Raw genomic sequence first — 115,343 nt, forward strand, 5'->3', positions numbered from 1 at the left:
CTGGGGAAAAAGGTAGAGCAGCAGGGTAAGCAGCAGGCCGTAGGCGGCAAAATAGAGCAGCAACCAGGCCATTTCCCGGACCAGCACCGGTGGCAGATCGGAAAAAAGCACCCAGCCCGCACCACCCAGCAACACCACCAGCCGCAACGCGACAAAGCCCAGGTCGGTGAGATCAAGGCAGGTCCGGGCGGAGCAAGTGCTGAACGATTCCAGCCAGTCTTTAAAATTTTTCAGTCTGTTTGGCCGCATGGTGATTGCCTTGCAATGCAGATTTAAAAAAAATACTGCCTGAAAGTTACTCTCTTTGGTGCTTCTCGTAAAGCACCGAGAGCTTTTGCCCCTCATTCCTTTCCGTATTGGCATTTTTAGGTTACCGTTGCAATGGTCAGGCAGCCATATTGTAGTTTGCTTCTGGGGAGGGGCCATGGGGGACAACCTGGTTTATGCGCGTTATCACTGGTTTGATCGGGAGATTCGCCGGGGGCGGTTCCCCAATGTGCCGGCCCTGGCCGCCGAGTTCGGCATCACCGAACGCACCGCTCGCCGGGCCATTGCCGCCATGCGGGATGATTTCGATGCCCCCCTGCAATACCTCCCCGCCCGCCGAGGCTACATTTACAGCGACGACCAGTACCGCCTGCCCGCTTTCTGGCTCAGCCAGGAGGAGATTTTTGCCGTCCTGCTGGCCAAAACCCTGCTCTCCTGCTGCGCCGACGGCCTGGTCAGCCAGGCCATCGCCTCGTTGAACCACAAGCTCTTGCAGCAGATCGCCGCCCGCGGCCTGGAGGCGGCCAAGTTCGACCAGCTCTTTTCCGCCACCTGGCCGGGCTACGCCCCGGCCCCGGCCGAGGTCTTCCGGCCGGCGGCCCGCGCCCTGCTGGAACAGCGCCTCTTTTCCTTCACCTACTCCTCGCCGCTTGAAGCCGGCAATTCCCACCCCCGCCTGGTGGAACCCCATCACCTCCAACATTACATGGGCAACTGGGTGCTGCTGGCCCGCTGCCACCTGCGCCGCGACTGGCGCAAGTTCGTCCTCTCCCGCATGGAAAATCCGCAAGTAAAAGAAGAAACCTTCACCCCTCGCCCCCGCCGGGAATGGCTGCCCCACCTGGAGGGGGCCTACGGCATCTTCCAGGGTAACCCCCCGGAAACGGCGCTGATCCGCTTCACCCCCGCCCGCGCCCCCTGGATCAAAGAACAGCTCTGGCACCCGGACCAGCGCCTGGAACCCACCCCCAACGGCGGCCTGCTACTGACCCTACCGGTGGCCGACTACCGGGAAATCAAGCTCCGCCTGCTCCAGTTCGGAGCCGAAGCCGAAGTGCTGCAACCGGCCGGTCTGCGGGAGGAAATAGCCCGCGAAGCCCAAGCTTTGGCGGAACTTTACCGGCCCCAGGCGGCAAATGAAAAGGCCCGGCGAAAAAAATGAACCGGAAGCGAAAATAATTTTTCCCCTGACACAGAATGACAGGGTAGGTGTGGTATGAAGGGATCAAAATAGTGGGGAGGGGGCAAAGGATGAGCAGGGAAATTATTCCGGATGATTTGATGGCGGTGAGAGAAATGGAAACGTTACCGGTGGTTCTTGGGGATAGAGAGATACGGCGCGTCCGCCAGGACGGCGAGTGGTGGTTTGCGATGGAGGATGTGGCCGCAGCCCTGACCGAGGGGCCGGACCCGGCCGGCGCCTGGCAGCGCCTGAAGGAGCAAGTGTTGACGGCCTGCGGCGCTGATTTGTCGGAGCTGTGCCGATGGCTGGAAATGGAACGCGTGACATCCGGCCCTGGGCTCCAAGTGGAAGCCGCCACCATGGAGGGAATTTTCCGCATCGTCCAGGAGATTTCTTCTCCCAAGGCAGAAATTTTCAAACGCTGGCTGGCAAAGGTGGCAGCGGAACCCGTAACCCCGCGTGGTTATCGGACTGATCTCGATATGGTTTTTGCCATGCTGGAAGACGCAGCCACCGCCGTGATTGCCAATTGGTCGGAGGACCGGGGCGATGAACAGGGAAGGGATGGTGGAAATGCCGTCCGGAAAGCGGCGAGGATTGCCGGGGAGGCACGGAGGATGTTGGAAAGTTAGTTCGGGTTGTCTGTTTATGGAGAACAAAAAAGGAAAGGCGTTGGATTCCTAGGTCTCCAACGCCTTCATCCCCGCGAATGCGGGGAAATTAACCCGTTCATGCTAGTTTGAAAAACTAACTCACGGTTCATCCCTTCAAGTAGGGAGCTATGGTGAACATAATCTGTTTTGAAGAGATTTGAAAACCAAAATCTCTAAACTTACTCATTTATATTATGGCATTGACAATAAACCTCTCCTGTTTTATTTATGGGTATCGTCTAAATTATCTCAGGAGGGGAGCGATGAAAGAAGTAACAGATTTTGTTTGTAAAATTATCACGATATGTAGAGAGGCCACTCCAATGGCAGTCGCGGTTCTTGCCCTGCTCGTAGCTTTGTCGGTTGTCTGGCTCAGATAAAAACTCCAGGGAAGATGATGCATATCAATTATCGAAGGCTTTGGGCCAAAACAGATAATGATGTCAGCGAAAATTGGCATCCGCTCGTTCTTCATTTGTTTGATATTGCGGCCAGTGCAGATGCCATCCTGGCACGTGAACCGGAAGCGACACGCCTAAAGATGGCCGATGTTCTTGGGATGAAATGGCAAGATGCCCGTCCTTGGCTTCTTTTCGTTATCGCCTGCCACGATCTGGGCAAGGCCTGTCCGGGATTTCAGTGCAAGTGGAAGAATTTGGCCGAGCTGCCCGTGCCACATAGTCCAAACACGGGGATCAACCATGGCTTCGTGAGCCAGCTTGTTTTGGCGGAACGCCTGCGATCCATGGGGTGGCCAGAAGAATTAGCCGAATTGATTGCCGATGCTGTGGGATGCCATCATGGGGTGCGGGCCAATCAAAATGGCCAGAACGAGGCAGAACGTGAAATTCAGGTTGGCCGGGGCGAGCGACTGACAGCCATCCGGAATGAGTGGAAATTTGCGCGTCAGGAGTTGATGGAAGCCCTCCTGGCGATCTTCAACCCTTCACAGTTTCCTGGAAAACCGGGCCTCTCTGGCCCGGATTTCATGCTGCTTTCTGGTCTTACCAGTTTTGCCGACTGGATCGGCTCGAACGAAGAGTGGTTTCCTTTTGGTACGCCGCAGGATTGTGAAGACCTTCCCGCTTGGTTCCAGGGTCGCCGCGTTCGAGCCGACCAAGCTCTGGATGCCATAGGCTGGGAACCCCGCATCCCACTTGCCTCGCGTTCAAAATCCTTTATCCAGGTTTTTGGCTTTGCCCCCCGCCCTTTGCAGCAAACACTCATTGATGTTTTGGCTGATTTGCCGACCCCTGCCATTCTGCTCGTGGAGGCACCTATGGGCGAAGGAAAGACCGAGGCGGCCTTCTTTGCCCATCTGGAGTTACAGCGCCGGTTTGTTCATCGCGGCTTGTATGTGGCTCTCCCTACTAAGGCCACCGGCAATGCCATGTTTGCTCGCACCCTTGAGTTCCTGCAGAAGCAGGGCTCAAACCGGAAGATCGACCTGCAATTGCTACACGGCGGAACCCTTTTGAACGACACTTTTCAGGAGTTGCATATTTCTGGGGTTTACGACCAGGAAACCGGGGGTGAGGTTCGCGCAGGAGAATGGTTTACCAACAAGAAAAGAGCGCTTCTGTCCGAATACGGGGTTGGAACCGTTGATCAGGCTCTACTCCCGATTTTGCCGGTGCGCCACAACTTTGTACGTCTATGGGGGCTTGCCAACCGGGTGGTGGTCTTTGACGAAATCCATGCCTATGACGCCTATACTGGCACACTCCTCATTAATCTGCTGCGCTGGTTGCTCTGCCTTGGCTCATCGGTGGTGTTGCTCTCGGCAACCCTTCCACCGTCCATTCGTCGCAAACTGGCCACGGTGGTTAACGCCGATTTGCCGGAGAAGGAAGAGGCATATCCCCGCCTTTCCGTTTTTAGTCCTGGTGCAGCGACGCAAAGGCATTTTCCAGCTGACCCCTCGCGACGTTTGATCGTGCGGCTGGAAGCGATTGGCGAGGACCTTCCGACCATGCTAGCCGGTCTGGAAAAACATCTTGCTCAAGGCGGCATGGGGCTTGCTCTGGTCAATACCGTGCAACGCGCCCAAGAGCTTTATCGACTTTTTCCCGAGGGTGAGATTCTGGAATACCAAGGCCAACGGGTGGGCAAGCGGCTTGCCGACGGCACGGTAGTTTTTCTTTTTCATGCTCGCTTCCCGGCGGACCAACGGCAGAAGCGCGAGGATCATGCTTTGGCCATTTTTGGTGAGCGCGGAGTACGGACCGGCCGGAAGATCCTCATAGCCACTCAGGTTGCCGAGCAGAGTCTTGATCTTGATTTTGATGTGATCGCCACCGACCTCGCCCCTATTGACCTTATCCTTCAACGGGCAGGTCGTTTGTGGCGACATAAGCGGGATCAGGTGGAAAGAGGTGGGGTCCGCGAACCGCTCCTCCTGGTGGCGGGATTGGCCGGCGATGAGCCGCCCGCATTCGGAAAGCCGCTTTGGTGGGGAAAAGTGTACCGCGAAGACCTGCTCCTGTATACCTGGAGCCTGTTGCAAAAAAGGCAACATCTGACTCTACCGGACGAAATAGATACCTTGGTGCAGACAGTTTACGAGGAACTGGTGGAGATGCCTGACTCCCTACGGGATCGGGCGAACAAAGCTCTGATGGACGAGGATGGAAAAGATTGCGCGCATCGAGGACAAGCCAGTCAGGCGATCATCGGCCTTCCCGACGATGCTTCATGGAACGAACCTGGCCGATTTGTGCGCTACGACGAGAACCATCCAAACGTACATCGAACGCTGACGGCCCAGACAAGGCTTGGTGAAGAGTCAGCGGTGGTGATTCCGTTCTGTCCGGCAGACGGTTTCCGCCCGGAAATTATGCCGGACTTTGAGCAGGCCAAGCAATGGTTTCAGCGGGCCGTGGGCCTGTCGCGTAAAGGTGTAATCAGGAAACTCCAGGCCCAGGGTTTACCGGCTGGCTGGAAAAAGTCGCCGCTTCTGCGCAACTGTTTTCCACTGGTATTGAACACGGAAGGGCACTGGCAGGAGGATACAGCCGTGCGGTTGGATAAGGATTTAGGCGTGGTGTACGAGCAAAAGGAGGATGCATGAGCCGATTTAACCTGATTGATGAGCAATGGATTCCGGTGCGCTATCCCGATGGCCTTAGAGGCGAACTGGGCATTCGTGACACCCTGCTGCGGGCAGCGGAAATCGAGTCCATCGAAGATCCTTCGCCCTTGGTGGTGGCGGCCCTGCACCGCTTCCTGCTTGCAGTGCTGTATCGAGCGCTGGAAGGTCCGACCGACATTGATCAGGCCAAGGCCCTGTTCAGGAGCGGCCTGCCCGGTGAGATAATAGCGGCTTACCTGGAAAAGTGGCGAAATCGATTCTGGCTATTCGATGAGAATTACCCCTTTGGCCAGATACCGACTTTTACTCCAAAAATATGGAGGGCTTGGACCGTCCTTGCAGCCGAGCATAATGCTGACAATGCCAAGGTTCTCTTCGATCATATTGATGTCACAGCATCGGGAACCATTTCCGAAGCTGCCGCAACCCGCTGGCTTTTGGCAACCCAGACTTTTTCGGTGAGCTGCGGCAAGAGCGAGCTTTCCCATACCGGCACAGCTCCATCGGCGACTGCGGCTATGGTCCTGCCGCGTGGTCACAATCTCCAGGATACACTTCTCCTTGCACTTGTCTGGCAAAATCGGGAGGTTCTTGCCCAGGATCTCCCGTTGTGGGAGAGAGAACCTGAATCGGTTGAAACGCTGCAAAAAGGGGTTGGTCGCCTCGCAAGCGGTTTGGCTGACCGGTACACCTGGCGGATCAGGGCAATACGTTTCGCGGGAAATGGGGCCGGGATAGATAAATTGGCCTTTGCTTCCGGGGTGGGAAATACTTTATCTGATCAGCTTGATCCCATGCTTGCTTACCGGAAGGACGAGAAAAAAGGCTTGCTCCCCATTCAGTTCAAGGAGAGGGGAATCTGGCGGGATTTCGATTCCCTTTTGCCTGATGGGTCAAAGCAGGCTCCTCGGGTGATCGAACATGCGGCGGAGTTGGGCAAAATGATTCCGGAGCGGTTTCCACAGTCGGTAATGGTGGTAGGTCAAGCCAACAACAAGGCGAAAATCGAGTTTTGGCGACTTGAGCGTTTTGCCCTGCCCAAAGCTTTGGTCGGTGATCGTCTTGTCCGGGAGGAAATAAGGCAGCTTCTTGCCGATGCAGAGGATACCCAAAAGGCTCTCTGGTTAGCTTGTCGAACCTATGCCGGTTCGTTAATGAGTCGTGGTGAACGAGAGCCAACGACAAAAGATATCAACGGTTTTATAGATCAAATACCGTCGACTCCCTGGTACTGGTCCTCCCTTGAAGCCAGGTTTCACGAAGTTTTGCGTGAATACAATATAGAGCGAGACAGTGAAGAAATTCGTTGCAGTTGGCTAAAGGTTATCCGCGACACTTTGCGTAACGCGTGGGGCAAGCACAGCGCCTCGGTCTCCGTGGGGGGGGACGCTTGGGCCATACGTGCCCTGGTGAAGGCCGAGAGGCATATCGCCCGCAAGATGAAGGAACTTAGTGACAAGATTAAAAAACTCGAACCGCACAAGGAGGCACCATGACCGGATTCATTGAGTGGCTGGAGAATCTTAGCAAGAAGGATACCAAGGTACGGGCCGTGCTGCGGCGAAGCCTTTCTTTTTACCCTGGAACACATGTCCCAGCTTTCCCTTATGTTGAACCTTTTATTAAAGATGAGGGGAATTCATGGCGGCGGGAGATGTTTTATCTGGTGGCCGGGGTCTGGGCTGCCCACTGGCGTGAGGGACGAGCCGGAGCTCCGATGACCCTGCCTAGAGCTTGTGCGACGTACCAGACAAAAAGCGACTCAGCCAGCATTGAACGCCGTTTTATTTCTTTGTTGGATGCAGATCGGGATCAGTTGCCTCATCGCTTGCGGCAGATGGTGGCGCTGCTTAAGGACTACAGCCTGGATTTTGCCTCCCTGCTTCGGAATGAAAAGACTAAAAATGGGCTGCTCAATTGGCTTGATCCGCAAAAACGCACCCAGAATGCCTGGGCTCGTGAATATTACAAAACTATGGGACAAGAAACGACAACCGAACCTATTACCGAGGAGGAAAGTAAATGAAAACCCTGGTCGAAATCCATGCCTTACAGAATTTTGCCCCATCGAACCTGAATCGTGACGATACCGGCGCTCCGAAGGATGCTTTTTTCGGTGGTACCCGCCGCGCCCGGATTTCCAGTCAATGCCTAAAAAGAGCGATCCGCCAACATTTCAAGGAGATGGTCAAGCATGACACTTTGTCCGCAAGCGATGTCGCGGTCCGAACAAAGCGGGTTTTAGATGCAGTGACAGAAGCATTGATCAAAAAAGATAAACCAAAGGACGAGGCGTCCGAGAAAGCCCGTCTGGCCTTGGCGGCCATGGAATTGAAGGTAAAAGACGACGGCAAGAGCGAATATCTTCTTTTCCTTGGTCAGCAGGAAATCACAAATGTTGCCGGAATCATCAACGAAAAGTGGGACTCCATCATCCAGGCTGCACCCAGTAATGAAGAGAAAAAGCCCGGTAAGGCCAAGAAACAAGCTGCCCAGGCAGCTGACCCGGAACTTAAAAAGGCTCTTGATAAAGTCTTTGATGGCGGCAAGGCCGTGGATGTGGCGCTTTTCGGTCGTATGCTGGCCGATATGCCGGCAAAGAATCAGGATGCGGCCTGTCAGGTGGCCCATGCCATCTCGACCCACGCAGTGGACCGTGAGTTCGACTTCTACACCGCCGTTGACGACCGCAAGCCTGATGATAACTCTGGCGCGGACATGATGGGCACGGTGGAGTTCAACTCTGCCTGTTTCTACCGTTACGCGGTGGTGGATTGGGAGCAGTTGGTGAAAAACCTTCAAGGCGACTCGGAACTGGCTGCAAAGGGTCTGCGGGCCTTTCTTGATGGCTTTGTAGTTGCCGAACCCACCGGCAAACAAAATACTTTTGCCGCCCATAACCCGCCAGAATTTGTGGCGATTTCGGTTCGCCGCAATACCGCCCCCCGCAATCTGGCCAATGCCTTCGAGGCGGCCGTTCGAGTGCGCAAAGATGAATCACTTACCGGCAAATCGGTCGAGGCCATTAAACAGAAGGCAACTGCGTTGCAGTCTGCCTATGGCGGCGATGGAAAAACCTTTGTGCTCAACCTCACCGGAGCTAAGGCGGATGATTTGGGTGCCACCCTGGAAACCCTTAAGGATATGCTCGATCAGACCCTTATTGCCGTTAAGGAGTGAAACCATGCCAACCTTACTGCTTCGACTGGTAGGCCCCATGCAATCTTGGGGCACTACCAGCCGCTTCGATCAACGCGATACCGGAAAGGAGCCGAGCAAATCCGGGGTGATTGGGCTCATCGCCGCTGCATTGGGGATTGACCGGGAGAACTGGAATGACTTAGAGCCGCTTACTCGTCTCATGATGGGAGTGCGGCATGATCGGCCGGGGGTGCTCAAACGGGATTATCAGACAGCTGGCTGCGCCAGGGATGACACCATCATTCGGGCGGATGGATCACCCTCTAAGGATGGCGTGGTTTCAAGCCGATTCTACCTTGCCGATGCAGCTTTCCTTGTAGGTTTGGAAGGAAACGACTGTAGACTTTTCGAAAAAGTGCAAATAGCCCTCCGCAACCCTTGTTGGCCACTGGCGCTGGGGCGTAAATCCTATGTGCCATCCGAACCGGTCTGGATCAAGGATGGTATCCAAGAAATGCCGTTACGGAAACTCCTGGAAAGATGGCCGTGGATTGCTTCGGCCCGGAAAGGGGAAATGACGCCGGAGAACTTTTTGATTTCTTACGAATCACCGTACGGCTCTGGCATCCTCAGGATGGATCAACCTCTTTCCTCCTTTGCCGAGCGGCGCTTCGGGGCGCGGTTCGTTCGCTCGGAATTGATTCCCTTTTCGCAGGGGGTGGCCCATGTTTCTGCATAGAATTCATCTTAATCCCAGGTCCAGGGAAGCGAGGCGGGATATTGCCGACCCTTACCAGTTTCACTCTACCCTGTGCCGGGCCTTCAGCGGGCCGGAGACTAAATGTCCGCCCGGCGAGTTCCTCTGGCGGCTTGAACCGGAAAGCGACCAGAGTGGACGGCCACGCATTCTTGTCCAAAGCCGGGAGTTACCCAATTGGGCCGTTCTTCCCATCGGTTGGCTCGATGAGGCGGAGCCAGCCATTGACCTGTGCGACCGGCTGCGGCTTGACGCAATCAAAGCCGGGCAGCGTTTCCGCTTCCGCTTGCGTGCCAATCCCTGCGTGACTCGGAACGGAAAACGGTTGGGATTGTTGCGGCGAGAGGAGCAAGAAGCTTGGCTTGCCAGAAAAGGCGGGCGGCATGGGTTTTCGCTGCCGCAATCGGTATCCCTTGATTTCTCAGGTCATTCAAAAGAAGGAGCCGATGTCTGGATTTCGCAGGAGATTATGCTTCGGGGGAGGCAGCATTCCGGGAATGGTATTCGCATCTTTTCGGTGCTCTACGATGGTTTCCTGCTAGTTACTGAGCCGGAGGCATTTCGAATCACTCTGCAAAACGGCATTGGACACGGCAAAGCCCTAGGGCTTGGGCTTTTGTCAGTGGCACCGGCTGGCTATGAGTAATTTTGGCCAATATCTATTGCAAATGCAAAAGGACATACCATGAAACCCGATCTTGGCGAAATCATCCTCTATCAGTCCGAGGACGGCAGTAGCGCCCTTGATGTGTACCTAAAGGACGAGTCGGTTTGGCTGACCCTGAACCAGATGGCAGAGCTTTTTGGTCGTGACAAGTCCGTAATTTCTCGCCATTTAAATAATGTTTTTCGGGATAAGGAGTTGGCCAGGGCGGCAGTTGTTGCAAAAAATGCAACAACTGCCGCCGATGGCAAGACGTATCAGGTTGAGTATTTCAGCCTCGACGCCATTATCTCCGTGGGCTACCGGGTCAACTCCATGCGTGGCACCCAATTCCGCATTTGGGCCACCGGGGTGCTGAAGGATCATCTGGTGCAGGGCTATACCCTTAACCAACGGCGGCTGGCAGAGAAAGGAGTTGCCGAACTAAAGCAGGCCATGTCGCTGCTGGCCAACACTTTGGAGAGCCATGATCTGATCAACGAGGAAGGCAGAGCGGTGTTGAACGTGGTCAATCGCTATGCCCGTACCTGGCAGCTTCTTCTTCAATACGACGAGGATTGCTTGCCGATGCCGGAAGCGCGGCAACAAGCCGGGGCGGGGCTCCGAATCGAAGAAATCCGTCAGGCTATCGATGCTCTTAAAAAGCATCTGATGGAAAGGGGTGAGGCCACCGACCTTTTTGGACAGGAACGTGGCCATGGGTTGTCCGGCATCATCGGGGCGGTGCAGCAATCCTTCGGTGGCCAGGAACTTTATCCGAGTATAGAGGAAAAGGCGGCCCATCTCCTCTATTTTGTTATCAAAGATCACCCCTTCAGCGATGGCAACAAGCGGATCGGTTCTTTTCTCTTTGTGCTATATTTACAACAAAATGGTCTGGAGAACGGGGGGCGATTCGACAACCGGGCGCTGGTGGCCCTGGCTCTTTTGACTGCGGCCAGTGATTCAGGGGCCAAGGAATTGATGATCCGGTTGATGCTGAACCTGCTTGCGGAGAGACAGGACCCATGAGTGAGACTCTGCTGCCGCCGCTGAAGCCTATTCCCGTTAAAGACCGGATTTCTGTGGTCTATGTGGAAAAGGGCAACCTGGATGTCCTTGATGGTGCCTTTGTGGTGGTGGATAAAACCGGTGTTCGTACCCACATTCCGGTGGGGGCGGTGGCTTGTCTGATGCTGGAGCCGGGGGCGCGGGTTTCCCACGCAGCAGTGACGCTGGCCGCCAGGGTTGGTTGCCTTTTGGTCTGGATTGGTGAGGCTGGTGTTCGCTTGTATGCCTCGGGCCAGCCAGGTGGCGCTCGGGCTGATCGCTTGCTGTACCAGGCAAAACTGGCCTTGGACGACACGGCCCGGCTCAAAGTGGTCCGCAAAATGTATGAGCTGCGCTTTGGCGAAAAACCTCCGGAACGGCGTAGTGTCCAGCAACTGCGGGGGATTGAGGGCGCACGGGTCCGTAAAATGTATGAGCTTTTGGCCCGACAATATAAAGTGCCTTGGGTGAGGCGTAATTACGACCATACCAGTTGGGGCAGTGGCGATGTCCCGAACCGGTGTCTGAGTTCAGCCACCGCCTGCATGTATGGTATCTGCGAGGCGGCAATCTTGGCAGCCGGCTACGCCCCGGCAATCGGCTTTATCCACACCGGCAAACCGCAGTCTTTTGTCTATGATGTCGGGGATATATTCAAGTTTGAAACCGTGGTGCCGGTAGCTTTCCGCATTGCCGCCCGGAACCCAGTTAATCCGGAAAGAGACGTGCGACTTGCCTGTCGGGACGCCTTTCGCCAGAGTGGCCTTTTGAAGCGCATTATCCCGACCATTGAGCGGATTCTTGCAGCCGGAGAGCTCCAACCACCAAGCCCCCATGAGGAGGCGGTGACGGTTGCCATTCCAAACAAGGAGCAAATTGGTGATGCTGGTCATCGTGGCTGAAAATGTACCTCCCAGGCTAAGGGGGCGGCTGGCTTTGTGGCTTCTGGAAATACGGGCCGGGGTCTATGTAGGCAAGGTTTCCCGCCGGGTTCGTGAAATGATCTGGCATAATGTGCAGGAAGGTGTTGGTGCAGGAAATGTGGTTATGGTTTGGAAGACCAACACGGAGTCCGGTTTTGATTTTCTAACCATCGGCGCCAACCGCCGAATCCCTGTAGAGATGGATGGCTTGAAATTTGTATCATTCACGCCGGAATATAACGTGTAGAGCCAAACCGTAATGAGTCGGAAATTTAGAGAATCTTTTGGTAGCTTTTTGCTCTTTGAAAATTGAATGGAATTGCAAAGAGTTGGAAGAAGTATGTTCCCCGCACCCGCGGGGATGAACCGAATCCGTCCCGATGCTGCGGAAAGACATCAGCATGTTCCCCGCACCCGCGGGGATGAACCGCGTCCCGGAGTTTGGCGGTGATGCTCAGATTGATGTTCCCCGCACCCGCGGGGATGAACCGGTTGAGCATCCTGATTAGCAGGAAGCGGTAAGATGTTCCCCGCACCCGCGGGGATGAACCGTACCTGCGAACCGAGAAACCCAAGGCGCCAGCATGTTCCCCGCACCCGCGGGGATGAACCGCCCCAATATGTAGTAAAACCAAAAACCAGGAGATGTTCCCCGCACCCGCGGGGATGAACCGGAGCTGCGGGAGGCGGTATCGGTGATGGAGCAATGTTCCCCGCACCCGCGGGGATGAACCGTTCGTATGCGGGGCCGTTTTGAGCTTTGATCAATGTTCCCCGCACCCGCGGGGATGAACCGAACGACGCTCAAGGGTACGGCTCCGCGATCACATGTTCCCCGCACCCGCGGGGATGAACCGAGTTTTGCGCTGATCTGGTGGCGCTGGTGGAGATGTTCCCCGCACCCGCGGGGATGAACCGATGCGAGAATTAAAAAACACCATTTGTTTTATATGTTCCCCGCACCCGCGGGGATGAACCGGTCATGGCCGCCGCTGCCGCTGCTGGTGGAGCATGTTCCCCGCACCCGCGGGGATGAACCGACCAATATTGAAAAATTCATCGACCACATGGAATGTTCCCCGCACCCGCGGGGATGAACCGATTGATGATGTAGGCGCCATTGAAATCAACGAATGTTCCCCGCACCCGCGGGGATGAACCGTACCGTTTTTACCCGACGCCGGAGCAAGAAAAATGTTCCCCGCACCCGCGGGGATGAACCGGTGGAAGATAGCGCGCCCATTGGGGGCAAAGAATGTTCCCCGCACCCGCGGGGATGAACCGCCCTGCTGGATGACAAAGCACAGGCACACGAAATGTTCCCCGCACCCGCGGGGATGAACCGGTCCAGGAGGAAGGAAAAAGCTACCGGGATGCATGTTCCCCGCACCCGCGGGGATGAACCGAGGTCACATTAAACCCCTTGCCTCAAGAAATGATGTTCCCCGCACCCGCGGGGATGAACCGCTGGCCAGCACGTCCCGGCCCTGGTGGCACTCATGTTCCCCGCACCCGCGGGGATGAACCGACGGAAGCCTTACGCATATCGGGGATAATCCGATGTTCCCCGCACCCGCGGGGATGAACCGGCGCGGACATCTGGAAGGAAAAGAACTGGCGAATGTTCCCCGCACCCGCGGGGATGAACCGACACGGCAATCCACGGGGGGCTGAGATTATGCATGTTCCCCGCACCCGCGGGGATGAACCGCCGACCCGGTTGCACCAGCGTTTACCATCCCAATGTTCCCCGCACCCGCGGGGATGAACCGGTGCGGATATAGGCATTGCGGTTGGTATCGCCATGTTCCCCGCACCCGCGGGGATGAACCGCAGGTTTTGACCGTCTTCCGGACGTGGGGATTATGTTCCCCGCACCCGCGGGGATGAACCGCTGAGCGCCTGTCTCGCATCCTTAAAACTGGTATGTTCCCCGCACCCGCGGGGATGAACCGACTACCACCAGTGCTGCTCATGGGGATGATTAATGTTCCCCGCACCCGCGGGGATGAACCGAGGTTGGCCCCGTAATTCTCCGTGGTTATGGTATGTTCCCCGCACCCGCGGGGATGAACCGACGCGGACATCTGGAAGGAAAAGAACTGGCGAATGTTCCCCGCACCCGCGGGGATGAACCGAGCGTTATAATTTGGTATTGGGATTGCGGGGCATGTTCCCCGCACCCGCGGGGATGAACCGGATCAGAAATACACCTGCCAGAAGTGCGGGGCATGTTCCCCGCACCCGCGGGGATGAACCGCCCACTTGCACCACGTCGGCCCCGGTGATCAGATGTTCCCCGCACCCGCGGGGATGAACCGCCAATAGTCTGCGTTCTTTCTCACCTCGTCAAATGTTCCCCGCACCCGCGGGGATGAACCGACCAGCCCTTGCCGCTGTCGGGGTGGAGATTCATGTTCCCCGCACCCGCGGGGATGAACCGCGTAGATCGAAAAAATAGACATCAGAACACGGATGTTCCCCGCACCCGCGGGGATGAACCGCGTTGCAGCGGGGGTTGTCGTGTGCGTTTGTTATGTTCCCCCCACCCGCGGGGATGAACCGGCCACCTGACCCGGCACAAGATCGGGGTGGAAATGTTCCCCGCACCCGCGGGATGAACCGTTGGATCGGGCAGCACCACCCCTGCCAACACCATGTTCCCCGCACCCGCGGGGATGAACCGGCACGGTTGCGGCGGAAAAATCCGGTCGTTTCATGTTCCCCGCACCCGCGGGGATGAACCGAGCTTGAGCAAGACCACACGCTGGCGGCGGGCATGTTCCCCGCACCCGCGGGGATGAACCGCGTTTTGAAATTACCAGCAACACCCGGAACAGATGTTCCCCGCACCCGCGGGGATGAACCGCGCTACCTTGCTGCTTCCCGGGGACTGCGGGTATGTTCCCCGCACCCGCGGGGATGAACCGCTCTTTTATGCCGTCGATTTTGAGCATTAGTAATGTTCCCCGCACCCGCGGGGATGAACCGCGCAACATCGCCGCCACCGCCCCAACGGTCAAATGTTCCCCGCACCCGCGGGGATGAACCGAGCAACCGAAATACGAGACAGGGAAAAACATCATGTTCCCCGCACCCGCGGGGATGAACCGCCCATTGCCGGGCTGGCCCTGACGATGGACCGATGTTCCCCGCACCCGCGGGGATGAACCGATACCAACACTTGCGGCACTTGCACGGCCACCATGTTCCCCGCACCCGCGGGGATGAACCGATGTGAATCTAGAATGGACAGCAGGCATGGTCATGTTCCCCGCACCCGCGGGGATGAACCGATCGCCGCCAACACGGAGAAATACCCGGTTGAATGTTCCCCGCACCCGCGGGGATGAACCGGTCTGGATATTGATTTATATGGCGGCACTGTAATGTTCCCCGCACCCGCGGGGATGAACCGGTCGGGGTGAATCCGTGGCTTGCCCCTTCGTGATGTTCCCCGCACCCGCGGGGATGAACCGGCCACCTGACCCGGCACAAGATCGGGGTGGAAATGTTCCCCGCACCCGCGGGGATGAACCGCAGCCGTAGCCGCTGAGCAGGGGCGCAATGACATGTTCCCCGCACCCGCGGGGATGAACCGGCATATAGTCTGCTGGTCAGGTACTCGGACACATGTTCCCCGCACCCGCGGGGATGAACCGTTGACTCGCGCCGAAACCAACATGCGCTTTGTATGTTCCCCGCACCCGCGGGGATGAACCGTTCCCAAACCAGCACTTTCTCCCCATTGATTCATGTTCCCCGCACCCGCGGGGATGAACCGCCGACGCTCCAGACAACCGCCCACCCGGCTGAATGTTCCCCGCACCCGCGGGGATGAACCGCATACGCCCTGGACGCGGTGTGGAGCCCCGACATGTTCCCCGCACCCGCGGGGATGAACCGCTGAGTGGCAAGGTTACGGGCCGGAACTCCCCATGTTCCCCGCACCCGCGGGGATGAACCGATGGAGCAGGAGCAGCCCAGCGTTTACGACGAATGTTCCCCGCACCCGCGGGGATGAACCGATAAACTGAATATTCATGTGATCGTTGGTGATATGTTCCCCGCACCCGCGGGGATGAACCGGACGGGGTTAAGCGGTACTCGACCGACGTCAAATGTTCCCCGCACCCGCGGGGATGAACCGTGACCCACAGATGTATTTGCCCATCCCAGTCAATGTTCCCCGCACCCGCGGGGATGAACCGCCCGCTTAATTCGGTACTGGCGCGGCTGGTTGATGTTCCCCGCACCCGCGGGGATGAACCGTGCCCCATAACATGTGGGGAGAGGTTGAGGACATGTTCCCCGCACCCGCGGGGATGAACCGTAGGCGTTCATATCTTTCAGGAACTCTTCAACATGTTCCCCGCACCCGCGGGGATGAACCGTCAGTCAGGATACTTTTGGTAGCGTAGTCCATATGTTCCCCGCACCCGCGGGGATGAACCGGCCGCTTAGGCTTTCCAACAACAAATATACCGATGTTCCCCGCACCCGCGGGGATGAACCGCCAAAGAGCTTGCCAGGGGCACGCTGCGCAGCATGTTCCCCGCACCCGCGGGGATGAACCGGCCACGGCGCGAATCTGGACGGCCAACGGGGAATGTTCCCCGCACCCGCGGGGATGAACCGAGCCGGTTCCGCATCGACGGGGCAGTGGCGTTATGTTCCCCGCACCCGCGGGGATGAACCGGACTACCGGGCCTTGGAGGGTGGCGGCACGATATGTTCCCCGCACCCGCGGGGATGAACCGTGGATAACATCGTCGCCGGGTCAACGAAAATCATGTTCCCCGCACCCGCGGGGATGAACCGCTCATCACGAGAAAGGTTAGGGCGATTAGCGAATGTTCCCCGCACCCGCGGGGATGAACCGAGATAGCCCGCCGCACCGAGCTGGCCGTGAGCATGTTCCCCGCACCCGCGGGGATGAACCGGCGAGGAGAGGCTGAAATACTCGCCACCACTGATGTTCCCCGCACCCGCGGGGATGAACCGGGCAGGAAGAGGCAGAGAACCTGGTCGCCGACATGTTCCCCGCACCCGCGGGGATGAACCGCGATTGAAATAGTTAACCAGTTACTGCCGCTCATGTTCCCCGCACCCGCGGGGATGAACCGCCCGTTTCCATGCCCCTGAGTGATGATACTCCATGTTCCCCGCACCCGCGGGGATGAACCGGAAGATTTACCGGCGAAGCGCTCAAGCCAGCGATGTTCCCCGCACCCGCGGGGATGAACCGGAGGATATCATGATCGACTACACGCAAGTAGTATGTTCCCCGCACCCGCGGGGATGAACCGGTGGCTGATCGCCAACTGGTGCTCTACAACAGATGTTCCCCGCACCCGCGGGGATGAACCGAGCGACATTGGCTTTCAGGTCTTTAAGAGCTTATGTTCCCCGCACCCGCGGGGATGAACCGGTGGAGCCGGCAACAGTGGCCGACCATATAGAATGTTCCCCGCACCCGCGGGGATGAACCGTCAGGCGGCCGCACGGGCAAGGGTTTCCACTGATGTTCCCCGCACCCGCGGGGATGAACCGCCCGCCGGACACTGTTTCGCGCCTGGGCCAGTATGTTCCCCGCACCCGCGGGGATGAACCGCGTTCGATCCCGGTGTGGATCACCTTCGAGGGATGTTCCCCGCACCCGCGGGGATGAACCGAAGGGCCGCTTAGCGACCTGACGCTGTCCGGCATGTTCCCCGCACCCGCGGGGATGAACCGTACGGTTTCTGGTACACCATCCGGGCCTGGGAATGTTCCCCGCACCCGCGGGGATGAACCGAAAGCCACCTACGGGTATTTTGTGGGAACAGTATGTTCCCCGCACCCGCGGGGATGAACCGGTCGCGGCGTGAGCGATGTAGTCGGCCCGGCTATGTTCCCCGCACCCGCGGGGATGAACCGCCACAGTAGCGCTGAAAATCCTGGTCATGCTCATGTTCCCCGCACCCGCGGGGATGAACCGGCACGGCCAAGAGCAACCCGTCGCCAGTTGCCATGTTCCCCGCACCCGCGGGGATGAACCGGAGCAGCGGCCATGATGCCGGAGCAGCAGCGGATGTTCCCCGCACCCGCGGGGATGAACCGGCCCCGGCGTTGTCGTCCGGGGTGCTTGTGACATGTTCCCCGCACCCGCGGGGATGAACCGGTGATCGGCTTGCCGAACTTGGTGATCAGCTTATGTTCCCCGCACCCGCGGGGATGAACCGCTGCCGATGGTGTCCGCGTCATCCCCGACTTGATGTTCCCCGCACCCGCGGGGATGAACCGTTCTGGTCATGGGCCCACAACAGTTGTTCGTGATGTTCCCCGCACCCGCGGGGATGAACCGAGGTCGGTCGATTGAGCGTCCCCATGCCTTGTATGTTCCCCGCACCCGCGGGGATGAACCGGGCCAGGATATACCCGGGGAATTTTTGACCCTATGTTCCCCGCACCCGCGGGGATGAACCGCACTCCTGAATAACTTTGCCGGGGTCGCACTTATGTTCCCCGCACCCGCGGGGATGAACCGTTTGTCCGGGGCGGCGTTGGCACATTGACCGGATGTTCCCCGCACCCGCGGGGATGAACCGGAGATATTGGCCCTGCTGGGCCTCAAGGAGACATGTTCCCCGCACCCGCGGGGATGAACCGCGGGTGAGCCGATTAGTCATCCGAGCGCGTATATGTTCCCCGCACCCGCGGGGATGAACCGAACCAGAGCGGCAAATACCTGACCCTCCAGGTATGTTCCCCGCACCCGCGGGGATGAACCGTGATTGTTCTGGTTGTGACAACGGTTTTTTGGATGTTCCCCGCACCCGCGGGGATGAACCGCTAGTCACTCATCGGTATCAATGGGCGGTAAAATGTTCCCCGCACCCGCGGGGATGAACCGCGTGGAGTTATGCCGGAAAAATCAGTAAACAGATGTTCCCCGCACCCGCGGGGATGAACCGGAAACGGGTGTCAATGGCCATTTGTTTTGACCCACCTTTGGCCAACAATTTTGACCCACCCCACCTCCGCTATTCGTCCGTTTTCTGTTTTAGCCGATAACTCTCTCCTCCTAGCATAAATATACGCGAATGATGGATAATGCGATCGATGATCGGCACTGCCACATTGTCGTTGTGGAAGAATTCGCCCCAGTGGGTGAAGTCTTTGTTGGTTGTGATGATCAATGATCGGTATTCGTAGAAGCTGTTGATCAGCTGGAACAAATTGTAACGTGATTGCCGGCTCATCGGCAGGTAGACCAGCTCGTCGATGACCATGAGGTCAAATTTAACCAACTGACTGATCTTTTTTTTCAGTTCACCTTTCATTTCCGCCAGTTCCAATTCCTCAACCAGATCCAGGGCGCCGCGGAACAGGACCTTGTAACCGGCGTTAACGGCTTTTTGGCCAATCCCAATGGCCAAATGGGTTTTGCCGACGCCCGGCGGGCCAATAAAGATCACATTACTGCGCTGATCAACAAAGTCAAAATCCAGCAGGGCATTGACCTGGCGCTTGTTGATCGTGGTCTGATGCCGGTAGTCGAAACCCTCCAGGAGTTTTTCCGCGGGGAAACCGGCTTTACGGCGATTCAGAGCGATCCGTTTACCGGTGCGCTGCTCCAGTTCGTAGTCGGCCATCAGTTCCACCAGGTGCAGATAGGAAAGCTCGTTGGCGTCGGCTCGGGCCAACAGTTCCGGCAACTGATTGGCCGTCGCGTTGAGCCGTAAGTTGCGGTATTTGGTGGCCGTTCGTTCAGTGGCATCCATGGTTCACCTCCTGCCCGAGGGGGTGGTCACCATGGCGGGCCGTTAACGACGCGTACTGGCCCAACTGGATTTCGGTATCCGGAAGATCCGTTGCCGTGATGCGGTCACGCCCCCGTTCTTTTGAGCGGCGGGAGGACTCCAGGTAGCGTTTCAGGGCCGTGGCGGTCAACGTGGGCCGCTGGGCCAGTCGGTCCACCAAGGCCAGGTCAATGGTCTCTTCCGCCTTGAGCAGTTGAACGGCGGCCACCAGTTGATCTTTGTAAATCCGGGGCGAAGTGCTCTTCAAAACCTGGCACAATCGCTCGCCTGCCGGCTGACCCAGTAATGCCCGGATCGCTCCTTCAAGCTCCTGGAGCCGCTGGCTGTGATCACGGTAATGATGGGTGTTTTTGATGATCCGGCCCTTTTCGGGGCAGACAGCGTGGGTGGCGATCTTTTTGCCGCGGCCAAGGTCGATGACCTGCAGTTGTTCATCCTCGACTTGCACCCCGACCTGGCCACCTTGGTAGGCCATGGGCACCGAGTAGCGATTGGCCCGCCAGGAGATCAGCCCGGTCTTGTCAACTTTGCTACGCTCACTGGCCGATACCGCTAAACAGGCAGGAGTCAGATAGGGGCGCAAATGCGCCTGCTCCTCGGCCTCAAAATGCTGCCGGGGAACCCGCCCGGTGGTACCATGGGTTCGCTGGTTGGCCAACTCGTCCAGCCACTGCCGGACGTAACGGCGCAGGTCCTGCCGATCGCTGAACGCCTCGCCATACAGGCAGTTATGCTTGACATATTTGACTCCGGCCTCGACCTTACCTTTGCTCTCGGGATCATAGCCTTCGCAAGCGTGGACCCGCATACCCACTGTGGCCGCATATTCTGCAAAACGCTGATTAAGCGTCAATTCACGATAAAGCTCTTCGATTACCACCAGCTTGGTTTGGTCGTAAACACATTCCTCGGCAACGCCGCCAAAGTAACGGAACGCCTCATCGTGAAGCTGGATAAACCGACCGGTATCAATGGGCTCAAAGGAAATACCGACGTACATCAGCCGGGAAAACGATAAGACGAACACCACAAAGTACAGGGTCTGTGGCTCGCCACCGATCATCAACCCCCGCAACTCCCCCGGGTCAACTTGGCATTGAATCCCCGGCACATGATCGACAATCGGTTCATAGTAGCGCTTTTGAGCCACGACCCCGGTCTCTTTCAAGGCCAAAACATAGCGGCGGATACTCCGATCGGACACCGCCACCCCGCTTACCTTCTCCCGCAGTTTACGGGCCACTTTCACCGCACTGAGGCGGGGATAGGTCTCCAGAAGATAAACGATATAACTCCGGTGCACGTCCAAACGCTTATGGCGTGACCGGTCATACTGGGCCTGGCTGATGTCCGCCTCATCAAGGCGCAGATACTTGCGGACCGTGTTACGAGAAATACCCAGCTCCGAGGTAATAGCACGGACCGATAAGCCACCTCCGTTATCGTGTAACGCTTTGATTTTATGAATCATAACCCACTCCTTCAACAGATCCCCTCCTATCCGTAAATAGTTGGGGACACTAATCGCTTTATGGCCGCTTGGCCACTCCTCGGGGTGGGTCAAAATTGTTGGCCAGTAGTGGGTCATTATACTTGGCCATTAACAGCCGTTTGACGGTCACAGCTTTAAACAGCGACTCGCTGACCAGGTTCTTGGTCATCCGGTTGCTCATGGCGTAGCCGACAATTTCGCCGGTGCAGATATCCTTATGGCCGGCCAGGTAAAGCCACCCCTCATTGGTGGGAATATAGGTGATGTCCGTCAGCCAAACCTGATTGGGAGCATCGGCCGCAAAGTTCTGGGACAGCAAGTTCTTGGCCACCGGCAGGGAGTGGTTGGAATTGGTGGTGGCTTTAAATTTTCTCTTCTGGCGGCAGCGGATGCCGAGTTCGCGGCGCAATCTCTTGATCCGGCAAACCCCGACCCGCACCCCATGATCCGCCAGGTCCTCTTGCAAACGCTCCGCGCTGTAGCTCTCTCTGGTCCGGCGGTGGGCCGCCTTGATCTCTGCTGCCAACCTGGCGTCCTCCCGTTGCCGACGCGACGGGGGCCGGGTGCGCCAGGCATGGTAACCACTCAAGGATACTGCCAAAGCCCGGCCCAGTGCCGGCAAGGGATAGGTGGGTCGCATAGCTTCCATCAGCGCGTACCGGGCAGCGACTCCTTGGCAAAATACGCGGCTGCTTTTTTTAAGATGTCTCGCTCCATCCGGACCATGGCCAGTTCCCTTTTGGTCTTGGCCAATTCAACTTCCACCTCAGTCAGGGGGCGGCGATTCTTGCCGATGTTGCCGAGTTTGCCCGCCTTGGCCGCTCGCACCCAGGTCTCAAGAGTGCTTTTCGGTAATGAGAGCCGCTGGGCCGCTTCTCCGGCAGACAGTCCGTCCTCCAACACCAACCGGGCGGCCTCTTCCCGGAACTCCTTTGTGTATCGGCCGTGCGGAATTTTTCCCATGATGACACCTCCACTCTGGTTTATGAATGAATGATCAGAGTTTTCGTGTCCATCATTTTCAGCCTACCTCAGTCGCCCCCCACGCGGGGGGCGTGGATTGAAACAAAGGTTTTGTTGCTGGCGGTGGTGGTGGGCGGCGAGGGTCGCCCCCCTCGCGGGGGGCATTGAAACACGTTGCCGAAGGCTTTGCCACTGCCGCCATTTGCTTGCTGTTAAAGAGCATCTGGGATAGATTTGATCATGGCGTATCCTCCTGTGTTGGTTGTGATCGTCGTGGTGATCAATCAACCTGGATGATACGCCATTTCCCTCAGTTATCCCATACACCAGATTTGACCAGGATCCAGCTATGAGTGAATCAACCGCTATCAGTCCCCAGAAGATTCTAAGTCTGGCCGGAGGCTACTGGCAGCCGTGCGCCCTTCACTGCGGGGTGAAGCTGGATGTTTTTACCCAGCTGGCAGATAAGCGCCTTCCGGCGACCGAGGTGGCAGATCGGCTCAATGCTTCGCTGCGGGGGGTAGAAATGCTCCTCAACGCCCTGACCGCCATGGAATTGCTGGATAAAAACGACAAGGGATTCCTGGCCACCGAAGAAGCCCGGGTCTTGTTGGACCGTAAATCGTCAAAATATGTCGGCCACATGGTTATGCACCACCATCACTTGGTCGACGGCTGGAGCCAGTTGGACCAGGCGGTGGTCACCGGCCGGGCGGTGACCACACGTTCCCATGGCGAGGAGCGGGAGCGGGAAAGCTTTATCATGGGGATGCATAACCTGAGCATGAGCATTGCTCACCGGTTGGCGGCCCAAATCGATTTGACGGTCAGAAAACAGCTGCTTGACCTTGGTGGTGGCCCCGGAGTCCACGCAGTGCATTTTTGCCTGGCCAATCCCGGCTTGCGGGCCACGGTGCTTGATCGCCACACCACGGAACCCTTTGCCCGCAGGACCGCCGAAGAGGCCGGGGTTGCCGACCGGGTTAGCTTTGTTGGTGGTGATTTCCTGGTTGATCCGTTACCTGTGGACCATGATGCCGCCTGGCTCTCTCACATAATTCACTCCTGCTCACCGGAGGAGTGCCGCCACCTGATCACCCGCACGGTGGCCGCCCTGAAGCCGGGTGGGCTTATTATGATCCACGATTTCTTTTTGGACCAGACCCATGCCGCACCGCTGTTTGCGGCCCTGTTTTCCCTCAACATGCTGATCGGCAACGAAGGTCGTTCCTACGGCGAGGACGAGGTCCGGCAAACCCTCAATGATTGTGGTGTGACCAAGGTCAGCCGGCTGGATTTCACCGGCCCCAATCAATCGGGGGTTCTCATGGGGACGTTACCCGAATAGAGGGGTGTTGGGGTCAATGAGGCGGGATTCAGCGAGAAACTATCGTCCGCCAGCGAAAAAGGGGGGCAGCTTGTCCAATTATGTTGAAGGCAGACAAAAACTTTGTGGCATGCCCGGCTCAAGACGATGACGAGTTGTGCCCCAACGGGGTCTTCGAGTTCAACGTGACTCGCATGCTGGAATACGTCGCCGGCAATCCCCGGCGAGGTGCCCTTAAATTAACTAGCTGAGGAGTTACAGATTTTCTTGGGTAGTAGCGCAAATAAAGAGCAGCCCCGGCCTCACTCGCCCTAGGCCGTCAGGCCGTAAGCAAATTGCACCGCCTCTTCCAGTCGGTTGATTTCTTCATCCGCAAGGAAAGCGAAGCTGCCGGTGCGCTTGCGGGCGGAAAGCCGGCCATTGTGTTGCAGGCAGAGGCGGATGAAAAGGTCGATCTGGCGATCGGGCATGTCCACGATTTCCTGGATGGCCTTCTTGGCTGTGTCGTAGCTTGCCAGGAACGCCAGCTCCCCGGCCAGCTCCGTGTCGATGGTCTGGCCGATGAAGCGAAAGAGTGCCTCGGCCTGGGGCGTCAGGTCGAGGTAACGGTACAGGCTCGCCGTGTCGTTATGGACGGTCATGCACCCTTCTTCGTCGATGGAGTATTCCACCAAGGACATAAGCTGCCGGGAGAATGCCTCCAGGGAGGCGTCATAATCGGCGGGATTTTTCAGCATGATGGCGGAAACGGGAAACATGACCCCTTCGGGCGTAAATCCCCGGCGGGCTAGGATGTTGTGGATCAGGAAGCGGTGGATTCGACCGTTGCCGTCCTCGAAGGGATGCAGAAAAACGAAGCCGTAGGCAATGGCGGCGGCATGGATCACGGCGGAGACGTTTCCGGCCTCCATCCTGTTGTGGGCCGCGAGCAGACCGTCCATCAGCTCGGCAAGGTCCTGCGGCTTCGGGCCCACGAAGTGGATTTTTTCTCCCTGCCAGGCCACCGTCTCGCCGACATAGTTTTGGCTGGTCCGGTAATCGGGGTCGCGGAAGCGAGGGTCGACAATGCGATTCTGTAGCTCAATTAATCGTTGTTTGGTACAAAAATCTTCCTGTTCGGCCATTTGCAGGAGGGCGATGAAGCGCTCGGTCCTGGTCGAGCTGGGCGTTACGTGCTCAATCTCGAAAGAGGACTTGGTCTCCTTTGAATAGAAGTACCCCAGGGCCCTCTTCAGCAGCTCCGGAGGATAGTCGGCCACCACTTGCCGGCAGCGGCCGGGCAGGTCGGCTGCCTCATAGTCGCGGAGAGTGTCGGTTCGGCGGATCAGTGGGCAGAAGCGACCGTCGCCCGGCAGATTGTCAATGATCCGTTGCCGCCGGACCTGCCTCCCCGGGGTGACCGCGTAGTATTGATCCGGCTCGAGCAGCTTAATGTAGTTACCCCGCTTCAGATCGGCAAGCGGCAGCTTTCTGCCGGTCAGAAGCTCGTAGAGGAACCACAGGCGCCGGGCATACTTGCCGGTCGGTTTGGACCGGACATGGTCGCTGATCTCTCCGGCATCCGCCTGCTGGAAAAGGCTGGCGAGGATGGCGAGATTAGTGCCGTCATACTTCAGCGCGAATTCAAGGTGGTTGCCCACGGTTTCGCCCGGCCAGTACCTGGCCGGAAAAACCTCTTCGATCATCTCCCCGGTCGAGTCGATGCGGTGGGTGCCGCCGGTGGCGACCAGGGAGCGGCGCCAGTTAGGAATGACCTCCAGGCCGTACCGGTCGATAAGCTCCGCATACCCTGCAAGTCTGTAGGCCGGTTTATCCCGGTTGTCTTCAGCCATGGTGTCCTCCAGGAAAAACGGTTATTGATGAAGAAAAATAGTTATAATTGCCCGCAAGTCAAGAAAATTAGTTACGTGATGGTGCGAGGAGGCGGAATAAGATAGATTTTCCACCGCTGGAACTGGCCATGACCGGCACCGAAGGTAGCGCGGTGGATCAACGGCGGGGTGGCGGCGCTCAGAAGAACGCATCACCAGGGCCGCCACCCCTGGTCAAGGGCGGACATCACGATTCGGGCGCAGGCCTCGGCGTCGGAGGCGGCATGATGGTGGTTGAGCGGAATCTGCAGATTACGGCAGACATCGGACAGCTTGGTCGGGCGCATGTTCCACTGGTTGCGGGCCAGTTGCATGGTGCAGACAAAAGGAGGAGCCGGCAGCTGTAATTCATGTTCGGTACAGCAGGCCCCTAGAACTCCCCGGTCGAAAGAGGCGTTGTGGGCGGCCAGAAAATCCACCGTGGTCAACTCCTCGGCGATGCCGGGCCAGACCTGCCCGAAAACCGGCGCCTGGCGTACATCATGCCAGCTCAGGCCATGGATATGAGTGAAGGTGAACCGGGTTGACGGCGGTCTGATCAGTTCATAAAATCGCCGCACGATTTTCCCGTTGGCCACGATCACCACCCCCAGGGCGCAAGCGCTGCTACGATGGTAATTGGCGGTCTCGAAATCGATGGCGGCAAAAGTGATCATCATCGCCAACTCAGCGGTCGCCCGCTTCAGCTACCAGCTCCGCCACCGCCCCGGACCAGCCCTGGTTATGCACCCGATGTTGGGGAAAACGGGCCGCCCAGTCGTAATATTCGATCAGCGAATCGCCGGCGAAAACAAGTTCCTGCATGACTGGCACCTCCTGCTCCATTCCCTCGGCAAATGTTCGGGTTTACAGTTCCTTCACGGCGGCGACGGCGGTGAACAGGGGGGCTGTTCGTAAGTCAGATCCTGCAGGCAGTGAAGGTCTTTATATATCCGGGCGCTTGAGAAATTGTTTACAGTAACAACTGATTTTCCCGGGAGCGGGATTCCCCGATGCTGGTGACATAGACCGCCGGTTTGTCGGTCACCGGGCACAGGGTTTCGCAGATGCCGCAGCCGATGCAGATCTCCAGATCGACATGGGGGCGCTTTACGCGGACCACTTCGCCGTCACGGTTGAGCATCTCCACCTCTTCAAACCAGATGGCCTTTTTCGGGGTGGGGCAGACCTCTTCGCAGACGATGCAGGGGATGCCGTAGGCCCATGGCAGGCAGCGGTTGCGATCGAACATGGCCAGGCCGATCTTGACCTCGCTCTTTTCTTCCACGCTCAGGCGTTTGATAGCCCCCGTGGGGCAGACCTGGCCGCATAAGGTGCAGTGGTATTCACAATACCCCATGCGGGGCACCAGCAGTGGCGACCACAGACCCTCCACACCGGCTTCCAGCAGGGTGGGCTGCAGGCCGCCGGTAAGACACACCTTCATGCACTCGCCGCATTTTACGCAGCGGGAAAGAAATTCCTTTTCGGGCACCGCCCCCGGCGGCCGGATCAGCTTGGGGTTGGCTCGGGCCTCGGGCAGGTTACCCACCCGCATCAGCGGTACAATCGCCATGCCGGCCACCGCCGCCCCCACCAGTCGCCTCCGGCCCAAATCCAGGGCCGGGGCGGGAGCGGTTGCCGTCACTTTTTTACCCCAGCCCCAAGTCGGCCGGCCCAGCTTGAACTTGATCAGATGGTGCGGGCAGAGGTCGTCGCAGTTGAAGCAGGCATGGCACTCGGGGCGGTGCCAGTCGGAAAGGTGGTCGGCAGCCGGGAGGGAGTTGGCGGTATCGTTGATGGTCCCCCTGGGGGTGTTTTTTAAACCCGCCGCAATCGTTTGCAGGCTGCGCGGCTCGGCTCCGCCCGGGCAATTGCGGCCGCAGACGCCGCAGTTGGTGCAGCCTTCAGCCACCTCCCGACGCAGCAGTGACCAGCGGGCCAGCAGTCCCAGCAGGGCGCCCAGGGGGCAAAGGTAACGGCACCAGAAGCGGCGCTCATAAAGGTTCAGCGCCAGCAGCCCGATAAAGAGCAGGCCGATCAACACCGACTGGCGGAAAAATCCCTGCTGAAAGGGGAGCACCGTGTCCCGCAGCAGGCTGTAAAAGCGTTCGGAGATGGCGGTAATACCGGTGAGATCGGCATGGTACAGGGCGTCGAACAGGGCGCTGGCGGCCAGGCTGAAGGCCGGATAGATGCTGACGGACAGTGAGCGGATCAGCAGAGAGATGGGGTCCAGCAGGCCGGCCTGCTGGGAGCCCACCAACGCCAGCCCCAGCATGACCACCAGGATATAATATTTAAATTTGAACCAGGCCGGATGTCGCACCATGGCCCGGGCCCGACCGGCGGTCTGGCTGACCAGGTTGTGCAGGGTGCCGAACGGGCAGATCCAGCCGCAAAACACCCGCCCCAGCAGTAGGGTGATGGCGACCATGATCAAAGACAGCAAAAAAGCCACCGGCACACTGTGGGCGCTGAGCAGGGTGGTCAGCAGGATCAGAGGATTGAAGTCGAGAAAAAGCCGGACCGGCCAGCCCAGCTCATCGGCCCCTTTGCCTTCGGTCTGCAAGAAGAGAAAAATAAAAAAAAGCAGAAACAGCCATTGCGAGGTAATGCGCAGGCGGCGCCAGGAGAAGATATGGTCGAGTTTCATCGGTTAAGATGTCCGTTTAACGGTTGTCCATGATTGGCAACAGGTAGTTTGTCGGCATTGTGGCGGGCGGAGCTAGGCGGCCAGGGCAATTTCCTGCACTTTTAACTTGTTGAGGTCGGCTTCGCCCACCCCCAGTTTGACCGCCTCGCGGACATAGCCCAGATCACTGCCGGTCATGTCGAACAGGGTGGCGCCCAGGGAATCAATGGCCACCTCGTCGGTGCCGGCGATGATCACTTCTGGATGTCGCACATCATCCAGGCTGCCGCCTTGGGGGCCATTGGCCACCAAGATGCGGTGGGCGTCCAGAATGCTCAGGGCGGGCTGGACAAAGGCCGCCATCTCCGCCAGGGCCTGGTCCAGGCGCTGATGGATGCGGCTGCGGTTGCCGCCCATGATACCCATCCAGTTTTTAATGGTCATGGTCAGCCGGGCCAGACCGTGGTGCTTGGCAATGGGGATGTTGATCAGCACGTCGGCCTCCACCGCCTCGGTATAGATGGGCCAGGTGGTCAGCACCTGGCCGCCGATACGCATGTCGCGAAAGCGACGTTCATCGACGTATTTCAACTCTACCCCTTCCATTGGTTCCAGGGCCGCCGCGATGCCGCTTTGCACATAACAGCGGCGGGCGTCGTTCACCGGCCGATCGAACACTTTTACCAGCCGGGCGCCGGCCTCCAGGCACATTTCGGCCACCGCTTTTACCACTTCGGGATTGGTGGTGGCGGCCTGTTCGGGGCGGCGGTCGAAAGCGATGTTGGGTTTGATCACCACGATATCGCCTCGGCTGACAAAGCGCGCCATACCGCCTAAGGCGGCCACCGCCTCCTTGGCAGCCGAGCCGGGAGCCCCGCCTTTGGTCATTACCAGGTCCGGTGACTCGGCGGCCCGGCTTTGCTGCCACCAGGTGTCAAAAGCCGGGGGCACCAGCAGGGCGCCGCCGGCCACCGTTGATTTTGCCAGAAACTTGCGTCGATCCATGGAGTAGCCTCTTTGTGGCCATGAGTTATGGGGCAACAGTTAGCACTTTGCCCAGCCTAGCTTATAACACGTCTTTTTGGCAAGCCGTGATCGCTGGTTTGCCTGGTAAGACTTGTTCCCGGAGCGAAAATGGTTTATGTAAAGCCCATGCATTCAACTACTGCTTATCCCCGTTTTCTCGAAGATGAAGCCGATGTCGGGGTGGTCTCGCCCCGCTTTGCGATTATTTCCGCCCCCCTGGCCCGGACCGTCAGTTGGGGCGGGGGAACGGAAGACGGCCCGGCGGCGATCCTGGCGGCCTCTACGGCCCTGGAGGTCTTCGACGACGAGTTGCTGCAGGAAACCGTGCAGGCCGGAATCGTTACCCGGCCGCCTTTGCCTTTGGGTGAGTATGATCTGGCCGGCGCCTGCGGGCAGATCAAAGAGGCGGTGGCCCGGGAGCTGGCCGCCGGGATGTTCCCGGTGCTGCTGGGTGGCGAGCACACCGTAAGCGGCCCGGCGGTGGCTGCCATGCGGGAAAAATATCCCGATCTGCACGTGGTCCAGGTTGACGCTCACCTGGACCTGCGTGATTCCTACAGCGGCACTCCTTTAAGCCATGCCAGCGTCATGCGGCGGGTGGCTGACCTGGGGGTATCATTCAGTCAGGTGGGAATCCGTTCATTTTGCGCCGAAGAATGGCAACTGGTGCAGGAGCGGGGCTGGCAGCCCTATACCATGGCCAGGATTCACGACCAGCCGGACTGGCTGGAGCAGTTGCGGCGAGAAATAAAGGGGCCGGTCTATCTCACCATCGATTTGGACGGCCTGGACCCGGCCATCATGCCGGCCACCGGCACCCCGGAACCAGACGGTCTTACCTGGCGCCAGGTAACCGCCCTGAGCCGCCTGTTGGCCGCTCTCAAACCCGGGCTGGTGGGGATGGATGTGGTGGAACTGGCCCCCCGGCCGGATCTGGAGCATGCCGCCTTCACCGCCGCCAAGCTGATTTACCGAACCCTGGGCTATGTAACCAGACAATAAAGATGAATTCGCAAGAAGTCATCTTTCCGCCCATGGACGGACTTTTTGCGGATTCATCAATAAGAGGAAGCACCATGTCCGTTGAAGATTTCTATCAATGCCGCCAGTGCGGCTACTGCTGCCAGGGCGAGACCACGGTTTCGCTGGACAAGAACGACCAGGAGCGGCTCAGCGCCCATCTCGGGATGCCCCTGGAAGAAGTTAAAAAGCGCTACCTGCGGGTTACCGGCAACACCGTGCAGATGAAGATCGTGGATGGCCATTGCATCTTTTACGAGCATGGCTGCACCGTGCATGCTGGCAAACCCTGGCGCTGTCGGCAGTGGCCGCTGCACCCCAGCATGCTGGACGATTCCGGTAACTTCTCGGTAATCACCGGTTCCTGCCCCGGTTTCAAGGAAGGGCTGACCCACGAGGAGTTCCGGCGCAAGATGCAAGAAGCCGACAAAGATGCGGTTTGAGGTTATATACCCCGGCAAAACCAAGGAAGATTACCTGGCCCGGGGCATTGATGATTTTGCCGCCCGCCTGCGCCGCCATGTCGACCTGGAGTTGAAGGCCATCAAGGCCCCCAAGCCGGGCAGGGGCGATGACGAGGCCCGGTTGATCCGGGAAGAGGGCCGCCTGCTGCTGGGCCGCATTCCTGCTGACGCCCTGGTGGTCGCCCTGGACCCCGGCGGCCGCAGGCTTTCATCGCCCGAGCTGGCCGAACTGCTGGGCCACTGGCAGGAGCAGGGCCGGGCCTCGCTGGTCTTCGTGCTGGGCGGTCCTTTGGGCCTGGCCGCCGAGGTGCTGAGTCGGGCCGACTACACCCTTTCCCTGTCGCCCATGACCTTTACCCACGAAATGGCCCGGCTGCTGTTGCTGGAACAGCTCTACCGGGCCTGGAGCATCCGGCTGGGCACCGGCTATCACAAATGAACTCCCCCCAAACAAGCTTTAGAGAACCGGATCATGATCGATAAACTTCCCCACACCATGCCGGGAGCGGTGATCTACGGGGCCATGGTTCTTGGCCTGCTGGCCGCGGTGTCGTTCCGTGTTCTGATCATCGTCGAGGTGGTCAGCCCCGCCCTGGTCCGGCCTTTGTGGTATTTCGCGGTGCTTGCTTACATCGTATTTTTTGCCTATCGCTACTTTGTCACCGAAAAAAGAAAACGGGTGATCATCGGCAACCGCCTGCTGGAAAAGCTTAAGGCCGAAGGCGAGCTTACCCGCGACGACCGCCTGCTGCTCAACTATGTGCTCTCCTCGGTGGTGAAATCCAAAGAACATATCAATTACGTCTTCATTGTTGCGGTATCCATCATTGTGGTAGCGGTTGATATCTGGCTGACACTCTTTTGAAGCGTGAAAAAACCAAGAACTTCATAATTTTCTAAAGAATGCTTGATAAGCATAACCATCCTATTTTATAGTGCGAAAATGAAGCCGTGGGCACCGTCCGGAGCAAGTCAGGGCCGGGGTGTTGAGCAAGGCCGGAACTTTCCGGTTCGGCAGGGAAAAGAACTTTAATTGACGGTTGTTTGTGGAGGAATCAAGATGAGTCAACCGGCGTCACGCACCAATATTCTCCTGGAGTCCGGTACCAATGAGCTGGAGGTGATCACCCTCTACCTGCAATGGCTGGACCCCGCTTCCTCCGCCCCCATCCAGACTGCCTACGGCATCAACGCCGCCAAGGTTCGCGAACTGGTGGCCATGCCCACCAGCCTTACCGAGGTGCCGGACAGTCATCCGTCGGTCCGCGGCATATTTCTGCTCCGCGACCGGACCATCCCCCTGATTGATCTCTGCCACTGGTTCGGCTACCAGCCGGATCTGTCGCCGGAGGCCAAGGCCAAGTGGGTGGTGGTGGTCTCCGAAATCAACGGCAAACTGTTCAGCTTCATCTCCCACGGGGTGGACAAGGTCTACCGTATCTCCTGGAACCAGATCATGCCGCCGCCGGAAGTGGTGGCCAACAACAGCAGCCTTACCGGCATGTGCCTGGTCAACGACCGGATCATTCAGATGATTGATTTTGAAAAGATCTGCGCCGATATCGACCCCAGCATGGCCATGGATTACGTGACCCACGCCATTAAAACCAAGGCGGCAGCAGGGCAGGGGGATAAGTTCGTGGTCATAGCCGATGATTCGGCCATGATCCGGGACCAGATCATCCAGACCCTCACCCGGGCCGGCTACAAGGTCAAGGCCTTCCCGGACGGCCAGTCGGCCTGGGATTTCCTGGAATTGACCATGGGGGCCGGCGAGGTGGACAGCCAGATCCTGGGAATTATCTCCGACATCGAAATGCCCCGCATGGACGGCCACCATCTCTGCAGGAAAATCAAGCAACAGCCGGCCTACGCCAAGGTGCCGGTGATGCTTTTTTCTTCCCTGATCAACGACACCGCTCGGCACAAGGGGGAAAAGGTGGGGGCTGACGATCAAATAACTAAACCGGAACTGGGCGCGCTGGTGGAACGGCTGCAGGGGTGCCTGAAAAAGCTGGGGGCGGCGGATGCGATTGCCGGATAACGGTTGCAGTGCCTGTTGAACGCCGCCTGATACTCTATCGCAGCAACCGTCTGGAAGCCCTGCTGGAATGCCTGGCTGACGGCCTGCGGCATGATCCGCCGCCGCCGCTGACCAGTGAGTGCCTGGTGGTGCAGAGCCGGGGCATGGCCACCTGGCTCGGTCAAAACCTGGCCCGGCGTTTCGGCGTCTGGGCCCATCCCGATTTTCCCCATCCCCGCCGTTTTATCGAACGCCTGCTGAACGCCGCTTTGGGAGCGGAAGCGGGCACCGCCGCTTCCTTTAGCCGGGAACGGCTGACCCTGGCGATTCTGGAACTGCTGCCCCGATTGCTGGACCAGGAAGAGTTTACCCCCCTGCGCCGCTACCTGGAAGGGGGGGATGACTGGAAAAGCCTGCAACTGGCGGAACGGATCGCCTATGTTTTCGACCAGTACCTGGTGTACCGACCCGACATGGTGCTGGCCTGGGAAGACCGGCGAGTCGAGCCGGAGCCGGAAAACCGGTGGCAGGCGTTGCTGTGGCGGCAACTGGCCGATCGTTTTGGTTCTCCCGCCCGCCTCTTTCAGCAAGCTCATGCCCGGCTGCGGCAGGGTGATCTGCTCCAGCCGGAACTGCTGCCGCCTCGAGTTTTTCTGTTCGGCATCACCACCTTGCCGCCACTCTACCTTGGCCTGCTCAACGATGCGGCCAAACTGCTGCCCTGCCATCTGCTGCTTTTTTCCCCGGCCCGGGATTACTGGGCCGATATCTTCAGCCCCCAGGCGCTTAACCGGCTGCTGTTAAAGCACCAGCCAGCGGCGAACAATCCTGGAGAACAGACCGGAGAACAGACCGAAGCCCTGACCGAACAACTGCACCTGGCAACCGGCCACCCGCTGCTGGCCTCTTTAGGATTTGTGGGTCGCGAATTCCAGGAGATTCTGGAATCGCAGGCCGAATACGTGCAGCCTGAAGCCGGGGAATGTTTTGCCGATCCCGTGGCCGCCGAGCTTGCCCCGCCGGCGGCCACGGGGGGGCCGGAAGATGGCGAAGGCGCGGTTTCTTCTATGCTGGCCCGACTGCAAAGGGATATTCTGGAGCTGCGTCACCCCACCCCGGAAACCGCCGTAGAAATCCCCGCGGCCACAGAATCGGCAACACTCCCCTCCACCTCGCCGGCGATGGCGCCGATTGATGATTCGATCGTCATCCACTCCTGCCACAGCCCCCTTCGGGAGGTGGAGGTCCTGCAGGATCAGTTGCTGGCCATGCTGGCCGAAGAAGGTTATCGCCCCCGGGACATCGTGATCATGGTACCGGATATCGAAACCTACGCCCCGCTGATCGAGGCCGTTTTCCGCCGGCCCGCCACCGACCGCCGTTACATCCCTTTTCGCCTTGCCGATCGCAAGATCAGCCGCGAAGCGCCGCTGCTGGATGCCCTGCTGACCCTTTTTGAGCTGGCCCGGGGGCGGCTGCCGCTGTCCCAGGTACTGGATTTTCTCGCCCGGGAACCGGTGAAGCAGGGTTTTTCCCTGGACGGTCAGCAACTGCAGCGGATCGAACAGTGGCTTAATCAACTGCGGGTCCGCTGGGGGATTGACGAGGAGCACCGCCGCCGGCACGACCAGCCGCCAACGCGCCAGAACACCTGGCGGTTTGGCCTGGACCGGCTAATTCTCGGTTACGCCCTGCCCGGCGAGGACCGCCACCTGGTGGCCGGCATTCTGCCCTTTGACGACATCGAAGGCCAGGATGCCATCCTGGCCGGGGTACTGCTCAAAATCACCGCCGCCCTGTTCGCCCTGGTCGAAGAGGTGCGCCGGGCCAAAACCATGGTCCAGTGGGTGGAACTGGTCCGGCGGGCCCTGGCCGACTTTTTTCTCCCCGAAGAGCGGGCGGCGGCGGAAGAGGAGTGGCAGCGGCAAAGCCTGCGCGATGCCCTGGCAGCCCTGCTGCAGGACAGTGAACAAGCCGGCCTGGAGCGCCCCCTGGAATTGCCGGCCTTCCTGCGGCTGCTGCGCACCCGCCTCGATGAGGCCGGCGGCAGCGCCGGTTTCCTGGAAGGTGGCCTGACCTTTTGCAACATGCTGCCCATGCGGACCATACCTTTTCCGGTGGTCTGTCTGCTGGGCCTCAGCGACGGCGCCTATCCCCGTCGGGACCAGCCCGCCGGCTTCGATTTAATGGCCGCCGCCCCCCGTCCCGGCGACCGTTCCCGCCGCCGGGACGACCGTTACCTGTTCCTGGAATCCCTGCTCTCGGCCCGCCGCCGCCTTTATCTCAGCTATGTGGGCCGCAGCAGCAAGGACAATGCCGAACTGCCGCCCTCACCCCTGGTGGAAGAGTTGCTGGACTGTCTGGCCTTGATGAGCGGGGCGCCCCGTAATTACCTGGTGACCGAGCACCCCCTGCAGCCCTTCAGCCCCCGTTATTTCCAGCCCGCTCCGGCACCGCTCTTTACCTACGCCGCCGAGTACGCCCCCCCGGCAAACGTTCAGCCGCAGCCGAGCAGCGGCCGACCGGACCGGCCGATACACGTTACCGACAATTCTGACAGTGCGGAAACGGCAATCCATGAACTGACCCTGGCCGAACTGCATCACTTTTTCCGCAACCCCGCCCGGTGGTACGCCCGTAACCGTTTGGGCCTGATACTGCCACCGGAGGAAGAGGAGCAGCCGGACCGGGAGCCGGTATTCTTTAGTAACCTGGAAAAATACCTGCTCAACCGGCAACTGCTGCACACGCCGGCGGAAATGCCCAGCGCCGACCCCGCTAACGAAGCGGGCCAGCGGCGGCGGCAGATGCTGGCGGCCCGGGGTGAGTTGCCCCTGGCCGGGGCCGCCGGGCCGGCTTTAGCGGAACTGGTGAGCGATATCGAGCCGGTGGCGGCCTATCTGGCCACCAGCCCCGCCGGCCGCCCGCTGCCGAACCTGCCCCTGGAGTTGACCCTGGAGCCGGAGCCGGGCCTTAAACTGCGCCTGGGCGGCGAGCTGCGGGACCGGGCCGAAAACGGACTGCTGCGCTGGACCCCCGCCCGGGTCAAACCGGTTTTTTTGCTGCTGGCCTGGCTGGATCATCTGGCCCTGTGCGCCCAGGCACCGAGCGACCAGGATCGGCAGTGTTTTGTCGTCGGCCGGGGGGAGAAAAAAGATGGCCCCAAGGCGGCTATCCGCCTCTTTCAAGCGCTTGACCGCGCTTCGGCCCTGGCTCTGCTGGCTCAACTGGCGGCCCTGTGGCGCCGGGGCCAGGTGGAACCGCTGCCCTTTTTTCCCGCCAGCTCCCATGCCTGGTGCTGGAAACGGCAAAACAGCAAGAGTAATGATCTGCAAAAAAACCGTCAACAGGCCCGGGAAGCGGCCCTGAATTCCTATCATGGCACCGACTTCAACCGGGGGGAGGGGCTTGACCCTTATATGGCGATGATTTTCCAGGAGGCGCAACCGGCGGGGCCGTGGCAGGAGCAGGGCGACCAGGGCCCCGCCGGCACCGACTGGGAAGATTTCGCCGCCGTGGCCGAAACCGTGTACGGGCCGCTGCTGCAGGCCATGCTAAAAAAATCGGCGGAAGCGGCATGAGGAGTAAGCGTGCAGCCGGTGGTCCTGCCATGAAAATTCGGCCCTTTGATCCGACAAGCCTGGCCCCGGCACCGGTCCAACTCATCGAGGCCAGCGCCGGCACCGGCAAGACCTATTCCATTACCTCGCTCTATCTGCGTTTTATTCTGGAGCAGGAACTGCCGGTGGAGCAGATCCTGGTTTTGAGCTTTACCGAAGCCGCCACCGCCGAACTCCATGCCCGCCTGCGCTCCCGGCTGCAAGCCGCGGCGATTGCTTTTCAAAACGGCGGTGATCCCGACGACCCCTTCCTGGACCACCTGGTCCGCCAGAGCCGCCGGCCGACCCGGGATCTGCTGCTGGTACAGCGGGCCGTCAGCGAGATCGACCAGGCGGCGGTGACCACCATCCACAGCTTCTGCCACCGGGTTCTGCAGCAGGGCGCCTTTGAGAGCGGCATGCCCTTTGAACTGGAACTGGTGGGCCGGGTGGATGAATTCATCGACGAGCTGGTCTACGATTTTCTGGCCACCCTGTTCCACCGCGACGACCCCCGGCTGGTAGCCCTGTGGCGGCAGACATACAGCCTTTCGGACCTGCGGGAACTGCTCCGGGAGGCATTGCGCCATCGTCATGCCCCACTGTTGGGGGCGGAGGGGAAAGAAATTGTCCAGGTTGCCGGGCCTGATGAACGGTTGCCGAAAAGCGAACAACCGGCTCCCTGGGAAGGGAATTGGGCCGTCCTTCACCAAGCCTATGCCCAGGTTCGTCAATGCTGGCGGCAGCATGAAGAGGAGATTGCCCGGGAGCTGCACAACACCCAACTGCTCAAAGCTTACCAGGACCTGCTGACCGCCGGCCTGCTCGACAACCTGGCGGTATATCTGGCCCCCTCTGAACCGGCCTCGCTGCTGGTACCCGAGGGCTCGGAAAAACTGGTCCCGACCTTCTTAAACGATCCCCGTGGCGGGGTGTGCTACGGCAACGCCGTCAAGAAAGGCCAGGTGCCCCAACATCCCTTCTTTGCCCTGTGGGAAAAGTATCTGGCCGAGCGGGACCAACTGATTGCCACCCACCAGACCGCCACCTTAAGCGAACTGTTTGCTTTTGCCCGCCGGGAACTGCCTCGGCGCCTGGCCGCCGCCGGCCTGCAGTCTTTCGACGATCTGCTTTACGGGCTGGAAAAGGCGTTAAAAGGGCAGGGCGGTGAGATTTTGCGCCGCTTTATCGCCGGCCGTTACCCCGTGGCCCTGATCGACGAATTTCAGGATACCGACCCGGTGCAGTATGGCATTTTGCAAAAGATCTACAGCCCGGCAGAGACGCTTGCAAGCCGCCGGGAAAGGGGCACTGCCGGTAGTGCTGATTACTCCCGACGCCTGTTGTTGATCGGAGACCCCAAACAAGCCATTTACGCCTTTCGGGGGGCCGATATCTTTGCCTACCTGCAGGCCGCGCAGGACGCCGGCGACCAGCGCTACACCATGACCGTCAACTGGCGGGCCGACCGGAACCTGGTGGCGGCGGTCAACGCTCTGTTTCAGGGGGTGGAAGAACCCTTTGTGGTACCGGGTATTGATTTCCCGGCGGTCACCGCCCGGCCGAAAGCCCCGGATTGCTGGCGAGAAGACGTTGCCGACGGCCAGATCGAAACCCGCCCGCTGCAGTTTCTCATCCCGCCGCCGCAGATGGTGGAAAAAATCATTCCCGCCAACAGAAAGCAGCCGGGCCGGGGCAAGGCGCAGGATGAAGCCATCAGACTGGTGGCGGCGGATATGGTCCGGTTGCTCGCCGGCGCCGGCCGCCGGGCCGAACAGCCGCTGCGGCCGGCGGATATCGCGGTGCTGGTGCGCAGCAACCGGCAGGCCACCCGGATGCAGGAGGCTTTGCAGCGCCGGGGAATCAAGGCGGTGCTTCAGAGCCGGGACAGTGTCTTTGCCAGCGCCGAGGCCCGGCAGTTGTCCTTGCTGCTGCACGGGCTGCTGGCGCAGGCCGATGAGGCCCGGCGTCGGGCGGCCATGCTCACCGACCTGCTGGGTGCCGCCGCCAGCGACCTGCTGGCCCTCGACGAGGACGAACAGCAGTGGCAGGTCTGGCTGCTGCGTTTCAGCCGTTGGAGTCTTTTGTGGCAGGAGCGCGGCTTTATGGCCATGATGCGGGCTATCATCGAGGAGCGCCAGGTGGCGGCCCGGCTGCTGGCCGGCCAACACGGGGAGCGGCGACTGACCAACTTCCGCCACCTGGTGGAACTGCTCCATGGCCGGGAACGGGAGGCGCACCTGCAGCCCCCGGCCCTGCTCAAATGGCTGGATGTGGGTGTTGCCGACCTGCGCCCCGGCGCCGACCCCGATGAATTGCGGCTGGAAAGTGATGAGGAGGCGGTGCAGGTGCTGACCATTCATCGCAGCAAAGGGTTGGAGTTCCCGGTGGTCTACTGTCCTTTCCTGTGGATGACCGGCAAACGAAACAATGAAGAAAAAGACAAGTTTTTCAGCTTCCACGACCCCGATGATCAATGGCGGGGGAAAATCACCCTGAGCCCCGATGAACCGCAGCGCCGGGCCCGCCGCCGGGAACTCTTTGCCGAGGATCTGCGCCTGCTCTATGTCGCCTTAACCCGGGCCCGCCACTGTTGCCGGGTGGTCTGGTTCCCCGCCGACGGCTACGATGAATCGGCCCTGGCTTACCTGCTGCACGACGGCCGGGAGGGCCGGCCGCCCGCCGCCCTGCAGGGCATGCCCCATGCAGAACTGCAGGCCTTATTGACGGCCAGGGTCGAAAAGGAAAAGCAATGGGGCCTGCAGACCCCGGAGGGGATCACCGATGCAGCGGTGCTGCCTTATTCCGGCCTGGCCGCCGGCGATCCCGCCCGGCTGCGGCAAATGTCTAAAAACATCGACACCGCCTGGCGGGTGGGCAGTTTTTCCCAGCTTATCGCCCACCGTGGCGAAAGCCGGTCCTGGGTGACCGAGCGCGATTATGACGTGGCCGGCGTCGATCATCCCGCCGTAACCGATACCCTGAACAACCCCATGATAGCTGCTCCGGCCGGCCCCGCCGCCACCCGCCTGCTGGCGGCCCGGATCCCTCTGGCCGAGTTGCCCGCCGGCGCCGGCATCGGCAACTTCTGGCACCGGATTCTGGAATTGATTTCCTTTCACCAGCCCGAGCAGCACCCGGCGATCATCAGCGAGCAGTGCCGTGTTTTCGGGGTGGACCGCCAGCGTTGGCAAACCCGGCTGGAGGAAGCCCTGGCGCAGATCCTGGCCACCCCGTTGACTGCCGCCGATGCTTTCCGGCTCAAGGATCTCACCGATCACATGCGGCTCAACGAAATGGCCTTCACCTGCCCGGTGCGCCAGGCCCGCCGGCCTCTGGACCCCGCCCGCCTGGCCAGGGTTTTTCGGGAACATCCGGAAGACCTGCCGCCGGACTATGCCGATGGCCTGGCGCAACTGCGTTTTTCGGCCCTGCAGGGTTACCTGAAAGGCTTTGTCGACCTGGTCTGCCAATGGCAAGGAAAATGGTACGTCATCGACTACAAGAGTAACCTGCTGGGCCCTGCCTTTGCCGACTACCAGCCCCCAAGCCTGGCTCCGGTGATGAGCCAGCACCACTATATTCTCCAGTACCATCTCTACGCTCTGGCCCTGCACCGCCACCTTACCCAACGCCTGCCGGATTACGATTACCAGCAGCATTTCGGCGGCACCCTCTACCTCTTCCTGCGGGGGCTGCACCCGGACCTGGGCCCCGCCGCCGGCGTATATCACGAACGCCCGCCGCAACCCCGCATCGAGGCGTTGTCCCAACTGCTGGAGTGAAGCTGAAACCAATCCGATTGAAAAGCGACAGGGCTGTGGTAAGATCAGCAACATCTTTACCCCTGTAACTTGTGCCGAGAGTTGACTGCTGCTGTCCGCAGCCAAATAACGATGAAGTTGCAAAAAGTCCGTCCATGGGCGCGCTGATTACTTCTTGCTAACTCATCAATACAACGCCATTTTCAATAAGCGCCAGAGCGCTGTGGGAGAGCAATGACCGACTACACCACCATTCTGTTCGATTTCGGGGGCGTGATCGCCGCCGAGGGTTTTCGCACCGGGCTTGAGGCCATCGGGGGCGAGCAGGGGTTGGACCCCGCCGAAACCTTCCGCCTGGGCAAAGAGATCGTCTTTGACGGCGGCTATGCGGTGGGCGCGGTGGATGAGGTTGCCTACTGGAATGAATTTCGGCGGCGGACCGGCATCACCTTGCCCGATACCGCGCTGCGCCGCCACATTCTGGACCGCTTCGTGCCTTTTCCCGAGATGCTGAAGGGCCTGGAACAGCTGCGCCGGAGGGGCTATATCGTGGCCATGGTCAGTGACCAGACCAACTGGCTGGATGAACTGGACCAGCGGCATCATTTTTTCCCTCTTTTTCACCGGGTCTTCAACAGCTACCACCATGGCCGCAGCAAACGAGATCTGCGCTTCTTTACCGAAGTGCTGGAGGAACTGGGCTGCCGGCCGGAGGTGGCCATCTTCCTCGACGACGACCCTGGTAATGTGGAGCGCGCCCGGTCGGTGGGCATTACCGGGCTTCTGGTAACCAGTCCCCGCCAGGCCCTGAGCGATCTGGAGGATATTTTAGGCAAGGATTAAGAAGTTACCCGGGCATGGTCAAGCATTCAGTTGACCGTGACCGGGGCAATCAAGTACAAACTATGAACATCGGGGAACGGCCCCGGTGGGGGACCGGAAGGATGGCAGATGGTCCTGGATTCCGGCTTTCGTCGGAATGACGGTTAATGTCGTTATGTATAACTTCAGGAGTTGATGGTAATGAGTGGTTTTGCGGAACTTTTCACGGAACATGAGGCAGCCGGCGAAAAAATCACCCCCGGCCAGCAGGTCACCGCCGAGGTGGTCAGCGTCGCCAAAGAGTGGATCTTTATTGATCTGGGCGGCAAAAGCGAAGGGGCGGTAGCCAAGTCCGAATTTATTGATAATGAAGGTAACTGTACGGTGGCGGTGGGGGACCAGGTAAAGGTTTACTTCCTCACCGAAAAGAAACAGGAAAAGCTCTTCACCACCAAGGTCGGCGGCGCCGCCACTCAGGCCCACCTGGAAGAGGCATATCACAGCGGGATTCCGGTGGAAGGCACGGTGGAGGCGGAAGGCAAGGGTGGTTTCCAGGTGCGGCTGGGTGGTAATGTACGGGCCTTTTGCCCCTTTTCCCAGATGGGTCTGCGCCGGGTTGAAAACAGCGATGAGTATCTTGACCAGAGTCTCGCTTTCAAGATCATCGAGTTTCGTGAAGGGGGCCGCAACATTATCCTCTCCCGCCGCCAGTTGCTGGAAGAGGAGCGGGCGGCCCGCAAGGAAGAACTGCGCCGCACCCTGCAGGTGGGCGACAAGGTTACCGGAACCGTGACCTCGCTCCAGAAATTCGGCGCCTTTGTCGATATCGGCGGCATCGAAGGGCTGATTCCGATGTCGGAGATCGGCTGGGGAACGGTGGATGATATCCACAGCCACCTGGAGCCGGGCCGGGAGGTGGAGGTGGTGGTCAAGAGCCTGGACTGGGACCGGGATCGCTACTCTTTAAGCCTCAAAGACACCCTGCCCGACCCCTGGGAAGAGGTGGCGGCCCGCTTCCCGGAAGGCTCCCGCCACCAGGGCAGAGTGGCACGGCTGACGGACTTCGGGGCCTTTGTGACCCTGGCCTCGGGGATTGACGGCCTGGCCCATATCTCCAAGCTGGGAGCCGGTCGGCGGATCAATCATCCCCGGGAGGTGGTCCAGCTCGGTGAGATGCTGGAAGTGGAGATCGAGGCCGTCGACCTGGAAAGACGGCGGCTTTCCCTGAGCGTGCCGCCGCCGGCGGAGAGTGAAGCCGCCGGGGAGTCGGCCCCGAACGGCGCCCAACCGGCCGCCAAAACCGGTGGTAAGTCGAAACAAAAGACCGCCGGCTCGGCGGACAATCGGCAGAATTTCCGCGATTATCAAAGCACCCAAGGTAAACAGGCCGACCGGCCCATGGGAACCTTGGGCGATCTGCTAAAGGCCAAGATGTCGGAAAAGGAACGGAAGTAATAATCACCTCTGGTGATTGCACAGCAGTGGAGGGGGATTTGATTTTTACTGGTTTCTACCGGCGCCGACGACTGCCGGTACTGTTATTGGCCTTGATTTTTATCCTGGTCGGTGAACCGGCCGACGCCGGCCCGGAAAAAGATCCCTTGCAAGCGGGAGCATCCCTGGGTCTTAGCGGTAAGTACGCCACCATGGCCCATGACCAGAAGCGTGCTTTACGGCTGTGGGAAGCGGAAATCAATGCCACCGGCGGTTTGCTGGGCCGCGAGGTTCGGCTTACCATTCACGATGATCATAGTGACCCGCAGCGCGCCCAAGATATCTATCAGCGAATGTTTGCCGAAGACGGAGTGGAACTCTTTTTTGCCCCCTTCTCCAGTGAAATCACCGGCAAAGTGCTGCCGCTCTTTGAGCAGCACCGCTTTCCCCTGCTGGCTTCCGGGGCGGTGGCCGACGAACTCTGGCAACAGGAAGCCCAATACATCTTCGGGATTTTTACCACCGCCGACAAAATTCCCGCCAATTTCATGGAAATGCTCTTTGTGCACGGTGTTGACGGCCTGGCCCTGCTGCACTCCGCCGATCCCTTTTCCCGGGCAGCCGCTGAAGGAGTACGTAAACGGGCCGGCTGGCTTGGCCTGGAGTTGCAACTGGATGCCAAATTCAGCGACCCGGAAAATGATTTTACCGCTCTGCTGACCGAAGCCCGGGACCTGGGCAGCGAGGTAGTGATCATGGCCGGGCACTTGGAGGAGTCCATCGCCCTACGCCGGGCTATGCTTGCCATGGAGTGGACCCCGCGGGTCTACTACAGCCCCCAGGGTCCGGCCAATCCTTCATTTATCGAACGTTTGGGGCCGGGGGCGGAAGGAGTGTTCGGCACCGAGCAATGGCAGCATTTAGGCGGCATCGAAACCCCGGAGACCGAAGCCTTTCTGGCGGCATACCGGCAAAAATTTGCCCGCGAAGCCAGCTATTTTTCCGTTGCCGCCTATTCCGCCGCACAAATCATGACCAAAGCCATTCGCCGAGCCGGCACTCTGGAAGGTGAGAAGTTGCGCATCGTGCTGACTGAACTCGATGCCACCTGCCTGACCGGGCGGTTCCGGGTGGATGCCTGGGGCCGACAGATCCGCAATTTCAGCCTGGTTACCCAGTGGCAGGACGGCCGCCAGGAAGTCGTCTGGCCTCGCAACCTGATGACTGCGGAGCCCCGGTTATGAACCAGCGGCCCCGGCTGCTCACCCGTACGGTCGACCATGTCCGGCGCTGGCACGGGCGGTTGGCCTGTCGTTACACTCTGGGTAATCTGCTGGTGGTGCTGGCGGTGGGAACCGGTTTCTATTTGCTGGCCCTGCTGCCCATGTCCCGGTTTATAGAAAACTGCAACACCTCACAAATGGCCGATGCGGTAGATGATATTCAGCGCATTTGCGAGCAGAGTCACAATGAGTTGTTGCGGGCCGGAATTGCCCCGGGCAGCCTTGACTCGACTCTGAAGCAGGTGGCCACCTTAAGTTTTATCGAGGATTTCCTCTCGGCTAACCGGCTGCATATCCTGCTTATCAACAGCGAGCAGGTGCTTTTGCAGCCTGCTTTAGTGGCGGGTTTGGCGGAAGCGGCCAACAAGCTGTCGACAAACGGAGAAGCCGGTGCCCAAGCCTTTCCCGCCGCCGCCCAGGCCAGAATACTGATCCAGAAGTTGGCGGCACCCCATAGTTATCCCGAGACGATGACCATTAATGGCCGGGAATACCACCTCCAGGGCGGCACCTTTTCTCCCTGGGGGTGGCAATTTGTGGTGTTCAAAGACAGCAGTCATTTTCTCAACACCATAAACCAGGTGCTCTATGCTTATTTCGGTACCGTTATTCTGCTGCTGTTCTGGGTTTTGTTCAGCGGTTATTTTTTCCGCCGACAGGTGGAGACTCCGATCAACGAAATGATCAGCGCCTTGCGAGAAGGAAAAAAACCGGATTATCAGGGAGTGGATGAATTCGAGTTTCTTTCGCAACGTTTTGCCGAGTTTATCGGGGAGCAGGAAGTTTTGCACCGGCGGTTTTTTCAGCAGCAAAAACTGGAATCCATCGGCGTGATGGCCGGCGGTATTGCCCATGACTTCAACAATTTGCTGGCGGCACTTTACGGCCAGATCAGCCTGGCGGAACTTTCCCTGCCCGACGATCATCCGGCCCGCGCCCATCTGTCGCTGGCGGAAGGCTCGGCCAACCGGGCCCGTTTTTTAACCCGACAGCTCCTGACCTTTACCACCGGCAACCACCTGCAGCGGCGGCCGATGGCCGTGCCCCAGTTGCTGCCGGAACTCGCCCGTTTTGCCCTCACCGGCAGCCGCTGTGAGTTGCAGTTCAGAGCCGAGGCGAATCTCTGGCCGGCCGAACTGGATCCAGAGCACATGGGCAATGTCTTTCACAATCTGGTGCTCAACGCCCGGGATGCCATGAATGATGACGGCGAACTGGTGATCTCCTGCCGGAACCTGGAGTTGTCGGCCGAAGCGGATGTATCGTTACCGCCGGGCCGTTACGTGCAGATCGTGTTCCGGGATAACGGTTGCGGCATGGACCCCGACGTGGTCAGCCGCATCTTTGACCCCTATTTTTCCACCAAGGAAAAAAGCTCCCGCAAAGGCACCGGCCTGGGGCTGACCATCTGCTATGCGGTGATCAATAAACATGGTGGACACATTGAGGTCGATTCGGTGAAAGGGCAGGGTACCGTTTTCACTCTTTATCTCCCGGCCGCCGAGGGCAACGGCGCGGTGACCAGCCAGGTGATGGCCGAATTGCAAAGATGGGAACGGTAGTCGTGACTGCGCCCGAGATGACACAACTGGTGGAACGGCTGGTGAGGGAAGAGGCGCTGGCCGAGTTTGACCGCCATTGGCTGCAACTGCTGTCCCGGCTGCAGCCGTCGACTTCCCCCGCCGTGCTGCTGACGGCGGCTTTGCTGCGCCGGGCCGTCGATCAGGGCCATGTCTGCCTGAAGCTGCCGGAGGTGGCCGCCTGGTGGCCGGCGGCGGCCGTCGAGATGGGTTGTGTCGCCCCCTCGCCGTCGACCCTGGCGGCCGAGTTGCACCACAGTCCTTTGGCGGCCGGCGGGGCGTCGGTAATCGACGCTCAACCGGACCCAGATGGGCGTACCCATATCCACCCGGATTCAGCAGCCCCCCTTGTGTTGAGCGGGGAACGACTGTATCTGCGCCGTTATTGGCAATATGAACAGGCACTGGCCGGCGAGATCAAGCGGCGGGCGGTTAGGGTGACGGCCCCGCCGGCACCGGAAGTGGCCGCCGATCGCCTGACCGCCCTGGCGATGGCTGCGGGGGTGGAACTGGACCAGGACCAGCGGGCGGCAGTGCTGGGGGCGCTCAACCATTACCTGGCGGTGATATCCGGCGGGCCGGGCACCGGCAAAACCACCATCATCTTTTTCATTATCACCCTGCTACAGGAACTGTCGGTGGTGCAACAGGGGGAGAGTTTGCGGATCCTGCTGCTGGCGCCCACCGGCAAGGCGACGGCCCGGCTGGCGGAAACCCTGCGGGATCGAGCCCAAGGCTTTGCCGCCATGACCATCCATCGGGCCCTGGGGTATCAGCGCGAAACTCCCACCATCTTTCGCCATAACCGGGAAAACCAGCTGGCAGCGGACCTGGTGGTGGTGGATGAGGCGTCCATGGTGGACCTGGCCCTGATGAGCAAACTTTTTGCTGCCGTACCGCCCCGGGCCCGGCTGGTGCTGCTGGGCGACAAAGACCAGCTGGCCTCGGTGGAGGCCGGCTCCATTCTGGGCGATATCTGCCTGGCCGCACCCCGGCTGGCCTCGGCGGTGATCGAGCTTAACCGGGGGTTTCGTTTCGATCCGCAACGGGGCGTCGGCGCCCTGGTGCGAGGGATCAAGGCGGGCGAGCCGGAAAGGGTGCTGGCGGTGCCGGTCCGCATGGAAGATGAAAAGGTGGATTTAGAAAAACTCGCGGCGGCGGAGGTTACCTTGAGTGAGCAGGTCGATCCGGTGGCCAACCCCACCTTGCGCGAACTGGTGCTGGCCGGCTTCCGGCCCTGCCTGGAGGCATCCTCTCCGGCCGAAGCCCTGGCCAGGATGGGCGATTTTCGCCTGCTTTGCGCCCATCGTCGGGGGCCTTACGGAGTGGAACAGCTCAACGGTTTCTGCCGACAACTGCTGCTGGCGGCCGGGTTACTGGGGAAGACGGCAAGCCGGGCCCCGGAAACCACCCTGGCGCCCAGGGAAAGCGGCGGGGCCGGCGAAAGCGAACAGTACTATCGGGGCCAACCGGTTTTGGTGGTGGCCAACAGCTACGAAACCCGCCTGTTCAATGGGGACTTGGGGATTATCTGGAACTCGCCGGAAGACGAGGAGCAGTTGATGGCCTTTTTCCCAGCCGCCGATGGGCCGCCCCGCATGCTGCCGCCGGGCCGGCTGCCCCGCCATGAAACCGCCTTTGCCATGACCATCCATAAAAGCCAGGGGTCGGAGTTCCAGCGGGTGGCGGTGATCCTGCCCCAGGAAGATTCTCCCCTGCTGAGCCGGGAACTGTTGTATACTGCCGTCTCCAGAGCCCGCCGCCGGGTCCATCTGTTCGGCACCGCCGAGGTGATCAGCCGGGCCATCCGCCGCCGGGTGACCAGAACCTCGGGCCTGGCCGAGGCCTTAAGCTACCCGGAGACGGCCTGATTTTTTCAAACGTTCACAGACTGTTACAGTATCAGGTTGGTGCTTTTGCTGAACGGTTGACTTTTTGTTGATTCATCAACGATAACGGACCAACAAACATGCGTGAAGATATCGATTTAGTCTTCTTTAAACAGCTGCTGGAAGAGCGTCTCGCCACCCTCACCGCCGGTGCCGGCGACGGTGACCGGCCGGTGGAATTGGACCAGACCCGGGTCGGCCGCCTGTCGCGCATGGACGCCATGCAGCAGCAGGCCATGAGCCAGGCCGCCCGTCGGCTGGTCAACCAGGAAAAGGTACGGATCAAAACCGCCCTGACTCGCCTGGAAGAGGGCGAATATGGCTACTGCGTCCACTGTGGCGACGATATCCCGGAAGGCCGTCTGCGCTTCGACCCCAGCGTGCCTTCCTGCATCGAGTGCGCCCGGGAAGCGGAAAACCGCTAAAGGGCTGAGCCGAATTAAAACCATGCACTTTACCGGCAAGGTGCTGATACTTGCCACGCTTAAGCCGGTATTACAGTTTCCCAAGGAGCAGATGTGATCAACGAAATTCCAGCACTTTGCGGTCAGCGGGCGGAAAATATTTTCAGCCAGCGCAACTTCTGCTGTGCCGAGGCGGTGATTGTCACCTTAAACGCCACCTTCAAAATTGGTTTGGAGGAAGCCACCGCTGCGGGGCTTGGCTCCGGCTTCTGCCACGGCATGGGCGGCGCCGGTTGTGTCTGCGGGGCCTTGGCCGGGGCCGAGATGATGCTGGGCCTGCTGCTCGGCCCCCGCCGGGAAGGGGGGTTGGCCAAGAAGGTATTCCAGAAAGAAGTGGCGGCGGTGATGCATGATCGTTTCAAGGAGCGTTTCGCCGCCACCTGCTGCCGAGTGCTGTTGAAAAAACGCAAGGAAAAGCAGGGGGCCGCTTGCGCTGAACTGACCCGGGGGGCGGCCGAAATCGCTGCCGAACTGGTGCTGGCCCGGCGGCCGGAACTGGCCGCCGGCGTGGACCGGGATTTTCTTGCCGCCCGGGATCGGAAGAGCGCCGACTGAGCAGCTTTAATCCTGAACCTCCTCCCGGTTTCAGGTTTGCCTGTTTCTTAAAATTACTCCTTATCCAGGAGTAATTCGGCGGCTTCCCCCGATTCCCTTTTTTCCAGCCGGTCTTCCAGTTCGCCGATATAGGCGGTAAGGGTATTGCCCGACTGTTCCACACTGGCCTGCAGGTCTTTCTCCGCTTCTTCCAACCGGGAGAGCAGGGCGTTTTCCACCTGTTCCACGCGGCCGAGCAGTTCCGTCCGGGTGGTTTCCACCGCCTCACCCTGGCGGGTTAATTCCGTTTCCAGATATTTCCGCAGTTCGGTGAAGCGGGAGGATTCCGCCTGGGTGGCCAGCTTGCGGTGATCCTGCAGTTCCTGGGCATGCCGCCGGGTGGCCAGCATCAGGGTGGTCTGCAGATAGACCACGAAAACCAGAAACAGTACCGTCAGCAAGGCCAGAACCCCGAACATCAGCAGCCCCAGCGGTGCTTCGAATTCCGCCACTCCCAACGAGATGGCGGCCGGGGCCACCAGGGTCTGCCAGTTGAGGGCGGCGAAGGCGGTGGTCAGCAAGAGGATAAAAGCCAGCAGCAGAGCGATGAATTTCATGGTCGGCGCTTCTCCTTGTCGGTTGCGGTGGGTTTTATTTTCCGGACGGTGCATTCCAGACTGCCGTCGTGCAGGGTCAGACTGATCTCGTCATTGATTCTGGCCTGCCGGGTGGAGCGCAACACCGTGCCCTCGGCCCGGCGGGGGATGGCATAGCCCCGACCAAGCACGGCCAGGGGGCTGACTGCATCCAGAATAGCAGCATTACGACTTAAACGGCTATGTTTTTCGGTCATGATTTTGTTGATCAGAAAATTTAACCGTATCACCCCGGCCTGCAGGCGACTGCGCTGGCCGGCCAGCTCCCGGCGGGGATCACGCTGCTGCAGAATGGCCTGGCAATGTCCCAGCCGCTCCCGGTGGCGGTGCAGACGGTAGCGCAGGGCATGGCCCAGTTCGGCCTGGAAATGGTCCAGCCGCAGATTGTGCTGGGCCAGCAGCCGGCTGGGGTCTCCCAGCAGGCGCTGGGCGGAGAGCAACTGCCGACGGGCATCCAGCAGGTGCCGGTTCAGGGCGGCGGCCAGGCGGCGGTCAAACTCGTTAATGGCGGTAATGAGCGCCTCCTGTTCCGGCAAGATCATTTGGGCGGCGGCGGTGGGGGTGGGGGCCCTGAGATCGGCGACAAAATCGGTGATGGTGAAGTCCACCTCGTGGCCCACCGCCGAGACCACCGGAATCTCAGAGGCCGCCACCGCCCGGGCCAGTTCCTCTTCGTTGAAGGCCCAGAGATCCTCCAGGGAACCGCCGCCCCGGCACAGAATGATGATATCCCAACGCCGCAGCCGGTTGAGTTCGGCAATGGCCTGGGCGATCTCGGCGGCCGCACCGTCACCCTGGACCCGCACCGGCATGATGCTGATGGAGGTGGCAGGGCAGCGTTGTGCCGCCTGGGTCAGGAAATCCCGCACCGCCGCCCCTTGGGGCGAGGTAACCAGGGCAATGCGGCGAGGTAGAAAGGGCAGGGGGCGCTTGCGTTCCGGGGCAAATAACCCCTCGGCCTCGAGTTTGGCCTTTAAGCGGTCGAAGGCGATGCGCAGCAGACCGGCGCCCTTGCCGTCCATGAAATCGATGATCAGCTGGTACTCCCCCCGGGGCTCGTAAACCGAGATCCGCCCCCGGCACAAAACTTCCAGACCGTCGGCGGGGGTGCAGGCCAGGTAACGCTGCTGAGCCCTGAACAGTACCGCCCGCAACTGGGCGTCGGCATCTTTCAGGGTAAAATAGAGATGGCCGGAGGCGGGGCGCCGCAAGTTGGAAATTTCCCCGGTTACCGTCACCATGGAGTAGGAGGTTTCCAGCAGTCCCCGGATGGAGCGGGTCAGTTCCGCCACCGTTTGAATACGATTGTCGAAAGGGTTTTCCATGTTTTACACGGTATCCGGCCGGTGGAGAGTTGTCCGGTTGACTAAAAAAAACCGGGATGATTTTTACTTAAAAAAAAAGTATACTATCCGACCTTGCAAGGGAAAAGCATTTTCGACGGCTGCAGGCCGGCAAACCAGTTAACCAAAAACGGGAATACCAGTGGCTGACAAAAAAATCTTCCAACCGGGCAACCTCAAGCCCGCCGACGGCGGCAGCCGCACCAACTTTTTCGATGAACTCAACCTGCCGCCTTCGGCCGCAGAGTTTCTCAATGTCTGGTATCGTCACATCCTGGCGGCCGTTGGCGTGGTGGTGGTGGTAATTCTGACCTGGAGTTTAAGTCAGCAGTTTGTTACCTCCCGGGCCGAACAGGCCTCGCAGCAACTCAGCGCCGCCATGCAGCTGGCCGACCCCGCCGCCCGGGCCCAGGCTTTGGAGGAGATTGCTTCTTCTTACAGCCGCACCGGAGCCGGACTATGGGGCCGCATTGAGTTGGCGCACTTGGCCAGGAATGCCGGCGACCTTGAAACGGCGGCCCAGACCTATGAGGAGTCGCTGGGCGCCCTTGCCCGGCAGGATGCCCGCCGACCCATGGTCAAACTCAGCCTGGCCCAGGTGCTGAGTGAAATGGGCCGCGATGACCAGGCTCTGGAGTACTACCGGGAACTGGCTGAAACCAAAGGCTTTGAAGCTTGGGGGCTGCTGGGCAGCGGCGATATTCTGGCCCGCCGGGGAGACACCGAGGCAGCCCGGGAAAAATACCGCCAGGTAACGGAGCAGACCAACGCCCCGTACCTGGTCCTTGAGCAGGCCGAGCTGCGCCTGCGTTAGACCACATGGAGATCATTACCCAGTTTGAAGCCATGCGCGACTGGGCCCAGCGGCGGCGACGGGAGGGGCGTACCATTGCCCTGGTGCCCACCATGGGCTATTTCCATGAGGGTCATCTCAGCCTGATGCGTCTGGCCGCCACCCGCACCCCGCATGTGGTGGTCAGTCTCTTTGTTAATCCCACCCAGTTTGCCCCCGGCGAGGACCTGGAAGATTACCCCCGCGACCAGCAGCGTGATGCCGCCCTGGCCGCCGACTGTGGGGTGGAGGTGTTGTTCTGCCCGGATCCGTCGGCCATGTACCCGCCGGATTTCCGCACCATGGTAACGGTAACCGGACTGAGCAGCGAAGTGCTGTGCGGCCGTAGCCGGCCCACCCATTTTACCGGGGTGGCCACGGTGCTGACCAAGCTTTTCAACCTGGTCCAGCCCCACCAGGCGGTCTTTGGCGAAAAGGACTTTCAGCAGCTGGCGGTGATCCGGGCTCTGGTGCGGGATCTGAACTGGGATCTGGAGGTTGTCGGCCATCCCATCGTCCGGGAGGCCGACGGCCTGGCCATGAGTTCCCGCAATGTCTATCTTAACCAGGAACAGCGGCAGGCGGCCTTGGCGCTGCCCCGCTCCCTGGCCCTGGCCCGCAACCAGGTGGCCGGCGGCGAGCACAACCCCGCAGTACTGCGCAGTGAGCTGGCGGCCATGCTGGAAGCGGCCGGGCTCAAATGGGAGTACATTGAATTCGTTGACGCCGCCACCCTGGCTCCGGTCAAGCAGGTGGCTTCCGGCACGGTCCTGGCCGTGGCGGCCCGCAGCGGCAAGACCAGACTGATCGACAACTGCCGGTTTGACTGACGAAAATCATTCATCACCTGGCAATCTCCCTCAACCCAAGAGCCAAGTCATTATGTTACGTTACATGCTGAAGTCCAAAATTCACCGGGCCACGGTGCTTGACGCCCAACTCCACTACGAAGGCAGCCTGGCGGTGGACGCCGAACTGATGGCGGCGGTGGAGCTGGTGCCCTTTGAACAGGTTCATGTTTATAACATCAACAACGGTGAGCGCTTTGAAACCTATGTTATCGAAGCGCCGGCCGGCAGCGGCATGATCGGCCTGCGTGGGGCGGCAGCCCGTAAAGGAATGGCCGGCGACATGATCATCATCGTCAGCTATGCCATGTATGCCCCTGAAGATCTCGCCCAATACGCCCCCCGAATCGTGGTGCTGGACCCGGCAAACCGTATCAAGCGTCGCGGGCCGGCGGACCAGGCCAAGCCGGAAGCTTAAAGGGCGCCGGGGCAGCAGATCATGGTCGATTGCCATTCTCCAGCCCCGGCCCAACCCGGCCGGGAATCATCCGAGCATCCCCCGGGTCGTTTACTGGTAACCGCCGCCACGACCATGGAGCTTGACCCGTTGCGCCGGATTCTGAGCGGGTCAAACGGTATTGATACTGGCAAAGACCTTGATTTTTTATGCTGCGGGGTGGGGCCCACGGCCGCCGCCGCTTCCCTGGCCGCCTGGCTGGCTTGTCGGCCCGACCGTTACCGCGGCGTGATCATGATCGGGGTAGCCGGCGCTTACCCATCCGACCGGGCCGGGCAGGGAGCGGATTTGCTGGACATCTGTTTGGCGGAACGGGAAATTCTGGCAGATTTCGGGCTGGCGGCGCCCCATGGCGCCGATCCCTTTGAGAATCCGCAAATGGCGGCCGAAAGGGAGTTTGCGCTGATCTCCCCGCTGTTGCAACTCGCCGACGGCACCCTGCGGCAATGGCGGATTCCCTTTCACTGCGGCGCCTTCGTTACCGTGAACGCCGCCAGCACCACCCTCCAGCGGGGAATGGCCCTGGCCCGCCGCCATCGGGCCCTGTGCGAAAACATGGAAGGAGCCGCCGCCGCCTTGGTCTGCCAACGTCTGCAGTTGCCCCTGCTGGAGATACGCTGCATCAGTAACCTGGTTGAAGATCGCGACCTCAGCCGCTGGCGCCTGCCGGCGGCGATTGAGCGCTTCACGGAGATTACGGCCCGGCTGCTGCCGCCCCTGGTGAACGGTGACCACTCATGAATCACCATACCCCTCTCTCATTGGGCTTTTCTCCGTGCCCCAACGACACCTATATTTTTCACGCCCTGGTGCATGGCCTGGTGACCGGTGCGCCGGAGTTTGCGCCGATCTGCCTGGAGGATGTGGAGACCCTTAATCAGTGGGCCTTGCAGAGCCGTCTGGACGTCAGCAAACTCTCTTTTCATGCTCTGGGACATGTCTTGGAAGACTATGTTCTGTTGCCGGCGGGGGCGGCCCTGGGGCGGGGCTGCGGCCCGCTGCTGGTGGCCCGGGAACAGCTTGACCCGGCCGAGTTGCCCGGCAAACGTGTGGCCCTTCCCGGGCGCTACACCACCGCCGCCATGCTACTGGGCCTTTTTGCCCCCGCCTGCCTGCCGGCGGCCGGCAGCGACCTGCCGGCCAACCTCCGCCTGCTGCGCTTTGACCGGATCATGCCGGCCCTGGTGGCCGGCGAAATCGATGCCGGGGTGATCATCCATGAAAGCCGTTTCACCTACCGCCAGCGCGGCCTTAAATTGCTGGTCGATCTGGGCGCCTGGTGGGAGGAGATGAGCGGCCTGCCCATCCCCCTAGGGGGGATTGCCGCCCGGCGCAGCCTGGGCCAAGAGAAACTGACGGCCATTGCTGATGCCATCCGCCACAGCCTGGCCCAGGCCCGCCGTAATCCCGCCGGGGCCATGGAGTATATTCGCCGTCATGCCGGGGAACTGGACAACGAGGTAATGCGGGCCCACATCGACCTTTACGTCAATGATTTTTCTTACGAACTCGGTGCGGAAGGGAAGCAGGCGATCACCGAATTTATCCGCCGGGGCCGCCAGGCCGGTATTCTGCCCGCCAGCAATCAACGTTTACTTCTTGACAAGCGGGGTTGAGCAACTATATTAGCAGTTTTTGTCGGCGTTGCCAGCTTGGCGCCGCCGGCCCGGCATGCACTGCAGACTGCTGCTAGGAACTGCCTGCTAAACGCTTTATAATCGACGCTTTTTGGGTTTTTGCGCGTTGGTCATCTTCACGCCCGGGCTTGCCCGAGGTTGTCGCGGGGCGACGGACACGCCAAACAGGCTATAAATCACCACAAGCAGGAAAAAGCACATGAAAATGAAAGGATCCCAGGCCTTTGTCAAGTGCCTGGAAGAACAAGGGGTTGAGGTTATCTTCGGCTTTCCCGGCGGGGCGGTCATCGATCTTTATGATGAACTGCTCAACGCCGACAAGCTTACCCATGTCCTGGTCCGCCACGAGCAGGCCGCGGTCCATGCCGCTGACGCCTACGGCCGGGTCAAGGGCGAGGTCGGGGTGGCCCTGGTGACCTCCGGTCCCGGCGCCACCAATACCGTCACCGGTATTGCTTCGGCTTACTGCGACTCCATCCCCATGGTGGTTTTCACCGGCCAAGTGCCCACCATGCTGATCGGCAACGACGCCTTCCAGGAAGTGGACATCGTCGGCATTACCCGGCCGGTGACCAAGCACAACTACCTGGTCAAAAAACCCGAAGACCTGATTCCCACCATCCGCGAGGCCTTTCACCTGGCCCGCAGCGGCCGGCCCGGTCCGGTGCTGGTGGACCTGCCCAAGGACGTAATCGGGGCCATGGTCAGTTACACCGAGCCCAAGCCCATCAAGATGCGGACCTACAAGCCCACTTACGAGCCCCATCCCGGCCAGATTGAAAAGGCCTGCAAGACCATCCTCAAGGCCAGAAAACCGGTCCTTTACGTCGGCGGCGGGGTGATCAACGCCAATGCCTCGCAGGCGGTTACCGAACTGGCCAAGAAACTGGATATTCCGGTGACCATGACCCTCATGGGCCTGGGCGGCTTTCCCGGCACCGACCAGCTTTCCATGGGGATGCTGGGGATGCATGGCACTTATTACGCCAACATGGCGGTGGCCAACTGCGACCTGCTGATCGCCGTGGGTGCCCGTTTTGACGACCGGGTCACCGGCCGCATCGATGCCTTTGCTCCCAACGCCAAAGTTATTCATGTCGATATCGACCCCAGTTCCATCAGTAAAAACGTCCGGGTGGATATTCCCATCGTCGCCGACTGCCTGCACGCCGTCACCGCCATGAATACCTGGTTCGACGGCAGCAAGGAATTTACCAAAAAGGCGGCCAAGGAGCAGCACAAGGAGTGGCACAAGCAGATCAAGGAATGGAAGAACCGCCATCCGCTGGGCTATGTCGAGGAAAGTGATATTATCAAGCCCCAGTTCGTGGTCCAGAAGCTCCATGAACTGACCAAGGGTGATGCCATCATCACCACCGAGGTGGGCCAGAACCAGATGTGGGCGGCCCAGTTTTACCATTTCAACAAGCCGCGCCATTTTATGACCTCCGGCGGTCTGGGGGTCATGGGCTACGGTTTTCCCGCCGCCATCGGCGCCCAGATGGCCGCTCCCAAACAGACGGTGATCGACATTGCCGGCGACGGTTCCATCCAGATGAACATCCAGGAACTGGCCACCGCCCGGCAGTACAAATGCCCGGTAAAAATCGCCATCCTCAACAACAATTACCTGGGGATGGTGCGACAGTGGCAGGAGCTGTTTTACGACAAAAAATACGCCCACACCACCCTGGATGTGGCGCCGGACTTCGTCAAACTGGCGGAAGCCTACGGTGCCGTGGGACTGCGGGCCACAAAGCCCAGCGAAGTGGAACCGGTGATCAAGGAAGCGCTTAAAACCAAGAACACCGTCATCATGGATTTTGTGATTTCCCGTGAGGAAGGGGTTTACCCCATGGTTCCGGCGGGCAAAGCGACCACCGAAATGTTACTCGTTTAAGGAAACGCCATGAAACATACTATTTCCGTCCTTTTGCAGAACAAGCCGGGGGTGCTTTCCCGGGTAACCGGGCTTTTCAGTGGCCGGGGCTTTAATATCGACAGCCTTTCCGTGGCCGAGACCCTGGAGAAAGACGTCTCCTGCCTGACCCTGGTAACCCACGGGGATGAGGCGATTATTGAGCAGATCACCAAACAGCTGCACAAGCTGATCGATGTCATCAAGGTCACCGACATGGCCGAGCATGATCATGTCGAGCGTGAGATGGCCATTATCCGGGTTAAGGCCGAGTCCAACACCCGGGCTGAGGTGCTGCGGGTGATCGACATCTTCCGGGGCAAGGTGGTGGATGTTTCCCCCAAGAGCTACGTGGTGGAGGTGACCGGTTCCAAAACCAAGGTGCAGGCGATCATTGATATCCTGCGTCCCATCGGCATTCAGGAGATCGTCAGGACCGGGGCCATTGCCATTACCCGCGGCAAAAAGTTTTAACCGGTTGCAGAGATGATCAAAACTCGTGTTCCCGTAGCCCATGAGGGTTACCCGTTTATTCTGCTGGCCGGTTTCGCCACCTTGGTGGTGGCGATTCTCGGCCTTTTTATTCCCACCATGGTGCTGCTGGCCATCACCATTTTCGTACTCTATTTTTTCCGCGATCCGGAAAGAATCGCCCCGGGTGAGGACGATGTGCTGGTCTCCCCGGCCGACGGCAAGGTGATTCTGGTGGAACGGGTCTTTGATGAACGTTTCGTCAAGGAGCACGTATACAAGGTCAGCATCTTCATGAACGTCTTTAATGTTCATGTCAACCGCAGTCCCTTTCCCGGCCGGGTGGAACGGATCGTCTACACCCCCGGCACCTTCTACTCCGCCGACAGTCAGCGCGGGGCGCTGAAAAACGAGTCCTGTGCCGTCATTCTCAATGCCGTCCGCGGGCAGCGCATGGCCATGGTGCAGGTGGCCGGGCTGGTGGCCCGGCGTATTGTCTGCTGGGCCGAGCCCGGTGACGAGCTCAAGCGGGGTGAGCGTTTCGGCCTGATCCGCTTCGGTTCCCGGGTTGATCTCTACCTGCCGCTGGCCACCCAACTGGAAGTAGCAGTTGGTCGCAGGGTCAAGGCCGGGGAGACGGTCCTGGGCTACCTTCCCTAACTGAAAACGTCCAGCAGGGCCACATCTTGCGGCGATCGGCCCGGCTTGCGTACCTGGGGTACGCGGCGCCGGGCCGCTTGCCACAATCTGTGGCCCTGCTGGACGTTTTCACTCTGGTAAACGGAGTTACCGCCGCCACCACCTTCTTACGGGGGCCAAGGGGTAAGGGGGGGGGTAAGCGCTCACGGGGTGCCACAGGTTGCGACAAGCGGGACGGCGATGCGTGCTCCCGCACGTGAGCCGGTCCGATCGTCGCAAGATGCGGCGCCCCGTGAGCGCTTTAAGGTTAAATATCCTCCGAGAGGGCCATTACCATGGCGCCCTTGGCGGTGGTGTTGAGGGTGTCTTCGGCGATTCTGACCTCCGAAATTTCTATCGGCAGGTTGACATCATTCAGGGCCTTTTCGAAATGTTCCCGGAAGCCGCCGGCCAGCACGGTGCCGCCGGCCAAAGCGATGGGGATGGGTTTGGCGATTTTGGGAATTTTGTCCGATGAGTGCAACACATCCTGGAGGCTGTGGAGCAGGCTGTTGATGAGATCGTCGTAGTAGATGTGCAGCCCGGTTTCAACTCGATTTTTGGGGCTTCTGTTGAGATTGAGACCGCTTTCCTTGATGGTTTTGATCTTGGTGGCGGGCTCTCCCACCGAAGCGCCGACCATATAGTCAACGTAGTCGCCGCCTTTCTGGATGCTGTAGGTAATGACCGGTACCGACAGATAGGAGAGGCAGACATTACACATCCCGCCGCCCATGCTGATGCCGATCCCGGTGAAGTTGTCTTCCGCCAGTTCCGACATCACCGTGGCCAGACCCTCGTTGACGGAAATCGGCCGGAACCCCAGGGAAGAGAGAAACATTTTGATCACCGACTCATGATAGATGGTCGAGTTGGGACTGTCGATGGGCTGGCCGGGGATACTGAAGCAGATCACCTCGCCTTCGTTCTTGGGCTTGTTGATCAGGGTGTTGATGATGGCCTGCAGAACCGTGATCCCCTCATCTTCCCGGGCGCTCAACAGCCCTTTTTCCATGGTCCGGCGGGTGTTGGTGCTGAACATGTTGGCGAAATTCTCGGCCGAATAACCAAGAATATAAAACTGGTCGTTCTTTTCAAAAAAGGTGACGTCGTTTTCCACCAGAATTTTTTTGGTGAATTTGGAGTAGGGGATGGTGAAAAAGGCGTTGAGTTGCTTGACGGTATGGATGTTCTTGCCCTTGTTTTGCGCCATGACGATATGACTGGTGCCGATATCAAGGCCCACCGGACCACTGGGGCGCTCGGCCTCTTCGCCGATCTCTTTTTCCCTTGAAATCACGGTTTTGTGCGATGCCTTAACGGCGGTGTCCACATTGCCCATCTGATTGGTCATGGCTGCTCCTCCTTGCTTACGGTTGCCCGATTGTATTCGAAAAAATCCCTGGCATTGTACTTTTGGTGTGGTAAAAGTTCCAGCTTATTTTTTTACTGATCGTCCGTTGGTTATTTTTTCTGAGTTTTTTCTGCCCATGTCATCGACCGATCCCTTCGCCGGCCCCGCCGCGCCCGACCTTTCCTGCCCGGCAGAGCTGCCCATTGCCGCCTTCCGGGAGGAGATCATTGCGACCATTCAAGGCCACCCGGTGGTGATCATCGCCGGCGAGCCGGGCAGCGGTAAAACCACCCAGATCCCCAAAATGTGCCTGGCCGCCGGCCGGGGACGAGCAAAAAAGATCGGCTGCACCCAGCCCCGGCGGATCGCCGCCATCTCCATGGCCTCCCGCCTGCGCGACGAACTGGGACCGGCGGGGGAACAACTGGTGGGCTACCGGATTCGTTTTTCCGACCACACTGGCAAGACTACCCGCATCAAGTTCATGACCGACGGCATCCTGCTGGCCGAAACCCAGCATGACCGACAGCTTGACGATTACGATACCATCATAGTTGATGAAGCCCATGAGCGCAGCCTCAATATTGACTTTTTGCTGGGCATCCTCAAGGATCTGCTGAACCGGCGGCCGGAACTCAAGGTGATCATCACCTCAGCCACCATTGATACCGAAAAATTTTCCCGCCATTTCGGCCAGGCGCCGGTGATCCAGGTAGCTGGCCGAACTCATTCGGTGGAGATTCGCCACCAGACGCCGGAAGAGCAAGGCGGCGAAGCTGATTCCGATGCCCAGAGCTATACCGATCGGGCGGCGACGGCAGTGCTGGAGATAATTAACGACGAGCCGCCCGGCGATATCCTGGTCTTCATGCCCACCGAACGTGATATTCGGGAGACGGCGGAAATGATCGAAGGGGCTTTGGGAGCGCCGCCGCTGGCCGGACGGACGGCAAAAACAACCATCATGCCCCTTTACGGGCGGCTGTCACCCAAGGAGCAGCGGCGGATTTTTCAGCCGGTTAAAGGCCGTAAAATCGTTATTGCCACCAATGTGGCGGAAACCTCCATCACCGTGCCGGGCATCCGTTATGTGGTGGATACCGGCCTGGCCCGAGTGGCTGCCTACAACCCTCGAGCCCGCACCTACAAGTTGCCGGTGGTGCCGGTGGCCCGTTCCGCCTGCGACCAGCGGGCCGGCCGCTGCGGCCGGGTGGCCCCCGGGGTCTGCATCCGCCTTTATGACGAAGAGGATTACCTGAACCGGCCGCTTTATACCCCGCCGGAGATTGTCCGCTCCAACCTGGCGGAGGTCATCCTGCGCATGACCGCTCTGAATCTTGGTGATCCGGCCGCCTTCCCCTTTGTCGACTCGCCTTCCGCCCGGGCCATCCGGGACGGCTATCAGCTGTTGGCTGAACTGGGCGCCCTGGAAAAGCCGGTTAACGGCAATGCCGGGCCGGGCCGTCTTTCTCGCCAGGGGCGACTGATGTCCCGATTGCCCCTGGACCCCTGTATTTCCCGGATGATTCTGGAGGCCCGTGAACAAAACGCCCTGCGCGAGGTTTGCGTGATTGCCGCCGCCTTGAGCATCCAGGACCCGCGCATAAGGCCGACCGACAAGGAAAAGGAGGCCGACCAGGCGCACCGGCGCTTCAACGTGCCTGATTCCGATTTCCTTTTTTATCTTAAACTGTGGGACACCATGCACGGGGTGCGGGAGCAGACCGGCAGCCAAGGCCGGTGGCGCAAATTCTGCCAGAGCCACTTCCTATCATTCCAGCGCCTGCGGGAGTGGCAGGACATCCATGAGCAGATCAGCCGGATTCTGAAAGGGGAGAAGGGGTTCATTTTCAACACCTTGCCGGCCACCGCCGATGCGATCCATAAGGCCTTGCTCAGCGGTAATCTGCGCAACATCGCCGGCAAAAAAGAAAAAAATACCTACCAGGGCGGTGGAGGCCGTGAGGTGACGATTTTCCCCGGCTCCAGCCTTTATCATCGAAGCGGCGGCAAGGAGGGCGGGAAGAGCGGAGAAAAACAGAAGATAAAAGCCGCCACCGGCACCCCACCTTGGATTATGGCCGCCGAACTGGTGGAAACCAGCCGCCTTTATGCCCGCACTGTGGCCGCCATCGATCCCGACTGGATCGAACCCCTGGCCCGCCCCCTGATGCGCTACAGTTATCATGATCCCCATTGGGAAAAACGGCGGGGCCAGGTGGTGGCCAAAGAAAAAGGCACCCTGTTTGGCCTGGTGGTGGTGGCCGGGCGCAAGGTGCCTCTGGCGCGAATCGATCAGCCCGAAGCCCGGCGAATCTTTATCCATAGCGCCCTGGTTGAGGGCGAACTCAAGGGCGATTATCACTTTCTCAAGCACAACCGCGAGTTGCTGGCGCAACTGCAGGACCTGGAAGAACGCAGCCGGCGGCGGGATCTGGTGGTGGCCGACGAGCAGATCTTCCAGTTTTACGAACAACACCTGCCCCCTGAAATCTGTGATCAGGCCGGCTTGAACCGGCTGCTGAAAAAAAAGCGGGGTGACGCCTTTCTGCAGTTGCGCCGGGAAGACCTGCTCAGCCGCGAGCCGGCGACCGATCTCAAGGAGCAGTTCCCGACCGCCATGGAAGTGGGTGAGGTGAGACTGGAACTGAGTTATCACTTCGCACCCGGGGCGGCTGACGACGGGCTCAGTGTGCATATTCCCTCGGCGCTGGCGCCGCACCTGCGACCGGAACGTTTTGAATGGCTGGTGCCGGGGATGCTGTCGGAAAAGATTTTTTTTCTGTTGAAAAATCTGCCAAAAAATCTGCGGCGACAATTGGTGCCCATTCCGCAAACCGCCGACACCCTGGCCCGCACCCTGCACCCCGGCAACATCTCCCTCTACCAAGCCCTGGGTCGGGCCATTTATGAGATGTTCGGGTTGCGGGTTGAAGGGGCGGCCTGGCCGGTCAAGGAACTGCCAGAGCATCTGCGCTGCCGCTTCTGTCTGCTGGATGACCAGGGCAAAATTCTGGCCGCCGACCGCAATTTAAGCCAGCTTGTCGGCAACCGCCCCGGCAAGCTGGCCCCGCCACCCCAGGCGGTGGCCGAAATGCGGCAACGCTGGGAAAAAAACCAGCTGAGCGGCGACCAGTTGCCTGACTTTCCTCAACGCCTGGCCATTACCGGGCCGGACGGTCAACTGGCCGGCTACCTCTTTCCCGGGCTGCAGGAAAATAACGACCAGGTTGACCTGCGTCTGTTCACCACCGCCGAGCAGGCCCGCCAGGCCACCCGCCGGGGGTTACGGCAACTTTTTCGGCGGGAGTTTAGCGCCCGGTTAAAAACCCTGCGCAAAGACCTGGCTTTCCCAAACCAGCATTGGCGCCTGGCCCAGGGGTTGGGTAGCCTGGAGGAATTGAATCGGGCCATCCTGCAGTTTGTGCTGCAGGAAATCTTTGCCACCGGTGCAGGGGAACTGATCAGCGCCGCAGAATTCCAAGCCCGAGTGGATAAGCTGCGACGGGAAGGGTTTTACCAGGAGGCCCGCCGACTTCATGATTTGGTGCTGCAGGTATTACAGGAACGCTGGGAGGTATTCAGCGCCATCAACCGCCTGGCCCAGCCGGCGGCCGCCGGTAAAGGCAAGGAGGGGCCGGCCGCTTCCGCCAAGATGGTTGCAGAGTTGCAGCAGGAATTGGCGGCCCTGGTGCCACCGGATTTTCTCGAGCACCATGATGCCGAAAGCCTGGCCCGCTTACCCCGCTATCTAAAGGCTCTGCAGATCCGCACCCAACGGGCCGGCTCCGATCCGGCCAAAGATGCCGCCAAAGCCGACCGGCTGGCTCCATTACGGCAGCGACTGGAAAAATACCCCCATACCGCCGAACTGCCGCCGCGCCAACAGATCCTGCTGGCGGAATACCGCCTGATGCTGGAGGAGTATAAAATCAGCCTCTTTGCCCAGGAAGTAAAGACCCTCTTTCCTGTCTCTCCTCAGCGGCTGGAGAAAAAGTGGCGGGAAGTGGAAGGGGTGGTTTAGCCCTGCATCAAACCCGACAATTGACTGATTAACGTTGCAGAAGATAAAGCCGCCCCGGCACCCACTGCTCCTTTTCCCGGCGCAGGTCGGAACGACGCTCATTCAGCACCGTAAAACCATACTGCTGAAACAGCCGGTGAAGGTAGGGCGGAGAGTGGGCGTAACGGCCGTTTTCCTGGAGGACAAAGGTGGCCTTGGGGCCATTCGGAACCCCTTCTTCGACGGAAAACAGCAAAATCCCGCGGCTGGCGAGCCGGTTGCCGATCACCGCAAAAAACGGATCCAGATCACCAAGATAGTTAAGAACATCGGCGGCCACCACCAGGTCGTAAACGGTGCGGTGCTGGCGGCAAAACTCCAGGATATCCTGCTGCTGCAGATGGTCATAAACCCTTTTCTGCCGAGCCTGTTCCAGCATGCCGGCGGAAAGGTCCACCCCGGTGAGGTGAGCGGCCTGAGCCAGGAAGGCCTCGCCGGCCAGCCCGGTACCGCAGCCCAGGTCCAAAAGCCGTTCAAACATCCGCTCACCAGCGGCCTCCCGCAGCAACTCGGCCATGATAAAAGGCACCCGGTAACCGAGCTGTTCCATCAACTCGCTTTCAAATCTTGCGCCGTAATGATCGAACAGCCCCGCCACATAATCCTTGGGCGGCGCCGCCGGGGTCTCCTCTCGCAGGGCGGCCAGCATGTGCCGGGCTGATTCCGCCTGATGATCCAGGGCCACCAGTTTTTCAAAAAAGGGAATGGCCAGTTCCTTTTCGTCCAACTCCACCCACATGGCCCCCAGATGACTGTGGGCTGGGGCGTAATCCGAATCCAGTTCGATCACCTGCAGAAAATAGCGCAGGGCCTCGGTGTAACGGCTCATGCGCCGGTAAAGCACCCCCAGGTTGTACAACACCTCCCGGTCATTGGGGGCGACGGCCAGCGCCCGGTGGTAGATGTGGGCGGCGGCAGAAAATTTTTCCAGCCGGGTCAAGGCCAGGGCCAGGTTATACAGGGTGTCCACATCGTGGGGTGCCTGTTTAAGGGCCGACTGATAAGCCTCGGCCGCTTCCTCGGCTTCATCACGCTGCAGCCGGGCTGTTCCCAGGTTGTACCAGGCCCGTTGGTTGGCGGGATCAACCGCCAGGGCCTGACGGTAAAAAGCCAGGGCCAATTCATCTTCCCCCTGGTCATGGCAAATGGTGCCAAGCTGAACCTGGAGATCGGCATCAGGCGGTGCCAGGCGCCGGGTTTCCTCAAAGCAGCGACGGCCCTGCTCATTCTTGCCGGTGCTATTATAGAGCAGACAGAGGGCCAGCCGAGCGTCCAAATGTTCCGGGCACTCCTGCAGGATATCGTGAATAAGGGCCTCCGCCCGCCGGTAATCACCCTGTTCCTGCGCTGATACGGCGGCCAGCAATTTTTTTTCAGGCTCACGGCTTGAATTTGCACAATCAGTCATCACAATCCGTCATTTACTATTGTTAAACTTGGTTAATTTTCTTTGGCTCCCATACGGTTTCAAATAAACAACACCGGGCTGAAATCTAATTTTTTTGTCTGCATAAGGCAAGTTTCTAAAGCGCACCTTGACAGCCAGGGCCGGCAGCCGCATAATTCCATATACCCGTTTAAAACCGAGTTCCCCAAAATGCGGCCTATTGTCTTGTTTTAAGGAGAGAGAAGAGAACCCATGGATGAACGAAAAAAGCGCGCCCTGTTGGAAGAAGGGCTGAACCGGATGGCCCGAGGGATGGGTCGGCGCGGCGTGAACCCGCTGGTGGGTAATTCCTGGGCGGTGCCCACCGATATATTTGAGACCGACCGGGATTTTGTGGTCTGCCTGGAGATGGCCGGGGTTGATCCCGGCGTCATCCAGGTGGTGGCCGAGGAGACCCGCCTTACCATTGCCGGGGAACGGAAATACAACTTCCCCCCTGAGGTGCGGAGAGTTCATCAACTGGAAATCGAACGGGGCCATTTTGAAAAAAGAATTTCCTTGCCCTGGCCCATTGACGTGGCCGCCGCAGTCAGTGAATTTCGCCAGGGTTTTCTGGTAATCACTCTACCCAAACAGCAACGGCGGGTAAATATACCGGTTACCGTCGGCTGAGCCCCACGCAAACGTTCAACAGCACCGCATCTTCGGGCGATCAGCCAGGCTTGCGTACTGATGTTCTTTAATCATTATCACACACGATGAGACAAGATCATGACCGATGACAAAAAAGATTTGGAAAAGCCCGAGACCGAACAGGAAAATACCAGCGAACAGCTAGAGAATACTGGGAGCCAGGAGCATAAAGGCAAGAAGAACAACCTGGCCAACCTGCCGGTGCCGGAAGAGATGCCGGTACTGCCACTGCATGGATTCGTGTTCTTCCCCGGCATGGGCTTTCCCATGCAGATCAGTCATCCCTCCTCACAGCAACTGGTGGATGACGCCATCATCAAAGACCGGCTGGTAGCGGTGGTTACCCATCGCCGGCTGGAGGATGAGAGCGAGGAAGACTCGCGGCCTTCCGAAGCCCTGCCGGAAATTCCCGCCACCCCTAAAGGAGAAAATCTATACTCCATGGGGGTGGTGGGGTATATCCACAAGCTGATCAAATCCGACGACGGAGTTTATCAGGTGCTAATGAGCGCCGTTAAAAAACTGCGGATTGCGGAGTACACCCAACACACCCCCTACCTGCGGGCCCGGGTGACAACCGTGCCCATGGAAGAGAGCATGGACAAAGAAAGCGAGGCCATGTTGCTCAATATCCGTAACCAGTTCAAAAATATGGCCGACTTGGGTGGAGTGCCCAAAGAACTGTCCATGACCGTGGCGGCCCTGACCAATCCCTTCTATATCGCCTACCTGGTGATCTCCCAGGTGGGGTTGAGCATGGAAGAGGAGGAGGCGGTGCTGGAAATCGAAGACCTCAAGGAACTGCTCAACCGGGTGGGCCATGAACTGAACAAAAAGCTTGAAACCGTGGAGATGAGTCACAAGATCCAGAAAGGGATCAAGCAGGACATGGACAAAAAACAGCGGGAGTTTTTCCTCCGCGAGCAGCTCAAGGCCATTCGCAAAGAACTGGGCGAAGATGACGAGAAAATCGACTTAAAAGAATTGCGTGAACGTCTGGATAAGGCGGAGTTGCCGGAAGAGCCGAAAAAAACGGCGGAAAAAGAACTGGACCGGTTGAACCGAATCTCCCCGTCATCGCCGGAATACACCGTTTCCCGGACCTATCTGGACTGGCTCATCGACCTGCCCTGGCAGACCGCCACCGAGGACAACCTGGATCTCAAGCGGGCCCAGGAGGTGATGGATGCCGACCACTACGGCTTGGATGACATCAAGAAACGGATCATTGAGTTTTTGGCCGTGCGCAAGCTCAAACAGGACATGCACGGGCCCATTCTCTGTTTTGTAGGTCCGCCGGGGGTGGGCAAAACCTCGTTGGGACAGTCCATTGCCCGCAGCATGGGGCGCAAGTTCGTTCGCATCTCGCTGGGCGGAGTGCGGGATGAAGCGGAGATCCGGGGCCATCGCCGAACCTATATCGGTGCCTTGCCGGGCCGCATCATTCAAAGCCTGCGCAAGGCCGGTTCCTGTAACCCCCTGTTCATGCTGGATGAAATCGACAAACTGGGCATGGATTTCCGCGGCGACCCTTCTTCGGCTCTGCTGGAGGTGCTGGACCCGGAGCAGAATTTTTCCTTCTCCGACCATTATCTGGAGATTCCCTTCGATCTTTCCAAGGTGATGTTCATCACCACTGCCAACATGCTGGACAGCATTCCCGGCCCCTTGCGGGACCGCATGGAAGTGATCGAGCTTTCCGGCTACACCGAAGAAGAGAAGATGCATATCGCCCGGCGGCACTTGGTGCCCAAGCAGCTGGAGGCCCACGCCATCAGCGAAGATGATCTGCGCCTGGACGATGAGGCCCTGGCCGGCATTATCCGTTCCTATACCCGGGAAGCCGGGGTACGGAACTTGGAGCGCAAGATCGGCGGGGTCTGCCGGGGGGTGGCCAGAAAAATCGTTGAAGGGCACAGCGGTTTAATCGCGGTCAGCCCGAAGGATCTGGCCGAGTATCTGGGACCGCCCCAGTTTTTCTCGGAAAGCAAGGCCCGCACCTGGGGACCGGGGTTGGCCACCGGCCTGGCCTGGACCCCGGTGGGCGGCGAGCTGCTTTTTATCGAAACCGCCCGGATGAAGGGCAAGGGCAACCTGAGCCTGACCGGCAAGCTGGGGGAGGTGATGAAGGAGTCGGCCAATGCCGCCCTGACCTATATCCGTTCCCACACCGACAAACTGGAGCTGGATGAAAAGATCTTTGCCGACAACGATATCCATGTCCATGTTCCGGAAGGGGCGATTCCTAAGGACGGCCCCTCGGCCGGAGTTGCCATGGTGGTTTCACTGGCCTCCCAGCTCACGGGCAAGCCGGTGCGCCGCGAGGTGGCCATGACCGGGGAGATCACCCTGCGCGGCGACGTTTTGCCGGTGGGGGGGATCAAGGAAAAGGTGCTGGCGGCGGTGCGGGCCGATATCCCGGAGGTGATTCTGCCCCGGCTCAACGAAAAGGACCTCAGCGATTTACCGGAAAGCGCCAAAAAGAAGGTTAAATTTCACCTGGTGCACGACATCAACGAAGCCCTGAAAGTGGCCCTGGAACCGGGTGAGAAAAAATAACGGCCCGGCAACCGCCGCACAACTGAACAAAAGCTTTAACCGGCCGGCTTTTCCTGGTAAAAATGCACGTCCCGCTGGGGGAACGGAATGGTAATCCCTTCGGCGTCAAAAGCCTTTTTGACCTTTTCCTGCATATCCCAGTAGTAGGGCCAGAGATCATTGGTGGGCACCCAGGCCCGTACGATCAGGTCCACCGAGCTGTCGCCCAGGCCGCCGACACATACCCGGGGCGGGGGGTCGGCCAGCGAGCGCGGGTCTTCCTCCACCAGCCGCCGACAGATGGCCTTGGCCTTATCGATGTCGTCATCGTAATGGATGCCGAAGGTCATATCGCAGCGGCGTTTATCGTAAATGCTCACGTTGACCACCGTTGAATTGGCCAGGTTGCCGTTGGGAATGACAATACGCCGATTATCGAAGGTGTTGACCACGGTATAGAGCACCTGGATCTCCGTCACCGCCCCCAAGAACCCTTGTGCTTCAATGGTATCGCCGACTTTGAAGGGTTTAAAAATCAGGATCAGCACTCCACCGGCAAAGTTGGCCAGGCTGCCCTGCAGCGCCAGTCCCACCGCCAGCGTGGCGGCACCGATAACGGCAATGAAAGAAGTGGTAGCAATGCCGACCATGGAGGCCACGGAAATCAGCAGCAGGACCTTAAGGGTAACCCCGGCGAAGCTGCAGAGAAATTTGCTGAGAGTGGGGTCTTTGCTCGCAAGTTTCTGATCAAGCAGATTCACCAGCCGCTTGATCAGCCACAGGCCGGCCAGCAGGGTTACCAGGGCCAGCACGATTTTCGGCGCGAATGATACCGCCATCTCCATGACCTGTTGCACCAATCCGCCGGTCTGATCGCCTGACCCGGAAAAATCTTCCATGGAATAATCCTTATTATGTGTTGTGATTTACCCGCCGCTGACGTTAAAAAAATCCTGGTCAGTTTTCCCATAGCGGTTGCCAACCTGCTTGTCAACCCCAAACCCCAGCCGGGCCAGGCGGTTCGCTGATGCCTTACCGTCTGCTGCTGCCGCTGCTTTTTGCGGTTTTTACCGCCCTGCTGGGTATCGGCATCATCGTGCCGGTGATGCCGGTCTTTGCCACCAGTTTGGGGGCCAGTGGCCTGGCCCTGGGGTTTATCATCGCCTCTTTTTCCATTACCCGCGGAGTCTGTCAACCGGTGGTGGGAAGACTCTCCGATCGGTGGGGGCGTAAAGGCTTTATGCTGGCCGGGCTGCTGGTCTTCGGCACTGTCGGCCTGCTGATCCCCATGGCCACCTCGGTGGAGAACCTGGTGCTGATTCGGGCCTTGCACGGGGTAGGGTCGGCGATGATCGTGCCGGTGGCCATGGCTTACGTCAGTGATCTGGCACCCGTGGGGGAAGAGGGGCGCTACATGGGGCTGCTCAACTCGGCCATTTTTGCCGGAATCGGCAGCGGCCCGTTGCTGGGCGGTATTTTCACCGACCTCTGGGGGATGGCGGCGGCCTTTTATGCCATGTCCGCCTTGAGCTTCCTGGCTCTGGGGCTGGTGCTCCTTCAGGTGCCGGCAATGACCGTCGATCCCGAGCGGGCCGGCAATGGTGACGGGCTGTTCACCGCCATGGGTAAAATGCTGGCAAGCCGCCGCACCTCGGGTCTGCTACTGGCCCGCCTGGCTACCATGATCATCATGGTCCCCACCATGGCCTTCCTGCCGCTGTTCATGACCCAGGCCTTCCAGGCCAGCGCGATGCAGATCGGGGTGGTGATTTCGGTGCGCACTCTGATCAACGCGGCCCTACAGGGAACCGGTGGCCGCCTGGCCGACCGGCGGGACAAGCTGATGCTGCTGCGGATCGGGGTGCTGGCCATGAGCGGAGTGATGGTCATGATTCCCCTGGCCGGTAATTTCTGGAGTCTGTTGCTGCTTTTTGTGGTTCTGGGGCTGGCCGAGGCCTTGATCTGGCCGACCCTGGGGGCCCTGGCCACCGAGGAGGGGCGCAAGTACGGCCAGGGCACCATGATGGGAGTTTACAACCTGGCCATGAGCGGCGGGGTGCTGACCGGCGCCCTGGCAGCGGGGGTTGCCACCGACTGGTTCGGGCTTAAGTGGTCTTTCCCGCTGATCGGCCTGGTGATCCTGGCCCTGACCATGTTCGCCATCGGCACCATCGCCGCCGACCGGCAGGCTGCCGACGCGGGGGAGCACCCCAGGCAGGGCAGGGGAAGCGAGGCCCCCCGCTAGATCCCCAGCACGGCAAAGATCATGCTGCGCAAAGCAAAAATCGGCGGGCCGATGATACTGCCCAGCATCCCGGTGGCCAGCAGGGCCAGCAGGATAATAAAGCCCACACTTTCCAGGCGGTTGTACTGCATGGCCAGCTCCGGCGGCAACAGGCCGGAAACGATCCGGCTGCCGTCCAGCGGGGGAATCGGCAACAGGTTCAGCACCATCAGGACCAGGTTGATCAGCACCCCGGCACCGCCCATGTAAATCAGGGGTAACCCCAGCATGGGGGTGGTGTCGTTAAGCAGCAGGCCGACTTTAAGTATAAATCCCCAGAGCAGAGCCATGCCCAGGTTGGCCGCCGGCCCCGCCACCGAGACCAGTATCATGTCCCGTCGGGGATCGCGCAGATTGCGCCAGTTCACCGGCACCGGTTTGGCCCAGCCAAAGATAAAGCCCCCCAGCACCAGTAGAATGCCCGGCACCAAAATGGTACCCACCGGGTCGATATGTTTTACCGGGTTCAAGGTCAGGCGGCCCAACATCGCGGCGGTGGGGTCTCCCAGGCGGCGGGCCATCCAACCGTGGGCCACCTCGTGGACGGTAATGGCAAAGAGCAGGGGCAGGGCCCAGACGGCGATCTTCTGGATCAGGGTCAGTTCAGGCATCATCTTGTTGTTCTTCTCCTTATTAAAGTAGACACTCAACGGGGCAGCAGCCCGGTGATCGTTCAATCTCTGTTAACGGCGGCCGCCAGCCGGGGCAGGCATTGCTGTAGAATCTCCCGGTTTTCCAGGGTGATGGCCAGGGTCACCCGCTCATCTTCAAAGGATCGAGTGGGAGATACACTCCAGCCGGCGGGTAAACTTAACCGGGACAGCCAGGCGGTAAATTCATCGCCCGCCGCGGTCAGTTGCGGGTATCGGCATGCCGCCAGATGCCGCATCAGGGCCGCCGTTTGCTGCGGAACATTCATTTCCGGATGATCAAGAATGTTCCGAATCTCTTCACTACCAAGAATTTTAAGTATCGACACCTGCCGGCGGCGGGAAAGTTCCCGGCAACTTTCCATCAGCTTTTTCTGGTTACCGACACTGAGCTGCAGCAGCTCAATCAACTCAAAAAGGGCCAGACGTTCGGGCAGGGACAAAGTGAGCATTCCCCGGGCCACCGGCTCCTGCAACCGTCCCTGATGCAGGGCTACGGCAAATGGTTCTTCCAGTTCGGCCAGCTCAGCCCAACGTTTAAGCTGGAAAGGGGTAAGCGGCGGCCCCGGCAGTCGGGCCAACAGGGCCGGCATTTCCTGCTCCGCTTCGGCCTCCAGCATTTTGCTGCCAAACAGGGCCAGTTCCATGGCCGTGGGGACACGCTTGCAGACAATCGCTTCATAGGCCAGGGCCAGGAGCTCCCGGTCGGCGGTGGTCGACGGCAAAACCAGGCAGGGCAGGGCGGTGCTGTTAAAATGATGAACCGCCAGATAAGCCCGTCGTTGCCCGCTGACCAGTTGATAAACGTCTCCCCGGGGCCGGACAATCGGGGGATGCAGCAAGCCGACCCGCTGGATCGAGGCCGCCAGCGTTTCATCCGACTGGTCAAGGGGGACGGGGGAAAGGCGCCAGGAAAGGTCGCTGAAATCGAATTGTGTCGCCAGAATGCGTTGTATTTGTCCTTGCGCGATCATAAAGGCTCTTGCTAAGGTGGTCGGCATCGTAAAAAAGTAAACGATACCGGGGAGCGTCCAGAAAAGCAACAATGTCGAGAAGAGAGGTGCGGTTTGGTTATGCAGGTAAGCCTGATAGCGGTTATGACCCTGTGCGGACGGATCAGCCCCGGCACCATGGGCAGTCGGCAGGACCGCCGTTTTCTCGAAGAAACCCGGCTGGCCACCGATGCCAGCCTGCTGGGAGGCGGCACCCTGCGGGAAGGTGATGCCGAAATGCGCGGGCCGGACGGAGTCCTGCCGGAAAACCGGATCCGGGCCCTGATCAGTGCCTCCGGCCGGCTGCCGATGAAGCAACGGAAAATTTTTCAAACCGGGCCCCGGCCCCTGATCTTCACCGCCGCTGCCCGGGCCAAATCCCTGGCCGCCGAGGCCGGCAAACGGGCCGAGGTCCTCGCCTTGCCGGAACATGAAGGCTTTCTGGATCTGTCGGCAGCCTGCCGGGAACTGTCTGGTCGCGGCGTCGAAAAGCTGCTGCTGGAGGGTGGTGGTACCTTGAACTTTCACGCCCTGCGGCAAGGGGTGGTAAATGAGCTGCTGGTTACCATTGCCCCCAAACTTTCCGGCCATCGGGCCGCCGTTTCCCTTGTGGACGGCAACCGTCCTTTGGGCGACCCTTTTCTCGATCTGCAATTGTTGTCCTGCCGCCCCACCGTGGACGGGGAACTGTTCTGCCGTTATCGGGTGAACAAAAACTAAAAAAAACACCACACCTTGGTTGCCAGCAACCATGCAAGGAGAACTGGAAATGCCCAAACAGGAGCTTGCCATCTTATTTTCCGGCGGCACCGATTCCCTGGCGGTTTACGCCTTGGCCGCCATGGGACGGCATCCGGATTTACCTCGACCGGTGAAGATCCATCTGCTGCACATGCTCAACGGCATGAGTCGTTTCCATGACTTTCCCCGGCAGCGTTTTGCGGCGGCCCAGAAAATTCTGGCCACCAAAAGCACGCAGCCGGAGAAAATGCCGGCGGCGGAAATGGTGGAGCTGGATTCGGGCCGCCTCTTTCAAGGTTTGTGGCTTGACCACTATGAAGAATTGATGCCACGCTATAACGGCAAAAACCTGGTGTGCGTGGCCTGCAAGGTGGCCATGCACACCAAGGCGATTCTCTACTGTACCGAACACCTGGTGCCGGTCATGGCCGCCGGCTATGCCAAGCGGCAAAACTACTACCCGGAGCAGACCCCGGTGTTCATGGAAAAGATCGCCGCCCTGTCGGATCATTTCGGGATTCGCACCATCTTCCCTGTTTTCGATGATTTTGACGACCAGCAGGTCACCCGCCACGTGCTGGAAGATTTCGGCCTGCCCTCCACCGGTGGCGGCGAACGCAAGTGCCTCTTCTGCCAGACGCTGACCACCGCCACCGCCGACGAGATCGGCGCTTACCTGGACGACATGCTGCCCCGGGCCGGGGAATATATCGAGCACAAGCTACACGGCCGGGTAAAGGAAGCGGCCGGGGTTTTCCCGCCCGGCCGGTAAAGCTTAAAGTCCGGCTGCAGCGCAACTGCGGCATAGCTGAAGGTTTGCAAACCGTTAAATTGGCAGGTAATTATCTTTGGGTGAACGGTTGATGAGTGTCAACGCCGAGCGGATTCAGTTGGAGGAATCCTGGAAAAGTCTGCTGCTGGAGGAGTTTGCCCAGCCCTATATGCAGCAGTTGCGGGAGTTTCTGCGGCAGGAAAAGGCCGCCGGCAAGGTGATCTACCCGCCCGGCGGCGAGATGTTCAACGCCATGAACCTGACCCCCTTTCCCGCCGTCAAGGTGGTGGTGCTGGGCCAGGACCCTTATCATGGCCCGGGCCAGGCCCACGGGCTTTGTTTTTCGGTGCGACCGGGCACGGCGATACCGCCCTCGCTGCTCAACATCTACAAGGAGTTGAAGAGCGATGTCGGCTTTACTCCCCCCACCCACGGCTATCTGAAAGAATGGGCCCGGCAGGGGGTACTGCTGCTCAACGCCACCCTCAGCGTCGAGCGGGGCAAGGCCGGCTCCCACCAGGGCAAGGGCTGGGAACGCTTCACCGACCGCATTGTCGCCCTGCTCAGCGAACAGGGCGAGCACCTGGTCTTTCTCCTCTGGGGCGGCTATGCCCAGAAAAAGGGGGCCATCATCGACCGTCGGCGCCACCTGGTGCTGCAGGCCCCGCACCCCTCGCCACTGTCGGCCACCCGCGGCTTTTTCGGCTGCCGCCACTTCTCCCAAACCAACGCCTACCTCACCGCCAACGGCAAAACCCCCATCGACTGGCAACTCCACGCCCAAGCAGGCCTTTGAGCTTCAAACTTGATGACTTCGCAAGAAGTTCATACGTCCTGGCCTGTTATCCCCGGCTCACTCCGGCCTCGCCGAAGGTGGCCATTTCGTGCATGATTTTCAGGCCGGCGTCCACCAGGCCCATGGCCAGGGCGGCGCCGGTGCCTTCGCCCAGGCGCAGGTCCAGGTGCAGCAGGGGCTCCAGTTGCATTTCCTGGAAAAAGATTTTGTGGCCCTGTTCGGCGGACATGTGGCTGAAAAAGCAGTAATCGACCACCACCGGCGCCAGCCGCATGGCCACCAGGGCGCCGGCGCTGGAGATAAAGCCGTCCACCACCACCGGCACCCGGCTTTGCGCCGCCTCCAGGATCACCCCGCAGATGGCGGCGATCTCCAGGCCGCCCACCGCCGCCAGGGCCGGCAAGGGTTGGGCCAGGTGAGCGTGGTTAACCTTGAGCGCCTGTTCGATGACCTCGACTTTGTGTTGCCGGGCCTCCTGCTCAATGCCGGTGCCCAGGCCGGTGACCAGGTTTACCGGTACCGGCAGCAGGGCGGCGAAGAGGGCCGCCGAGGGGGTGGTGTTGCCGATCCCCATCTCGCCGGTGCCCAGAATTTCCGCCCCGTCGGCGATGGCCTCCCGGGCCGTGTCGATGCCCACCTTGATGGCGGCCAGGGCCTCGGCCTGGCTCATGGCCGGCCCCCTGGCGATATTGGCCGTACCCGGCCGGACCTTGCGGCTGATCAGGCCGGGGGCGGAAACCTCGCCGGCGGCGCCGACGTCGATCACCCGCACCTCGGCTCCCACGTGGCGGGCCAGCACGTTGACCCCGGCACCGCCGCCCAGGAAATTATGGATCATCTGGATGGTGACCTCGGGCGGAAACTTGCTGATGCCCTCTGCGGTAACCCCGTGGTCGGCGGCAAAGGTGAGAATGGTCTTACGTTGCAGACGGCAGTCCAGCTGGCCGGTGATGGCGCAGCTCCGGGCCGCCAGCATCTCCAGTTTGCCCAGGCTGCCCTGGGGTTTGGTAAGGTTGTCCAACCGGGCCTGGGCCTGTTCGCGGATGGCGGCATCGGCCGGGGTTATGCTCCGGCACAGGGCGGCCAGGTCCTCGGCGGTGAAGTTTGCCGGCTTAACGATTGGCTGGTTTTCAGTGGTGTTGCTCATGTTTTCGATCCTTATGAAGGCAAGCTATTGATTTACGCGCCCGTCCATGGGCGCAATGATGACTTATTGCGAAGTCATCATTTTTCAATATCGTTATTCATCTCATCATCGACCACTGCCAGGCTGGCTTTGGCCGCTAACTGACCGCAGGCGGCGGAAATATCGCTCCCCCGGCTCTGGCGCAGCAGGGTGGTGTGGCCGGCTTTACGCAGGATTTGCCGGAAATTTTCCACCGTTTCTTCATCGGGGCGGCGGTAGGGGAAATCGGGGTTTTCCGGGTTTTCTTGGCTTTTCCGACTCTCCGGGCCTTCATTATAAGGCAGGATGTTGATCTTGCAGCGGATGCCGTGCAGTTTCTTGACCAGCAGCCGGGCCTGGGCGGCGGAATCGTTGAGGTCCTTGATCAGCACGTATTCGATCATGATTCGGCGTCGCGGCGGCAGGGGGTATTCCCGACAGGCCCGCAGCAGTTGATCCAGGGGGTATTTTTTGTTGATCGGCATCAACCTCTCGCGGATGGCATCGTCGGCGGCGTGCAGGGAGACCGCCAGGTTCACCGGTACCTGCTCCCCCATCTCCCGCATTTTCGGCACGATCCCGCAGGTGGAAACGGTGATCCGGCGGCCGGAAAAATCGTGGCCCCGCTGTTCCATCAGGATCTTGATGGCTCGGATCAGGTGGTCGAAATTGAGCAGCGGTTCCCCCATACCCATGAAGACCAGGTTGCTGATCCGGCTTTTTTCCGGTAACTGATCACGGTGTCGACGGGGTAAGCGGTCACGGGGTGCCGCAGGTTGCGGCAAGCGAGACGGTAAAGCGTACATCAGTACGTGAGCCGGCTCGATCGCCGCAAGATGCGGTGCCCCGTGATCGCTTACTTTTTCCGGGATCGCCCCGGGGCGGGCCAGCAGCCAGCGCCAGGCGGCGTCCACCTGGCCGATGATCTCCGCCACCGTCAGGTTGCGCTTGAACCCCATGGTGCCGGTGAGGCAGAAACGGCAACCCATGGCGCAGCCCACCTGCGAGGAAACGCACAAGGTATAACGCTCATCTTCCGGAATCAGCACGCTTTCAATCACCTGGCCATCATGCAGGGTGAAGGCGAACTTGACCGTGCCGTCGCGTGAGTGTTCCACCTTGGACGGTTCCAGCCGGCTGAGCATGGCCTTTTCGGCCAGCAGTCCCCGGACATGCTTGGCGATGTCGGTCATCGCCATGAAATCGGTGAAATCCGGCCGTTGAATCCAGGCGAAGATCTGGTTGGCCCGAAAGGGCTTGAGATCCAAGGACTCCACCCAGGCGGTAAGTTCCGGCAGGGTCAGGTTTTTAAGATCGATTTTTTCCACAAGATTCCCCGGGTTTTACAATGCCCGCCAGGCCTCCGGGCGCAGGCTGGTTTCCCCCGCCAGGGCCCGGTCGATGGCGGCCAGTACCGCCTCCCGGTCCCTGGGCAGGCGGGCGTTGATGGCCAGATAATTGGAAGGGTGGTTGCTTTGCAGTTGGCAGCGTAAATCACCCATGGCCGCCACCATTCGGCGCAGTTCCCGCAGCAGGCCGACCTGGTCCGGCAGCATGAATTCGCCTCGCTCGGCCGCCTGGTACAGCGGGGTGCCGGGCAACAGCATCAGGGTCAGGATGCCCACCTGGTTGGGCGCCATGGCCGCCAGCACCCGGCCGGTGGCCTCGGCGTGGGCGGCGGAGTTTTCCCGGCCGGCAATGCCCAGCAGGGCGGTGACCGACAAAAACAGCCCGGCGGCGCGCACCGCCTTTCCGGCGGCGATCATCTGCTCGGCCGTGCTGCCCTTGTCGATGGCGGCCAGGGTGGGGTCGTGGCCGCTTTCAAGGCCCAGGTAAACCCGGTCCAGTCCCAGTGCGGCCAGTTCCTGGAGTTCCTGAATGCTTTTGTGGCGCACCGCCTTGGCGTTGGCGTACAGACGCACCCGTTTAACCCAGGGCAGCCGCTGCCGGATATCCTGCAGCAGGCGGCGCAACCTGGTCTGCGGCAGGATCAGCACATCGCCGTCGGCCAGGAAGAGGCGGGATTGGCGCCGGCAGTAGCGGGCGGCAAATTCCAGGTCGACGGCGATGGTTTCTTCATTTTTCAGACGGAACGGCTCCGCCTTATAGGTACCGCAAAAGGTACAGCGGTTATGGGAACAACCCACCGTCACCTGCAGAATGATGCTGTCCGCCTCGCTGGGCGGGCGGATCAGGTGTTCTCCTTGATAATCCACAATATCAGTTGTTTCTGGCAAATTCTTCCATGAACGCCACCAGTTTTTCCACCCCCTCGCGGGGGAAGGCGTTGTAGATGGAGGCCCGGCAGCCGCCCACCGAGCGGTGACCCTTGAGGCCGCTCAAATTACGGGCGGCGGCCTCCTGGATGAACTTGGCCTCCAGTTCCGGGGTGGGCAGGTTGAAGGCGACGTTCATCAGGGAGCGGGATTCATGGCGGGCATGCCCCCGGTAAAAGTCCAACCGGTCAATGGTGTCGTACAGCAAGGCGGCCTTTTCCTTGTTGATCCGCTCGATGGCCGCCAGGCCGCCTAAATTTTTGAGCCATTTTAAAACCAGCCCCACCACGTAAATGGCGAAACAGGGCGGGGTGTTGAACATGGAGCCCTTGTCGGCGTGGGTCCGGTAGTTGAACATGGTGGGGAGGTGGTCCGGGGCTTTAGCCAGCAGGTCTTCGCGGATGATCACCGTAGTAACTCCGGCCGGCCCCATGTTTTTCTGGGCCCCGGCAAATACCAGGCCAAAGGGGCGGATATCAAAGGGCCGGGAGAGGATGTCCGAGGACATATCACAGACCAGGGGCGCGTGGGTGGCGGGAAAGCTCTGGAATTGCGTGCCGTAAATGGTATTATTGGACACGAAATAAAGGTATTCGGCATCTTCGCCCACCCGGTAGTCGGTAGCGGCGGGGACATGGTTGTAAACCTCGCCCTCGCTGGAGTAGGCCACATCAATCTCGCCGAAGAGCTTGGCCTCCTTGATGGCTTTCTTGGCCCAGACCCCGGTATTGAGATAACAGGCTTTTTGGCTGGTGCCCGGCCCCAGCAGGTTCATGGGGATCATGGCAAACTGGGTGGAGGCCCCACCCTGGAGAAAGAGCACCTTGTAGTTGGCGGGGATATCCAACAGTTCCCGGAGCAGTTGTTCCGCCTCCTCGGTAACCGCCACAAAATCCTTGGATCGATGGCTCATTTCGATGATACTCATCCCCAGATCGCGGTAGTTGACGAGATCACGGGAGGCTTGGGCCAGGACCTCCGGCGGCAGGGTGGCCGGCCCGGCACTGAAATTAAAAATACGCTCCGGCATTTCTTTCTCCTTGGCTGTAACTTAATGGGTTTCAGGTAAGTTTCAGGGAACTTTGGTGTAAGTTCCGGGGTGCAAAATAATCGAAAATCCATGAAAGATTTGGGAATCTACAGAAAAAACGGCCAACCAACAACCGTTTTCTGCCTGGTGGGGCCCACGGCGGTGGGCAAGACCGCCCTGGCCCTGGAATTGGCCGAGCACTACGAAGCTGAAATCATCAGTGTCGACTCCATGCAGGTGTACCGTTACCTGGATATCGGCACCGCCAAGGCCACCCCGGAAGAGCGTCGCCGGGTTCCCCATCATTTGATAGATATCATCGATCCCGATGAAGATTACAGCCTGGCCCGTTTTCTGGCCGATGCCGCCGCCGCCTTGGCCGATATCGGCCGGCGCGGGCGGGCGGCGCTGTTCACCGGCGGCACCGGTTTATATTTACGGGGGCTCAGGGCGGGGATCTTTGACCTGGGGCCGCCCGACGAGCACCTGCGGGCCGAACTGGCCCGGCGCCTGACGGAAGAGGGCGCCAGCGCTCTTTATGCCGAGCTGCAGCGGGTGGACCCGGCATCGGCCAGCCGTATTCACCCCAACGACCGGCAACGGCTGTTGCGGGCCCTGGAAATTTTTTACCACAGCGGCACCCCGTGGTCGGAACATCTGCGCCGGGGCAAGCAGAACGCCTTACTGCCGGATAGAGTGCCGGTGATCGGGCTTGCCTGTGAACGGGATATCTTGTATGAACGGATAAACCGCCGGGTGGACAGCATGCTGGCGGTCGGGCTGATTGACGAGGTGCAGGGGCTGCTGGCCCGAGGCTACGGCCCGGAACTGCCCCCCATGCAGGCCATAGGGTATCGCCACATGGTGCAGTATCTCAATGGTTCCTGGACCCTGGAGCAGGCCCGGGAACTGCTGGCCCGGGATACCCGGCGCTATGCCAAGCGCCAGCTTACCTGGCTTCGCCAAACCTCGGGAATAATCTGGTGCGACCAGCAAGATCACACGTCAATTAAAAGGGTTATCGACAAAAATTCATGAACATTCCCAACCTGATCACCATTGTTCGCATCCTGCTGGTGCCCTTGCTGGCGATTTTTCTGTTGGAAGAAAAATATAACTTGGCCCTGTTGGTGTTTATTATTGCCGGCATCAGCGATGGCCTGGATGGCTTTCTGGCCCGCCTGCTCAAGCAAAAAACCCGCTTGGGGGCGATTCTCGATCCCGTTGCCGACAAGGCTCTACTGATTACCACTTTTGTCATCCTGGCCGTGTTGGGGGTTATCCCCCAGTGGCTCACGGTGCTGGTGGTCAGCCGCGACCTGCTGATTATTCTCGGTTTCGGGATTCTGGTACTCACCGGGCGAAGTTTTCAGATTGCCCCGACCTACACCAGCAAACTGACCACCGTCTTCCAACTGGCCACGGTTATTTACTTTTTAGGCCTTGAGTACCTGTTGCCGCTGCTGTTTTTGCGGGACTACCTGATCATCGCCACGGCCCTGCTGACCATGCTCTCCTGCGCCCATTACCTGGTGGTGTTCTTTCGCTTTCTGGGCGCCGAACATGACGAAAAAAAAACGCATTAATCAAACAGGATAAAAAACAAAGATGATGTACTCTGCAGCCACCGGCCAGAGGATGGGGAAGCGGGCGGAAATTGATCCTTCCTACTGCCGCAGCCTGGCCGCCGAACTGCGACTGCCAGAAGCTCTGGTGGCCGTACTGCTACGCCGGGGCCATGACGATAAGGCCGGCATTGAAAGCTTCTTGCGCCCCAACCTGACCGATCTGCCGGACCCTGATCTGATGCTGGGGATGAACTTGGCGGTGGAATTGATCGCCAGCGCTCTGGGCAGCCGGCAACCCATCGTGGTGTACGCCGACTATGACGTCGACGGCCTCAGCGCTGGAGCTGTACTCTATAAGTTCCTGAAACAACTGGACTGTAAGCAACTGCACTACCTGCTTCCCCATCGGAGTGAAGACGGTTACGGGGTCCATGCCCACCTGCTGGCGGAACTGCAAAAAAAATTGGGGCCCACCACTCGGCCACTGCTAATCACCGTAGATTGCGGCATCGGCGACCACCAGGCTCTGGCCGAAGCCCGGGAGATGGGCTACACGGTGATCGTCACCGACCACCACCGTCCTGCGGCCACGCTGCCGCCAGCCGCCGCCATCCTCAACCCCCATCAGGGCGGCTGCCCCTTTCCCTGTAAAAACCTGGCCGGGGTAGGGGTGGCCTTTTACCTGCTGATGGGGTTGCGGCGCCATTTGGCCGGCGAGGGTTTTTTTGGCAGCGGTGAACCGCCCAATCTCAAGGAATACCTTGACCTGGTGGCCTTGGGCACGGTGGCGGACATGGTCGCCCTGCGGGGAGCCAACCGTATCCTGGTACGGGCCGGGCTTGAGGTGCTGCAGGGCTGCAGTCGGCCCGGGCTGGCAGCCCTGACCGCCACCGCTGGCATCAACCCCGAGGGGGCTGCTAAAGGCAGCACCAAAAGATCACTGTATCCAGAAGATATATCTTTTGTTTTAGCCCCGAGACTGAATGCCGCCGGCCGGGTGGCCACTCCGGAGACGGCTTTCCGGTTGCTGATTACCGATGATCCTTCGGAGGCACTGGCGCTGGCGGCCGAGCTTGAAGATCTGAACCGCTGGCGACGGGAGTTGAGCGATCAGGTCTATCAGCAGGCCAAAGAACAGGTTGTGGCCTCCGGGCAACAAAATAACCATGTCCTGGTACTGGCCGATAAAGACTGGCATCCCGGAGTGCTGGGGATTGCCGCCACCCGGTTGCAGCAGGACTTCAACCGACCGGTGCTGCTGCTGGGCCAGGCCAGCCTTGAAATGCTCAAGGGGTCGGGGCGCAGCATCGAAGGCCTGGACCTGCTGGCCGCAGTCGACGGCTGCCGGGATTTGCTGCTGGGCTACGGCGGCCATGCGGCAGCCCTGGGGGTTAGCCTGCACCCGGACCGGCTGGCCGACTTCCGGACGATGCTCAATAATGAAGTCGGCCGGCAGTTGGCGGCACTCGAAACCACACCGGCCATCAGCGTGGACTGGTATTTTACCGATGGCCGCATCGATGCCGGCTTGACCGGTAACTATCATCTGCTGGAGCCATTCGGGCCCGGCAACCCGGAACCGCTGTTTCAAGTGCGGGGGGCGTTGTCCCAGGCCGGAGCAGTGGGCCGGGATCAGAACCATTTACGCTTTCGCTGGCAGCAGAAGGATCTCAACCTGCCGGGCATTGCGTTCGGTTACGGCAACTCTTTAGGGCACCAAAACCCGGGGCCGGTGGAACTGATTTTCGCCCTGCGGCGCAACATTTACCAGGGCCGGGTCAGCTGGCAACTGCAGGCCAAATCCATCAAAAAAGCGATCTGAGCGACTGCACCAAAAAAGGCAGGGCAGCGGCTGTTTTGTTTAACGACCGTTTTGTAACTGCCTTTTTTATTGTGATTATGCAAACTATACATAATATACATTATGCGACATTATAAAATAATGTGGTACCGACGGGGAACTGGCAAGCGGCAATATGTGGCATCTGCCAGGGGCCGCCGGCGAGGCTTTTTCGTGCCCGTTCTGATCGCCCTGTAAATCCCTGAGCGGATCACCCAGCAGCACCCCATCTTGCGGCGATCAGGTCGGCTTGAGTACCTGATGTAAGCTACGCCGACTTGGCTTACCGCAACCTGTGGCACTACTGAACAGTTACGTGCCAGAATGAGCTGGATAGTCACCATTGTTTAAAGCATTTTGGTTAAAATTCTGGTAAGTATAGTCCTCTTCAGCGCTGCCCAGACCTCCCCGGGCCGGCGTTCTGATTTGCGGCTTTATGCATGTTTATTCAATAAGTTAATTATAAAACTGGAGAAGTTGTATGAATCGTGAAGTTTACCAGGAGCCTTTGGTCAGCCGTTACACCAGCCCGGAAATGCAGGCCATTTTTTCCGAGCGCAGCAAGTTTTCCACCTGGCGGCGCTGCTGGATCGCCCTGGCCGAAGCCCAGCATGAACTGGGCCTGGATGACCTGGTAACCACGGAGATGCTCGAAGAGCTGCGGCAAAACGCCGATAATGTCGATTTTGAAACGGCGGCGGCCAAGGAAAAGGAAATCCGCCACGATGTCATGGCCCACGTCTACGCCTACGGCAAACAGTGCCCCACCGCCGAACCCATCATCCATTTGGGCGCCACCTCCCAGTTTGTCGGCTGCAACACAGACCTGCTGTTGCAGAAACGGGCTCTGACCATGGTGAAAAAGGCCCTGCTGCAGGTAATTGTCAACCTTGCCAAGTTCTGCCGCCAATACAAAGACCTGGCCACCCTGGGCTACACCCATTACCAGCCGGCCCAGCCCACCACTGTGGGTAAGCGCCACACCCTGTACCTGCATGATCTGCTCATGGACCTGGAGGCCATTGAATGGCTGGAAGGTCAGATCAAGGCCCGGGGCGCCAAGGGCACGGTGGGCACCCAGGCCACCTTCCTGGAGTTGTTCAACGGCGACCACGACAAGGTGCGGCAACTGGATCAACTGGTGGCCGAAAAACTTGGATTTTCCACGGTTTTTTCTGTCACCGGACAGACTTACAGCCGCAAACTGGATGTCAAGATCGCCGAGGTACTGGCCGGCATTGCCGCATCGGCCCACAAGTTTGCCGTCGATCTGCGCCTGCTTTCAAACCTCAAGGTGCAGGAGGAGCCCTTTGCCAAGAACCAGGTGGGCAGCTCGGCCATGGCCTACAAGCGCAACCCCATGCGTTCGGAACGGATGACCGGCCTGGCCCGCAAGCTCATGGGCCTGGTGCCGGATTTTTATGCCACCTACGCCAACCAGTGGTTCGAACGTACCCTTGATGACTCCGCCATTCGCCGCATGGACATCCCTCAGGCCTTTCTGCTCACCGACGCCATTCTGCGGCTGTACATGAATATTACCTCGGATATGGTTGTTTATCCGAAACAAATAGAAAGATACCTGCGCCAGGAACTGCCCTTTATGGCCACCGAGAAGATGCTCATGGCGGCGGTGCGCAAAGGCGCCAGCCGGCAGGAGATGCATGAGGTTATCAAACAGCATTCGGTGGAGGCGGGCAAAAAGGTCAAAGAAGAAGGCGGCGACAACGATCTGCTGGCCCGCCTGGCCGCCGACCCGGCCATGCCCTTCACCCTGGCCGAACTGGAGGGCATGCTGGCCAATCCCGCCGAATTCACTGGCCGGGCCGAAGCCCAAACCGAGGAGTTTTTGCAGGAAGAAGTTGAGCCGCGGCTGAACCGTTACCGTGCGCTGCTGGGCGAGATGGACAGCAGTCTGCAGGTGTAAGATGAATCAGCCGGATTCGACGATCTCCACTGTCATCACCGTAAACACTGAAAAAATAGGTTTTTTCAGGTTTATTTTGGAGTCTTATGATAACCTGGCGATCCTCACCACTCTGGACCGGCAACAGGGCGTGGTGGCGCTGCGTTATCCCGCCGGCAACCAAGCGGAGGTCGAGGAACTGCTGACCGCCCTACCCCCGCAGTTGGTTATCTCTGTGAAGCCAACTGTGCCGGTTGACCCCACCGGTGCACCGCCGGCACCTCCTTCAGGTGAAAATCTTAACTGACATAAAAACGCAAGATTGAAGAGTTACACATAACATTTAAAAAAATGACTAAGACCAGAAACCTCTATATCGAAACCTTCGGCTGCCAGATGAACGAGCGCGACTCGGAGATCATGGCCCAGCTGATGAGCCAGGCCGCTTACCTGGAAACCGCAAGTCCCGAAGAGGCCGATTGCATTGTTGTCAACACCTGCAGTATCCGCGGCAAGGCGGCGCAAAAGGCCTACAGCCTGCTGGGCGGCTACCGGCGGCTGAAAAAACGCCGCCCGGACCTGGTGATAGCCGTGGCCGGATGTGTGGCCCAGCAGGACGGGGAAAGCCTGCTGAAGAAAATGCCCCACCTGGACCTGGTGATCGGCCCCCAGAACATCTACCGTTTGCCGGAACTGGTGGAAGCCGCCCGCTGGCAGGCGTCCCGGACCACCGCCACCGAGCTGACCAAAGATTTTGTTATCCCCCCTTTCCTGCCCAAAATGGACGGCAGTGGCGCTCCGCACAAGCGCTTTGTGACCATCATGCAGGGGTGTAACAACTTCTGCACCTACTGCGTGGTGCCCCATACCCGGGGCCGGGAGGTGAGCCGCAAACCTGAAGATATCATCAATGAGGTAAGACATCTGGCTGAGCACGGGGTGCGGGAGGTTACCCTGCTGGGGCAGAACGTCAACTCCTACGGCCAGGATCGCAACCCGGCTACCCTCGCAGAAAATGGCGGCGGCGATGATTTCCCTTCTTTGCTGCGGGCCGTAGCGGCGGTGGACGGCATCCGCCGGGTGCGCTTCACCACCTCGCACCCCAAAGATCTTTCCGCCAGGCTGATTAGCTGCTTTGCCGAATTGGAGAAGCTTTGCCCCCATTTTCATTTGCCGGTGCAATCCGGCTCTGACCGGATCCTGGCGCGCATGAACCGCAAATACACCAGGGCTGACTACCTGGCTAAAGTTTCCGAACTGCGCCGGGTCCGACCCGATATCGCCATTACCACCGACCTGATCATCGGCTTTCCCGGCGAAGGTGAAGATGATTTTGCCGACACCATGGAACTTGTCAACTTTGTGCGCTATGACTCTGCTTTTTCGTTTAAATACTCAGATCGACCCAACGCCGCCGCCACCGCTTTTACCGACAAGGTGTCGGAAGAGATTAAAAGCCGCCGCCTGACTCTGCTGCAGCAAAGACAGGATGAAATAAGTGGGGAAATCAGCCAGGCCATGGTCGGCCATACGGTGGAGGTCATGGTGGAGGGCAAGAGCAAAAACGCCGGCGAACAGTGGAGCGGCCGCACCCCCACCAACCGGATCGTCAATTTTAGCAGCCAGCAGCCCCTGAGCCCCGGGCAATTCATTGATATTTACCTGGAAGAAGCCTGCCGGCACAGCCTGCGCGGCCGGATCGTCTGAAGCCGAGACACTGGGCGCTGGGAAACTAACCGGAAAAGTAAGCGAAGGAGAATGCCATGATCGACCTGCATACCCATTGCCTGTTCAGTGACGGCGAACTGGTGCCGGCGGAACATCTGCGCCGGGTGGCGGTGCTGGGATACCAGGCGGTGGCCATTACCGACCACGCCGATTCTTCCAATCTGGATTTTATTATTCCCCGCCTGGTGCAGGCAGCCGACCGGCTCAATCCCCACTCCACCGCCCGGCTGATTCCGGGGATTGAACTGACCCATGTACCGCCGGCCATTTTTGCGCAGCTGACCGCCCAGGCTCGAAAACTGGGAGCGCAAATCGTGGTGGGGCATGGGGAAACGGTGGCGGAGCCGGTGGCGCCCGGCACCAACCGGGCGGCCATCGAGGCGGAAGTCGACATCCTGGCCCATCCCGGCCTGATTAGCCGGGAAGACGCCGAACTGGCGGCGGAAAAAGGGGTTTTCCTGGAACTGTCCGGGCGCAAGGGCCACAGCCTGACCAACGGGCATGTAGCCGCCATGGCCCGCCAGGTAGGCGCCCGGCTGGTGATCAACGCCGACGCCCATGGCCCCGGTGACTTTCTCACCGGGGCCATGGCGGAGATCGTCGGCCGGGGGGCCGGTCTCAGCGCCGAAGAATATGCCCAAGTTCGGCTCAACATGGAAGAGCTGGCGCAAAAAGCCGCCAGCAAAGATTTAACCGGCTAAACAACAAAACCGGCAACCGGACCAAGGAAAGAAATCGCTTACTCCACCCGGAAATCAGCCTTCCACAAAATCCCGCCCTGCTCGTCGCGCAGCTCCACTCGCCAGTCGCCGCTTCTACCCTCAATGGTGACGGAAGAAAAAGTGCGCCAGCGAGGGCTTTTACGCAAAGGTAGCGGGACCGCGGCAACCTCCTGGTCGTTTCGATACCAGACAAAATTTACCGTGGTGTCCGCCTGTACTTCACGGGCCTCAATAAAGGCGTAAACCCGCTCTTGGGTGGCACTGAAAGTTTCGGCCACCCCCACAGGCTCCCGTTCCACCACCTCAGCGGCAAGCTTCGTCCTCTCCAGCCGGAAAATCTGCTCTTCGGCCATCACCGGCAGGGAAACAACAAGGAAAGCAGCCAGGGCCGCCACCAATGCAACAACTCTTTTGCCTGTCATCAACTTCCCTCCTTTATTGGATGATTCTGGTAATGATGATATAGCAAGAAGCAGCGTTAATCAATGGTAATCAGGGGGTGGAGGGCAGCCAAAGTTTTAGGACCGATCCCGTGGACCAACAGCAATTCCTCGGGATCCCGAAAGGGGCCGTGGGCGGTGCGGTAATCGACAATCCGCCGGGACAGGGTCGGGCCGATGCCCGGCAGAAACCGCAGGGTCCGGGCGTCGGCCCGGTTCACGGCAATGGGCTGAAAGGTAAAGATGGCCAGGTAAGGCGGACCAGCCTCACCCCAGTTGGCCATCATGGAAGAACTGGAAGAAACGGCGGTGGCATCGGCTGACAGTGGTTCCGGCAGGCGATAAACACCGGCCGGCCGGTCGGGTTCTGCCAGCCACCGGTATTGATGAGAAATCACATCAACCGATGGCGCTGCCCTGAACGGCAGCCAGCCAACCAGCCCCAGAACCAGCCCCAGAACCAGCAAAAGCAGCAGGGGCAAGGATTCCTGGTCGAACTCGGGGCTATCCTTCAGCCTGCCGGTGGCGCTCATCCTTCATAAGTTTGTAAGTGATGCTGTCCACCAAAGCCTGCCAGCTGGCCTCGATGATGTCGTGGGAAACCCCCACCGTGCCCCAGGTGGCGTCGGCATCGCCGGACTCAACAAGCACCCGGACCCGGGCCCCGGTGCCGTGTTCACTGGCCAGCACCCGGACCTTGTAATCATGCAGCTCCACCTGCTCCAGTTGCGGGTAAAAACCGTAGAGGGCCTTGCGCAGGGCATTGTCCAGGGCATTGACCGGCCCGTGGCCCAAGGCCGCGGTATGGACCACTTCACCGCCAACCTCCAGGCGCAGGGTGGCCTCTTCCACCACCTCCTCCTCAGGCCCCAGGGCGCAGGGGTCTTTTTGGCTGATCACCCGGAAACCCAGCAGGTGGAAATAATCCTTGCAGGTTCCCAGAGCCTTGCGCATCAGCAACTCAAATGAGGCCTCCGCCCCTTCATATTGGAACCCCTGGGTTTCCAGCTCTTTGAGTTTTTTGAGGATGGAACTGACCAGCGGATCCTTGCTGTCCAAATCAATGCCGAATTTCTTTGCCTTGTGCAACACATTGCTGCGCCCGGCCTGGTCGGAGATCAGGATGCGGCGAATGTTGCCCACCCGTTCCGGATCGATGTGCTCGTAGGTCAGCGGATTACGCTTAACGGCACTGACGTGAATCCCGCCCTTGTGGGCAAAGGCCGCCTGGCCCACGTAGGGCTGGTATTTGCTGTGCGCCAGGTTGCCAAGTTCCGAAACAAAACGGGAGGTTTCGGTGAGATTGGGCAGATTCTCGGCGGCAGCAAAGTAGCGCTTCATCTTCAAAGCCAGCCCGGGCATGATTGAAGTCAGGTTGGCGTTGCCACAGCGCTCACCGATGCCGTTGATGGTCCCCTGCACCTGGCTCACCCCCAGGGAAACGGCCACCAGGGAGTTGGCCACCGCACACTCGGAATCGTTGTGGGCGTGAATACCCAACTCCACCGGCAGTTCTCGCCCCCCCTCCCCTGCCGCGGCGGAAAGGCCCGGAGCCACGGCGGTTTTGATGGTGAGATTGTCAAGGTGCCGGGTTACCTCACCGATGATGGTCGCCACCTCGCCGGGCAGGGTGCCGCCGTTAGTGTCGCACAGTACCAGGCACTGGGCCCCGCCGGCCACCGCCCGCTCCAGGGTTTGCAGGGCATACTGGGGGTTGGCCTTGTAACCGTCGAAGAAGTGTTCGGCATCGTAAAAGAGAAACTCCACATGGGGACGCAGGTAGGCCAGTGAATCCTCGATGATCTGAAGGTTGTCCTCCAGTTCAATGCGCAGCGCATCCCGGACATGGATATCCCAGCTCTTGCCGAAAATGGTGATGGCCCGGGTTCTGGCGGCCAGCAGAGCGGCCAGGTTGGGGTCATCCGCCGGCGGTTTGCTGAAATTGCGGGTGCTGCCGAAGGCGGCCACCACCGTGTGTTTCAGGTCGTAGTTGCGGATCTCTTCGAAGTAGCGGGTGGCCGCCGGACTGGCCCCGGGCCAGCCGCCTTCGACAAAATCAACCCCCAGCTCATCGAGCTTCAGGGTGATACGCACCTTGTCTTCCACCGAGAGGTTGAAATTCTCGGCCTGGGTGCCATCCCGCAGGGTGGTATCGTAAATGGTCAACTGTTCAGGCATATCGAGCCTCATTCGGCCAAGTTAAAAGCATCATGGAGGGCGCGCACCGCCAGCTCGGTGTACTTTTCGTCAATCACGCAGGAGATCTTGATCTCGGAGGTACTGATCATCTCAATATTTATCCCCTCTCTGGCCAGCACGTCGAACATGGTGGTAGCAATGCCGGTATGATTGCGCATCCCCACCCCGACAATGGAAACCTTACAGATATTTTCCGACCCGCTGACCCCTTCCGCTCCAGTTTCAGTCGCCACCTGTTTAAGCACCTCCATGGCCCGCTTATAATCGGTTCTGGGCACGGTGAAGGTGAGGTCGGTGAGGTTGCCGTCCCGGGTATTCTGGATAATCATATCCACCACAATACCTTCCCGGGAAACAGGAGTAAACAGTTTGGAAGCGGTACCCGGGGTATCAGGCACCTTGCTGACGGTAATGCGGGCCTCGTTACGATTATAGGTGACCCCGGAAACGGGATTGGATTCCATGCTTTTGTCCTCCTCGACAACCCAAGTGCCTTCATTGTTGGTAAAAGTAGACCGGACCTGTACCGGCACCCTATGCCACTTGGCAATGGTAACCGAACGAATATCCAAAACCTTGGCTCCGAGACTGGCCAGCTCAAGCATTTCATCATAAGAGATGCGATCAATCTTGCGGGCCGAAGCGCAGATGTTGGGGTCGGTGGTATAAACCCCTTCGACATCGGTAAAGATATCACACTGGTCGGCCCCGAGTGCTGCCGCCAGCGCCACCGCCGTGGTGTCCGATCCTCCCCGGCCCAGGGTGGTGATCTCGCCCTTTTCGGACACTCCTTGAAAACCGGCCACCACCACCACCTTCCCGGCATCCAGGTGATGATTGATCGCCTCCTGGTCGATGCTCAGAATCCGGGCCCGGGTATGGCGGTCATCGGTATTAATTTTAACTTGGTCACCCAGCAGGGAAACAGCATCGGAGCCCATCGCCTTAATGGCCATGGCCAGCAGAGAAACCGTCACCTGTTCGCCGGAGGCCAGCAGCACATCCATCTCCCGGGGATCGGGAATATCCTGCATCTGGCCGGCCAGGTCGACAAAACGGTTGGTTTCCCCGGCCATGGCCGACAAAACCACCACCATCCGGTGCCCTTCCTGCTGTTGCTTCAGCACCCGCCGGGCCACCGCCTTGATCTTATCGGGGTCGGCCACCGAAGTGCCGCCGAACTTTTGGACAATTAGCGCCATATTAGTTTTGCCTTTCAATTAATTTTGATAAACCCGCAAAAAACGCCCAACATGTTGGTCGGCAACGCGAAAACAAGCAGCTACAAAGCGTGCCCAGTCGGCGGCGCAGCTTTTTACGCCGCCGACAACGTTTATCACCCTCGCTGCAACCCGGTGGCGCTCGCAGATGATATCGCAGATACAGCTCAGAACTCATCAGAATAACTCCTGGACCGGAAAAAGCAAGAGCCGGCACCGGCTGAGTTCAAGAAAAATGGCCATCCGGTTATTTTTTGCTTGAGTTAAAGTATGAATTTTGCTAAAAAAAAGATGGTTGATTAGCCGCTATCCCGCGTCACACAAGGGAAGCAAATAAATGACGATAAAACAGCTAGTAACCATGAGCAGGTAAAGCTTCCCATGAAATAATCGAAGGACCGGGAGACCTGCACAAACATTTCAGACAATTCCTGCATAGGGATGCTTCAGAAGATGAAAAAATATATTAAAGATGCTGTTCAAAGCATTATTCATACGGGAAAAATATTTCTCAACAGCGGTCATTTCTCCACCATTGTGATTACCGTGGCGATCTCGGGGACCGCTCTTTTTTTCGCCAACATCACCCCGGCTTCACTGCCAACCCCAGTGGCCCTGCCCGAATTTGAAGAAGCCGTAGCTGACCACCTGGCGACCGAGAGCCCCGAAACGGCGGCGCCACCGGCCCTGGCCCAGCCCCCCGAGCCGCTTTGGCCGGAAAACTACAATCGTATTGAGGGGGAGTTGCGCTCTGGCGACACCCTCAATGATGCCCTGCGACGAGCCCAAATTAACGGCAACGACCGCACCGGCATCATCCGTGCCCTGGACGGTCTGTTGGATTTCCGCTCGCTGCGCCCAAGGGACCATTTTACCGCCGTACTCGACGATGACGATGCGGTGGTGGAATACCGTTACCATTCGGGCCCCCTGGATATCTACCTGGTCAGCCGTACCGACGATGATCAGTTCCAGGCCGAGAAGATGAGCGTGATCCTGGAACGGCAGACCAAGAAAATCAGCGGCCGAATAAAATCATCCCTGTTTGCCGCTTTCCAGAGCCACGGGGAGCAGGCCCGGTTGATCTACGGTTTTGCCGAAATCTTTGCCTCCCGAATGGATTTCAACGTGGAGATCAGAAAAGGGGACCGTTTTCAACTGGTTTTTGAAAAATATTACCGGGATGACGAATTTGTCGGCTATGGGCCTATTCTTTACGCCCGCTACGAACAGACCGGGGGAGACGTGCTGGAGGCTTTCCGGTATACCCCTGAAGACGGTCTGGCCTCCTATTTTGATCGTGACGGCCGGGAACTGGGGGCTTCCTTTCTGCGCTCTCCGGTTCCCATGGCCCGGGTCACCTCCGGCTTCAACCGGCGCCGGATGCACCCCATCCTTAACCAGGTCCGGCCACACCTTGCCGTTGACCTGGCCGCCCCCACCGGTACGCCGGTAATGGCCACCGCCGACGGCCGAGTGATTTTCCGTTCTCGGGACGGCGGTAACGGCAACATGGTTATTTTAGAGCACAGCAACGGATACCGTTCCTACTATGCCCACCTTTCCGGCTTCAAAAGGGGGATGAAGGTCGGCGAACGGGTGCGCCAGCGGGACATCATCGGCTATGTGGGCGCCACCGGACTGGCCACCGGCCCCCATGTCTGCTACCGGATCCGCCACAACGGCGAGTACATCAACCCCATGGCCATGCGTTTCACCCCCCGTTCGGAGTTGGAGGGTGAAGCCCTGATCAGATTCCAGGATCACCGCAGGAAACTCATCCAACTGGCCGACAGTTTGGGGGAAAAAGAGCAGGCGGTACTGGTCGGCCGGATCACCGTGGACCCGGACCAGGGCCTGACCCTGCTGTAGCCGCCTAAAATGACCTCGCCGACAACGGTTGAGCCTGACACAGTCAGGCACAGAGGCCAGGCAAGCGCTCACGAAACGCCACACATCCCTTTTAACGTGGTGCTGGTGGAACCGGAAATCCCCCCCAACACCGGCAGTATCGCCCGGCTCTGTGGCGCCACCGAGACGACCCTGCACCTGGTCCACCCATTGGGCTTCAAGATCGACGACAAGCACCTCAAACGAGCCGGGCTGGACTACTGGAAGCAGGTAAAAATTGTCACCTGGCCCAGCTTCGATGATTTTCTTGCCGCTCAAGATGAAGGCAAGCTGTATTTTCTAAGCAAAAAGGCGAGTCGCCTTTACACCGATGTCCACTTCCAGCCCGGGGATTTCCTGGTTTTTGGCAAGGAAACAAAAGGATTACCGGAAGAAATTATTACCCTCTATACCGATCGCTGCTGCGCCATTCCCATGCGCAACCCCGCGGTGCGCAGCCTCAACCTGGCCCAGGCGGTGGCGGTGGTGCTCTACGAAGCCATTCGGCAACAATAAAAAGATCTAACTCTACAATAAAGACAAAGCCAGAGCGGCGGTTTTTTGGGAAGCGCCGCCACCGCCAAGTTTTTTGCGCACCTCAACCAGATCACATAGCATGGTCTGTCGGCGGTTTTGGTTGTTCAAAAGTTCTGTAATCTCCCGACTTATCATCAGCGGCTCCGCCTGGGCCTGGATCAATTCGGGAATCACCTCCCGCTGGGCCACCAGATTGACCAGGGTGACGTATGGCACATCAACCAGCAACCGGCCGATCAGATAAGTAAAGGCGGAAACCCGATAGGCTGCCACCGTGGGCACACCCAGGATGGCCAGTTCCAGTGTGACCGTACCCGACGCAGCCATGGCCGCGTCACAGGCGGCCATAATTATATGGCGATGCTGCTGGCTGACCCGGATATCCAACTCCGGATACTGCTCCAGGCCATGCTCCTGCAGGGTCTCATAACCCACACCGGGAGCCATGGGCAGCAGGAAAACAGGCGGTTTGGCAAGGTGTTTAGCCAGCCGGGCGGCGGCGGCCAGAAAAACCGGCAACAAGGTGGCAATCTCCCGCCGCCGGCTGCCCGGCACCAGACCGATCACCCGGCGCCCTTCATCCACGGCCGCCAGGCCTACCGCCGCTTTTACCGACTCCAGAGCACTACCCCCCGGCTGCTCACCAAACCCTGCAGCGGCCCGTTGAGCAACCAGCGGGGCCAGTTCATCCACCAGGGGATGGCCGACGAAATCCACCGCCACCCCCTGGCGGCGATAAAAATCCTGCTCAAAGGGCAGGATTACCGCCATCCGGTCAACCAGCCGTTTGATTTTGCGCACCCTCCCCCGTCGCCAAGCCCAGACCTGGGGGCTGATGTAATAGAGCACCCTGATCCCCAGCTTTTTGGCCCGCGCCGCGAGCATCAGGTTGAAATCGGGATAGTCGATCAGAACCAGCAGCGCCGGCCGCTGTTGCTCCAAAAAAGCAAACAGTCGCCGCCGGGCCGCCAGAATCTCCCCCAAATGCCCCAGAACCTCCACCAGGCCGACCACTGCCAGCCGGCTGGAGTCATAGATCAGTTCACACTCCGCCGCCAGGGCACTGCCGCCCATGGCACAGATCCTGATTTCCGGCCGCTGCACCCGCATGGCCTTCACCAGGTTGGCGCCATGCATATCGCCAGAGGCCTCTCCGGCGACAATCAGGACATCATAAACAGACATGGCCACCCCGCTCAGGAACGCTGCAACACATCGCTGTAGCGGCGAAAATTTTCGTCAATCTGGGTCATGATCTCCTGGGCCACCTGCAGCGCCCGCCGGCCCTGCACCCCGTCGACCTTGGGGGTGGTACGATGACGAACATTGTTGGCGAAGTCGCGCAATTCCGCCTCCAGAGCGTCCTGCTCCGGCAACTTGTGGTGGGTGATCTCCTCCTGGGGTAGCCCCTGGTCGTTAAGTTGATCCTTGAGACGGATAATCATCAACGATTTTTCGGCATAATCCAACGACAGATAACACCGGGGCTGAAAAATGCGCAGCCGTCGCACGTTGTCTTTGGAGACCCGGCTGACGGTGATATTGGCAGTACAACCGTTTTCAAAGATGATCCGGGCATTGGCAATGTCGGTGCTGGGAGTTATCACCGGTACTCCCACGGTGTGCATGGAACTGATGGGGGAATCAACAATGCTCAGGATGATATCGATATCATGGATCATCAGATCCAGCACCACATCGACGTCCAATCCCCGGGGTTTGAAAACGTGAATGCGGTGCGATTCAATAAACAGCGGTCGGGTCAGATACTGCTCCAGGGCCGTTACCGCCGGGTTGTAACGCTCGATATGACCCACCTGCAGGATCCGCCTTTCCGCCGCCGCCCGGGCGATCAGCTCATCAGCTTCCGCCAGGGTGGTGGTCATCGGCTTTTCCAGCATGATATCAATCCCTTGGCGCAGGCACTCCATGGCCACCCGATGATGATGGACGGTGGGCACCACAATGCTGACCGCATCTACCAGGGGCAGCATCTGCTGGTAATCGCCATAGGGGGTAACCCCATGTTGACGAGCGATGGCATCGGCCGCCCGGGGGTCGATATCGGCCACCCCGACCAGTTCAACATCTTCCATAGCGGCATATTTGGCGGCATGATATTTGCCAAGATGGCCTACCCCGATAACTCCAATACGAACTTTTTCCATCACGACTTCCGTTTTTGCTAGATTATTGGCGGGTGGCGTTTGCGACGGCAGGTATTACCATGAAGAACCCGCACAATCAACTTGTTGTTTCAATACGTTATGCTATTATAGCCGAAATTTGCTACCGACTCAGCCGTTGAACCTATTTTATCTGCTGCCAAGTTAAAACGGAGCCTTCTCGCAGGGAATACAACACCATGCAAAAAGCACGCAGTCTCTGGCAAAGCAACCTGGGTTTTCTGCTGGCCGCCATCGGTTCGGCCATTGGTCTCGGCAATATCTGGCGTTTCAGTTACATGGCCCACGAATATGGCGGCGGTGCCTTTCTGGTTCCTTACCTGGTGGCCCTGGCGGTGGCCGGGATCCCCATCATCTTACTGGAATACGGTATCGGCCACCGGGAAAAAGGCGCCTCTCCCCTGGCGTTTGCCCGCCTTCACCCCCGTTTCGAGCTGCTGGGCTGGTGGATGCCGGTGGTGGCTATGTTCGGAATTATGCTTTACTACTCAGTGGTGATTGGATGGTGCGTCAATTACTTTTTCCACTCCTTCACCCTGGCCTGGGGCAGTGACCCTCAAAATTTCTTTTTCAGCGATTTCCTCCAGATATCCTCTTCCCCGGCCGAACTCGGCGGTTTCCGCCAGCCCATTCTGCTGGCCACCGTCCTGGTCTGGGCCAGTTGCTGGTTTATCTGTTACCGGGACATTCGCCACGGAATCGAAGTGGCCGCCAAAGTATTCATGCCCCTGCTGTTGCTGCTGACCGCCATCATCGTCTTCTGGACCCTGCAACTGGAGGGCGCCTGGGTTGGTATCCGCGACCACTACCTCACCGCCGATTGGGATAAAATAAATTTTCTGGCCGCCGACCCGGAGGCCCGGACCGCCGCCGCCCGGGTCTGGACGGCCGCCTTTGGCCAAATATTTTTCACCCTCTCCCTTGGTTTCGGGATCATGATCACCTACGCCAGCTACCTGCCGACCAAAACCAACCTGGCCAGGAACGCGCTGATCACCACCGGGGTCAACTGCGGTTATTCAATTTTCGCCGGGCTGGCGGTTTTCGGCATCGTCGGTTTCACGGCTGCCAGCCAAGGGGTGGCCTTTGACGAGGCGATCATGGGCGGACCGCAACTGGCCTTTGTCGTTTACCCCCAGGCCATTTCCCTGCTGCCGGACTTCAATTCCCTCTTCGGCGCCCTGTTCTTTCTTGTTCTGATCATTGCCGGCCTAACCTCCGGCGTATCGTTGATCGAGGCTTTCTCCTGCGCCCTGACCGACAAATTCAACTGGCGCCGCAAAAAAGTAGTTACCGTCCTGTGTCTGCTGGGAGTTATGGGCAGCCTGATCTTTACCTCCCGGGCCGGTCTTTATCTGCTGGATATCACCGATCACTTTATCACCAACTACGGTCTGGTCCTGGGCGGCCTGCTGCAGTGCCTGATCATCGGCTGGTATGTCGGTCCGGAAAAACTGCGGCGGCATATCAGTAAACTGGGAAGTTCGGTGCCTAAAGTCTGGAACTTTTTTATCCGTTACCTGACTCCCCTGATTCTGCTGATTCTCCTGCTGGTGGCCGCCCGTGGTGATTTGGCCGCTAACTACGGAGAATATGGTACCAGTCATCTGCTCATTTACGGGGTCGGCTGGCTGCTTTTCTGCCTGATGATCGCCCTGTTTTTTACCCTCCGGCCCTGGCTGGCCGCCCGAATCAAACATAAACACCGCTATGGTGACGAAGACCTGTTGGTTTAACAGCCACATAACGCCGGTTGATCATTGCCTGCTGTTTTCGGTAACATGGACCCATGGCAGAAACCATATTACCGGACCGGCAGCAAGCCCGAGGAATAGCTTCTCGACGGCTGTAACCGATTTTTTCTCACAACTCTTTGCCTTCGGCATTTGTTTATGGCCCGCAAAACAAGGTTGATCGTGCTGGCAGTACTGCTGATGGCAGCCCTGCTGGCCCTGATGTTGCCCCTGCTGCTTAGCTCCGAACCGGTGCGAAGCGACCTGGTCGACCGCTTGGGGTATCATCTGGAGAGTGAGATCAGCCTGGACAGTATTGAACTAGCCTGGCTGCCTACCCCCCATCTGCTGGTCCGTGGAGTCGAGGTGCAGCGGCCGGAGCTTCGACTTACCCTGCCGGAAACCCATGTTTACCCAAGTTTTCTTGCCCTGCTGCAACTGCGGCTGGAGCCACGCCGAGTACGGCTGGTTGACCCGGAGTTACAACTAGATCTCGGAGCCCGACTGGACGGCAAGGATATCTCGCCGACGGCGGTATTTCCCCCCACTTTTACCGGGGTGGTGGAAATTTCTCGAGGCAAGTTGAAGCTTGCCGCCACCGAGTTGCCGGGAGCTTTTCAACTGGAAGCCTTGGAGTTGCGTGAAATCGAAGCATCCTTCCGACTATCCCCGAGCCGCTTGGACCTGGAACTGTCCCTCCGGCCCTCCTTTGGACGACATCTAACCATGGCGGGGGAATACCGGGTAGACGGCAGCTACCAGTTGGAGGCCGATGGCAGCGCACTGCATCTGCATGATCTTTTTACCACTCCGCTGCTGGGGGTTGCCCCCCTGGAAGCCGCCGCCAACCTGAACCTGCAGGCAACCGGCGAGAATCTGAGTAAACTCGACGCCACCCTGAGCGGCGATCTCCCCTGTTTTCTCCTGCAGCCCCATGACCTTGCTCAACAGGCCGGAGCGGTCCGCCTGGACTGCGGAGTTATTGACCTTGACCTGCACAAACGAGAAGATTTCTGGCAGCTGACGATCCACGATTTCGAAGTACGGGAACCGGAGTTTCGTTTGGGCGGGACTATCACCCGCGACGGCCGAGAAACGGACTCCCCCCATTGGGAGGTGGACCTGCATGGCCGGGAGCTGAACGCCGATGAAATCATGCCGGCGGTGATTGAGTTATTTGGCGAATTCGAGCCTGCCCGGCTGGTGGGAGAAATCGTCTTGGGCGGTCGGGCCACCAGAGCCGCTTTTTATCTGGCCGGCCAGGAAAATGTCCTGCGTGACCCCAAAGTCCTGGCGGATCGAATGATACTCACGGTTGAGGTTGAACGGGCCGAAATCATGGTGCCGGGAATCGACCTTTACCTGCCAAAGGCCTGGGGAGAGCTGCAGATCAAAAACAGTATTCTTGAACTGAGCCGGGCGGAGGCCGTGCTGGAGCGCAGCCACGGCTATGACGGTTCGCTGCGGGTGGGGCTGCACAAAGAACTGCCGGTGCTCGAACTCGACCTGAAACTTGACGCCGACTTGGAAGAACTGCGGATACTGCTGCCCGAACTGGTGAAACATCCGGTTTTCCAGGAAGAAATGACCCGCTTTCCCCGGGCTGCCGGCCGGGCCGCCGGGCGGCTGGTGATCAGCGACACCTGGCATGACTTTACCGTTGATGTCACTATCGAACAAAGCCATGGCGAAATCATTTACGACCGCCTTCCCTGGCCACTAACCATCCAGCGTGGACGCCTGCTGATCGACCGGGAGCAGGTCCGCTGGCAAGAACTGGCCGGCACCGCTGGCCCGCATCGACTTATGGCCAGCACCGGCCGGATTGCCCTCACTCCGCAGGCGCCCTTTGTGCTGAAAAAGGCTTTGGCGGAACTGGACAGCCAGTCTTTCTACGAGCATCTGCTGAGTTATCCGGTGCTGCAACAAGCACTGCCGCCGGTACTGGAGGAAATCAGCGGCCGGCTGACCATCGCCCACGGTGAGGCTGAAGGCGGGCTGTTCCGGCCGGATCAATGGCGCTACACAGCCATTGTCGATCTCGACCACGGCTCCGAACTGCGCTGGTACTCACCCCTGCTGGCTGCCGAGATCACCAGTTCCCAAGGATTGATCCGCTTTAATGACCGTCTGGTAGATTTCCGACAACTCCAACTCAAGCTGCAGGACAGTGCATTGAAGCTGACGGGCCGCCTGCGGCACCAGACACTGCAGCACTGGCAGGGCCAGTTGCAGTTCAGCGGCCGGTTCACGGCCGCCAACCGCGACTGGCTGCAAACACGCCAGTGGCTGCCGGAACACTTGCTGCCGGTCGCCCCCCTTACCCTGCTGCCCTTCAACATCAGCTGGGATCCGGATAATCTGCAGTTGGCCGGCACACTGCTGAGCCGGGATGAAGACAAGCCAAACGGGGTGCGGACTGCCCCGCTGCGGCGCCTTGACTTCACGGTCAGCCAACAGGACGGCCAGGCCACAGACCTTACCGCCCGGGTGCTGACCAATCCCCACCAAGCCGACTTCAATTTGCACCTGCCCCCACAACCAGGATCCGCCGGCTCTCCGGAGTCTCATTCTTCAGGTGAGACGAACCGCTTCCTGAGCGGCAGTTTCAAAGGGCAGCTAAGCCAAGGGGTGATGGGACATTTTTTTACCTTCTTTGCCGAGCAACTGGAGATGGGAAGTTGGCGGGGAGAAGCGGAATTCAAAATGCCGGGGATCTTTTTTGACGGCACGAACCACGAAACAAATGATCACGGGATCCATTTTGTCCCCCCGGTCTTTGACGGTTTCCTCGAGATCGACGGGCTGTCCTGGACCACGGATGAAAAGCGACGGCTCACCGTTAACCACCTGGCACTGGACGGCCGGGAGCAAAAATGGCAACTGCAAAAGCTTGATCTCAGCCTCAATGATGAACAGCGCCTTAAGCTGAGCGGTGCGATCAAAGTCGCCGATGCCGGACTGGCGTTGGACCTGGCGCTCTCCTCGCCTTATTTGGAGTGGGAAACCGTGGTTGCCTGGTATGATGAACTCAGCAAGCGGCAACCGCGCTTGGCCATCGACTCCCAACCGCAAGAATGGCCGGTAACCGGGCGGCTGGCTTTCCAATTGACGGAATTTGATTCCGGCCCGTGGCCGGATGAAGATTCAGATGTTTCCCTGCACTGGCAACCTCTGAACGGCGTCCTGTCACTGACGGAACCCCGGGGACTGGTGGCCGAAATTCACTCCGCCGCGCTCTGCTGCCTGGAGTTCATCGGCACCTGGTATCTCAATCCAGCTCTGGGAACCAGTTCCTTTGCCCTGGCCCCGGCCTGCCCGGACCCTCCCCGTTTTGAAAAAATGTTGCCCTGCTTGGGCATCGAACAGGATATCATCTCAGGGGACTGTCTGCTGACAGCGGAACTGGAAGGGGATTTCAGCCACTGGCAACAGGGCCGGGTCAGCATATCCTCCCCTGCTGGCGGTCGGATCATGCGCATGGGGCTGCTGGCCAGGATATTCAGCCTGATTAACCTTACCGACATTTTCACCGGGGATATCGCCGGTTTTGATGAGCGCGGGTTCGCTTACCGGGAACTGGAGTTTGAAGCGGTAATCAAAGACCATGTGCTGGTCATTGAAAAGGCGGTGATCCGGGGCGTCGGGCTCAACCTGATCGCCCGCGGCAGCCTGAACCTGACCGATATGCAGGCGGACATGGTGGTCCTGGTGGCGCCCTTTAAAACCATCGACACCATCGTCAGTTGGATCCCCTTTGTCGGTCGGATCATCGGCGGCAAGGACGCCACCGTGGTCACCATTCCCGTCGGGGTTAAGGGGGATATCCGCAATCCCCGGCTTACGGTCATGGCCCCGGATGCGGTGGGTGAGGGATTGCTCAATCTGATCAAGAGCACCCTGCTGCTGCCCTTTAATATTTTGAGCCCTTTGCTGCCTTCTTCTTCCCCCTAGCCATAACCGTCGGTCAACGGCCGCCGAACAGCCGGGACCACCAGGGGACCTTTTGCCGGCTGCGAAGTTTGTTCAACTTACCACTGAGCCATGTCACCACTTCATTGGGGGGAGGCTCAGTAAATTCCATCCCCACCTGAAATGGCTTGTCTGGCAGCGACAGCAAGCGGTCAAACCAGACCGGTATCACCGGCAGCTTGAAATCCGACACCTGCTCGTCGGCCTGTCCGGCAAAGACCTCCAACAGCAGCATCTGCTGATTGTTTTCCTGAAAATTATAAAAAATATGCCACTGGTCAATCTTGGGCTGCGGCACCGTCAACCGCAACCCGTGGCGGGAAATGTCATTGATCCGCCCGGTGCTTTCGGCCAGAGTCCGATCGTCGCCCCGATCACGAATCGTAATCCGCACTGGTAAACTTACCTCAACCCGTGGTGAGCGCCGCTGTTCACGTGCCATGCTTTTATCCTCTGATCCGTTCTCCCCGGCCACCCGGATTGGGGCCACCTGCCCGGTTGGGCATTCTACCATTTAAAGGTCATGCAATCGCGCAAAAAAAATCCTGAAGGTGGCCCCTTCCCCCGGTTTGCTGCTGGCAGTCATTTCTCCTTGGTGACTTTCCACGATCTTTTTGCAGATCGCCAACCCCATGCCAGTGCCCTGGTACTGCCCCCGGGCATGAAGGCGCTGGAAGGGACGAAAAATACGATCCAGGTATTTTTCGTCAAAGCCGATTCCATTGTCGCTGACCACGATTTCCACCCCCTTATCATCGCTTTTCCCCACGCTTACCTTAACCACCGGTCGGACATCGTGAACCTGAAATTTGAGGGCATTGCCGATCAGGTTAAGGAACAGCCGGTGGAGCTGGCTGCGATCCGCCTTGACCGTCGGCAGTGGCTCCACTTCCACCCGGGCGGCCCGTTCCCGGATCCGCTGCTCCAGGTCGGACAGCACTTCTTTTACAACCTCATTAAGATCTACCGGGTCCAGCACCTGTTCCCGGGAAGCCACCCGAGAGTAGTTGAGCAGATCTTCAATCAGCTGCCGCATGCGAATGGCAGCATCCTGCATTCGCTCCAGATAGTCCCGGCCTCGCTCATCCAGTTGCCCGGCATGCTTCAGTAACAGACGATCACCAAAAGAAACGATGGTCCGCAGGGGCTCCTGCAGGTCATGGGAGGCAATATGAGCAAAATCACGCAGTTCTTTGTTGCTGCGTTCAAGTTTAAGGGCGTAGGCCGCCGCCGATTGTCTGATCTCCAGCAGTTCGGTGATATCGGTAATAAAGGCAAAGGAACCGGTCAGGCGATTTTGTTCATCCATCATCGAGGTGGCATGAAAACGGGCGTGCACATCATGTCCGTCCTTGGCGGTAAGGGTTACATTAAAAGCCCGGTTGCGGGTACTTTCCCGGCGGCCGATCTGTTCTCGGAAAATCTCAACGTTTTTCCCCCGGGCGAACTCATGGGGTTGGCGCCCCAGCATTTCCTGGTGGGAATAGCCCAACATCTCTTGCATGGCCTCGTTGACCATCACCGTCCGCCCTTCGTTATCAAGCTCCCAGTAACCTTCGGCGGCGGTGTTGATGATGGTGTGATAACGCTGCATCTGCCGGTTGAGAATGGCGGTACGCTGGTCAATGATGTTTTCCTGCTCCTCGATCAGTTCCTGCCGGGCCTGCCAGTATCGCTGCAAGCTGGTCAACAGGCTGTAGACCACCACGCTGACCAGTAACAGGGCAAGAACATGAATCGCCAGCATCCAGTTGATCTGGGAGGAAATCATGGCCAGATGGGGAGCGGCGGGAAAGGTCAGACTGATTCCCCCGCGCAAATCCCCTTCGGCACTATCGTGAACTGCGTGACAGTGCAAGCAGGCCGGTTCGGCGTAAAGGGGCGACAGGTAACGATAAACCTGACCATCCGGGGTGGTATGCAAGGCAAAACGGCTGTTTTCCTCACCCTGCTGTAAATCGGACAGCACCTTTTGTTCCCAATGATCGGGGGCATTGAGCGGATTAATCGGCTCGGCGCTGGTCAGGTGCAGCACCAGCCCCTCCTGTCGTTTGGTGATCTCGGCAATTTGCCGGGTCATGTAGGCGGGGTTGATCTTGGTCAGCACTAAACCGTCGGTGGTTATCAGGTCACGGTTCGGCACTTCCAGGTAGGGATTGGGCGGGGTGGTGACACTGACCGGCACGTAAACCCCGCCATGCTCGGCATTCCAGAGCCTGGCATCATTGATCAACCGCACGATGCCCTGGGCGTAATAAGCCGCCATCTCATGGGCATTGTTACGCAGGTTCCAGTAATTGGCGACAATCGATATAACGGTCAGGAAAAGCAGGAACAAAAGTGGCAGCAAACGAAAATATTTACTGCCCAGGAATTTTTCAAATTTATCGGTCATGCAAAGCCCGCCGCTCCCCTTTCCGGTATAAAAGCATCAAAACTTAAGCCTACACCAGAAAAAGGAGTTGGGCAAGTTAGCGATTGCCTTCCAGATCCGCCACCATCTCCGCCACCAGGCGTCCGTTAGGAGCATAGGCCACCGGGTTGAGTTCTATCAGTTCAGACCAGACTTTCCTGGCCCCGGTCTGGTCGTCAAAATCATGCAGCAACACCACCCCCATGTTAAAGCGGGCCGTTTCATGCCGCGGGTCAATCTCGATGGCCCGCTTAAAAGAGGCGATGGCCTGTTCCGGTTGACCGTTACGGCGATGCATGACACCAAGGTCGGTGACCACGTCGGCATCGTCCGGATGCAACTCCAGGGATCGGCTATAGGCATTAATGGCCTTTTCATAATGATCGGTATCAAAATACAGATGCCCCAACTGGGTCCAGGCCTGCACGTTTTCCGGGTTGTCCGCCACCGCCTGTTCAAGGCTTTCCATCACCCGTTGTTGCTCGGGAGTTAAGCCATTCTGGTGGGTCGCCAAAGAGGGGGCAACAGCGGGCATTTTGTAAATACTGAACCCAATACCGCCCAAAAAGCCAATGACCAGGCAGGCAAAGGCGGTGAAAAACATCTTGTCCCGTCTGACCATTTTAGCAGCTGGTTTTTCCGGTTCGAACATCGCTTATTTCTCCTTGTTCTAAGTGTCGCCTCCGTTATAATACTAAAACCAACAGACAGCAGCCCGGCCAAGACGAAAGAGCTGCCGGCCTGCTAATCCCGGCCCATCGGCAGCCACTAATTTTGATAAACTCGCAAAAAAACCACCAGAAGTGTTGGTCGGTAACACGGAAACAGGCAGTTATAAAGCGCTTCCAATCGGCGATGCGGTTTTTTGCAACGCCGACAACTTTGACGGCAGAGGCATTACTATAATGGAAAGAGACAGCCAAAACCACGGTTTGTTCAAAAATCCCGACCTGCATCACAGCCTGCGCACCTTTTTGGCTGAAGACCTGGGCCGGGGAGACATCACCGGAGAGGCGATTTTTCCCCCGAAAGCAATCGGCAACGCCGTGTTCATCGCCAAGGAGGCAATGGTATTGGCCGGGGTGGAACATTTGGCGCCGTTGGTTTTTCGAATGATCAACCGGGAAATCACCTGCCACCCCACCGCCGACGGCCAATGGGTTAAGTCGGGAGAAATCATCCTGCATCTACATGGTCCGCTGCGGGATCTGCTGGCCGGTGAGCGGCTGGCCCTGAACCTGGCCCAGCGGCTGAGCGGTATTGCCACCCTCACCGCCGAGTTTGTCGCCGCCGTGGCCGCCTGGCCGGTAAAGATCATGGACACCCGCAAGACCACCCCCGGCCTGCGACGGCTGGAAAAATACGCCGTGCACGTGGGCGGCGGGGTCAACCACCGCTATAATCTCAACGACGGGATTTTGATCAAGGATAACCATATCGCGGCCGCCGGCTCCATCCGCCAGGCAGTGCAAAAAGTACGGGATTACAACGGGCCGGGCAAGGAGGTTGAGGTGGAATGTGAAACCCTGGAACAGGTGACCGAGGCCCTGGCCGCCAAGGCGGAGATCATCATGCTGGACAACATGGACCCGCCGATGATGCGCCGGGCGGTGGAGTTGATCAACGGCCGAGCAATCACCGAGGCCTCGGGCGGGGTGACGCTGAACAACGTTGGGGAAATCGCCGCCTGCGGGGTGGACCGCATTTCCATCGGCGCCCTCACCCACTCAGCACCGGCCAAAGACATCAGCATGGAAATGGTCAGCGGGCAGTAGCACCGCTGCTTGCGGCGATCAGCCCGGCTTGCGTACTGATGTACGCGGCGCCGGTCTGCTTGCCGCAATCTGCGGCACTACTGCCCGCTGACTTTCGTCTCGGCCGCCGCCCAGAGGGGGGGGCAAAGAGCAAGCAGCATGGGGCCTGGACGGGAGCCGTAAAACCCAACTGATCTGACTCTAACCGCCCAAAGCCGTTTTGATGGGCTTTTCCAGCTTACCGGCAAAAACCTCGTCGATGTGTTCCTGGGTAAATATCCCATCCTTGCGTACCGTCTTGGTGGCGGTACCCATGGCCATGCGCAGCTTGCGGTCCTCGGCCATCCTGGTGGCCTGCTGCAGGCGTTTTTGCAGCTCTTCTTGATCAAACCCTTCGCTCTTGCCGATGGGACCGAGTTCTCTCGCCTTGGCGGTGAAATCGGTGATCAAGCGGACAAAGCGGGGCGCTTCGGCGGCAGAAGCCCACTGCAGACCGAACCGGTCGGGGTTGATCCCCACTTCCTGCAGGATCTTCTTGATCAGGAAACTTACTCCCATGGCATCGTAATTACCAACCTGGTAATGACATTCACCGAGTTGTCAGCCACCGGTGAAGATGCCGTCGGCCCCTTCGGCAAAGCCCCGGAAGACGAAGGCCGGGTCCAGCCGGCCGGTGCACATGATCCGGATGGTGCGCAGGTTGGGCGGATACTGGTAGCGCGACACCCCGGCCGAGTCGGCGGCGGCGTAGCAGCACCAGTTGCAGAGAAACCCCAGGATACGAGGGTTAAAATCCTCCTGAGCCATATCTTTTCCCCTTATTAAATTGCTCTTAGTTCTTTTTAAGTTCAATCAGCCGCCACAACGGCCGGCGACAAGTTTATTGCTGCCCGAAGGCGGTGATCTGGGCGGTGATCTGCTCGTCGGTGAAACCGCCCATGGAGATGGCAAAGACCGGGCAGTGGGCGGCGCAGATGCCGCAACCCTTGCAGGAGGCGGTGACCGTCTCGGCCTTGCGCTTGTTGTTTTCATCCTTGTGCATGCGGATGGCCTGATAGGGGCAGAGCGCTTCGCACAGGCCGCAACCGATACAGGCACTCTGGTCGACGCTGGAAACTGTCGGTTCCACCGAGACATAGCCCTTGACCAGGGGAATGGCCGCCTTGGCCGCCGCCGCCTGGGCCTGAACGATAATCTCCTCCACCGGCTGCGGCGAGTGAGCCAGGCCGCAGACATAGGCCCCGGAAACCGGCAGTTCCACCGGCCGCAGCTTGACGTGGGCCTCGAGGTAAAACTTGTCCTCGTTGACCGACACCTTCAGCAGGCGGCTCAAGGTGGCGGTATCATCGGGCACGATGCCGGTGCTCAACACCAGCAGGTCTGGGCTCAGGTTCACCTCCTCGCGCAGGAGAGGGTCGTAAAAGCCGACCTTGGGGGCCTTGCCGCCGGCGGTAAGCCGGGGTTTATTGTCCATGCTGTAGGGGATAAAAAGTACTCCCTGTTCGCGGGCCCGGCGGTAGTAATCCTCGGCGTAACCGTAGGTGCGCAGATCGCGGTAGAGCACAATCACCTGGGACTCCGGATTGATCTCCTTTATTTTAAGGGCGTTTTTCACTGCGTCATTGCAGCAGTTTTTGCTGCAGTAACCCAGGTCGTCGCCCCGGCTGCCGGCGCACTGGATCATCACCACCGAGCCGGGGGCCCGGTTCTTGGCCTTACCGGCCAAGCGCTGTTCCAGCTCCCGCTGGGTAACGACCTTGGCGGAGTATTTCACCGGGCTGTCCAGCACCTTTTCCGGCCGGTGTTCGCGGCCGCCGGTGGCCACCACCACCACCCCGTGATCGATGGTGCTCTCCTGACCCTTACCTTTACGGCTTTTAAGCTGGGAGGAAAAATTGCCCACGTAACCGTTGAGCTGTACCAGTTCAGTGTCGGTAAACACCTTGATATTTTTGTGCTTGTTGACCTGGTCGATCAGCCCCTTGAGGGTCTTGGCCACTTCCTCGCCCCGCAGGGTGTAGCGGGCCTCCTGCAGGTGGCCGCCCAACTGGGCCTCCTTTTCCACCAGGGCGGTGGCATAACCCTGCTCGGCCAGGTTAAGGGCCGCAGTCAGGCCGGCAATACCACCGCCCAGCACCAGGGCCTTGTCGATCACCGGCACCGTCTGCTCGGGCAGCGGCTTGATGTGGCGGGCCTTGGCAATGCCCATGCGGACCAGGTCCTTGGACTTGCTGGTGGCCGCCGCCGGCTCGTTGGCATGGACCCAGGAACACTGGTCGCGGATATTGACCATCTCGATCAGACAACGGTTCAGGCCGGCATCCTTGAGGGTCTCCTGGAACAGGGGCTCATGGGTGCGGGGTGAACAGGCGGCGATCACCACCCGGTTGAGGTTGTGTTCCTTGATCTTCTGCTTCAACACCTCCTGGGCGTCCTGGGAGCAGCTGTAGAGGCTCTGGGCGTGGTAGACCACCCCTTCCATGCCTTCAACGTATTGATCAACGTCGGGCACATCCACCACCCCGGCGATATTGACCCCGCAGTGGCAGACAAAGACCCCAATACGAACTTCATCATCGTCGGTCAGTTGCTGTTCATCGGGGTAACTCTTGACCACGTACCCCTTGCCCCGGTCCTTCTTGGTCAGGGCCGAGACCAGGCCGGCGGCGGCGCTGGACTGGGTGACACTTTCGGGAATGTCCTTGGGCCCCTGGAAGGCGCCGGCCACCAGCACCCCCTCCTGGCTGCTCTGCAGAGGAGCAAAGGTGGAGGTCCGGCAGAAGTTGTAGTCGTTGAGCGCAAAGCCGGCACTGTCGGCCAGATTGGCGGCATCGGCGGGGGAATCCAGCCCCACCGAGAGCACCACCATATCGTAGGCTTCGAAATAATGGCTGCCATCCATGGTGGCGAAGGTCAGCTTGAGCTGGTTTCCCCAAGGCATGACATCGGCCACCCGGGCGCGGACAAACTTGATCCCCATGGCCTCGGCCCGGGCCCGGGCGGCGTCGAAGCCTTTGCCCTGGGTGCGCATGTCCATGTAATAGATGGTGATTGCAATTTCCGGCTCATGCTCCTTGGCCACCATGGCCTCCTTGATGGCGTACATGCAGCACACCGAGGAGCAATAGCCGTTGTCGCAGCCCAGGTCGCGGGAACCCACGCACTGGATAAAGGCCAGATTCTTGGGGTGTTGGCGATCGGAGAGCCGCAGCAACTCGCCCTCGAAGGGGCCGGAGGCGCAGAGCAGCCGCTCGAACTCCAGGCTGGTGACCACGTCCGGGTGCTTGCCGTAGCTGTATTTGTCAAGCGCGCTGTCGGGCACCCGGCCAAAGCCCGGCGCCATCACCACCGCCCCGACCTTGAGATCCATCTCTTCGGGCTGCTGGTCGAAATCAATGGCCCGGGCCTGGCAGGCCGAGACGCAGATCTTGCAGGTGCCGTGCTTGAGGTGCAGGCAGGCCTCGGGATCGATAAAGTAGCTGGCCGGCACCGCCTGGGGGTAATCGATATGGATGGGCCGGGTCAGCGCCAGCCCCTCGTTGTAGCCGTCCACCAGGTGGCGGGGGCAGTACTGGGTGCACATGCCGCAGGCAGTGCACTTGTCGTGGTCGATATACCGTGGCCGTACCCGCAGCTTGGCGGTGAAGTCGCCCGGCTTGCCGGAGAGCTTGAGGAAATCGGTATTGCTCAGAATCTTTATGTTGGGAGACCGACCGGCCTCCACCAATTTTGGCGCCAGGATTCAGAGCGAGCAGTCGTTGGTGGGGAAGGTCTTGTCCAGCATGGCCATGGCCCCGCCGATGGCGGCCGCCTTCTCCACCAGGTAGACGTAGTAGCCCAACTCGGTGAGGTCGAGGGCGGCCTGCACCCCGGCCACCCCGCCGCCGACCACCATCACGGCGCCCGCCTTTTTCGTCATTGCTTTGGTCATCTGATATTGCTCCTGATCGTGGTAATTGATCTGAGTTCTATTATTTGTTTTTGTCGTGTTGCCTTAATAAAGTTTCGCTAACTGCCCAGTAGTGCCGCAGGTTGCGGCAAGCGGCCCGGCGAAGCGTGCCCCAGGCACGTGAGCTGGGCCGATCGCCGCAACATGTGATGCTAATGGGCAGTTAGCACTTCTACTCTTATGGCGCAGAGCTTGTACTCCGGCGTCCGGGACAGTCGATCCAGGGCGTCCAGGGTCAGGGCATTGACCGGGGTTTCCGCGAAGTTGTAAGGCGCCGAAATGGTCCCCTCCTGGGTGCGCTCGCTGATCCTGGCCCGGATATCTACCGTTCCCCGCCGCGAGGTCAACCGCAGCATCACCCCGTCTTTGATACCCAGCCGCTGGGCATCGTTGGGATGCACCTCGGCCAGGGCCTCGGGCGCGATCACGTCGATGGCCTTGGTCTTGCCGGTCATGCTGCTGAAGTTGTAGCGGGCGTATTCCCGGATGGTGGTAAAGAGCAGCGGGTATTCGCCGTCCACCGGCTCCTGGGGAGCAAGGTAGTTCTCCGGCACGAACAGCCCCCGGCCGCGGGTAAATGTTTCCTTGTGCAGCACCGGGGTGCCGGGATGATCCTCGCTGGGCACCGGCCACTGCAGGCCCTCCTGTTCCAGCCGGGCGTAGCTGATACCCTTGTACTGGGGCAGCAGCTGGCGGACCTCTTCAAAGACCTCCTCGGCTGAAGAGTAGCGCATCTCATAGCCCATGCGAGCGGCCAGCTCGGAGAAGATCATCCAGTCCGGCCTGGCCTCGCCCGGCGGTTCCACCGCCTTGCGCACCCGCTGGACCCGCCGTTCGGTGCAGGTGAAGGTGCCGTCCTTTTCGGCAAAACAGGCGGCGGGGAAGACCACATCGGCCATCTTGGCGGTATCGGTGAGGAAGATATCCTGCACCACCAGGAAGTTGACCTCTTCCAAGGCCTCCCGGACGTGGTTGATGTTGGTGTCGGCCAGCACCGGGTCCTCGCCGAAGACGTAGAGGGCCCGGATTTCTCCCTTGAGGATATTCTCCCACACCTCGGTGGCCGGTTTACCGGGCCGCCGGGGCAGTTTCACCTTCCACAGCTTTTCATACTGGTCAAAGAGCTCGTCGTTGCTGAGTCCCCCGTAGCCGGGCAGGGTGTTGAACAGGGCCCCCATGTCGCAGGCGCCCTGGACGTTGTTCTGGCCCCGCAGGGGGTTGCAGCCCCCCCCTTCCACCCCGACCTTGCCGCAAAGCAGGGCCAGGTTGGAGATGGACTTGACCCGGTCGGTGCCGGTGGCGTAGTGGGTGATCCCCATGCCGTGGTAAGTGGCGTGCCGCCCGGGAGCGGCGTACAGGCGGGCAACCTGGCGGATCTGCTCCGGGGTTACCCCGCAGATGGGCGCTATCTCCTCGGGGGGATATTTTTCCACCACCCGCACCAGTTCATCGAAATCTTCGGTGCGGTCCTCGACAAACTTCCGGTCCCACAGCTCCTCCTTGATGATCACCTGCATGATCGAGTTGAGCAGGGCCACGTCGGTACCCGGCTGAATGGACAGCCAAAGGTCGGCCCGCTCGGCAAAGGCGGTCTTGCGCGGGTCGATGACGATCATCTTGGCCCCCCGGTCCAGGGCCTGATGGATGCGCAGGCCGATGGTGGGATGGCTGGTATCCGGGTTGCTGCCGATCATCAAAAAGAGATCGGTCTTGGTGGTATCGGCGATGCAATTGGTCATTGCGCCGCTGCCCAGGGTGATGGCCAGACTGGCCACCGTGGGAGCGTGTCAGAGGCGGGCACAGTGATCGATATTGTTGGTGCCGATCGCGGTCCGCATGAACTTCTGCATCAGGAAGTTTTCTTCGTTGGTGGCCCGGGCGCAGGAAAAACCGGCGATGGCATCGGGGCCGTACATGGCCTTGATGTCAAAAAAACGTTTGGCGGTGTAGCTGAGCGCCTCGTCCCAGGAGCATTCCACCAATTGACCGCCCTGGCGGATCAGGGGCTTGGTCAGCCGGTCAGGATGTTGCACGAAGTGGAAGCCGAAGCGGCCCTTAACACACAGCGCCCCGTAGTTGGGGGCCAGATCGGGGTCGGCGGTGACCTCGATGATGGTGTCGCCCTTGACCTTGAGGTTCATCTGGCAGCCCGCCCCGCAGTAGGGGCAGGTGGTACGCACCAGGCGGGTTTCCTCGCCCACGATGGGGATGATCTGGTCTTTCTTGTTCAGGGCCCCGGTGGAACAGTTATCGACACACTTACCGCAGGAGACGCAATGCTCCATGAAGGTCAGGGAGATATTTTGCGCCCGGCCCCGGTCGTCGAAGGATTCGGCCCGCAGGTCGATGGCCCGGTATTCGCAGGAGTTGGCGCAGTTGCGGCAGTAGATGCACTTGTTGAGATCAACGGTGATGGTGGGGTGATCTTCTCGGCGCTGGTAGGTGGGCTTGCTGCCCATGCCGGTCTTGTTGGGATCCACCCCGTGTTCGATGGCCAGCCGTTTAAGGTCGCAACGGTCAAAGGCGTTGCAGCCGCAGGAGAGGCAGCGTTCGGCCTCGTTTTTGGCCATCTGTTCGGAAAAACCCAAAGAGACCTCGTTGAAATCCTGCACCGCCCGTTCCGGGGGTCGGGCGGGCATCTTTTCCCGCAGTTTGACCCGGATGCCTTCGAAGTTGGCCAGGTCCACCTGCTCGAAACTCTTGCCCCGGCTGAAGTTGAAGCGGCTTTCGGCCGGTTCCTTGGGCAGGCCCAGCAGTTGGGCGTGGATGTTATCCGCCGCCCGACGGGCCGCCACCACCGACTGGATCACCGAGCGGGGACCGTTGGTGGCATCGCCGGCGGCGTAAATCCCTTCCAGGTTGGTCTGAAAGTTACGGGGGTTGGACTTGATGTTGTTTTTCGGGGTCAGCTCCAGCTGTTCTTCCAGGCTGCCACCCTTGAAGGTGCCGTCGCAGGCCGACTGGCCGGTGGCCACCACCACCGTGTCCACCGCCAGGTGGATGCTGGTGCCGGGCACTGCCTCGGGGTAACGGATGCCCTTGGCATCGGGCTCACCCAGCTTCATGCGGATCAGTTCCACGTCCAGTCCGCCACCCTCGGCGGCCTTGACCTTGATGGGCGATGCCATGAGCAGAAACTGCACCCCTTCAGTCTCGGCCTCTCGAATATTGCGCTGGTTGGCGGGCATTTCGGTCTTGGCCCGGGGATAGACCACGGTGACCTCTTCAGCGCCGCGCCGCAACAGGGAACGGGCCGCCTCCATGGCAGTGTTGCCGCCGCCGATCACCGCCGCCCGCTTGCCGTAATCGGCAGGACTCCCTTCGTTGACCTGGCGCAGCAGCTTCAGGGCGGGAATAACTCCGGGCAGAGCGCCGCCGTCGATGTTCAGGGGCTCATCATAATTGGCTCCCACGGTCAGCAGGATGGCCCCGAAACCCTGCTGCTGCAGGCTTTCCAGGGTAAAATCACGTCCCCAGCGCTGACCCAGGCGCACCGAAATACCCAGGCGCAGGATGGTGCTGATTTCATAATCCAGCACATTATCGGGAATCTTGTAACGGGGTAGCCCGTAACGGAGCATGCCGCCCAGCTTGGGGGCCGCTTCAAAAACCGTCACGTCATGGCCCTTCCGGGCCAGGTAGTAAGCCCCGGTCAGGCCGGAGGGGCCGCCGCCGATGATCGCCACCTTCTTGCCGGTGGGCGAGTCGGCTTTAAGTTTGAGATCAACCTTGTTGGTCATGCACCAGTCGGCGACAAAGCGCTTGAGGTGGTTGATGGAAACCGGATCATCCACCAGCAGCCGGCGGCAACGGGTTTCGCAAAAGCGGGGACAGACCCGGCCGACGGAAAAGGGAAAGGGGTTGCGCTCCATCACCAGGCGCACCGCCTCCGCGTACTGACCCTTGGCCACATGGGCGATGTAACCCTGGACATTGATCTGGCCGGGACAGGTCAGGTTGCAGGGCGCCTTACAGTCGCCGAAGTGTGTCTCGGCCAGCACCGCCAGCCGCTCCTTACGGTGCGCCACCAGCTCCTTGCTCTCGGTGTCGACCTCCATACCGGCAGCCACCGGGGTGGCACAGGCCCGCACCGGTTCAGCCAAACCGGCCACTTCCACCCGGCACAGCTCGCAGGGCACCTCCGAGGATTTCCCCTCCACGGAACAAAGGGTGGGAATATGAATACCGGCGGCCTTGGCGGCGGCCAGGATGGTACTCCCCTCCCCCGCCGTCACCGCCCGCCCGTTGATCTGCAAATTAATTTCACTCATGATAGGTCGCCAATATGCTCAATAGGGTTGCAAGCAAGTTCTAATAAAAAAGCTCAAAGTTATAACCCGGCCCTCCCGCCAAACAGGAGGTAAATGTTCAGCAGTGCTGCAGATTCGGGCAAGCGGTCCGGCGCCGCGTACCCCAGGTACGCAAGCCGGGCCGATCGCCCGAAGATGCGGTACTGCTGGACATTTACTAAGCTTTCCATTCCTTGAGGAAAGCTGGCAGATGCCCGGCCTCCCGGGGTCCGATGGTGATCTTCCAATCGGGCAGTTCCTCTTCCAGCTCACCCTTCATGGAGGCCAGATATCCGGGGATAATCAACTCCCGGTGCTTGACCTTGTCCATGATGCCCGATTTCTTCATGAACTGGGCGATCATGTCGGCCCCGAACTTGCCGGCGGCCCAGGCGGTGAGCACGCTCAAACCCTCGGTGTCCTTGATCAGCAGCCAGGAAGGCACCTTGCTGCCTTCGATCTCGCCGGAGACGATGAAGTAGGTCAGCGAGAAGTTGCAGGTGATCAGCACCGGGGAGTCCTCGCCGGGGCCGTTGACCGGGTAGATGTCTTCCTGGACCACCATGGGCCGCTGCGGGTCGGTGAAGATGTTGAGCCGTTCCAGCAGCAAGGGAAACAGGGTGTCGCCCTGGAGGTCGGAAAGCACCACGATCCCGGCGTACTTGGCGATCAGCACCGAGGCCACCATGGCCTCCAGCATGGAATCGTCGGTGATCTCGCAGGGGAAGGCAATGGTGGGAAAGCCCAGCGGCTTGTACTTGGTCTTGATCGCCGACCGGCGGGCCACCACGCTGTCTTCAAAGGCGGCCTTGACGGTCCGGGCGCCGGTGTCCAGCACCAGATCCTTGAGCCCGGCTGATTGCAGCTTTTCGCTGATCTCCACGGTTTCATCAAGACTGGCGGCCTTGATGCCCACCGGGCAGCCGCACTCCTGACCGATCTTGGCAAAGGCGTCGGCGTTGCCGGGGTTGGCGCCAAAGAGCAGGGGCTTGCGGTCGCCACATTCCTTGGCGGCGGCGGCCAGGGTGTCGGCGTTGTCACTGATCAGGATCAGCACCGCGTCGTCACAGGTATCCAGCACCTTTTTGGTCAGGGCGGTGAAGGCGGCGGCATCGCCGCTGGCGTCCTTGACCGCCACCATGTCGGCCTTGAGCATCACCCCCACCCGCTCGTAGCGCAGGGACTTGAAGCGCTCCAGGCGGCCGGCCACTTCATCATCGCCCTGTTCGGTGGTAACCAGCACGGCAATGCCGGTGGGGTTTTCAAAGCGTTTTTCATGGCGGAACAGACAGGTCTCACCGCCGATGGTGTAAACATGCTCGCCGCCACCCAGCTTGATGGTGCGAATCGGCGGGGCCGATGCTTCCCCGATCTGCTCCTTGACCTCGTCGCTGACGTAGGGGCATTCACCGATTTCGGTCTGCCCGGCGGCCACCTTCATGGCAAAGGCCAGGCAGGTGGGAATACCACATTCCCCGCAGTTCTTCTTGGGGAGCATCTTGAGAATCTGAATTCCCGTTAAAGCCATTGTCCGTTCCTCCTTGGCAGAAGACCAAAAAGCCGCAGGCAGGGGGAGGGTTCACCCCGAAAGCCGGCTCAAGATCCTCATGGTTTAACTATTTCCAAATATTTTCTATTAGCTAACTTATACAACCGATTCCATTTCCAGGGCCGGGTGATTGACACTCTTGAGGAATTCCAGAATCTCTTCCTCGGTAGTGCCGTTTTCCTCGGTGGCGATCTTGTCGTAGAATCCCGGCATCCCCACGGCTTCCGCCCGCTCGACGAGCTTGTCCTTGATCTCTTCCTTGAGCATCTTGGGCAGCCAGACCAGCCGTGAGAGCCCTCCTTCCGCCAGGAAGAGCTTGGGGCTGGTCAGGTAATGCTTGGAAACCCCCATGAAGCCGGGGGTCTGGGCGCCGCCGCCGGCCATGCCGGCTAAAGTGGTGAATTTCATGCCAGAGGGGGTCATGCCCATGTAGTCGCGGTTGACCACCATGATCCCGTTGCACTGGGGCAGCATGGCGGCGATGGCCTCGAAGCAGCCGCAGGCGGTCATGGGGCTGTTCATCAGGGAATAGCAGGCCAAGTCGGTGACCGCCCCCCGGGAGGCCTGGTTGACAAAGTCATTGATGCCCTGGAAGATGCCCAGGTCGGAATCCAGGCAGTCACCTTTGGGGATGGGCTGGTTGGGGCCGGTGGGGTTGATCTGATAGGAGGCCTTGCCGTCCAGCCAGTTGTAGGCGCCGCACATGCCGATCCGCTCGGGGGTAATGATACAGACATGACTGGGGGCGAACGACTGACAGAGGGTGCAGGAGTAGAAAACTTCCTCGGTCTCGTCGGTCATGCTGCCCAGGCGCTCATCCCGGCTCTCGTAGACGTTCTTGGCCAGGTCCACGACCTCGTCCACCTTTTCCTGGGTGGTGTAGATCTTGACCTGGATCTTGTCGACGATGGCTCCAAACTCCTGGTGCAGCTTGCCGTGCAGCACCTTGCCGATGTGGGACAGGGAAAAACCTTTTTCCACCGCCGCCTTACCGATACGCAGCCACATGATATCCCGCTGGCCCATGTGCATCAGGCCCTGGATGTAGTTGATCAGGTGATGGAACTGCCGCTCCAGGATGGGCTCGTAGTCGGACTGCATCTCCCGGCCGGCCACTTCCACCAGGATGGCCAGGGGCAGGTTCTGGCCTTGTTCGATCTCCTGGATGTCCGGCCCTTCCACGATGATCTTGCCGTCTTCCACCTCTTCCATCTCTTTCGAGATCAGCACCTCCACCCCGGTGGTGCGGCCGCCGCCGCATTCCATGAACAGATCGTCCTTGCGGATCCGCTCGCCTTCAAAGGCGGGGCCGAAGGACATGGGGATGTCGATCTTGGTGACACTCACTTTCAGACCGCGCACCTCGATGGCCTTCTGGACGATCTCCTCGTGGGGCACCTGGCTGACCACGTGCTCGTAGGTACAGATGCCGGTGGGCAGCACCTGGGGGATATCGTAGTCGGAGATGGTGGGAAAGCCCCAGTTGATGGCGCCGGCGGCATTGGCGTACCACTCGTCGGAAACCGGGCCGAAGGCCATGACGAAGGCGAAGGTCCGGTCCTTGTTGTAGATCAGGTTGCCCTTGTAATCGCCGGGTTTGATGCCGCCGAAGGCCATGGCCACCCGGCAGGCGAAACCGATGGCGAAAACCGCCGTGGTGTAGCTGCGACCAAAAGGTACCAGACGGGTACCCCAGCCGATCTGCACATCCTGCTTGACCAGCTGTTCGGGCATGCTGATGCCGTTGGTCTGATCATGCATGAAGATGTAGAGGTTCTTTTCCTGCAGCTCCAGCGCTATCTTGCTGGCCATCTCGGGATCGGCGGGTGAGCCCATGATAGCGGCAAAACCAGGGGCGGTGCCGTCGACGAACTCCACCCCGCGTTTACGGAAGATCACGTCGTCGGCCGCACCCAGCCAGATATTTTCGGCCAGGGGGTCTTCGGTCTTGGTATAGAACTCGGGTTCTTCCAGATAACGGACGGCCTCGAGCATCTCTTCGGCGAAAAAGGTGGCCATGCCGGCATCCAGCGCCGGGGCCAGGTAGGGCAGCCAGAGGTTGTCGCTGACCTGTTCCGGCAGCAGCTTGCGGCATTCGGTGAAAATATCCCCCATGTCGCCCAGTCTTTCCACCTTGGCCCCCAGCATGCTGTAGATGATGGGCAGAAAGTAGGCGGTGTTGGGA

General features: G+C 59.5%; 86 protein-coding genes, 1 pseudogene and 2 CRISPR repeat arrays (2 of these 89 cut by a window edge). Of the genes and pseudogenes, 53 read left to right on the forward strand and 34 right to left on the reverse strand.

What is annotated here, in order from left to right; all coding sequences use genetic code 11:
* Positions 1–249, reverse strand: partial view of a two-component system sensor histidine kinase NtrB gene (locus tag P0N66_RS08315; RefSeq protein WP_275804240.1) — the beginning only. The gene continues 1,296 nt to the left of window position 1, outside the view; the window shows 249 of its 1,545 coding nt (coding positions 1–249); it begins with the start codon at positions 247–249; its stop codon lies off the left edge, out of view.
* Positions 250–424: 175 nt separating this feature from the next.
* Here P0N66_RS08315 and P0N66_RS08320 point away from each other — a divergent pair, with 175 nt between their 5' ends.
* The 11 genes from P0N66_RS08320 to cas2e all read left to right on the forward strand — a co-directional run bounded on the left by P0N66_RS08320 (position 425) and on the right by cas2e (position 11,955).
* A complete protein-coding gene (locus P0N66_RS08320) occupies positions 425–1,429 on the forward strand; it encodes a helix-turn-helix transcriptional regulator (protein ID WP_275804242.1) in 1,005 nt (334 codons plus the stop codon).
* Between the two features lie 89 nt (positions 1,430–1,518).
* Positions 1,519–2,082, forward strand: a complete 564-nt coding sequence (locus tag P0N66_RS08325) for a BRO-N domain-containing protein (protein ID WP_275804244.1) — start codon at positions 1,519–1,521, stop codon at positions 2,080–2,082.
* 415 nt (positions 2,083–2,497) lie between these two features.
* A complete protein-coding gene (gene cas3 / locus P0N66_RS08330) occupies positions 2,498–5,173 on the forward strand; it encodes a CRISPR-associated helicase Cas3' (protein ID WP_275804246.1) in 2,676 nt (891 codons plus the stop codon).
* Positions 5,170–6,690 (forward strand): type I-E CRISPR-associated protein Cse1/CasA, encoded by a 1,521-nt coding sequence (gene casA, locus P0N66_RS08335; protein WP_275804248.1) that lies wholly within the window; start codon positions 5,170–5,172, stop codon positions 6,688–6,690. Before cas3 ends, casA begins: the two co-directional genes overlap by 4 nt.
* Positions 6,687–7,220 carry a type I-E CRISPR-associated protein Cse2/CasB gene (gene casB / locus P0N66_RS08340; RefSeq protein WP_275804250.1) on the forward strand — a complete coding sequence of 178 codons (534 nt, stop codon included), beginning with the start codon at positions 6,687–6,689 and terminating at the stop codon, positions 7,218–7,220. Before casA ends, casB begins: the two co-directional genes overlap by 4 nt.
* Positions 7,217–8,374 carry a type I-E CRISPR-associated protein Cas7/Cse4/CasC gene (gene cas7e / locus P0N66_RS08345; protein WP_275804252.1) on the forward strand — a complete coding sequence of 386 codons (1,158 nt, stop codon included), beginning with the start codon at positions 7,217–7,219 and terminating at the stop codon, positions 8,372–8,374. The genes casB and cas7e overlap by 4 nt, the downstream gene beginning before the upstream one ends.
* Before the next feature lie 4 nt (positions 8,375–8,378).
* On the forward strand, positions 8,379–9,074 hold the full coding sequence (gene cas5e / locus P0N66_RS08350; protein WP_275804255.1) for a type I-E CRISPR-associated protein Cas5/CasD: 696 nt from the start codon (positions 8,379–8,381) through the stop codon (positions 9,072–9,074).
* Positions 9,061–9,738, forward strand: a complete 678-nt coding sequence (cas6e, locus tag P0N66_RS08355) for a type I-E CRISPR-associated protein Cas6/Cse3/CasE (RefSeq protein ID WP_275804257.1) — start codon at positions 9,061–9,063, stop codon at positions 9,736–9,738. Before cas5e ends, cas6e begins: the two co-directional genes overlap by 14 nt.
* A 39-nt stretch (positions 9,739–9,777) precedes the next feature.
* Complete coding sequence (locus P0N66_RS08360; protein ID WP_275804259.1) at positions 9,778–10,767, forward strand: virulence RhuM family protein/type II toxin-antitoxin system death-on-curing family toxin; 990 nt, start codon at positions 9,778–9,780, stop codon at positions 10,765–10,767.
* Positions 10,764–11,687: a type I-E CRISPR-associated endonuclease Cas1e gene (cas1e, locus tag P0N66_RS08365; protein ID WP_275804261.1), complete on the forward strand. Its 924-nt coding sequence runs from the start codon at positions 10,764–10,766 to the stop codon at positions 11,685–11,687. Before P0N66_RS08360 ends, cas1e begins: the two co-directional genes overlap by 4 nt.
* Positions 11,668–11,955, forward strand: coding sequence for a type I-E CRISPR-associated endoribonuclease Cas2e (cas2e, locus tag P0N66_RS08370; protein WP_275804515.1), 288 nt, complete (start codon positions 11,668–11,670; stop codon positions 11,953–11,955). Before cas1e ends, cas2e begins: the two co-directional genes overlap by 20 nt.
* Positions 11,956–12,048: 93 nt before the next feature.
* Positions 12,049–14,274: direct repeats of the CRISPR family, unit length 29 nt; unit sequence ATGTTCCCCGCACCCGCGGGGATGAACCG.
* 91 nt (positions 14,275–14,365) lie between these two features.
* Positions 14,366–18,664: a CRISPR direct-repeat array (repeat unit 29 nt; unit sequence ATGTTCCCCGCACCCGCGGGGATGAACCG).
* Positions 18,665–18,733: 69 nt separating this feature from the next.
* Here cas2e and istB read toward each other — a convergent pair.
* From istB to P0N66_RS08385, 3 genes and pseudogenes are all read right to left on the reverse strand, one after another.
* Positions 18,734–19,474, reverse strand: coding sequence for an IS21-like element helper ATPase IstB (istB, locus tag P0N66_RS08375; protein ID WP_275804263.1), 741 nt, complete (start codon positions 19,472–19,474; stop codon positions 18,734–18,736).
* The gene (istA, locus tag P0N66_RS08380; RefSeq protein WP_275804265.1) at positions 19,461–20,984 is read right to left on the reverse strand and encodes an IS21 family transposase; all 1,524 of its coding nucleotides are present in this window, start codon (positions 20,982–20,984) and stop codon (positions 19,461–19,463) included. The genes istB and istA overlap by 14 nt, the downstream gene beginning before the upstream one ends.
* Before the next feature lie 136 nt (positions 20,985–21,120).
* Positions 21,121–21,968: pseudogene (locus P0N66_RS08385) on the reverse strand (IS3 family transposase); the annotation flags it as partial.
* A 349-nt stretch (positions 21,969–22,317) separates the two neighbouring features.
* Between P0N66_RS08385 and P0N66_RS08390 the strand changes: the two are divergent.
* Positions 22,318–23,316 carry a methyltransferase gene (locus tag P0N66_RS08390; RefSeq protein WP_275804267.1) on the forward strand — a complete coding sequence of 333 codons (999 nt, stop codon included), beginning with the start codon at positions 22,318–22,320 and terminating at the stop codon, positions 23,314–23,316.
* A 290-nt stretch (positions 23,317–23,606) separates the two neighbouring features.
* On the opposite strand, the gene P0N66_RS08395 is transcribed toward P0N66_RS08390, so the two are convergent.
* The 5 genes from P0N66_RS08395 to P0N66_RS08415 form a co-directional block, all read right to left on the reverse strand.
* On the reverse strand, positions 23,607–25,127 hold the full coding sequence (locus tag P0N66_RS08395) for a Fic family protein (protein WP_275804269.1): 1,521 nt from the start codon (positions 25,125–25,127) through the stop codon (positions 23,607–23,609).
* Positions 25,128–25,318: 191 nt separating this feature from the next.
* Positions 25,319–25,822, reverse strand: coding sequence for a 3'-5' exonuclease (locus P0N66_RS08400; RefSeq protein ID WP_431190032.1), 504 nt, complete (start codon positions 25,820–25,822; stop codon positions 25,319–25,321).
* 10 nt (positions 25,823–25,832) lie between these two features.
* Positions 25,833–25,970, reverse strand: coding sequence for an SGNH/GDSL hydrolase family protein (locus tag P0N66_RS08405; protein ID WP_275804273.1), 138 nt, complete (start codon positions 25,968–25,970; stop codon positions 25,833–25,835).
* Positions 25,971–26,118: 148 nt separating this feature from the next.
* On the reverse strand, positions 26,119–27,801 hold the full coding sequence (locus P0N66_RS08410) for a 4Fe-4S binding protein (RefSeq protein WP_275804275.1): 1,683 nt from the start codon (positions 27,799–27,801) through the stop codon (positions 26,119–26,121).
* A gap of 72 nt (positions 27,802–27,873) precedes the next feature.
* Positions 27,874–28,785: a DUF362 domain-containing protein gene (locus P0N66_RS08415; protein WP_275804277.1), complete on the reverse strand. Its 912-nt coding sequence runs from the start codon at positions 28,783–28,785 to the stop codon at positions 27,874–27,876.
* A 147-nt stretch (positions 28,786–28,932) separates the two neighbouring features.
* On the opposite strand from P0N66_RS08415, the gene speB reads away from it, so the two are divergent.
* The 14 genes from speB to P0N66_RS08485 all read left to right on the forward strand — a co-directional run bounded on the left by speB (position 28,933) and on the right by P0N66_RS08485 (position 47,703).
* Positions 28,933–29,808, forward strand: a complete 876-nt coding sequence (gene speB, locus P0N66_RS08420; protein WP_275804279.1) for an agmatinase — start codon at positions 28,933–28,935, stop codon at positions 29,806–29,808.
* 74 nt (positions 29,809–29,882) lie between these two features.
* Positions 29,883–30,269, forward strand: a complete 387-nt coding sequence (locus P0N66_RS08425) for a YkgJ family cysteine cluster protein (protein WP_275804281.1) — start codon at positions 29,883–29,885, stop codon at positions 30,267–30,269.
* On the forward strand, positions 30,259–30,729 hold the full coding sequence (locus P0N66_RS08430; protein ID WP_275804283.1) for a 23S rRNA (pseudouridine(1915)-N(3))-methyltransferase RlmH: 471 nt from the start codon (positions 30,259–30,261) through the stop codon (positions 30,727–30,729). Before P0N66_RS08425 ends, P0N66_RS08430 begins: the two co-directional genes overlap by 11 nt.
* Before the next feature lie 33 nt (positions 30,730–30,762).
* Positions 30,763–31,155, forward strand: coding sequence for a hypothetical protein (locus tag P0N66_RS08435; RefSeq protein ID WP_275804285.1), 393 nt, complete (start codon positions 30,763–30,765; stop codon positions 31,153–31,155).
* A gap of 195 nt (positions 31,156–31,350) precedes the next feature.
* Positions 31,351–32,334, forward strand: a complete 984-nt coding sequence (locus P0N66_RS08440) for a chemotaxis protein (RefSeq protein WP_275804287.1) — start codon at positions 31,351–31,353, stop codon at positions 32,332–32,334.
* Positions 32,335–32,342: 8 nt separating this feature from the next.
* Positions 32,343–35,894, forward strand: a complete 3,552-nt coding sequence (recC, locus tag P0N66_RS08445; RefSeq protein WP_275804289.1) for an exodeoxyribonuclease V subunit gamma — start codon at positions 32,343–32,345, stop codon at positions 35,892–35,894.
* A 29-nt stretch (positions 35,895–35,923) separates the two neighbouring features.
* Positions 35,924–39,697, forward strand: coding sequence for an exodeoxyribonuclease V subunit beta (gene recB / locus P0N66_RS08450; RefSeq protein ID WP_275804291.1), 3,774 nt, complete (start codon positions 35,924–35,926; stop codon positions 39,695–39,697).
* A gap of 213 nt (positions 39,698–39,910) precedes the next feature.
* Positions 39,911–40,519 carry an HAD family hydrolase gene (locus P0N66_RS08455; RefSeq protein WP_275804293.1) on the forward strand — a complete coding sequence of 203 codons (609 nt, stop codon included), beginning with the start codon at positions 39,911–39,913 and terminating at the stop codon, positions 40,517–40,519.
* A gap of 180 nt (positions 40,520–40,699) precedes the next feature.
* Entirely contained in the window at positions 40,700–41,953 is a 1,254-nt protein-coding gene (gene rpsA, locus P0N66_RS08460; RefSeq protein ID WP_275804295.1) for a 30S ribosomal protein S1, read from the forward strand.
* Positions 41,954–41,991: 38 nt separating this feature from the next.
* Complete coding sequence (locus tag P0N66_RS08465; RefSeq protein ID WP_275804297.1) at positions 41,992–43,176, forward strand: amino acid ABC transporter substrate-binding protein; 1,185 nt, start codon at positions 41,992–41,994, stop codon at positions 43,174–43,176.
* Positions 43,173–44,777, forward strand: coding sequence for a two-component system sensor histidine kinase NtrB (locus P0N66_RS08470; RefSeq protein WP_275804299.1), 1,605 nt, complete (start codon positions 43,173–43,175; stop codon positions 44,775–44,777). Before P0N66_RS08465 ends, P0N66_RS08470 begins: the two co-directional genes overlap by 4 nt.
* Positions 44,778–44,779: 2 nt before the next feature.
* Positions 44,780–46,666, forward strand: a complete 1,887-nt coding sequence (gene recD, locus P0N66_RS08475; RefSeq protein WP_275804302.1) for an exodeoxyribonuclease V subunit alpha — start codon at positions 44,780–44,782, stop codon at positions 46,664–46,666.
* Positions 46,667–46,764: 98 nt separating this feature from the next.
* Complete coding sequence (locus P0N66_RS08480) at positions 46,765–47,109, forward strand: TraR/DksA family transcriptional regulator (protein WP_275804304.1); 345 nt, start codon at positions 46,765–46,767, stop codon at positions 47,107–47,109.
* A 93-nt stretch (positions 47,110–47,202) separates the two neighbouring features.
* Positions 47,203–47,703 (forward strand): C-GCAxxG-C-C family protein, encoded by a 501-nt coding sequence (locus P0N66_RS08485; protein WP_275804306.1) that lies wholly within the window; start codon positions 47,203–47,205, stop codon positions 47,701–47,703.
* A 53-nt stretch (positions 47,704–47,756) separates the two neighbouring features.
* Here the strand turns inward: P0N66_RS08485 and P0N66_RS08490 are convergent, their stop codons facing one another.
* Positions 47,757–48,299 carry a LapA family protein gene (locus P0N66_RS08490; RefSeq protein ID WP_275804308.1) on the reverse strand — a complete coding sequence of 181 codons (543 nt, stop codon included), beginning with the start codon at positions 48,297–48,299 and terminating at the stop codon, positions 47,757–47,759.
* Positions 48,296–49,663: an exodeoxyribonuclease VII large subunit gene (xseA, locus tag P0N66_RS08495; RefSeq protein ID WP_275804310.1), complete on the reverse strand. Its 1,368-nt coding sequence runs from the start codon at positions 49,661–49,663 to the stop codon at positions 48,296–48,298. Before xseA ends, P0N66_RS08490 begins: the two co-directional genes overlap by 4 nt.
* 160 nt (positions 49,664–49,823) lie before the next feature.
* Here xseA and P0N66_RS08500 point away from each other — a divergent pair, with 160 nt between their 5' ends.
* From P0N66_RS08500 to P0N66_RS08535, 8 genes are all read left to right on the forward strand, one after another.
* Entirely contained in the window at positions 49,824–50,495 is a 672-nt protein-coding gene (locus P0N66_RS08500) for a YfgM family protein (protein WP_275804312.1), read from the forward strand.
* A gap of 5 nt (positions 50,496–50,500) precedes the next feature.
* A complete protein-coding gene (gene panC, locus P0N66_RS08505; RefSeq protein ID WP_275804314.1) occupies positions 50,501–51,343 on the forward strand; it encodes a pantoate--beta-alanine ligase in 843 nt (280 codons plus the stop codon).
* Between the two features lie 52 nt (positions 51,344–51,395).
* A complete protein-coding gene (panD, locus tag P0N66_RS08510; protein WP_431190031.1) occupies positions 51,396–51,779 on the forward strand; it encodes an aspartate 1-decarboxylase in 384 nt (127 codons plus the stop codon).
* A gap of 21 nt (positions 51,780–51,800) precedes the next feature.
* Entirely contained in the window at positions 51,801–52,559 is a 759-nt protein-coding gene (gene mqnB / locus P0N66_RS08515; protein WP_275804318.1) for a futalosine hydrolase, read from the forward strand.
* Positions 52,556–53,434 carry a 1,4-dihydroxy-6-naphtoate synthase gene (locus P0N66_RS08520; RefSeq protein WP_275804320.1) on the forward strand — a complete coding sequence of 293 codons (879 nt, stop codon included), beginning with the start codon at positions 52,556–52,558 and terminating at the stop codon, positions 53,432–53,434. Before mqnB ends, P0N66_RS08520 begins: the two co-directional genes overlap by 4 nt.
* Positions 53,435–53,654: 220 nt before the next feature.
* The gene (ilvB, locus tag P0N66_RS08525) at positions 53,655–55,355 is read left to right on the forward strand and encodes a biosynthetic-type acetolactate synthase large subunit (RefSeq protein WP_275804322.1); all 1,701 of its coding nucleotides are present in this window, start codon (positions 53,655–53,657) and stop codon (positions 55,353–55,355) included.
* 9 nt (positions 55,356–55,364) lie between these two features.
* Positions 55,365–55,847: an acetolactate synthase small subunit gene (ilvN, locus tag P0N66_RS08530; protein WP_275804324.1), complete on the forward strand. Its 483-nt coding sequence runs from the start codon at positions 55,365–55,367 to the stop codon at positions 55,845–55,847.
* 12 nt (positions 55,848–55,859) lie between these two features.
* Positions 55,860–56,504 (forward strand): phosphatidylserine decarboxylase family protein, encoded by a 645-nt coding sequence (locus P0N66_RS08535; RefSeq protein ID WP_275804326.1) that lies wholly within the window; start codon positions 55,860–55,862, stop codon positions 56,502–56,504.
* A 286-nt stretch (positions 56,505–56,790) separates the two neighbouring features.
* On the opposite strand, the gene P0N66_RS08540 is transcribed toward P0N66_RS08535, so the two are convergent.
* Positions 56,791–57,876, reverse strand: a complete 1,086-nt coding sequence (locus P0N66_RS08540) for a disk-shape morphogenesis protein volactin (protein WP_275804328.1) — start codon at positions 57,874–57,876, stop codon at positions 56,791–56,793.
* 136 nt (positions 57,877–58,012) lie between these two features.
* On the opposite strand from P0N66_RS08540, the gene hrpA reads away from it, so the two are divergent.
* Positions 58,013–61,900: an ATP-dependent RNA helicase HrpA gene (gene hrpA, locus P0N66_RS08545; protein WP_275804330.1), complete on the forward strand. Its 3,888-nt coding sequence runs from the start codon at positions 58,013–58,015 to the stop codon at positions 61,898–61,900.
* Positions 61,901–61,928: 28 nt separating this feature from the next.
* Here hrpA and P0N66_RS08550 read toward each other — a convergent pair whose 3' ends face one another.
* Positions 61,929–63,347, reverse strand: a complete 1,419-nt coding sequence (locus P0N66_RS08550) for a tetratricopeptide repeat protein (protein WP_275804332.1) — start codon at positions 63,345–63,347, stop codon at positions 61,929–61,931.
* A gap of 231 nt (positions 63,348–63,578) precedes the next feature.
* On the opposite strand from P0N66_RS08550, the gene P0N66_RS08555 reads away from it, so the two are divergent.
* Positions 63,579–63,998 (forward strand): Hsp20/alpha crystallin family protein, encoded by a 420-nt coding sequence (locus P0N66_RS08555; protein ID WP_275804334.1) that lies wholly within the window; start codon positions 63,579–63,581, stop codon positions 63,996–63,998.
* A gap of 99 nt (positions 63,999–64,097) precedes the next feature.
* Positions 64,098–66,578, forward strand: coding sequence for an endopeptidase La (gene lon, locus P0N66_RS08560; protein WP_275804337.1), 2,481 nt, complete (start codon positions 64,098–64,100; stop codon positions 66,576–66,578).
* 35 nt (positions 66,579–66,613) lie between these two features.
* Here lon and P0N66_RS08565 read toward each other — a convergent pair whose 3' ends face one another.
* A complete protein-coding gene (locus P0N66_RS08565; protein ID WP_275804338.1) occupies positions 66,614–67,456 on the reverse strand; it encodes a mechanosensitive ion channel family protein in 843 nt (280 codons plus the stop codon).
* Between the two features lie 128 nt (positions 67,457–67,584).
* Between P0N66_RS08565 and P0N66_RS08570 the strand changes: the two genes are divergently transcribed.
* On the forward strand, positions 67,585–68,802 hold the full coding sequence (locus P0N66_RS08570) for an MFS transporter (RefSeq protein ID WP_275804340.1): 1,218 nt from the start codon (positions 67,585–67,587) through the stop codon (positions 68,800–68,802).
* Here the strand turns inward: P0N66_RS08570 and P0N66_RS08575 are convergent.
* Complete coding sequence (locus tag P0N66_RS08575) at positions 68,799–69,455, reverse strand: site-2 protease family protein (RefSeq protein ID WP_275804342.1); 657 nt, start codon at positions 69,453–69,455, stop codon at positions 68,799–68,801. The genes P0N66_RS08570 and P0N66_RS08575 overlap by 4 nt on opposite strands.
* Before the next feature lie 59 nt (positions 69,456–69,514).
* Positions 69,515–70,465, reverse strand: coding sequence for a ParB/RepB/Spo0J family partition protein (locus P0N66_RS08580; protein WP_275804344.1), 951 nt, complete (start codon positions 70,463–70,465; stop codon positions 69,515–69,517).
* A 99-nt stretch (positions 70,466–70,564) separates the two neighbouring features.
* On the opposite strand from P0N66_RS08580, the gene P0N66_RS08585 reads away from it, so the two are divergent.
* The 3 genes from P0N66_RS08585 (at position 70,565) to ung (ending at position 72,792) form a co-directional block, all read left to right on the forward strand.
* Positions 70,565–71,203 (forward strand): RibD family protein, encoded by a 639-nt coding sequence (locus P0N66_RS08585; RefSeq protein WP_275804347.1) that lies wholly within the window; start codon positions 70,565–70,567, stop codon positions 71,201–71,203.
* Between the two features lie 49 nt (positions 71,204–71,252).
* The gene (locus tag P0N66_RS08590) at positions 71,253–71,996 is read left to right on the forward strand and encodes a hypothetical protein (RefSeq protein WP_275804349.1); all 744 of its coding nucleotides are present in this window, start codon (positions 71,253–71,255) and stop codon (positions 71,994–71,996) included.
* 91 nt (positions 71,997–72,087) lie between these two features.
* A complete protein-coding gene (ung, locus tag P0N66_RS08595; RefSeq protein ID WP_275804351.1) occupies positions 72,088–72,792 on the forward strand; it encodes a uracil-DNA glycosylase in 705 nt (234 codons plus the stop codon).
* Between the two features lie 46 nt (positions 72,793–72,838).
* On the opposite strand, the gene cobT is transcribed toward ung, so the two are convergent.
* The 4 genes from cobT to serC form a co-directional block, all read right to left on the reverse strand.
* Positions 72,839–73,939: a nicotinate-nucleotide--dimethylbenzimidazole phosphoribosyltransferase gene (gene cobT, locus P0N66_RS08600; protein WP_275804353.1), complete on the reverse strand. Its 1,101-nt coding sequence runs from the start codon at positions 73,937–73,939 to the stop codon at positions 72,839–72,841.
* Between the two features lie 77 nt (positions 73,940–74,016).
* Positions 74,017–75,285 (reverse strand): 23S rRNA (adenine(2503)-C(2))-methyltransferase RlmN, encoded by a 1,269-nt coding sequence (gene rlmN / locus P0N66_RS08605; RefSeq protein WP_275804355.1) that lies wholly within the window; start codon positions 75,283–75,285, stop codon positions 74,017–74,019.
* Between the two features lie 15 nt (positions 75,286–75,300).
* Positions 75,301–76,173 (reverse strand): radical SAM protein, encoded by an 873-nt coding sequence (locus P0N66_RS08610; RefSeq protein ID WP_431190033.1) that lies wholly within the window; start codon positions 76,171–76,173, stop codon positions 75,301–75,303.
* A 4-nt stretch (positions 76,174–76,177) separates the two neighbouring features.
* A complete protein-coding gene (gene serC / locus P0N66_RS08615) occupies positions 76,178–77,263 on the reverse strand; it encodes a 3-phosphoserine/phosphohydroxythreonine transaminase (RefSeq protein ID WP_275804359.1) in 1,086 nt (361 codons plus the stop codon).
* Between the two features lie 90 nt (positions 77,264–77,353).
* Here serC and miaA point away from each other — a divergent pair, with 90 nt between their 5' ends.
* From miaA to P0N66_RS08650, 7 genes are all read left to right on the forward strand, one after another.
* Positions 77,354–78,301 (forward strand): tRNA (adenosine(37)-N6)-dimethylallyltransferase MiaA, encoded by a 948-nt coding sequence (gene miaA, locus P0N66_RS08620; protein ID WP_275804361.1) that lies wholly within the window; start codon positions 77,354–77,356, stop codon positions 78,299–78,301.
* Complete coding sequence (locus tag P0N66_RS08625) at positions 78,298–78,849, forward strand: CDP-alcohol phosphatidyltransferase family protein (protein ID WP_275804363.1); 552 nt, start codon at positions 78,298–78,300, stop codon at positions 78,847–78,849. The genes miaA and P0N66_RS08625 overlap by 4 nt, the downstream gene beginning before the upstream one ends.
* Positions 78,850–78,871: 22 nt before the next feature.
* Positions 78,872–80,653, forward strand: a complete 1,782-nt coding sequence (recJ, locus tag P0N66_RS08630; RefSeq protein WP_275804365.1) for a single-stranded-DNA-specific exonuclease RecJ — start codon at positions 78,872–78,874, stop codon at positions 80,651–80,653.
* 499 nt (positions 80,654–81,152) lie between these two features.
* The gene (purB, locus tag P0N66_RS08635; RefSeq protein ID WP_275804367.1) at positions 81,153–82,598 is read left to right on the forward strand and encodes an adenylosuccinate lyase; all 1,446 of its coding nucleotides are present in this window, start codon (positions 81,153–81,155) and stop codon (positions 82,596–82,598) included.
* 1 nt (position 82,599) lies between these two features.
* Complete coding sequence (locus tag P0N66_RS08640) at positions 82,600–82,884, forward strand: DUF4911 domain-containing protein (protein ID WP_275804370.1); 285 nt, start codon at positions 82,600–82,602, stop codon at positions 82,882–82,884.
* A gap of 44 nt (positions 82,885–82,928) precedes the next feature.
* Positions 82,929–84,284 (forward strand): tRNA (N6-isopentenyl adenosine(37)-C2)-methylthiotransferase MiaB, encoded by a 1,356-nt coding sequence (miaB, locus tag P0N66_RS08645; protein ID WP_275804372.1) that lies wholly within the window; start codon positions 82,929–82,931, stop codon positions 84,282–84,284.
* A 56-nt stretch (positions 84,285–84,340) separates the two neighbouring features.
* Positions 84,341–85,006 (forward strand): histidinol phosphate phosphatase domain-containing protein, encoded by a 666-nt coding sequence (locus tag P0N66_RS08650; RefSeq protein WP_275804375.1) that lies wholly within the window; start codon positions 84,341–84,343, stop codon positions 85,004–85,006.
* A gap of 38 nt (positions 85,007–85,044) precedes the next feature.
* Here the strand turns inward: P0N66_RS08650 and P0N66_RS08655 are convergent, their stop codons facing one another.
* Genes P0N66_RS08655 through P0N66_RS08670 form a run of 4 tightly spaced genes read right to left on the reverse strand, consistent with a single transcriptional unit; the run spans position 85,045 to position 88,868 of the window.
* Positions 85,045–85,449 (reverse strand): DUF2914 domain-containing protein, encoded by a 405-nt coding sequence (locus P0N66_RS08655; RefSeq protein ID WP_275804377.1) that lies wholly within the window; start codon positions 85,447–85,449, stop codon positions 85,045–85,047.
* Positions 85,450–85,505: 56 nt separating this feature from the next.
* Positions 85,506–86,000, reverse strand: coding sequence for a ComEA family DNA-binding protein (locus P0N66_RS08660; RefSeq protein ID WP_275804379.1), 495 nt, complete (start codon positions 85,998–86,000; stop codon positions 85,506–85,508).
* The gene (gene cimA, locus P0N66_RS08665; RefSeq protein ID WP_275804381.1) at positions 85,972–87,645 is read right to left on the reverse strand and encodes a citramalate synthase; all 1,674 of its coding nucleotides are present in this window, start codon (positions 87,643–87,645) and stop codon (positions 85,972–85,974) included. The genes P0N66_RS08660 and cimA overlap by 29 nt, the downstream gene beginning before the upstream one ends.
* An 8-nt stretch (positions 87,646–87,653) precedes the next feature.
* Positions 87,654–88,868, reverse strand: a complete 1,215-nt coding sequence (locus tag P0N66_RS08670; protein ID WP_275804383.1) for an aspartate kinase — start codon at positions 88,866–88,868, stop codon at positions 87,654–87,656.
* Positions 88,869–89,339: 471 nt separating this feature from the next.
* On the opposite strand from P0N66_RS08670, the gene P0N66_RS08675 reads away from it, so the two are divergent.
* Positions 89,340–90,758 (forward strand): M23 family metallopeptidase, encoded by a 1,419-nt coding sequence (locus tag P0N66_RS08675; protein ID WP_275804385.1) that lies wholly within the window; start codon positions 89,340–89,342, stop codon positions 90,756–90,758.
* Between the two features lie 84 nt (positions 90,759–90,842).
* Positions 90,843–91,292 (forward strand): tRNA (cytidine(34)-2'-O)-methyltransferase, encoded by a 450-nt coding sequence (locus tag P0N66_RS08680; RefSeq protein ID WP_275804517.1) that lies wholly within the window; start codon positions 90,843–90,845, stop codon positions 91,290–91,292.
* 12 nt (positions 91,293–91,304) lie between these two features.
* Here the strand turns inward: P0N66_RS08680 and lpxB are convergent, their stop codons facing one another.
* Positions 91,305–92,498, reverse strand: coding sequence for a lipid-A-disaccharide synthase (gene lpxB, locus P0N66_RS08685; RefSeq protein WP_275804387.1), 1,194 nt, complete (start codon positions 92,496–92,498; stop codon positions 91,305–91,307).
* An 11-nt stretch (positions 92,499–92,509) separates the two neighbouring features.
* Positions 92,510–93,481 (reverse strand): Gfo/Idh/MocA family protein, encoded by a 972-nt coding sequence (locus tag P0N66_RS08690; RefSeq protein WP_275804389.1) that lies wholly within the window; start codon positions 93,479–93,481, stop codon positions 92,510–92,512.
* 197 nt (positions 93,482–93,678) lie between these two features.
* Here P0N66_RS08690 and P0N66_RS08695 point away from each other — a divergent pair, with 197 nt between their 5' ends.
* Positions 93,679–95,235, forward strand: coding sequence for a sodium-dependent transporter (locus P0N66_RS08695; protein ID WP_275804392.1), 1,557 nt, complete (start codon positions 93,679–93,681; stop codon positions 95,233–95,235).
* Positions 95,236–95,391: 156 nt separating this feature from the next.
* Positions 95,392–99,186 (forward strand): AsmA-like C-terminal domain-containing protein, encoded by a 3,795-nt coding sequence (locus P0N66_RS08700; protein ID WP_275804394.1) that lies wholly within the window; start codon positions 95,392–95,394, stop codon positions 99,184–99,186.
* A gap of 13 nt (positions 99,187–99,199) precedes the next feature.
* Here P0N66_RS08700 and P0N66_RS08705 read toward each other — a convergent pair whose 3' ends face one another.
* From P0N66_RS08705 to P0N66_RS08715, 3 genes are all read right to left on the reverse strand, one after another.
* A complete protein-coding gene (locus P0N66_RS08705) occupies positions 99,200–99,646 on the reverse strand; it encodes a PilZ domain-containing protein (RefSeq protein WP_275804395.1) in 447 nt (148 codons plus the stop codon).
* 72 nt (positions 99,647–99,718) lie between these two features.
* Positions 99,719–101,599 (reverse strand): ATP-binding protein, encoded by a 1,881-nt coding sequence (locus P0N66_RS08710; protein WP_275804397.1) that lies wholly within the window; start codon positions 101,597–101,599, stop codon positions 99,719–99,721.
* A 76-nt stretch (positions 101,600–101,675) separates the two neighbouring features.
* Positions 101,676–102,269, reverse strand: a complete 594-nt coding sequence (locus P0N66_RS08715) for a tetratricopeptide repeat protein (RefSeq protein ID WP_275804399.1) — start codon at positions 102,267–102,269, stop codon at positions 101,676–101,678.
* A gap of 253 nt (positions 102,270–102,522) precedes the next feature.
* Between P0N66_RS08715 and nadC the strand changes: the two genes are divergently transcribed.
* Entirely contained in the window at positions 102,523–103,392 is an 870-nt protein-coding gene (nadC, locus tag P0N66_RS08720) for a carboxylating nicotinate-nucleotide diphosphorylase (RefSeq protein WP_275804401.1), read from the forward strand.
* Positions 103,393–103,572: 180 nt separating this feature from the next.
* Here nadC and P0N66_RS08725 read toward each other — a convergent pair whose 3' ends face one another.
* From P0N66_RS08725 to acsB, 5 genes are all read right to left on the reverse strand, one after another.
* Complete coding sequence (locus tag P0N66_RS08725; RefSeq protein ID WP_275804403.1) at positions 103,573–104,178, reverse strand: hydrogenase iron-sulfur subunit; 606 nt, start codon at positions 104,176–104,178, stop codon at positions 103,573–103,575.
* Positions 104,179–104,251: 73 nt separating this feature from the next.
* Positions 104,252–107,302, reverse strand: coding sequence for an FAD-dependent oxidoreductase (locus tag P0N66_RS08730; RefSeq protein WP_338140552.1), 3,051 nt, complete (start codon positions 107,300–107,302; stop codon positions 104,252–104,254).
* Between the two features lie 170 nt (positions 107,303–107,472).
* On the reverse strand, positions 107,473–111,591 hold the full coding sequence (gene fdhF, locus P0N66_RS08735; RefSeq protein WP_275804405.1) for a formate dehydrogenase subunit alpha: 4,119 nt from the start codon (positions 111,589–111,591) through the stop codon (positions 107,473–107,475).
* 196 nt (positions 111,592–111,787) lie between these two features.
* Positions 111,788–113,137 (reverse strand): acetyl-CoA decarbonylase/synthase complex subunit gamma, encoded by a 1,350-nt coding sequence (gene acsC / locus P0N66_RS08740; RefSeq protein WP_275804407.1) that lies wholly within the window; start codon positions 113,135–113,137, stop codon positions 111,788–111,790.
* Positions 113,138–113,254: 117 nt separating this feature from the next.
* A protein-coding gene (gene acsB, locus P0N66_RS08745) for an acetyl-CoA decarbonylase/synthase complex subunit alpha/beta (protein WP_275804409.1) crosses the window boundary here: on the reverse strand, positions 113,255–115,343 show its 3' portion. 116 nt of this gene lie beyond the right edge of the window; the window shows 2,089 of its 2,205 coding nt (coding positions 117–2,205); the start codon falls outside the window, past its right edge; the stop codon is at positions 113,255–113,257.

It is taken from the genome of Desulfurivibrio dismutans (assembly GCF_029210385.1).
GTDB classification, from domain to species: Bacteria; Desulfobacterota; Desulfobulbia; order Desulfobulbales; family Desulfurivibrionaceae; genus Desulfurivibrio; species Desulfurivibrio dismutans.

What these genes read in the sequence shown, in the direction of transcription:
- P0N66_RS08715 (WP_275804399.1), bottom strand. Translation starts at nt 102,269, where the DNA reads ATGTTCGAACCGGAAAAACCAGCTGCTAAAATGGTCAGACGGGACAAG.
- P0N66_RS08540 (WP_275804328.1), bottom strand. Translation starts at nt 57,876, where the DNA reads ATGACCAATCAGATGGGCAATGTGGACACCGCCGTTAAGGCATCGCAC.
- P0N66_RS08400 (WP_431190032.1), bottom strand. Translation starts at nt 25,822, where the DNA reads ATGATCACTTTTGCCGCCATCGATTTCGAGACCGCCAATTACCATCGT.
- xseA (WP_275804310.1), bottom strand. Translation starts at nt 49,663, where the DNA reads ATGGAAAACCCTTTCGACAATCGTATTCAAACGGTGGCGGAACTGACC.
- P0N66_RS08440 (WP_275804287.1), top strand. Translation starts at nt 31,351, where the DNA reads ATGAGTCAACCGGCGTCACGCACCAATATTCTCCTGGAGTCCGGTACC.
- purB (WP_275804367.1), top strand. Translation starts at nt 81,153, where the DNA reads ATGAATCGTGAAGTTTACCAGGAGCCTTTGGTCAGCCGTTACACCAGC.
- P0N66_RS08695 (WP_275804392.1), top strand. Translation starts at nt 93,679, where the DNA reads ATGCAAAAAGCACGCAGTCTCTGGCAAAGCAACCTGGGTTTTCTGCTG.
- P0N66_RS08320 (WP_275804242.1), top strand. Translation starts at nt 425, where the DNA reads ATGGGGGACAACCTGGTTTATGCGCGTTATCACTGGTTTGATCGGGAG.
- miaA (WP_275804361.1), top strand. Translation starts at nt 77,354, where the DNA reads ATGAAAGATTTGGGAATCTACAGAAAAAACGGCCAACCAACAACCGTT.
- P0N66_RS08700 (WP_275804394.1), top strand. Translation starts at nt 95,392, where the DNA reads ATGGCCCGCAAAACAAGGTTGATCGTGCTGGCAGTACTGCTGATGGCA.
- P0N66_RS08705 (WP_275804395.1), bottom strand. Translation starts at nt 99,646, where the DNA reads ATGGCACGTGAACAGCGGCGCTCACCACGGGTTGAGGTAAGTTTACCA.
- P0N66_RS08660 (WP_275804379.1), bottom strand. Translation starts at nt 86,000, where the DNA reads ATGAGCGCCACCGGCAGGCTGAAGGATAGCCCCGAGTTCGACCAGGAA.
- P0N66_RS08410 (WP_275804275.1), bottom strand. Translation starts at nt 27,801, where the DNA reads ATGAAACTCGACCATATCTTCTCCTGGCGCCGCCTGCGCATTACCTCG.
- P0N66_RS08455 (WP_275804293.1), top strand. Translation starts at nt 39,911, where the DNA reads ATGACCGACTACACCACCATTCTGTTCGATTTCGGGGGCGTGATCGCC.
- P0N66_RS08470 (WP_275804299.1), top strand. Translation starts at nt 43,173, where the DNA reads ATGAACCAGCGGCCCCGGCTGCTCACCCGTACGGTCGACCATGTCCGG.
- lpxB (WP_275804387.1), bottom strand. Translation starts at nt 92,498, where the DNA reads ATGTCTGTTTATGATGTCCTGATTGTCGCCGGAGAGGCCTCTGGCGAT.
- cas3 (WP_275804246.1), top strand. Translation starts at nt 2,498, where the DNA reads ATGATGCATATCAATTATCGAAGGCTTTGGGCCAAAACAGATAATGAT.
- P0N66_RS08650 (WP_275804375.1), top strand. Translation starts at nt 84,341, where the DNA reads ATGATCGACCTGCATACCCATTGCCTGTTCAGTGACGGCGAACTGGTG.
- panD (WP_431190031.1), top strand. Translation starts at nt 51,396, where the DNA reads ATGTTACGTTACATGCTGAAGTCCAAAATTCACCGGGCCACGGTGCTT.
- ilvN (WP_275804324.1), top strand. Translation starts at nt 55,365, where the DNA reads ATGAAACATACTATTTCCGTCCTTTTGCAGAACAAGCCGGGGGTGCTT.
- P0N66_RS08670 (WP_275804383.1), bottom strand. Translation starts at nt 88,868, where the DNA reads ATGGCGCTAATTGTCCAAAAGTTCGGCGGCACTTCGGTGGCCGACCCC.
- P0N66_RS08710 (WP_275804397.1), bottom strand. Translation starts at nt 101,599, where the DNA reads ATGACCGATAAATTTGAAAAATTCCTGGGCAGTAAATATTTTCGTTTG.
- cobT (WP_275804353.1), bottom strand. Translation starts at nt 73,939, where the DNA reads ATGAGCAACACCACTGAAAACCAGCCAATCGTTAAGCCGGCAAACTTC.
- P0N66_RS08590 (WP_275804349.1), top strand. Translation starts at nt 71,253, where the DNA reads ATGCCCAAACAGGAGCTTGCCATCTTATTTTCCGGCGGCACCGATTCC.
- speB (WP_275804279.1), top strand. Translation starts at nt 28,933, where the DNA reads ATGCATTCAACTACTGCTTATCCCCGTTTTCTCGAAGATGAAGCCGAT.
- ilvB (WP_275804322.1), top strand. Translation starts at nt 53,655, where the DNA reads ATGAAAATGAAAGGATCCCAGGCCTTTGTCAAGTGCCTGGAAGAACAA.
- P0N66_RS08435 (WP_275804285.1), top strand. Translation starts at nt 30,763, where the DNA reads ATGATCGATAAACTTCCCCACACCATGCCGGGAGCGGTGATCTACGGG.
- serC (WP_275804359.1), bottom strand. Translation starts at nt 77,263, where the DNA reads ATGCCGGAGCGTATTTTTAATTTCAGTGCCGGGCCGGCCACCCTGCCG.
- acsC (WP_275804407.1), bottom strand. Translation starts at nt 113,137, where the DNA reads ATGGCTTTAACGGGAATTCAGATTCTCAAGATGCTCCCCAAGAAGAAC.
- lon (WP_275804337.1), top strand. Translation starts at nt 64,098, where the DNA reads ATGACCGATGACAAAAAAGATTTGGAAAAGCCCGAGACCGAACAGGAA.
- cas2e (WP_275804515.1), top strand. Translation starts at nt 11,668, where the DNA reads ATGCTGGTCATCGTGGCTGAAAATGTACCTCCCAGGCTAAGGGGGCGG.
- P0N66_RS08480 (WP_275804304.1), top strand. Translation starts at nt 46,765, where the DNA reads ATGCGTGAAGATATCGATTTAGTCTTCTTTAAACAGCTGCTGGAAGAG.
- casB (WP_275804250.1), top strand. Translation starts at nt 6,687, where the DNA reads ATGACCGGATTCATTGAGTGGCTGGAGAATCTTAGCAAGAAGGATACC.
- ung (WP_275804351.1), top strand. Translation starts at nt 72,088, where the DNA reads ATGAGTGTCAACGCCGAGCGGATTCAGTTGGAGGAATCCTGGAAAAGT.
- P0N66_RS08325 (WP_275804244.1), top strand. Translation starts at nt 1,519, where the DNA reads ATGAGCAGGGAAATTATTCCGGATGATTTGATGGCGGTGAGAGAAATG.
- miaB (WP_275804372.1), top strand. Translation starts at nt 82,929, where the DNA reads ATGACTAAGACCAGAAACCTCTATATCGAAACCTTCGGCTGCCAGATG.
- cas5e (WP_275804255.1), top strand. Translation starts at nt 8,379, where the DNA reads ATGCCAACCTTACTGCTTCGACTGGTAGGCCCCATGCAATCTTGGGGC.
- nadC (WP_275804401.1), top strand. Translation starts at nt 102,523, where the DNA reads ATGGAAAGAGACAGCCAAAACCACGGTTTGTTCAAAAATCCCGACCTG.
- P0N66_RS08570 (WP_275804340.1), top strand. Translation starts at nt 67,585, where the DNA reads ATGCCTTACCGTCTGCTGCTGCCGCTGCTTTTTGCGGTTTTTACCGCC.
- cas7e (WP_275804252.1), top strand. Translation starts at nt 7,217, where the DNA reads ATGAAAACCCTGGTCGAAATCCATGCCTTACAGAATTTTGCCCCATCG.
- P0N66_RS08520 (WP_275804320.1), top strand. Translation starts at nt 52,556, where the DNA reads ATGAATCACCATACCCCTCTCTCATTGGGCTTTTCTCCGTGCCCCAAC.
- P0N66_RS08625 (WP_275804363.1), top strand. Translation starts at nt 78,298, where the DNA reads ATGAACATTCCCAACCTGATCACCATTGTTCGCATCCTGCTGGTGCCC.
- cas6e (WP_275804257.1), top strand. Translation starts at nt 9,061, where the DNA reads ATGTTTCTGCATAGAATTCATCTTAATCCCAGGTCCAGGGAAGCGAGG.
- rpsA (WP_275804295.1), top strand. Translation starts at nt 40,700, where the DNA reads ATGAGTGGTTTTGCGGAACTTTTCACGGAACATGAGGCAGCCGGCGAA.
- P0N66_RS08550 (WP_275804332.1), bottom strand. Translation starts at nt 63,347, where the DNA reads ATGACTGATTGTGCAAATTCAAGCCGTGAGCCTGAAAAAAAATTGCTG.
- P0N66_RS08565 (WP_275804338.1), bottom strand. Translation starts at nt 67,456, where the DNA reads ATGGAAGATTTTTCCGGGTCAGGCGATCAGACCGGCGGATTGGTGCAA.
- P0N66_RS08535 (WP_275804326.1), top strand. Translation starts at nt 55,860, where the DNA reads ATGATCAAAACTCGTGTTCCCGTAGCCCATGAGGGTTACCCGTTTATT.
- cimA (WP_275804381.1), bottom strand. Translation starts at nt 87,645, where the DNA reads ATGCCTGAACAGTTGACCATTTACGATACCACCCTGCGGGATGGCACC.
- P0N66_RS08360 (WP_275804259.1), top strand. Translation starts at nt 9,778, where the DNA reads ATGAAACCCGATCTTGGCGAAATCATCCTCTATCAGTCCGAGGACGGC.
- P0N66_RS08580 (WP_275804344.1), bottom strand. Translation starts at nt 70,465, where the DNA reads ATGATCGCGCAAGGACAAATACAACGCATTCTGGCGACACAATTCGAT.
- P0N66_RS08490 (WP_275804308.1), bottom strand. Translation starts at nt 48,299, where the DNA reads ATGAAATTCATCGCTCTGCTGCTGGCTTTTATCCTCTTGCTGACCACC.
- P0N66_RS08585 (WP_275804347.1), top strand. Translation starts at nt 70,565, where the DNA reads ATGCAGGTAAGCCTGATAGCGGTTATGACCCTGTGCGGACGGATCAGC.
- P0N66_RS08395 (WP_275804269.1), bottom strand. Translation starts at nt 25,127, where the DNA reads ATGGCTGAAGACAACCGGGATAAACCGGCCTACAGACTTGCAGGGTAT.
- P0N66_RS08655 (WP_275804377.1), bottom strand. Translation starts at nt 85,449, where the DNA reads ATGACAGGCAAAAGAGTTGTTGCATTGGTGGCGGCCCTGGCTGCTTTC.
- P0N66_RS08415 (WP_275804277.1), bottom strand. Translation starts at nt 28,785, where the DNA reads ATGGATCGACGCAAGTTTCTGGCAAAATCAACGGTGGCCGGCGGCGCC.
- casA (WP_275804248.1), top strand. Translation starts at nt 5,170, where the DNA reads ATGAGCCGATTTAACCTGATTGATGAGCAATGGATTCCGGTGCGCTAT.
- cas1e (WP_275804261.1), top strand. Translation starts at nt 10,764, where the DNA reads ATGAGTGAGACTCTGCTGCCGCCGCTGAAGCCTATTCCCGTTAAAGAC.
- P0N66_RS08430 (WP_275804283.1), top strand. Translation starts at nt 30,259, where the DNA reads ATGCGGTTTGAGGTTATATACCCCGGCAAAACCAAGGAAGATTACCTG.
- istB (WP_275804263.1), bottom strand. Translation starts at nt 19,474, where the DNA reads ATGGATGCCACTGAACGAACGGCCACCAAATACCGCAACTTACGGCTC.
- P0N66_RS08690 (WP_275804389.1), bottom strand. Translation starts at nt 93,481, where the DNA reads ATGGAAAAAGTTCGTATTGGAGTTATCGGGGTAGGCCATCTTGGCAAA.
- P0N66_RS08640 (WP_275804370.1), top strand. Translation starts at nt 82,600, where the DNA reads ATGAATCAGCCGGATTCGACGATCTCCACTGTCATCACCGTAAACACT.
- panC (WP_275804314.1), top strand. Translation starts at nt 50,501, where the DNA reads ATGGAGATCATTACCCAGTTTGAAGCCATGCGCGACTGGGCCCAGCGG.
- recJ (WP_275804365.1), top strand. Translation starts at nt 78,872, where the DNA reads ATGATGTACTCTGCAGCCACCGGCCAGAGGATGGGGAAGCGGGCGGAA.
- P0N66_RS08425 (WP_275804281.1), top strand. Translation starts at nt 29,883, where the DNA reads ATGTCCGTTGAAGATTTCTATCAATGCCGCCAGTGCGGCTACTGCTGC.
- P0N66_RS08390 (WP_275804267.1), top strand. Translation starts at nt 22,318, where the DNA reads ATGAGTGAATCAACCGCTATCAGTCCCCAGAAGATTCTAAGTCTGGCC.
- recB (WP_275804291.1), top strand. Translation starts at nt 35,924, where the DNA reads ATGAAAATTCGGCCCTTTGATCCGACAAGCCTGGCCCCGGCACCGGTC.
- P0N66_RS08575 (WP_275804342.1), bottom strand. Translation starts at nt 69,455, where the DNA reads ATGATGCCTGAACTGACCCTGATCCAGAAGATCGCCGTCTGGGCCCTG.
- hrpA (WP_275804330.1), top strand. Translation starts at nt 58,013, where the DNA reads ATGTCATCGACCGATCCCTTCGCCGGCCCCGCCGCGCCCGACCTTTCC.
- P0N66_RS08675 (WP_275804385.1), top strand. Translation starts at nt 89,340, where the DNA reads ATGAAAAAATATATTAAAGATGCTGTTCAAAGCATTATTCATACGGGA.
- mqnB (WP_275804318.1), top strand. Translation starts at nt 51,801, where the DNA reads ATGGTCGATTGCCATTCTCCAGCCCCGGCCCAACCCGGCCGGGAATCA.
- P0N66_RS08555 (WP_275804334.1), top strand. Translation starts at nt 63,579, where the DNA reads ATGGATGAACGAAAAAAGCGCGCCCTGTTGGAAGAAGGGCTGAACCGG.
- istA (WP_275804265.1), bottom strand. Translation starts at nt 20,984, where the DNA reads ATGATTCATAAAATCAAAGCGTTACACGATAACGGAGGTGGCTTATCG.
- P0N66_RS08405 (WP_275804273.1), bottom strand. Translation starts at nt 25,970, where the DNA reads ATGCAGGAACTTGTTTTCGCCGGCGATTCGCTGATCGAATATTACGAC.